Here is a 115,343-nt window from a genome sequence, read left to right as displayed (position 1 = left end):
AAATCGTAGATAAAATTCAAGAATGCCTTGGAACAGTTGATGGAATTATTATCAACGCAGCAGGCTATACTCACACTTCAGTAGCTATTCGCGATGCTATTGCAGCAGTAGCTTTGCCTACAATTGAAGTACATATTAGCAATGTTTATCGCAGAGAAGAATTTCGTCAAAAAAGTCTTATAGCGCCTGTATGTTCTGGAACTATTGTTGGTTTTGGTCCTTTTGGCTATCACTTGGCTTTAATGGGTATAATTCAAATTTGCGAACAAATAAAAAATTTGCGCGCAATGCAACAAGCACAACAAACGAATAAATAATAATGCTAAAAATTCAAGGAGTAAAACACTTTGAAAAAAGTCGTTTTTTTCCTTTTTTTAGTCAAAATATACGATCTTTTAAATATTTAGCTCTTATAGGCTTAGGAAGCAATATAGAGCCCGAAAAAAAAAGATTTGATATGCTTTTTCGAGTAATGATGGATGATAAAAGATTTAAAATTTTATCCACATCTCCTATGTTGATAAATGAAGCCTTTGGTTTTAAAGAGCAAAAAGATTTTACCAATGCTGTTATGTTGATACAAACTAATTTGCATGCACGAGCACTTTTGAAAGTTTTACTTTACTATGAAGTAAAATTTAAACGCAAGAGAACTTTCAAAAACGCTCCTAGAACGCTTGATTTAGATCTTTTATACTTTTCACAAAAAGTCAAGCGTGATAAGTGGTGTGAGGTGCCTCATAAAGGGGCTAAAGAAAGAGTGAGTGTAATTTTGCCTTTAGGCATGATATAAGGAATATAAATGGGACAACTTATACATACTTTTACCGTTGAAGATACAGAACAAATTATACCCAAAGTAAAAGAAGATTACGGAGATAAAGCTTTAATTATAACAAATAAACAAATTCGTCCTAAAACCTTAAATCGCAGTGCGCTTTATGAGGTTATGGTAGCCATAGAAGAAAGCGACTATGAAGAACACTTAAAAAAACAAGGAAAATCTTTACCTGCAAAAAAAAGCTCGCCAAAACCATCCTCTACCTCTCTTGCAGAAGAAAAAATTAGATCTCAAATCCCTCAAGAAGATGAAGATGTAGTCTTGGATTTCTCAAACACTCGCTTAAATACAAATTTAAACACTGTAAAAAACAATGACTTAGCTAAAAAAACCTATCAAGATTTTCCACAAAACAAAATCAACCCTCATCAAAATAAGACTCTAGGCTTTGATGATTTCAAAGAAAAACTAAGTGAAGTTAGCAATGAAATTTCTAAAGTCACAAACACACCTTTAGAAAATTACACCCCTAATCCAAATTATAATAAAAAAATAGAAAATTTTGAAAAGCAATTTGAAAAACAAATCAACAAGCTTAATGATAAAATAGATCTTCTTGCAGATATGATGTGGGACGATAAAGCTGAAGCTAGAAAAAATCTTATGATACCTCCTGAATTTGCAAGTATTTATAAACAAGCCAAAGAAAGTGGAATGCTTGAAAATCATCTAGAAGCGATTATGAAAGCAACTATAGAAAATATGCCAGCTGCTATGAAAACCAACAAAGATGCGGTTCAAAGATATTTTCACTCACTTTTAAGAAATATCTTGCCTTGTCGTGTTGAAAGCGATATAAAAAAACAAAAAATCATGATGCTAGTAGGCCCAACAGGAGTCGGAAAAACAACAACCTTAGCTAAGTTAGCTTTTCGCTATGCTTATGGAGATAAGCGTTATAAAACAGGTATTATTACGCTTGATACTTATAGAATCGGTGCAGTTGAGCAACTTTTTCAGTATGCAAAAATGATGAAACTTCCTATTATTGATAGCATAGAACCAAAGGATTTAGATGAAGCGATAAAAAGCTTAAATAATTGCGAAGTAATTTTAGTTGATACTATAGGAAATTCACAATACGATCAAAGCAAACTTGCTAAAACTAAAGAATTTTTAATGCACTCAAATGCAGAAATTGATGTAAATTTAGTGGTTTCTGCAAACACCAAACATGAAGATTTAATGGAAATTTATAAAAATTTTTCATTCTTAAATATTGATACTTTGATTATTACTAAATTTGATGAAACAAAGGTTTTTGGAAATATCTTCTCTCTTGTTTATGAAACAAATATTCCTCTAAGCTTTTTCTCTATAGGACAAGAAGTGCCAGATGATTTAGAAGTAGCCAATAGTGATTTTCTAGTTCATTGTATTTTAGAAGGGTTTAACAAAGGAAAAAATAATGAATAACCAAGCAAATAAACTTCGCAATCTCATGAGTCAAAATGGAACCAAAAAATCCCAAAACACTCATTTTATAGCTATTACAAGTGGAAAAGGTGGCGTTGGAAAAAGTACGATTAGCGCGAATCTAGCCAATGTTTTAGCAAATAATGGCTATAAAGTTGGGCTTTTTGATGCTGATATTGGCTTGGCAAATTTGGATGTCATTTTAAATGTACGCATACAAAAAAATCTCTTGCATGTTTTACGCGGAGAATGCTCCTTGGAAGACATTTTAATAGAAGTTAAGCCAAATTTATGGCTCATCCCAGGCGAAAGTGGAGATGAGATTTTAAAATATAATGATAAAAATATTTACGAGAGATTTTTAAATCAAGCAAGTATTTTAGATGAACTTGATTTTCTTATTATCGACACAGGCGCGGGTATTGGTGGAAATATTTTAAATTTTTTAGAAATGGCTGATGAAGTTATAGTAGTAACTGTTCCTGATCCTGCAGCAATCACTGATGCGTATGCAACCATAAAAACAACTTCTAAGACAAAAGAAAATTTACTAATGCTCTTTAATGTTGTAAAAAATGAAAATGAAGCTTTAAAAGTTTTTGAAAATATTAAAAAAGTTGCAGATGCAAACATTAAAAATCCTTTAAATTTAGAATTCTTAGGTCATTTAAGCGCTTCTAAAGATGTAAGTGGTAGTATTAAAAAAAGAACTTTATTTAGCGATGAAAACACAGCCTCAAGTGATGAGATTAAAGCCCTAGCTTCCAAGCTTTTATATAGATTGGAACGGAAAGTGCTTGATAATGTTTCAAATCGTAGTTTTTCAAGTTTTTTTAGAAAAATTATTGAAAGATTTTAGCAATAAAGAGAAGAGATTATGAGGCCAGAAAATTACGTAGCATTTTTCACTGTTTGTGGATTTTTTATAGGACTTGCATTTAGCATTATTAGTATAGATGAAGCCTTTGATATACTGATTTTTACTTGTTTTATTACTTTTATGTTTTATGTTTTTGTTCATATTGCTATTATGAATTTTATAGATGTAAAGAAAATTAGTGGCAGAATCTTTAATAAACACGATTATGAAAAAACTAGCAATAATATTATCAACGATTTAGTTATTCGTGAAAAGAAAATGGATATAATTTTAGAAAAGCTCAATGAAGAAAGAGAAGAGCTAAAGAAAAATGAATTCAAAGAAAGACGAAGAAATGCTAAAAGAGCCGCCTAAAGCTTATGCACAAATGCTAAAGAAAGAGCAAGATGAGCTTGTGCTTTCTTACATGCCAGCTCTGCGTGCTATGGCTTTTAGACTAAAAGAACGCTTGCCTTCAAGTATAGATGTTAATGATCTTATTAGCATAGGCGTTGAAGAAATGATAAAGCTTTCACGCCGTTACGATAAAGAACAAAATGATAACTTCTGGGGTTTTGCAAGAAAAAGAGTTAATGGCTCTATGCTTGATTATCTTAGAAGTCTTGATGTAATGAGTCGAAATAATCGTAAAATTATTAAAGATATTGATGCAATCATGGATGAATATTTTTTAGAACATGAATGCGAACCTGATGATGAGTATCTAGCCAAAAAACTTGATTTAGATGTAGAAAAAATCAAAGAAGTAAGAACAGCTCATGCTATTAGCTATACCCTGCCCATTGATGAGCAAATCGAACTTTATAATGAAGACAATACTTTAGAAAAAATTGAAAAAGAAGAACTTTTAGAAAAAATTCACGAAGTGCTAGATGATCTTAAAGAGCGCGATCAGTTAATTATTCAGCTTTATTATTATGAAGAATTAAGCCTAAAAGAAATCAGTGAAATTTTACAAATCAGTGAAAGCAGAATTTCACAAATTCACAAAAAACTTCTTAAAAAACTTAGAGAAAGGCTAGTGTAATGGCTGAGATACTCTCCCAAGAAGAAATTGATGCTCTACTTGAAGTTGTCGATGATAACACCGACACACCCATAGCCTCAAATTCAAAAGATGAAAAAGATGAAAGAAATATCGTTGTATATGATTTTAAGCGTCCCAACAGAGTTTCAAAAGAACAACTTAGGACGATTAAAGGCATACATGATAAATTAGCAAGAAATTTAGCCTCTCAAATTTCATCGATGATGAGAAGTATTGTTGAAACTAAACTTCATTCAGTCGATCAGATGACTTATGGAGAGTTTTTAATGTCTTTGCCAAGCCCAACAAGTTTTAATGTTTTTTCTATCAAACCTTTAGATGGAAACTGTGTTTTAGAAATCAATCCAAGCATAGCTTTTCCTATGATAGACAGGCTTTTAGGTGGTCAAGGCGATAGCTATGAAGCTTCGCGTGAGCTTACGGATATTGAGCTTAATTTACTTGATTCTATTTTGCGTATCATTATGCAAAGACTTAAAGAAAGCTGGGCTACCGTAACTGAAATTTATCCTAGTATAGAAGCTAAAGAATCAAGTCCAAATGTTGTGCAAATCGTATCTCAAAATGAGATTGTTATCATGGTAGTAATGGAAATCATCATAGGAAATTCAAGCGGAATGGTAAATATCTGCTATCCTGTAGTACATTTAGAAAGTATATTAAGCCGTTTAGCAAACCGTGATATTATGATGGGTGAAACCTCAGCCAAAAAATCACGTAACAAAGAGCTTAAAACTTTAATCGGTCGTGCTGAAGTGGTATATGAGGCAATTTTAGGAAAAACCTTAATTAATGTTCATGAATTTTTAGAACTTAAACAAGGCGATATTTTAAGGCTTGATAGAGAAGCAGACGATAAAGCTATAGTAAGTATCGATAAAAAAGATGTTTTCTTAGCACAAATTGGATTGCATCGTTTTAGAAAATCTATTAAAATTTTAGAACTTATACGCACAGATAAAGATGAAATCAAAGAAATTTTGGAAAAATACGAAGAAGAGCGTAAAGCTAAAGCCAGTGTTTATGATGAGCCTGAAGAGGAGGATGAAGAAATATGATCAATGATTTTTTAAAAATGTTTACAAATGAATGCATCAGCACCATTGAAGGTTTAACAGGAAAAAGTGCTGAATTTAGCGAATATAAAGAATTTGATGTCAATACAAGCGATACTTTAAAAGCACCTTTAGTGTATGCTATATTTAATATAGCAAATGGTGGAAAAATAGGAATTTTAGCTGGTGCTGTTTTAATGAGTGCTATTGGTGAATGGATGATGGGTGAAGAAGAGATCACCAAAAACGATAAACTAGGTCCTGATGAAATGGATGCAGCTAAAGAAGCCATCCAAAATATCATTTCAGCATTTTCTACAACCTTAGGAGCCCAAAAAGACATTCCAAAAATGGATTTTAGCATAGAATCTTGTGAATTTGTGCCTGAAAGCGTAGATTTTAAAGATTTTAAAAAATTATTTTTATATGATGTAAAAATAGGCGATTTAGAAGAACAAGTTTCTTTAGCCATGGATCAAACACTCCATAACATCCTAAGCGGGAAACCTGCTGAAACAGGAAATACAAGCACTGATTCTAATCACAATACTGAAGAAAAAGCGATAATGCTTAGCGAAGAGCTTAAAAATATCAATCTTATCATGGATGTGCGTTTGCCTGTTCGTGTGCGTATAGGCAATAAAAAAATGCTTTTAAAAGATGTTTTAACTATGGATATAGGTTCAGTTGTGGAGCTTAATCAACTTGCAAACGATCCGCTTGAAATTTTAATTGGGGATAAAAGAATTGCTTATGGCGAGGTAGTAATTGTCGATGGTAACTTCGGCGTTCAAATTACAGAAATTGGTTCTAAAAAAGAAAGATTAGAACAACTAAGATAAAAAGTTTTAGCCTACAAATTAAGAATAATAAATATAAACGAATTAAAACTAAAACAAACTAAAAGGGCTGAAATCAAAATGTAAAGATTTTAGAGTATTTAACTTAAAAGGTTTTAGCTCTTTTTTAGGAGCAACAATTAAAGCATAACCACCTTTATTATATCTATCCCAAATACTAAAAAATTGACTTTTAGAACTTATATATTCTCCATGACTTGGATCAAGCACTTGTAAATAATTACCTTTATGATTGATAATTATAACAAAATGTGGAAAGCGTGGATCATCTTCAATTTTTACAAGCATTGGAATATTTACAAGTTTATCCAAGTTTTCTCTATTGATTTGATATGAATTGCTTTCATAGCCTAGTTTTTTAACTGCATCGCTTAAATCTGCAAAGCTTACCATATCCGTATAAAGTTCCTGTCCACTCATAATCTTTAAAAGTTCAAGTTCATCAAACTTTTTATCATCAAGTATATTGAGTAAAGTTGCCAAAGATGAAGCCCCACAAGATTGCTCGTAAGTTTGCCTTATTACTCTTTCGTTTTTAATTTCTTGATAGGATTTAACTACCCATTCCGCTTTTGCACTCAAAGTAAGAATGGGTAAAAATAATAAAATTTTTAGAATTTTTTCCATAAGCTTATCCCAAATATGCTATCAGGAGAAGCAGAGCTTCCTCCAAAACTAGCATTAACAGAAACTGCGGTATCTGAATTAATGCTATAAGTAGAACCTAAACTTAAAGTTGGAATAGAACGCACTTCAGAATTTTGATAACCATTAATTTTTTGCTCGGTTTGAAATCTTTGCTCTGCTCCTAAATCTAAAGTAATTTTAGGACTTAGAATAATAGATAAATCCCCACCCACATAAATACTATTTCCATACTCTATTTTAAGGGTTTTAAATTTTCTTGATTGGTTATAACCAAAGCCGGTATAAATGCTATATACAACAGGATCGCTATATCCCCTTAGACTAGCTTGTAAGCTTTGTGATTTTAGGTAAAAGTTTTGGTTTGATTGACTGCTTTTTCTCTTTGAACGACTGCAGCTTGAAAGGTAATTTGTGGAATTAAATCTGCAATGCTATCGCCTGTATAAATAAAACCTAGTCATAAACTATCAAAACCTATTCTGTTTTTACTAGAATACTCATTTGTAAAAAAGTTTGTATATTCTTGTCTTGCATAACTTCCGCCCCCTGAAATAAGTATGTCAAACTTAGGTGTTATGGTATAAATGAAAGTTTGAGTTAAAAACACTTGCTTTGTATCATTCCAAATTGTAGGATCTCCGCCTATTGTTATATTAGGATAAAGAGAATACGAGTTTGCATTTCCTGTGCTAAGTAAAGAAAAGCTTGTAATACTTCTTAAACCTATTTGCTTTTTAAACAAACTGTCTATATTTAGTTCATCACTAGCAAAAACACAACTGACTAAAACCATAAATGTTAAATAAATCTTTTTCATTGTTACCTTTCTAAATATTTTAAAAAATTTTTTTAAAGCAATGAATGTTCCAAATAAAAAAATTTGATTTTAATATATAATTTATGATATTATTCAAATAAAGAGTAAAATAGTTAAGAAAAGGAGAATTATATGTTAAAAAAATTAGTAAATTGTTTAATTTTGGGTTCTTTATTTACAAGTTCTGCTTTTGCTGGGGATTTTTTAGCTAAGGTTAGTAATGGTGCTTTAAGTGATAATTCTCAAGGAGTTAAGGCTCTTAATTTAGATGAGATGAAACAAGTTAAGGGTGGATATCAAGTTCTTACAAGCAAACTTGGAAATTCTGAATATATAGCATTAGCTATTCCAGATAATACAACAACATATAAACAGTTGGTAGCCATTTATACCGTAACTGGCGATAACACTTTTTCAAATACATTTTTAGGTTATACAGTAAAAAGAAATATCGCAATATCAAGCTCGGGAAAACCTTATGTTCTTTTTAACTATGGTGTTGCACTACTTGATAGACAAACGGGGTTGCATAGAGTTAATTCGAGTGAGATTTTAAATAATAATCAGGTTATTAAAGAATTAACTATGAAATATAAAACTCAATTTGAAAGTAATCTTGGTGGCTGGACTGCTAGAGCTAGAAGATAAAAAACTTATGAAAAAATCATTTTTGCCGATTTATCTTATAAATAAAACTTTACTTACAGGAAGGTAAAAATGATTAATGGTATAAATTCTTATTCAAGCTACAATTACACAAATACTTTTAGTAATAATACTTCAAATATAAAATCATCTAATGTTGCAAATGATAACTCAAGCCTTGTAAGCGATAAATCTAGGGCAGTAAGTAAAATGCTAGGATATGGCGTAGATAAAGATGGCTTTTTTACAAGCGATTTTAACGAAGCTGCAGGCTTACCAAAAGATTATAAGATTTATGCTAAAGATATAGAAAATTTTGTTAATATTCAAACAAAAAGTCTATTATCAAGTTATATTAATATTGATATAGCAAAAAGTATAGGAAATGCTTATAAAGTATTTTCACAACTTTTAAATGATGAGTTAAACAATAAAATCAATTTTACAAAAGAAGACTTAGTAAAAATACCACAAGGTTTCGAATTTAATCAAAATACTTTGGAGATAAATAAAAAATATAATTTAAATGATAAAGAGTATAAAGATTTTATGTCTAATTATCAAAATTACTCTCCGACTTCCCATAATATAAAAATAATGACTTTTTTCTCACTTGATGATAAAAGTGATATTTTTAAATATTCTTTAATAGATCCTACTCCTTATAGTAATAATGATAAAACTATAACAAAAAGTGGTATTTTTATGACTTTCTTTACTGGATTTCAAGCAAAAAACTATTTTATCGAAGGACAAACAAGTATTTTAGGCAAAATGCAAGGATTTGATAAAACTATGAGTCAAAGTGAAATTGATAATTTAAACAAATTCATAAGTGAAAATAGTATGAATTTTAAAGGAGATATTTTTAAGCTTTTTGATTTATTAAATTCAGATATGAGCATTGATGATTTTAAACAAAAAATACTAGAACAAAAAGAAAATTTAAACAATCCTACAAAAAATACAAATAACAAAGAAACTTCAGAAGAAGACAAAAAAAAGCCATTTAAACCTATACAAGCGCAAAGTTCAAGCGAAACCTATAAAGATGATAATAAAATGAATGAGCTTTTAAAAAAGCTACTGGAAAATAAATTTGGCACAAGCGATGAGTTAGAACTTCTTTTTGGTATGAAATTTAGTGATGATAACACAGGAGAATTTAACAAAATTATTTCTCAAAATACTGCACAAAAAAGTATAGATATTAAAGCTTAAGGATTTAAAAGTCTTTAAATTCTATTAAAACTTATATAATAAAGAACTTATTATAAATTTTTAGCTAGAATGGAATTTATTTTAACTAAAGGTTGAAAAATGAATGAAAAAATAAGCCAAGATTTAGAAAAATTTGCTAACATACCAAACCTAAAAAATGCCGTAACTTTTTTTGGTTCAGCAAGGCTTAAAGAAGATAATTTTTATTATCAGCAGGCTAAAATTTTGGCACAAAAATGTGTTCAAAATGGTTTTTGTGTGATAAGTGGTGGAGGTGGTGGTATTATGCGTGCAGCCAACGAAGGTGCTTTTTCACAAAAAAATAATACAAATTCAATGAGTTCTGTAGGGTTTAATATATTTTTACCTCACGAGCAAAAACTTAATGATTTTGTAGAATATAATATTACTTTTGAGAGCTTAGCCATACGCAAAATGGCTCTTATTGAAAAGAGTCTAGCTTTTGTGATCTTCCCAGGCGGCTTTGGAACACTTGATGAATTGTGTGAAATTCTTACATTAAAACAATTAGAATTTAAAAAAGATGTTCCTATTATTTTGTTTGGGAGTGAATTTTGGCGAGGTTTTGATGAGTTCGTCAGAAATTCTTTACTCAAACTTGAAGTGATTTCTAAAGGAGATGAGTTAAAGTATAAAATCACTGACGACTTGGATTTTATAATTAATACTTTAAAGGAAATTTAATGAAAATTCTAGTCGCTATGAGCGGTGGAGTTGATAGTACAGTCACTGCTTACAAACTTAAAAATTTAGGTCATGAAGTTATAGGTTGTTATATGAAACTTCATGGCAAACCAAATTATCACGAAGAAAATATCAAAAAAGTAGAAAAAGTTGCAAACTTTTTGCAAATTCCTTATCATATTTTAGACTTACAAGAAGATTTTAAAAACAAAGTTTACATGCCTTTTGTGGATACTTATAAAGAGGGTAAAACACCAAATCCTTGCGCTTTATGTAACCGTTTTATCAAACTTGGAAAACTTTTAGAATTTGCTAAAAGTTTAGGTTGTGAAAAACTTGCCACAGGGCATTATGCAAGACTTGAAAACAACTTAATAAAAACCGCAGTAGATGAAAGCAAGGATCAAAGCTATTTTTTAGCTAGCGCAGATAAAGAAGCTTTAAAATATCTTATTTTTCCGCTAGGCGAAATGAAAAAAGAAGATGTGAAAAAATTTGCTTCCACTATAGAGGTTTTAAAATCTTTTGCCACCCAAAAGGAAAGTTCTGAAATTTGCTTTGTTGAAGATACTTATGTGCAAGTTTTAGATCAGTTTATGGATACAAAAATTCCTGGAGAAGTATTAGATAGTAGCGGAAAAGTGGTAGGCAAACATGAGGGCTATATGCACTATACCATAGGCAAAAGAAGGGGCTTTGAAGTGCGTGGGGCACATGAACCACATTTTGTTTTAAAAATCAATCCTAAGCAAAACCAAATCATCGTAGGAACCAAAGAAGAACTTAAAATCAGTGAATTTAACCTAAAAAATATCAATCTTTTTATAGACGCTAAAGAGCTTGATTGCGAAGTGAAAATCCGCTATCGTTCAAAATCCACACCTTGCAAGGTAGAAATTTATGAAGATAAAAGTGCAAAAATCATCCTAAAAGATCCTGTTTATGGACTTGCTAGCGGACAAATGGCAGTCTTTTATGATCATGATAAAGTCATAGCAAGCGGTTTTATAGAATAATTTCTAGGAATTAATTCCTAGAAATTATTAATAAAATCCTAAAATTTTCCACCAAATAAGCCCAACAGCTATCATCACTACTATATCAACTATGGAAATCACAAAACCTATACTCCACCATTTTTTAAGAGTTACACAGCCTGTTCCAAAAATAACAGGAGCTGTTCCTATTGTATAGTGAGTTAATGCCATCATAACATTACCTGAAGCTATCATAATAAAAGCATAAAGAAGTGGTGGTGCTCCTAAGGCAAGCTGCACTAAAAAAACAAAAAACATTGCTGATATATGAGCTGCAATGGAAGCAAAGAAATAGTGTGTATATAAAAAAAGCAAGGCTTAAAAATATCATAATAGAAATTTCCCCAAGTCCCATAGCAGAAGCAAATTCACCTTAAGCTTCAGCTAAAAACTGTGTAACGCCAAGTTTGCCAAGTAAAGTTGCCATCATTACAAGAGCTGAAAACCATACTAAAGTATTCCAAGCAGCTTTTTCGGCCAAAACTTCCCCAAAAGTTAAAACTCCACTAATCAACACCAAAGACAACCCAAGCAAAGCCACACTAGTCGCATCAAGAGAAATTCCAAAAAAACAAGCCCAAAGCTCCAGCCCATAAAAGTAAAAGCGAGACAAAAACACTGAGCATGATTTTTTCACTATTTTTCATTTTTACAAGTTCTTTTAATTTATCTTTAGTAAAAGTAGAAGCATTAGGCGTGGATTTAATTTCTAGCGGAGAGAGAAAATAAAGCACCAAAGGATTTGGAGCTGTAGCTGTAATAAACATAGCTGATGAAATAGGATTGGCTCTTGATAATTTACCAAAGAAAGATAAGTGCCTATTTTATTTTGTGTTCCATCTTCAGGAGTGGATTTAAAACTTCTTGCAATAACTTGAACTATAGGATTTATGATAGCCCCTGCTCTTGCAGTATTTGAAGGAGTAACTGGAGCTAAAATAGTTTCACAAAAAGCTATAGAATAAGCAATACCTAAGGTTTTTTTACCAAGAATACTGATAAAATGATAAGCCAAATGCTCTCCAAGTCCTGTTTTAATAACTCCACGAGCCACAATAATAGAATAACTATAAGCTAAATAAGAGAATTTGAAAAACCACTTAAAGCGTCTTTTATACCCGTTTTAGATTTTAAATTTGATATAGCAGTATTTACCTTTTCATCTTATACTCTTTTGATATAAAAAATCAAGTACTGAAGTATTTAAAGGAAATTTTAGTCTCATCAATAAGTTGTTGCGTAGAAGTTTTCGAAGTAGCTTTGGTGTAAATTTTACTTAGATTTTCAATTGGGTAGTGGTAATGCCACTAAGAGCTACTATGGCAATAGCTATCATACAAACAGGCTCCAAAGGCATTACTTGTAAAATCACTGCCATAATCACAGCAATAAAAAGCCCAAGAAAATGCCAAGAATTATCTTCCAAACCTACAAGGAGTAGGTATAGGCCAAAACACAGCTGCAATTAAAATACGCAGCACCAACAAGGGAATTTTCTTTCTATCCATTGTTTATCTTTTGATATTGGTAATGAAATTCTAGTTAACTAATATTTTAATAAATCTTAAAATTATAATTTTTAAATAAATTTTTAATTTATAAAAAAGCTAGCCTGATTGAAAAATAAATAGGGAATTTTAAAATGAATAAAACCCTTCCCCAGATAACTGCGGCACACACTAAAATCAAGTGCTCTGCTGTGTTCCCACCCTGAAGCGGTGCTTAAAAATAGCATTGCACAGGTCTAAGAAAAGGCTCTAAAATTATATCACAATATACTTAAAAAGCCTTGAGAATTATAAAACTAAAAAAATAATATATAAATAATAAATTGGTTAAAATTTTATACATTTTTTAAAATTTATTTATAAAAACTATTATTTTATTCTCTAAAAATACGATATAAAAATAATTTATATCGCAAGGAAAAAATATGAAAGTTAAATGGAGTAGAGATTTTAGCATTAAAAATATGCAATTAGACAAACAACACGAACTAATTTTTGAAATTACCAATCTTGCAAATGATTTAGCTCTAAACATTCAAGATAATAATACACAACACAAAAATGATTTAAAACAAATTCTTGTAAAGCTATTTCAATACATCAAAATTCATTTTAAAGATGAAGAAAAATTTATGGAAAGCATTGATTTTCCTTTGATTGAAGAACATAAAAAATCTCATCAAATATTAGTAGAAAAAACTAAAGAGCTTTTAGAACACTCAAATGATATTGTAAAAATGTCTCAAGAACTTTCCATATTAACCAAAGATTGGATTTTAGATCATTTTGCTAATGAAGATTTATGGATAGCTAATTTTACAAAAAAAACCCTACACCTTCAAGAAATCCATTATACCTTAGAACAATACATAAAACTAAAATCAATCAAACAAGACCTAAGGGCTGAAAAAACTCATGATTATATTTGCAATTGTTCTTTGCGTATCCATGCAGTTCCACAGACTATACATCAAGAGCTTGTTAGCAAAGAAAATACCTTAAAGTGCGAAAAATGTGGGCAAATTTTAGTTCATTTGGATTATTTTGATTTGAATCAAAATTTCGAAAAATTCAATGCTACTTTTGAAGATGCACTACAAAATCACCATTTCACGACTCAAAAAAATGATATGGGGGGGGGGATAGATGAATTTTCAAGTAAAAACCTTAGAAACTTTCAATCCTTTTGAAAGTTTAAATCATGAACAAGCAAACACAGAACAAATTCTTGATTTTAGAGTTATAGATTTTAAACTTCTGTGTTCTAGTGTAAAACCAGCAAAAACAAAAACTTATGAAAGAAAGGATTTTGACTTATTTTATGCAGATGATTTTTTTGTAAAAAACTACAATACCATAGTGCAAAAATTTCTTATAGAAATTTACCCAAAAACCCAAAGTTTTCCTTTTACAGTCAAACTTAGATCCAACTCCAACCTAACCCATCTAAAAGCCAGTATCAACCTTACAGAAAATTTTAAATATTACCCTAATTTAAAATTTGATATTTTGCAAAATATCTACAAAATAATGATCAAACAAAAATTTTTAATCTTAAGACTTGATAAAAATTTATTTGACAAGATTGATGATTTTATCTTATCAATACAAAAAAGTCCATCTATTAAAGAAATAGAGCTTGAAATTGCCAAAGGTGTAGATAAGATTGAACATAAAAGTGATGAAATTATTTATCATAGAGATGTTAACGAAGAATGTTTTGACGAAAATATTAACTATGATGAAGGAAACTACTGTAAACCTATTGAAAAAAATGAGCTACTTTTTGAATACATTTATAGAATTCTTGGAAAAGAAGGACGAAATTTAAGAGGAGAGATACTTCATTTAAATCCAATAGCCTTTCTTGATAATCCTTTTATCATAAAAGATGAAAGCATTTACACAGAAGAATTAGAAGATAGAATTAAATATTTTAGCGCCAATTATGGATTTTTAAACAAAGATCATACAGGATATTGTATCGCAAATAATTTAAAATTATCACAAATAGGGCTTAAAACAACCGGTTCAATCAAAACAAATACCGATGAAAATATAAACTTAGAAATCACTAATTTTGATATAAGTGATGATGCTATTAAATCAGGTATTGTAAATGTTCAAGCTTCAAATATAAAAGTAAATGGGAATGTTGGAGCAACAAAACTTTATGGAAAAAATATCAGTATCAAAGGCTTAACTCATGCAAAAAGCGAAATTTTTGCACAAGATATTTTTATTACAACACACAAAGGAACTTTGCAAGCTGACACTGTATATATAAAAAATTTAGAAAATGGGACAATTATAGCTAAAAATGTATTTGTTGAAAACTGCATGGGTGGAAAAATAGAAGCAGAAAATATTTATATTTGCAATTTACTAACGGATAATACTTTATATCCAAGAAAAAATCTAATCATAACAAACAATATAAAATTCAAAAACAATATCGTAGTTTCACCACTAGTTTCTATTGAAAACAACTCAGATACAGAATGCGAAAATCTTAAAAATCTAAGCCTTAAAATAAAAAGTAAGCTTGATGACACCATAAGCAAAATGCAAAATTACTATGATTATCTAATCAAAAATCAAATCAAAATCATCAAACTTCAAAAGACTAAAAATCCTAGCGCCATAGAAATGAAATTTTCAAATCTTTATCACGATATCATAAAAAAATACAATCATCTTAGCATTTCGTATAAAAAACTTGTAAAATTAAAATATCAAATTGATGCGAAATTAAATTTCTTAAATGAAATGGTTTACAATGTAAAAATATACATAAAAGCCGAAAATATCGGAGAGGATAATTTTTTAAAATTTTATCCTAACACAAACACCAACCTTGAACTAAAACATCATATAAATTTAAAAGACTATGAAAAGGTTTTATATCTTGAAAAAGGACAGCAAGTAAGTTATATTAAATCAAGCCATAATTATAGCGAAAGCGACATAGAAGAAATTAAAATTATTTTTGAAAAATTAGAAAAAGATAATTCCTAAGAATTATCTTTTCATATTAATGGCTTTTTGTATCATCTGATCACTTGTAGTGATACTTTTTGAGCTTGCATCAAAGGCTTTTTGAGTTACGATAAGGTTTGAAAGCTCTGCGCTTAAATCAACATTTGATTGTTCTAAGAATCCGCCTTTAAATTTAGCTGTATTAACAACTTGACCATCTTTCATAATAAAACTTGCATCACCGCTATTTGCCGTTGCTGCAAAAATATTATCTCCCATAGCAACTAATCCTTGCTCATTGATAAAATTATATAAAGCAAGCTTTCCAACTATGGCATTTTTACCATTGCTAAATTGCGCAACAATACTTCCATCATCGGATATATTATATTGTTCAAAAAACCCTTCAGCTACACCATCTTGTTGTGTAAATACATTTTTTTCGACGCCTTGTTTAATATAAATCCCACTATAACCCGAACCAGGTTTGTTAGCATCATAAGGAGAACCTAAATCAATATTAATTGTTCCACCATTTGGATTTGCAATGCTTGTAATATTGTTTTGAAGCAAAGCACCATTTTTATCAAAAACCATATTTCCTTCAGTCGGATTGCCTACGGCATTGCCATTAGAATCATAAATTTGTGCAATAGCTTTATATTGTATATTATCGCCTTCTTGCGGTAAAACTCTTTCAAGTGTAACCCTTAAAGTGCTTTTACTTCCATCTGCATTATAAATAGGGGATTCTAAAATATCTTTATTGGCTTTTTGTTGCTCTGTTGAAATTTGAGCTGTATCAAGCTTGATGCTATTTTCATCCAATCCTTTTAAATCAAGCTCGTTACTTTTAAAATTTAGATTTTCATCTAAAGTCGCTTCAAAGCTTGTTTTTACGCCATTATCATCAGTGAAATTTAAAATAATCCTATCACCCGCTTTAGCACTAAACACATCTTCTTTGCTAACACTACCACTAACTACATATTTTCCATCTTCAGTTTTTGTAATGTTAAATTTACTAGGATCAAGATCTACTTTAACTACTTCTGTTGTTGTGTTAGTATTTAAACTTCCACTCCATTTTACATTTTGAGTTACTTGAGGAGGTAAATACATATTCACAGGTACTTTAATAGCCCCTTGAGAAGCGGTTGTGCCTATACTGAAAGAATTATTTGAATTTACAGTAAAACCATTATTTACCGGAGTTCCTGTGTTAAGATAATCCCCCATAAGCCCAGCAACTCTATCGCTATAGTTAATACCAGTAAAAGCAGGATTCATTGTTCCTAAAACAAAATTTCCATAAGAATCTACCAAATATCCATTGGCATCTCTTCTAAATGATCCATTTCTAGTATAGTAAGCATTGCCATCAGCCCCTAAAACCCCAAAAAATCCTTTTCCTTGCAAAGCCACATCAAATTCACCATCACTTGCAACAGGAGAACCCTGTTCGAAAACAACTTGAGAAGATGCTGCACCGCTACCATAACCACCTTGAGCAGGGTTGGTTGATTGGGTTGTTATGGTAGTATAAAAAATATCTTTAAATTGAGCATCAGAGTATTTAAAGCCCGTGGTATTGACATTTGCTATGTTATTAGCAGTGATATCAATACCAAAGCTATTGCTTTTTACTCCAGAAATCCCATTATAAAATGAATTCATCATGGCTTATGCCTTTTCCTCTTTGTCGCCATCTTCTGTAGATCCAGACCCAGAAGAATCTCCATCGCTTGAACCACCACTTGAGTCTCCACTTGAACCGCTTCCTCCAGTAGATGAAGATGAACCAAGCTTATAATCTGTTATTTCTTGTATTGCATCAAAAGGAACTTCTTGTCCAGCCATTTTTGCATAGGCAACACCATCTTTAAAAACAACACCTTCGATAGGATAAGTTCCGTAATTTGCAGTGATTTTTTCACCATTTTTATTATTATAAACCATTTTAACAGTGTACTCACCATCACCTGCATAAACCCCATCGTTATTTCTTCCTGGCCACTCCATAGTAAATAAACCTTGAGAAATAGATTTAGCATCGCTTTTTTCACTGAAAACAAGTTTATTATTGCTATCATAAATTTCTAGCGTAACACCGTTTTCATCAGAATCTTCAGGCAAATACATTTTAAGAGCGATAAGCTCATCTGCACCTGTAAGTTTGATTTTATTATCTGAAACAGTTGCCATTTTACCAATAGCCCCTAAAGCTGAAGTACTCATACTTGTACTAAAAGAATCAGAAAGCTTTTGCATAGTTTCAACCATTTTTTGCATAGTTGTATTGGTATTTTGCTGCATTTCAAGTGCACTAAGCTGTGAAGTTTGAGTAAGCATTTTATCGCTATCCATAGGATCTGTTGGATCTTGATGTTGAAGCTCTATCAAAAGAAGTTTTAAAAACGCATCCTTATCTAAGGTAGCATTTGGATTGCTCACTATTCCTGAGCTACTGCTTGAATCTGTTCTAGTTGTTCCACTAGTACTTCCTGAAGAAGTAGTACCTGAAGTTGTAGCAGTGGTATTTAAATTCCAATCCGATGATGATATCATTATAAACTCCTTTTTATTTAGTTTTTTATTATTTAAGCAATAAGTGTTCCAATTTAAAAATACTTCGCTAAAACAAGCTCTAGATTGACTTTTTCACTTTCATTTTTTCCATCTAAAGCATCTTTAAAACCATATCCACTACGATTTTTTCCTTGATTTTGATTTTGCTCTCTTTTACCTTGATCACTAAAATTCATTTCAAGTCCAGTAAATCCCATATTTACAAGAGAATTTTTAAACTCGGCTTGATTTTGGATAAACAAATTCATTGCATTGGCATTGGAGTTGAAATTGATATGAAGGTTATTACCTCTTTGTATCAAAGTTACCTCCACTTCTCCAAGATTATTAGGATTTAGAGTGATACTAAGTTTAGTAATAGGCGCTTTGTATTGATCCACAGCCTCTTTTAAATCTTGTGAAAAATACTGCAAAGTTTCTTTAGGAGTGATATTGCGAGCATTGTTTTGTGTTACTTTATTTAAATCTTTGACTAAAGAATTTAACTCATCTAAGCTATTTTTATCTACATTTTCACTGTGCGTTTTTGTTTGCTCTTGAGTAAAAGTTTCTTTATTAGTAGTATTATTATTAAAATTTGCATTATTCTCTTTGTTTTGAACTACTTGAGTTTTATTTAAATTTTCAAAATTTAATTTTTGATCAAAGAAATTTTGTTTTATATCTTTATTTTCTTTGTTGTTGTTTTTAGGCTCTTTATTTAGATTAAAATCTTTTTGTGTTAAATTTGAAACTAATTTCTGAGTATCTTTAACAATTTCTTTATTTAAATTTTTATCAAGATTTAAATTTTGATCATTGTTCTTTAAATTTTTATTTTGATCTTGTATATTTTCTTGATTTAAATTGTTTTTTTCTTGATTTTTATTTAACTCTTTATTAAAATCTTTGTTTAAGTCTTTGCTTTCTTTATTTAAATTATCTTGGTTTTTTTTATCTTTTATATTTAACTCTTCTGTTAAATTTTTTGCAAACTCATCATTTTTGATATTTTTTAAAGTATTTTTAGCATCTGTGGTATCTTCTTCTATTTTTGATTTAACTTTATCGTTTTTTTCGTGTTTGCTTTCTTTGGATGAAAGTATGGAATCTAAATTTTTTAAAGTTTGAGAAAGCAAAGAACCGCTATCTTTAGAATTTGTTTTTTGCATAGAATGAGTGCTTGTAGTATGAGTTGTATTTTCTAAATTGTGATTTAAATTTTTACTCACATTGGAAATTTTATTATTGATGATTTCTTTAAAAACATTATCCACAGCACCCTTAAAAAAATCAGCCTTATCTAAATTTGGAAAAGTTGCTTTAAGATCAAGAAGACGATCTACTTTAATATTTTTTACATTTAAGCCCAGATCTTTAGCTATGTCCAAAAGCTCACTAAGATTTGATGCACCTTTTAAAGCATTAAAATTAGCCTCTGTTTTAATAAGACTTGAAAGTTGAGTAGAAAGATTTGCTAGTTTAACATCTGCTGTATCTGTTTTTAGCTTATCTAACAAAGAAAGAATTTGCATAAAAGAAGCAGATTCGAAAATGCTTATCTTATCGCTCTCATCAAAAGCTCCTTTTTGAAGTCTGCTCATCGCTTCATTAACAACTTCTTTTTGACTGATCTTCATATGATCAGGTAAAAATTCATTGGTTTCATTGATAGAATTAAGCAAAGAATTTAAAAAACTTTCCGTATCATCTTGAGTTGAATTTTTACTATCACTACTTTCATGTTCTTTATTTTTACTAGTTTTACTAAAAGAACTGCTAGTAGTAGAAGTTTTACTCGGCGTAAGATTTAAAACATCATTTTGCGGAGCTAAATTTGACATCACTTTTCCTTCAAAAAATTATTTTAAAAATTTATCTACCATTACATTAGGAAATTTTTCTTTCAAATAAGAATCTTCATATACTTTAATCATCTTATCTTCATTTAAAGCAGTTAAGATATTTAAAAGCTCTTCTAAATTTTTAGCATTTAAAATTTTCTCTAAATTTTCTTCATTTTCTAAAATTTCTGTAAGCTCACTTGAAATTCTTGCCATTTTTTCGTTTTCATCTGATCTAAAAGTTTCTAAAAGCTCTAAAACTTGAAGCAAAACTTCATTTTTTCTTTCAGCTAAATCACTTTTAAATTCAACAAAAATCTCTTCATTTAATGGTTTTGACATTTTAACTTCCTTTTTAAAATTTTAATTTCATAAGTTTTTAAAGCAAGAAGTGTTCCAAGTTTTGATACTTTGTAGTTTAAGTTAAATTTTTGTATAATTTAAGCTTTTAAAAATTTAGCTTTGGAGAAGAAAATTTGGAAAACATTAGAAATATAGCAGTTATAGCTCACGTTGACCATGGTAAAACCACTATGGTAGATGAATTGTTAAAACAATCAGGCACCTTTAGCGAAAGAGAACAAATTTCAGAACGCGTTATGGATAGCAACGATATAGAAAAAGAACGCGGTATTACCATACTTTCAAAAAACACAGCGATCAATTACAAAGGTACAAAAATCAACATCATAGATACTCCAGGGCATGCTGATTTTGGCGGAGAAGTAGAACGTGTTTTAAAAATGATTGATGGAGTTTTGCTTTTAGTAGATGCTCAAGAAGGCGTTATGCCACAAACTAAATTCGTGGTTAAAAAAGCTTTATCTTTAGGGCTTAAACCTATAGTTGTAATCAACAAAATAGACAAACCAGCTGCCGATCCTGAAAGAGTGATCAATGAAATTTTTGATCTTTTTGTAGCCCTAGATGCAAACGATGAGCAACTTGACTTTGCTATAGTTTATGCTGCAGCAAAAAATGGTTATGCTAAGCTTGATCTAAACGATGAAAGTGATAATATGGAGCCACTTTTTAAAACCATACTTGAACGCGTTCCAGCTCCAAGTGGTAGTGATGAAAATCCTTTGCAACTTCAAGTTTTCACTTTGGGGTATGATAATTTCGTAGGTAAAATAGGCATTGCTAGAATTTTCAATGGGGTTGTGAAGAAAAACCAAAGCGTAATGCTTGCAAAAGCTGATGGTACCAAGGTAAATGGTAGAATTTCAAAACTCATTGGCTTTATGGGCTTAGAAAAAATGGACATCGAAGAAGCAGGAAGTGGAGATATTGTAGCTATAGCAGGTTTTGAAGCTTTAGATGTTGGCGATAGCGTTGTAGATCCAAACAATCCCATGCCACTTGATCCTTTACACATTGAAGAGCCGACTTTAAGCATAGTATTTTCTGTAAATGATGGACCATTAGCAGGAACTGAAGGAAAACATGTAACTTCAAATAAAATCGCTGAACGTTTAGAAGCTGAAATGAAAACTAATATTGCTATGAAATACGAAAGCACAGGCGAAGGTAAATTTAAAGTAAGCGGTAGGGGCGAACTTCAAATCACTATTTTAGCTGAAAATATGCGTCGTGAAGGTTTTGAGTTTTGCATGGGAAGACCTGAAGTTATCGTAAAAGTTGAAGATGGAGTTAAAACAGAACCTTTTGAACATTTAGTTATCGATGTGCCTGAAGAATTTAGCGGTGCAGTAATAGAAAAACTTGGCAAAAGAAAAGCTGAAATGAAAACCATGGCACCAACGGGCGATGGACAAACAAGACTTGAGTTTGAAATTCCAGCACGCGGACTTATAGGTTTTAGAAGTCAGTTTTTAACCGATACTAAAGGCGAAGGTGTGATGAATCATAGCTTTTTAGAATTCCGTCCTTTTAGCGGTGCGGTTGAAAAGCGTAATAATGGAGCGTTAATTTCTATGGAAAATGGCGTGGCTTTAGGGTATTCTTTGTTTAACCTTCAAGAGCGTGGAGTACTTTTCATAGAGCCTCAAACTAAAGTTTATACCGGTATGATTATAGGTGAGCACTCTCGTCCAAATGATTTAGATGTTAATCCTATCAAAGGAAAGAATCTTACCAATGTAAGAGCAAGTGGAAGCGATGATGCAATCAAACTTGTGCCACCTAGAAAATTAAGTCTTGAAAGAGCTTTAGAGTGGATAGAAGAAGATGAACTTGTAGAAGTTACACCTGTAAATGTGCGTGTTCGCAAACGCTATCTTGACCCAACTCAAAGAAAAAGAATGGAAAAAGCAAAATCTTAATGGATTTAAAAAGCTTAGAAAATAATAGACTTTATATACTTAAACGCTTAGGAATCTTAAAATTCCTAAGCATTATCGAAGCCTTACTTGTAGGTTTTTTAGCCTTTGTTTTTATAAGAGATGCCTTAATCGCAGTAATTTTAGCTGTTTTTGTGGGTGTTTTTTTCTTTCGTTTTACAGCCAAAAAACTAAAACTCGCACAAAAAGAATTACAAATTAATGCTTTAAATTTGTTTTTGCGTCGTTTTGGGGCGAAATTTAAAAAGCAAAGTTTAAGTCAAAAAGACTTTTTAAAACTAGGACTTACAAAGGATTTGAAAGAATTTAAAAGTCAAAACTGCTTTGAATTTAAGGATTTTAAAATTTATGATATTCAGTTTTTAGACGAAAACAAACGCTTTTTTTGCGGAATTTTGCTCGAAATTTCAAAAGCAAACAAAAATCCTAGCTTTGAAAACGAAGAACAAATTTATATCAAACTTACAGATAAAAATTTCACTTTAAATCATATCTTTTCTAAAGAAAATCATTATCTTATCACTACTTTAAGCAATCCTTTTTTTATAGATATAAAAAAAGATTTTGAAAACAATTTCAAAAATTTAGAAGAAAATCTAAACTCTATAAAAAACAAACTATTTAAATAATTAACATAAAGTTAATATCATAAAATTTTAATAAATGTTAATTATATACTTTAAAAATATATTACTTTTAGTAACACTTTAAAATTTAATTTTATTTAAATTATTCTTATTATGCTTAATATTTAAGAAAAAATACACTAAAATCAATTTGAACTGCAAATAAAAATGTCGGCGGAAAAATAAAATGTAACCATAGAAAAATAAAATGATACTTTTTGGTTGCATTTTATTTTTCTACAAACCTTAAACTTAAAATGTAATTATTGTATTTCTTTTACTTTATTTTTCCAAAAATTAACAAATTTCTCATCGATTTTAGGATTTATTTCAGCTTCTTTTATTAAATCATTTATATAATCAATTCTTTTTTGCTTGGATTTAATGGTTTTTAACTTTTGAGCTTCTTCATAATACTTAATGCATTGATTTTCAAAAAGATTTACATCATAATTATCTTCCAAAAGCTGAATTATATCTATAATTAAGCCATAGGCTTTAGGATATCCTTTCTGTATTTTTTGTTCTATTTCTAATGCAAGTTTTCTTCTGCTTTCTGCAATATCTTTATTTTTTGATTTTAAAGCTATATTAACGCTTTCTTCTGCAATTTGAATAAATCTTATTGCTTCTGCATATTCATCTTGATTATTTAAAAGCAAATTGTGCAAAAATTTTCCTTGCTCATTTATAGAAAGTTTTTTATATTGTTCATATAATTCTCGATAGGGTCTTTCCAATCTTTCGATCATTTCTTCTGTAATAATAGCTTTACCATAATGAATTTTTGCTGCTTCTATTAAAGAAATTTCATAATATTTAGATATTACTTCTATCTCTTTTAAATCTTGTTTAGTAAGAGCACCATCTGCTATTTTTTTTAATTTCAATTCCGTTTTAAAACCAGAATAAATAAATAAAGCAATTATTATAATTAATATTGCAATAATAAAATATAGCATCATTCATATTTTATAATAGCATTTTCAAAAGTTTTAATTGAAATTGCTTTACAAACAACGCCTATAATTTCAGCACAGCTAATTTGATCTATATTAACAACAATGTCCTTATAAAAAGAATTCATAGAGCTCAATACAATTTCATTTACAAAAGGTTGCTTGAGGAGCTTTTTGCAGTAAATTTCACCATCAAGATTAATAACCACGATATCTCCATTTTTTACAAGCTCGAGTTTATTTTTACTAACATCAACAGCTATAACATCTCCATTATGAATAAAAGGCTCCATACTATCCCCTATAACTTTAATAATATCAAGCCTTGTTAAAGGCGGCAATCCCAATGCCTCGCAAGCAAATTTTTTGCTTATTACTATTTCCGTATATTCCAATTTGCTATTTATTGCACCATATCCAGCAGCGGCAGCAACATCCGTATAGTATCTTAATTGCAAATTGTCATCATTAATTCGCATTTTGCCAAAAAAGATGCTGTCAAGCGATATATTTTGTTCTTTTGATATTTTCAATAATAACTCATAAGGGATGGTATTTCTAGTTCTCCAAGTACTTAATGTATTGGGTTTTATCTCATAAATTCCACAAAATTCCTTGTCGTCGGTAATATTTAAAATAGCATAAACTCTATTCAAAATGTCTGTTGTTTTATACATTATGAACCTTTTTTATTAAAAAATTCACAAAATGCGATAAAATAACTTGACTTAATTCGCATTTTGTCTTATAATTTGAAAAATTATTTACAAATTGTATCTTAAAAAATATCAATTTGAAATAAAAATTACAAATTAAAGGAGATATTTTGTTAAAACAATACTTTGAAGATAATGGTATCAATCTTAAAAAATTTGCTCAAAAACATAATCTTCACTATATGAGTTTATTTCGTGTAGTTAATGGACTTTATTCTGAAAAATACAAAGCAAAAACTAACACAAAAGCTGTTTATGAGAAGCTTTTTGAGCTTAAAATCATTGATGAAATGCCTAGGGCTTGTTCATGAGTTACTTCTTAGAAACCAAAGAAGCCGCACAAACTTTTAATGTAAGCACAGGAGCTTTGAGGCTTGCAGTAAGTAGAAACTCAAATAAATATGAGTGGTTAAAAGTGGATAACGAAAAAGGTGGACGCGGTGGTAAAAAACTACTATTTAAAATCAGTAAAGATGAGCTTTTAACCGCCTTTAATAAGCAATTAATCAGTAAAAATACTTTAATTTATGATGAAAAAATGCAAAAAGTTAAATTGAGTGAAATTATTACTACCGATAATTTAAAAACTGCAAATAATAGTTTAAAAACCAGTAATTTAAATTTAACAGAGTCAAAAATGAATGATGATTTGGCTGTTTTAAATTTAAAATTTGAAAATTTAAGCGATGAGATTAAAAACAATGCTAGAGAAAAGCTTAAGGCTTTAAAGCAAGTAGAAAAATATATTGAAGGTGGTTTAAAACAAAAAAGAGCTTTAGAGATATGTGGTATTTCTAAAATAGAAATTTTTAGAATTCGCAAAGCATATAAAGAAAATGGCATTCTAGGTCTTATCGACACTCGCGGACTTCACCGCAAAGATAAAACTAAACTTAGCACTTGGATGCAAGAATACGCTTTAAGAGAATATCGCACCTTTGCAGCAGGTGGATTTAATTTCACTGAACTTTGGTGGCAAATCCATAAAGAAGCAGCCACTAAAGAAAATTATGATTTTATAGGTTTTGATTTAGGAGAGGTAAAACCGCTTTTTAGTGTAAAAACCTTACAAAATTTCATTAAAAACTACTATAAAGATAAACCATTAGAACATTGTATTATCACTCAAGGCTTAGATCGTGCAAAATCTAAGTTTCTCCCTGCACAAGGAAATCAAAGAGAGCTATATGACATGAAAAACATGTGTTGGCAAATCGATAGTTCCCCAGCTGATGTTATAGTAAGAGATGATGAAACCTTGGAGCCTTTCCGCCCTCATATCTTAAGTGTCGTTGATGTCTTTAGCGGTATGGGAGTAGCTACTTTGGTAGGAAAATCAAACTCTTTAAGCCTAACTAGACTTTTATGGAAAGCCATAGATAAGTTTGGTAAGCCTGATATGATTAAAGGGGATAATGGAAAAGATTATCTTTCTAAAGATTTTCAAAGCTTGCTTGATGGGCTTAATATTACCTATGATGCAGCTATTGCTTATGCAGGAGAACAAAAAGCTTTAGTTGAAAGACGCTTTGGGACACTTCAACATGCAGGAATTTCTAAAATGCATGGACATATTGGAAATAGCTTAGCTAAAAGAGAAATGATAGAGCAAAAAACTCCTAAGAAAGAAAGAAAAGCTAAAGATGAATACGGCTTTGCTAAAAAAACTAATCAAAAACTCCTTCACACCTTCAGCGAAGCTTGTGAGCTTTTAGAAGCTGAAGTGATCAAGTGGAACATGAGCAAAGTTCGCCGCAAAAAAGGCGTTAAAACTCCACTTGAACTTTGGAACTCGTGCGATAGAGCTATTGTAAAAATATCTTATGAAGAATTTTTGTTTAATGCTGGGAATAAAGAACTTAGGGTCGTGGGCAAAAAAGGCATTAACTTTGAAAGTAGAGTTTATAAAAGTGCTTTAATGCCAAGTGTTGGCACAAGGGTTAAATGTGTGCAAAATATCGATAATATTAAAGAACTTTTCATTTATGATTTAAGCGGAAACTTTCTTTGTCTAGCACTTGATGAAAGTATCGCTAAACTTAGTAAAGAAAGCTATAAAATGCTTAAAAAAGGTTATGAAAGTGAAGTTAAAGCGATTAAAGAAGTGCTTAAAAAAGATGAGATTGCCGCCTTTACTAAACTTAATATTAAACAAGACTTACAAGATTTACAAAGTGCTTTTGAAAACTCACTCGTAGAAGCTAAAGAGGTGCATCAAAAATCCCTTGCAAAAGAAGCCTTAAAAACTCAAAGAGAATTAGAAGAGATTAAAAATAATGCTAATGCAGATGAGCTTATTTTAAATGCTAAAAAAGAAATAAATAACGATGAAAGCGAGTTTGACATGGAAGCTTTTGTCGAAAAGAAATATTTTGCTGGTTAAAAATTGTTTAAAGCTTGATTAATTCAAGTTTTAAAGAGTTTTTATAAAGCTCTAAAACAAAGATGCCCCCACTTCAGTGGGACGGGGGCTTTAGGTGGATGCAAGGAGCAAAGCTCCTGCTCACAAAGCGGAATTTACTTCCGCTGTGAAGTTAAGAGAAAGGATAAAAAATGCAATTAGTAGAACTTACTAAAAAGTTTTTAAGCACCCAAAACATCTCTCAAAACAATCTCTCCGATCGTTTAGGGATTAATAAAAGCTATATGGTGGGCTATATGAAAGAAGGAAGTAGCTATAAATACGCTTCAAAAGTAGAGCCTTTACTTGAAAAATACATTAAAAGCTTTGTGGAAGAAAAAAGCGTGAAAGAGCTTCAAACACCTTTTATTGCCACTAAAGATGCAAAGGCGATTAATGTAACCATTGAAAGTGCCATGAGCAATAGAGAAATGGGAGTAATCATTGGCGAAGCGGGGACTGGAAAAAGCAGAGCCATTAAAGAATATGCCGCTAAAAATGGAACAAGAGTGGTGCTTTTTGAAGCAACAACTGAGACAAGCAAAAGAATGCTTTTGGTGGGGCTTGAAAATAAACTCAATGTGTGTTTTAAAGGTTCTTTGGATGATAAGATTAGAGGCATTGCTAGCGAGTTAGCAAGAACTTCAAAGGTTTTAATTATAGATGAGAGTGAGCATTTGCCGTTTCGTGCTTTGGAGTGCTTAAGACGCATATATGATTTTTCAAATACTGCTTTAATCTTAGTAGGTACTAGAAAACTTAAAAACAATCTTACAGGCATTGGAAGAAATGATTACAACGAGTACGGACAACTAAGCTCTAGAATTGGTGCAAAATGGGAATTAAAAGGACTTTGCTACCAAAACAAAGAAGGTTTAAAAGATGAAGACTTAAAAACACTTTGTAATCATTTTGATGTGGAGGAGAAAAAGGCTATTGATTTAGTTTTTAACCTCGCTCGTGGCAACTTTAGAAAAAGTGAGAAGCTTTTAAAAAGAGCTTGTGAATTTGCAGATGGAAAAGCGGTTGAGCTTAAACACATAGAAGCTGCCGCATCATTTTTAATGCTGGGCTAAAAATGAGTTTTGAAGAGATAGCTAAAGAACTTAATCTTAGCGTGACACGCGTTCATCAAATCTATACTGAAGCTCTTAGAAAGTTAAAGAGTCCTAAAAATAAAGACAAGTGGATGGCTATCTTTGAAACGATTGACTTAATCAAAAAAGAAAAAGCAAAGAAAGAAAACTTAATACAAGGAGAGAAAAAATGATACCAATGATTAAAGGTGAGAAAGCTGATTATAGTGCTTCGCTTTTTGAGATAAAGGGTGTAAGCATTATTTATAAAGAAAGTGGAGTGTTTGTAGATGTTTTAAAAGGAATTTATCCTGATTATATTGCAAAAAAAATCATTCGTTTTCATTTGGGTAAAAAGCTTAACAAAAGTGCTTAAATTAAAGCACTTTGATTAAGTTTTTTAAAACTTAAATTTATTAGAAAGGATTAACAATGGCATTAGTTTATGTAGCCTCTCCTTACAAAGCTTTAGTAGTAAGAGAAAGTCAAAGAAAAGCACAAGCTATTAGCATAGCTCAGCAAGAATGCTTAAAAATTATGCGTGAATGTGAAGGTTTTGTGCCTGTTTCACCCATACTACAATTTAGTTATTTGGATGAAAACAAGCACAGAGACAAAGCTTTACAAATGGGATTAGAGCTTTTAAAAGCGTGTGATTATATTTATCTTAGCAAACACAAAGATGCAAAATATTCACAAGGTATGCAAGAAGAATTAGCACTTGCTAAAAAGCTTGGCATTAAAGAGCTAGTTTTGGAGTTGCCCTTACAATAAGGGCTTAAGGATAATCAAGAAAAAAACTAAACACGCAGTGCTTTTAAGATATGGCGTAATTCTTTGGGATTATCAAATTAATAAATTTAATTTAAAAGGAGAATAGATGCAAATAAATAATTTAGAAGATGTTAACTTAGCACTTAAAAAAGTGGCAGAACTTAGCGTAAAAATAGAAAAGATTAATGGCGAGGTGACTTTAGCTTGTAATGAGATTAAAGAAGCTCGTGCAGGAGAGATTAAGGTTTTAAGTGATGAACTTAAATATATAGAGCAGTGCATTACAACCTTTTGTGAAAATAATAAACACGAGTTTGCAGAAAAAAGAAGCAAAGAATTTACCTTTGGCAAGATTGGCTATCGCTTAAGTAAAAGTGTATCTTTACCACGTGTGAAAGAAAAACTAGAAAACTTAATCAAAGCTTTAAAAAGCTATGGACTTAATGATTGCATTACTTATAAAGAAGAACTTAATAAAGATGCTATTGCAGAGCTTGAAGATAGCACCTTAGTAAAGCTAGGACTTAAAAGAGTTGTAAAAGATAATTTTAGAATAGAGCCAAAGATTGAAAGCTTGGAGATTGAAAAATGAGAGAGCTTTCCTTAGCGACTTTTAAACTTTTAAATAGTGTTTTTAAAACAAAAACAGCTCATTTTAATGGCTTTTTAGAACTTGATTTTAAAAATAAAAGCAAAGCTTTAAAAGAAAAAAGAAAATGACTTCAAAGCAAAAAATTAGACTTAAAAGAATTTAACAAGTCCGCTAAGGCGGATTTGATTAAGTTTTTAAAACTTAATTTAAAACAAAAGGATAAAAAATGTATGTCAATGTAAGCATAGATGCGAGTGATTTAGAAGATATAGATGCTCATGATTTGGCTGAACTTTTTGAAGATTTAAGCACAAAAGAGCAAGAGGAATTCTTTGGAATTATCCATAAGGATATCAAGCCATTAGAAAGAATAAGAGCTATTCTTTCTAATTTGTCTAATGATGAAGCACTTAAACTTTTAAAAGAACTTAATAATGAGTTTAAAAGCGATGAGGAATGGCAAAAAACTATAAAAAGTATAAATGGAGGTAACAAATGAAACTACAAGATTTTGATTTTAGAGTTTGGGATAAGCATCACAAGGGTTGTGGTAATAAGGATTGCAAATGCCAAACAAAATATGTTTATGGTGAAGAAGCCAAAACAAGGTTATCTGAGTTTAAAGAGGATTGTGAAATAGAGCTTTTTACAGGGCTTTATGACAAGAAAGGTAAAAAAGTATACGAGAATGATATTGTTAAAGTTAAAAGTCTATACGATTACTTTTTAGCAAAAATCAGCATTCACAAAGAAGGGACTTTTTATTTTGAAGGAAAAAATGGAGATTACATAGGCTCTTTAATTTATTTAGTTGAAGATGAAGGATATACTATTGAAACTATCGGCAATATCCACGAGAATCCTGAACTTTTGAAATGTTAAAAAATATTAAAAATTTTAACATAAAAATGAAATATGTTAAAAAAGCCAAAAAATTTAACAAAGTCCATTGATTTAATGGGCTTGATTAAGTTTTAGCAAGGAAAAAAGATGAATTTGGATTTTTTAAATGAGTTTAAGTTAAAAAATAAAGATTTAAACGAGAAATTAGAGTTTTTAATCCCTGATTTTTTAGTTAAAAAAGCAATAACTATTATTTATGCAAATGGTGGAAGTGGAAAAAGTTATTTAAGTGCCGCCATTTCTAAAACACTTTGCAAAGATACAAGGGTTAAAAGCATCGTTTATGTTGACATGGATAATCCTTTAAATGTTTTAAATGAAAGAGGTTTTGGTGAACTTATTTTAAATGAAAGCAAATTCACTTATATTCACAGATCAAGCTTAAAAACTTCAGCTTATGAGCTTTTAGAAATGATTGAAGGCAAAGGCGTAGCAGGAAGCTATGAAGGGGTTTTATTTGTACTTGATTCTTTACGCAATTTTGCAGATATTGATAATGATACTAAAATGATGTCTTTAATGTCTTTACTCATGAATTTAAGAGAATGTGGGGCAACCATTATGGCTTTACACCATTCTACAAAAGATGGCAGAGCTTTTAAAGGCTCAAATCATATTAGAAACTCAAGTGATTGCATGTATTTTTTACAAAAAGTGGCTAACTTAGAACAAGGCTTTGAAGTATTGCTTAGTGTGCAAAAAGAAAGAGCAGGAATTAAAGATCAAGCCTTTTTTATCAATACAAAAACTCTAAATATTAAAAACACCGACTTGCAAAACGCTAAAATCAGCGATAAAGAAGAAGCTTTTATAGATAAAGTTTTAAAGCTTTTAAACGAAAAAAGCCTAAGCACAAGTGAGATTTTATCGGCTCTTGATGTAAGTAGGAGTGATAATTTTTCAAGGAATACTTTAGAGAAATTTAAAGGTGTTTTTTGGGAAAGTGAGCTTGGCGGAGAGAATGGTCGCACTTTTGTTTGGAAAAGTTTAAAAGCTGACAATAAAAACAGCAACGACAAAGAATTAAGCTTATTTGGGGATGAGTTATGAAATTTAACCCTCCAAGCAAAGAAGATTTAATTAAAGCCATTGATGAGTTTAATGCTAAAAACTCTTGCTCTATCCCTTATTTTATAGCAGATAGCTTTATAAATTACTATAAGCAAGACGATGGAAGATGGCTCATGGCTAATAAAAAGCCTTTAAAATGCTGGAAAAGAGCGCTTAATTCAACTTGGCTTCCAAAGTTAGCGAACAAATACAAAAATAAAGATAAGCAAAAAGCTTTAGCTTCTTGGCTAGAAGAGGAGTTTTAATGGATAATGCAAAAGAGGCACTAAAAGAGCTTTTTGGTATTAGTGAAGTTCAAGCAGTGGTTATAGAAAAACTTTATTTTAAAGCCAAAACACCAAAAGATATATTAGGCTTTAAAAAATACTATGATTTAACCATGTTAAAAAAGCAATTTGTTGGTACAAGCTATGAAAAACTTTCTCTTGTGTGCGCCTTTGCAGAGCTTGATTTAAACTTAAGGTACAAAAATATAGAGTCTTTTTTAGAATGGCTTTTCATTTCATTTTCAAATCGTTTTATTTTTCAAACAAAAAAAGGAGATTTCTCATATTCTTTTGTACTTAGATATTATGATGGTAACATTGTTTATGATGAGTTAGGAAAGCCTGTTTTAAAGCATGTTGATTGTGGAGATAATCTTTATTTTATTAATGCTAATAAAGAGCTTTGTGATGAGCAAAGAAAACCACTGAATGTAGGAGAGTTTTATAATAAGCTAGTTGAATATATGTTTAAAAACCAAGATAAAATTATTTTTGATAATAAAATTGAAATAAGCCCTGTTATTAAAACTCAAATTCCTAGCCAAACTAAAATAAATAAAGATTACGAGCAAAACTATTTAGAATACAAAAAGAATCAAAATAAGCTTTATAATGCAAATATTGATAAATTCACTTCAAAACTAGAGCAAATTTTAAAGGCTAAAAAATGAATACTCAAAACACTTTAAAAAAGCACTTAATTAAAATCATTCATACCTTAAGAAAAGATGCTAATTTAAGCGATGATGAAAGCTATCGCTGGGTTTTAAATCAAAGATATGGCAAAGCTTCAAGTAAGGATTTAAGCATAGATGAACTTAGGGACTTTGCTATAACTTTGGGCTATGATGAAAAGTTTTTAAAAAAGCAAAATACCAAAAAAGCAAGGTATTTTAAAAAAGAAAACACTAAAAGCGGAAGGGCTACAAAAAAGCAACTTAATATGATACAAGCCATTTGGAGTAAAAATGCTAAAAATCCTACTCAGTGGGCTTTAAGAGAGTTTATTAATAATATTGTAAAAAAGCGACCTTTGCATCTTTGGTATTTAAGTATAGAAGATGCTAATAAAGTTATCCTAGGGCTTAAAAATTTAGAAAACAACAGCACACATTAAGCCAAACGAAGCTAATGTTGTCTCATCAAAACAAAAGGAGATTAAAATGATTTTAGAAATACATTCTTACGATGCAGAGTTTTTTTTAACCTTAGGCATAGAAAAACACTCACAAATTGCCTTTGCTGCAAAAAGAACAAGCCTTGAAATAATGCATAATGGAATCACTCATCAGATTAAAACTGATAAAGATTTTGGGATTTTGCTTAATGTGGTTTGTAATATCAGAGAAAAACTTGATGAGAGTTTTGAGGAAGAAGATAAAAGCTTGGTTATTGATATAGATGAAATTGTGGCTAAAGTTTGCAAAGAATTAGAGTAATGCTCTAATTCTTTTTTCTTTCTCATCCATAGGGTATTGTTTATCCCAAGCCTCCATAAGTTTTCTTTCTTGGTCGGATAATCTGATATTATAAGTTTTGCTCATATATAAATAGCTTCTTGCAATCCAGCCTTTAGAATAATTTGCAGGATAAAATCTTTTTGCTTTAAAATCAGTATAAACCTTACAATTTCCATATTGAGTATATTTTAAATTAGTAGGAGCCTCAGCATATCTAAAATTGCTTCTATCCCCATTTATCTCTCCTATGGCTGGAACTAGGTTTTGTTTATCGGCTTCCATTTTTGCAAAAGTTGGATCATTTTTACAAGCTTTTCTGCCACCTTCTTTCCAGCAAGGTAAATGCTTTCCAAAGTTTTGGGCGGGCATAATATGCTCCCATTCTATGCGTTTGATTCTTTGGTTAATTTTTCCTTTTTTGGTGTATTCGTTTCTAGGAGCATATAAATCACTTTTAATCACTTCAAAACTAATATATTTTCCTTTTTTATTAACCTTAAAAGGTGCTTGACAATAAAAATCATACCAGTAAGAGCTCCCTAGATCATTATAAAATTTTACTAATTCTTTTTTGCTTTCTTCAAAACTTTTAGCATTTAATAAGCTTAAAGCAAGTATTAAAACGCTTATTATTTTTTTCATTTATTCTCCTTTTTATTTTTTAAAATTATACCCTACTAAATAAAATTTAACTTTTTTGCTATAATTTGCAAAAACACTCAAATAGGACTAGCATTGCTTAGCAATAACGAATACTTTGAATATTTTATTGATTTTGTGAAAAATAACGACAAACGAGAAATCTTAAAAGAATTTGGCGGTGCAAATATTTACATACCAAGCTATAAAACCTTACTTAGAGATGAAGAATTAAAACAGGATTTTAAAACACTCATAAAACAGGGAATAAGCACTAAAAATGCAAGTGTGGAATGTGCTAAAAAATACGATTTAAGTTTAAATGCGGTGTATTTAATCACTAAAGAATTGAGAGAAAATTTAGAACCAAGTTTGTTTTAGCTCTCAAACTCCACGCTAATTATATAAGCTTGGTCATTAAAACTATGACTCACGCTTTTAATACTAAATTCATAATGATCCATATTAATATCTTTAATCTTAAGTTTTCCACCTGCTCTTATTTCACGCCCAATAAGCTCACATCTTCCATTTAATCCACCTTTTTGAAGCTCATTGAGTTTTGCTTGTGCTTTTTTAAAAGCTTCATTATCATTTTTTGGTTGTGAGATTTGCATTTTATATATATTCTCCCCACTTCCTACTTTTATGCTTTTTATCTTTGCCTCATTTATATCTTGCCATTCTGCTATTACGGCACTATATTCATTTCTAGCACTTTCTGAAATTTCTAATGAAATACATTCTTTTAAAGTTATTTCAAATAAAGGTAAATTTTCATTCTTGCTTGTGATATTAGCAGCATTATCGCCAATCTTACCATCTTTTGGAGTAATGATTAAAGTATTTTCTTTTACACAGCAAATAAAACCATAATCAAAGCATATACTATATAAGAATTCTAAATTACTTTGATTATTTTGTAAAATACTTACTATATTTTGATCCTCTCCACTTGTTTTGATTTTTAGATTGTTTTCATTTGCGATTTTTCTTGCTATGGTAAAAAGAGTAGTGTTTTCAAAGCTTCTTGTCTTTTTCTCTTTTATATTAACGCTGCCTTTTCCACTAAAATTAATAGCACTTGCTCTAACTTCAGTAGTATTTGAAGTATAGTTTTTACTCACTACATTCACACTAAAGCTTCCACATTTATAAAGCTTTTCAAAGCCAAGCCAAAGCTCTAAACTATCCCCAAAAAGTGGCTTGGAATAAAGCCCAAAAACACTTAAACTTATCTCATCACTTTCAGCTTTTTCTTTATCTTCATAACTAATACTAATAAGATTTTTAGAAAGTTTTTCTGTGATATCCTCACCTTTGGCAATAAGTTTAAACTTAGGTTTTCTTACCATAAAGCCTTTTCCTTGCTTTCTTTGATTTTAATACTAGGTAAAATCACTTTATCCCCTGTTTTTAAAAGAGGCTCTAATCTTGGATTGGCTAATAAAACTTGATTAAAATACAAAAGTGTCCCATAATGCTTATAGACTATACTATCAAGCCTCTCGTTGTTTTTAGCTATGTAAATCTTACTCATCAAAATCCCTTTCTAAATCCATGCTAAAGCTTTGTGCTACAAAGCCACTTCCATCTACAAATGCACTTCTGTTTTCATTTAAGGATAAAATCACAAATTTACCATAATACTTTCCATTAGCTCCTGTTAAGATAAAAGATCTTTGTTCTTTTGCCATATTCTCAAGCTTATCTAAATAAGTATTTCTATCCCCTTTTAAAGGTAAAGTTTTGCCTTGTATTTTAATCTTTTCGCTTTCTTTAGAACTTGCAAATAAAGCATTATGATTATTAAGCCTATTTTGACTTTGTATGTTATATTCTAAGCTTCTTTCTAAATTATCAAAATTTAAAGCTTTAAACTCAAATTCTCCTAAAGCTAAAACCATTTAAACTCCTTTTTAGTTTCATCAAGCTAAAATTATCTTAATTAGATAAGGTTGATACCTAAAATGTAGTAGTAGGATAGTCCAAATTAATTGGGGTATGTATTGTGAGTGCAAGTCTCACCGCCTTATCTGATCTTAATATATGTCTTATTATCTTTATTAATCGCTTCTACTTTTCCTAATGTAACTATTGCATTGGTTTTACCAAACTTCTTTAGCTTATAATCAGGGGTAATTACAATTTTATTGATACGACTAGCATCTTTTTTATCTTCAAAGAAATACAATAAAGAATTATTTGCATTATCCCAATAAACTTCTTTTGCTTCATCTAAAACTTTAACAATTTGCTTGATTTCATCCGCGCTTAAAGCCTGATTATAACTTGCCTTTCTTTTAGGACTTGCGTGTAAAAGATTGTTTTTGCTCAGTGTAAAGTATAAGTCTTCTAAGTCTTTTTTATTAAGTTTTTCTAAAAACTCTTTGGTGCTTTTATCCATTTTACCTACTTGTATGAAATTGATAGGATATTTTTGATTATCTTTAATGATGACTTCATCCACCATATCATCTAAGCTTTTTTGCCAAGTGTACAGTTCTTTTTGATGAGTGAAGCTTTTAACTTCTTTTGTTTTTTTAGCCGCTGCACTTAACATATCAAGCTTTATAAAGTTTTGAATGACTTCAGTGTTTTTTTGTTTATAAAGCTCATCTAAAAGCTCTTCATCATTAAAGCCATTAAATTCGCTTTCTTTGGCATTTGATGGTGGTATTTTTAGGCCTTTAACTTCACTTTCACCTACTTCTAAAACATAACACCTGCAACCATAATCATGCATAGTTACATGCGGATAATGACTATCCCAAAAAGGATCATCTTTATGTAAAACTATGCCATCAAAGGCTCTGTGTTTGTCCCTAACCAAAGAATCTTTTTGGGTGCAGTATTTAAAATAAGGTTTAGTGCTTTTCATTTGATTTTCATAGATAGCTTTAGCTTTAGCTTTTCTTGAGTTTTCCTCAAAGATTTTTTTTAATCTTGCACTATTAAAATGAGTTTTTTTAACTTCACCTGTTTTAGGGTTTATAACTTCCTTTGAACCCCACCAACCTTTAGCTTTTAATTTCTCCTCTGCAATCTTACTCCAAGTGCTAAATTTATCCCCATTTTTAATAGCATTTACTAAAGTATCTTGCATATCTTTTAACAAGCTTTCATCCATAAGCTTAGCAATAGTAAAGACTTTTTTATGGGTTGAATATGAAAGTTCATCATAATCAAAACTAAGCTCTAGCTTTTTATTTTTTAAAAAATCAACAGCTTTAGTAGGTTCTGAAAAAAATCCTATTTTTGCACCTGTCATTTTAATCCTCCAAGTATCTTAAAATACCGGAATTATTTAAAGCTATAAAAAGATGTTTTTCAAACTCGCTTTGCTCTAAACTAGAAAAATTTTCTTTAAGTTTATTGAGTGCCTCGTTAAAATCTTTACAATCTTTTACAATGCTTTCAAATTGCTCTTGAAAAAACTTTGACATGCTCTCATCGACTTTTAAGTATTCTTTTTGTTCTAATCCTTTGTCAATAAAATCTTCTTCAAAGCTCTCTAACTTTACTTTGTTTTCAAAGACTTTTTTATCATTTTCTAAATCTTTAAAGTCTTTTTTTTCTAAAGTCTCTCTTATAAGCTCACCCTCTACATTATAAGTGTTTTTAATGTATTCTTCATCAAAGCAAAAGCCCATGTTAAAAAGTTTTAAATCCCTTTCGCAAAGCTCACTTTTTGGTTCTGCTTCGCTAAAAAACTGCACATAGAGTTCATCTTTAAAATGATTGATTTCTTTGAAAAACTTAATGGCACGATTTAAAATAAAAAGAACTATTTGTCCATCTTGGGCGGCTAAATCTTTTCTTATTTGATTATGTGACTCAGCCGCTGCTAAAGAACCTCCGCTTACTTGAGAACTTAAATTAGCTCCTAAAACCACGCTTCTTATTTGATTATCTAAGTAATCTATTATTTCATTATAATTTGCCTTAGCCTTTGGCTGGATTAAATCAAGCTCTTCTTCTTTATCAATGACCGCACTATCGCCATTTAACATTTGATGAATTTCAGAAGCTAGTGCATCAGGATCGCTATCTGTTTTTGCAACTGCCCAAGGAGAACCAAATCTTTCTAAAAACTCCATCCAAAACTTTAAACTTGCATTTTTAAGCTTTACTGGAAAATAAAGCTTTGTTAATAAGGCATCGCCATTTTTAAATAAAAAATTAGAGCCAAAAAGTCCATAAATTGCTTTTTTATCTTCCACAATTTCTTCGCAACCATTGCCATTATAAACTAACTCATCATTTTCATTAAAGCCAAAATTTCTAAAATCTCTTTGTTTTAAGATTGGATAGTAAAAACCATCTTTTAACTTGTAATTAACTTCAAATACATTAAGCCCATAAAGATAGGTTTCTAAGATTTGACTTAATAAATCAGGATTGAAAAGATACTCAAAGCTTTCTTTTATTTTTTCGTTTTCACAAACGATTTGAAGCTCTTTTGCTAAAATCACACTCCTTCGTGATTGATGAGCTTGAGTAAAGCTTAGATCTTTAAAAATCATTTTTTGATCGTTCTCGCTGATTTTAAGCACATTTAAATAGCTTGAGTTTATAAGAGTGTTTATAAGACTATTGTTTTTTAATATCACTTCTCTTTTAGATTTGATTTCTTTTTTCATATTTTTCCTTTAAAAACGCCTTATTCTTGAAACAGAGTTAAAATGATGCTTTCTTCTTTTAATGCTACTTTTAGTTCTTGCTAATAAAAATGCTCCTGCTAAGCTATCAGGTGCATCATCATTTTTCCCTTCTGGAAATTCTAAAAGTTGATTTATAAGCATAGTTTGGCTTTTATGTAAAAAAAGCTCTTCATTTTCAAAAGCAAGGCTTAAACTCTCAATGCGTTCAAACTTGCTAACGCTATTATTTTTACCACGCAAAGGCAAAAAAACTCCACTTTCTAAGCTTTTTTCTTGTAACCATTTTTTCAAGAAAAATTGACCGCCATTAGTTTCAATTTCAATCAAGCGACATTTATAAATCTTTTGAAGATTAAAAATGGTTTTTATAATGCTTTGTGCTTTTAAGATTTTTACGATGCTTTCTGCTACATAAAAACCCTTTGCACCTTTGCCAATAATGGTAATCGCAGTAAAGTCACTTTTTGCTTTTTCTCCTGCTGGGTCAATATACATATAATACTGATTAATGGCAGGTAAATCATCATAAAAATTAATGCCATCAAGGCTAAAGATTTGATTTTCACTTCTTGGATTATTGAGTTGCTCTTTATTAAAAGCTTTTAGATTTTCAGCCCTTAACTTCATTAAATCTTCTAAGCTTTTGGCTTCTTTCCAAAGAACTTTTGCCCCTTTATCCATTAAAACTTTATTTTTTAAATAAAATTGATGAGCGGTATTAAAATCAGCATTTCTATAAAGCATGGCGTATTCATCCCATAAATCAAGCCTTTGTGGAAACTCTTCGATGGAACGGAAGACTTTAGGATTCCAAAAACCAAGCTTTAATTTTCTAGATAAAACACTATCATTATGTAAAATGGTTCCAATATAAAGCACATCTAAGCTTCCATCCGCACTCCCTAAGTTTAAAACCGCTTCATCCACCCAATCTTCTAATTTATCCCTTTGATCTTTACTTCTGACATTTGTATCATTTTCTAAATCATCTAAAATAACTAAATCAGGTCTTTTAACCCCATATCTAACCCCACGCAGTCTTTTACCACTGCCAAAGGCTTTAATCTTTACGCCATTATTACTTACAAACTCTCCTACGCGCCAAGTCTTACCAATTCCTACTACTTCGGGAAAATCAAGCTTTAAATGCGGATTATCTTCAAGCTCTGCTTTAATAGCTTCAAGCATTCCTTCCATAAGTTCGACCGCATCTGAAATCTCTACTATAAAGCTTTTATAATTAAAAACTAAGCACCACAAAGGAAAGAGTTGTGAAGTGTAGGTGGATTTACCATGAGCTCTTGGTGCAGCTATGGCGTGTTTTTCACCTTTACTTTCTTTTTTAAGTGCGATTTTTGTAAAAACTTCATTTAAGTGCAAATGTAAGCCACATTCTCCTTTAATGGTAAAATAATGCGGAAAATAAGTTCTTGCAAAATAATCAAAATCCACACTCGCTCTTTTAATTCTTTCTTCTTTTAAAGTAGGATCTAAATGGCTTTCATGCAAAAATTGAGTTTTTAATTCATTTTTTAGCTCATCCATCCATTCTAAAAAGTCTTTTCTTTGCATAGCACCTTTTAGTTCATTTGGAGTGTTTTCGTGCTTTTGTTCGTTTGAGATTAAAAACTCATCGAGTTCTTCTTTGGAAAAAAGCATTAAATATCCATTGCTAAAATTTCTTTTTCTATCACTCCACTTTCTAAAAGTGATACAAGTTTTGCTACGCAATCTTTATCATTTTTTAAATGACTTATGATAATTTCAACCACTTTTTTAGCAACATTTAAACGATAGCTACTTGGATCTTCTAATCTTGCAACCTTTCTCATTTTTGAAAAGCTATCGCCTATCCTTGCAATGGCTTCAGTTTTCTTTTCTGCATTCATTTTTTCATCAGTATTTATATTTTCAATCGCACAAAACATTTGCTCAGTAAAACTTTCATATAATGAGGCACTTTCTTTATCTTTTATTTTTGAAGTTAAAAGATTAGCTTTTTGCTTATCCCAATCGCCATCTTTGGCTTTGTAGTTTCTAATCGTTTTTTCATTGCGGTTTAAAATTTTTGCAATTTTAAATATATCAAAACCTGCAATATAAAGTTCTTTTGCTAAATCTTTTAAGTTGTTTTGAGACTTCGCGGATGAAGTAAATTTATCCTTACGAGCAGGAGTTTCACTCTCTGCACCCACCTGAAGGCCACACCCGACCTTTGCCATCTTAGGCTTTGTGGTGGAAGTTAAATTTTTAGCCATTTAATCTCCTTAAATCCATTCTTTTTCTTTTAATTTTAAACGCTCTAACTTTGTTTTGTGGAATAAAGTTATCTTCATCAATTTCAGTTGGAATTTTTTTATTTGCCATTTTTAAAAGTAAATCATTAGCCCACTCTCTAATCTCTTCTAAGCTTTCTTTTGGAAAATCATTTCGGCGTTTTAATTCCATAATTGTAAGCTTTACACAGATATCTTTTAAAAGAGGAGTTGGGTTTTTAGGTATCTTTATAAAACTTGCAATATAACTTTGTGCATCATTAATAGCATCATCAATCACTTCTTTATCACAAACCCCGTCAGCATTTAAATCGCTAAGCTCTGCTATGGCATGAACGCTTAATTCTTTGATTAAATCCTTTTCATCTATCATAAAAAAATGCGTTTTAGTTTCTGTGATAAGCTTTTCTTCTAAAATGTCTTGATAATTCATTTAAAAAAACCTTTTTTAATGTGGTTAAAATATGGTTAAAATCGTTTAAAATCTTTTTCTAATATCTTTTTAGCTTTAAAAGCATTTTTTGCCTTTAAAGCTAAAATTGTGCGTTTTACTCTAAAACAAGCTTAATAAGTCCATTTGGTCTGGTGCAAACTGGCATGGCTCTCATTTCGCCTACAATTTCAATTCCAGCCCCACGAGGTAAAATCTCAGGCTTAGAAACAAACATTAAACTTGGTGCTTTTCCTAAAGCATCAGTATGATTTGCTCTTGTATAATAAATGCGATTAGAATTATCCTTTGGCACAACCATACCCTCAGTGCCTTTTAAAAATTCAACGCTTTTTCCATTTGTATTTTTATATTTTGCACTATAACGGCGATATTTGGTGCCATATAAAATTAAGGACTTATCTTTCTCATCCCTACTTGCAAGATGATTTTTATAAAGATCTTCGCTTAATGCCAAGTTAGAAATAGCCGCAAAAAGTTCATTTCCACAAAGCACTTCATAATCAGCACTTGTTCCAAATTCATCAATAATTGCTGAATCAATCGCATCACAAACACTGTCTAAAGTCACACTCCCATCTTTTTTAACACTAATAGCTTTCTTACTTGCACTTCCAAAATCAAAAAGCACATTTCCTTTGCCATCTAAAATCTTGCCAAATAAAGCACCATTTGCCATATATTCAAGCGTAGTATTAAAGCTTTCTTTCATTTCTTTAACCAAAACCCCAAGAGCTCCACTTAAGCTTTTAGCCTGAGCTTCTTGCAATGCTAAAGACCTTAAAGAATTAATCTCACTCGCACTGATTCTTTTTGCTAATGCAAAGCGTGGTAAAGGTATATTTAAAATATAAGCGTCTTTAGTATTTTCTAAAGAATGTTCCCCATTATCTGAAATGCTATTTAAAACAATTCCAGCACCTTTTATAATTTCAACCCTTACGGTGCTCTCTAAACTTGGGATTTTATCCTTAAAAAAAGTATCACTTACAAAGCGAGGTGAAGCTTTGGTTTGATTAATAACTTCAGTTATTTTTGTACTTGAAAAAAGTTCCAAAAGTTGCTCTAAATCCATTTTTACTCCTTAGTATTAATAATTAAATTTTGCATAAAAGCCTTTTTAACCGCACTTACATGAACGCCTTTTAAATTGATTTCTCCTGCTAATAAAACCCCATAAACTCCAGAACTAAGAGCGTGATCTTTAAGCATTGCTAATTTAACATTTTCTTTTGCACTAATATCTTCATTTGGACATTTTTTAAAGCTTTCTCCAAAATCTTCGCTGATTAAAAGCGTTCCAAGAGCTAAGCTTCCATTAGTTTCAAGATCTATTTTCGCATTAATTGAAAACAAATCTTTATTGATAAAACTTTCAAGGCTTTTTGGCATAGCAATTAAAGGATCATTGCTTAAGCTTTTTGGTGTGACCTTTGATGGCATTTCTTCTCCTTTTTCATTTATAAATTCCTTAGTGGTTTCATTTTCACTCACAGCTTCTTCATTGACTAGGTTCTCATCTTCTAAAGACAAAGCTTTAGGTAAGTCTCCAGTTTCCAAGTCTTCATTTTCTAGGTTTTGGGTTTCTTTTTTAGCTTTAGCCATTTTTAATCCCCTAACATCATTTTCACAACATCAAACTCATTAGTTTTTGCTGTGTTTTTATTTGCAAAAACATTGTTTTTTGGAACTTGCACTTGATCATTCTTGGTATCTAAAAAGCTTTTAAAGCCTTCTAAATCCTTGCAAGCATAGGATATTGCCCATTCTTTTTGGGAATTAGCAATTTTGCCACTATTTAGAGCATTATCCACTAAAGAGTTAGCTAAGTTTTTAGCGCTTTCTTCGTTTTGTTTTTTTAAAGCTTCATTTTGTAAAGCGAGTGAGCTATTTTCATTTTTTAAAGCTATAATCTGAGATTCTAGCTCTTTGATTTTTTCATCCATTTTCTCTCCTTTGTTTTGATGAATATTATTTTTGTTAGCAATGAGTTCGCCTAGCTCATCAATAAATGGTGTATTAGTTAGTGCGACTGAGTGAAGCTTAGCTCTTACTAGTTCTCCACTTTTATTGTCTTTTGAATTAAATTCAAACACAGGGGATAAATAGCGGTATTGCTTATTTGCTATATATTTTTTAGCCTCTTCGTTAAACTCAGCCTTAGCCATTAAGGCATCATTTTCCAAATAAAGCTCTTTAATCCAACCTGCAGCAGGTGCTTTTTCATTTTTTAAGCTTTGATGCTCATAGTCAATAACCAAATCAATCTTTTTTTGATTAAAATTATCAATCATTGAGTTTAAATCTTTATCATCAACCTTAAACCTGCCATTATTATGCCCTTTCCACTCACCCTTAATTGCCACTTTTATGGGCTTATCATTGCTAACTTCGACTAAATTTTCTTTATTGATAAAAAGCATTTTAAATCCTTAAAAAATCATCTTTTGGTAAAAAGCTACTTTGCAAAGTTCTTGCATAAATGCTTAAATAGCCATGATCGCTTATTCCTTCGTAAACCTTTTTAAGATCTTTAAGCTCTATTCTAAAACCATTGCTAGGTTCTGCATTTAAAAGCACTTTATCAACAGCTTCTATTGCATCAAATAATTTATGCTTAGCATCAATTCTGTGTTTAGGAGCTTTTGATTTTGTATGGGTTAAAATATAAAGTTTCCAAGTTCCCACTTTATTTTCTAAATCTTTATAACTTTCTCCTTCAAAATCAAGCAAAAGTGAAGCATCTAAATTATTAATACAACTTGCTATGTTTTGGGTGTCTTCAAACTCGCCTAAATACATTCTTACTTTAAAATCTTTTAATAGTTCTAAAAGCTCATTTTCAAAACTTTTAAGCATTTTTCATCCTTTAAAAATTAGCGGCAATTTTAAAATGAGTTCTTTTTTTAATCAAGCAAATTATTTTTTCAAAGAGTTTTAGCACAAAATTTTTCTAGTTTTTGGGTCAGCTTTTTAACTAAACTTACGACATTTTAAAGGAGTGAAAATGAAAAATAACCCTTATTTTAAAGAAAGCGAATTTAAATGTAAATGCGGCAAATGTGAATTGCCTCAAAATGTGCCAAGTGATGAGCTTATAGACATTCTTTGTGAAATCAGAGAACATTACAATGCTCCTGTTATTATAAATAGTGGATATCGCTGCAAAGAGCATAATGCAGAGGTTGGTGGAGCCCCTAAAAGCCAACACGCTATAGGAAGTGCAGCAGACTTTGTGGTTAAAGGAGTTAAAACAGAAGAAGTTCATCAATATGTTTTAATCACCTATGGCGAAAGAGGTTTAGGGATTGCTATAAAGCATAATTTTAATGATCCTTATGCTGGGTTTGTACATTTAGACACTAGAGGCAAAAAAGCAAGATGGACTTATCCATAAGGAAAAGATTGTGTTTAGTTTTATTTTATCAAGGTTTTTAAGTCCTTCAAAAATAGCTTTTTTTGTTCTAATTGCTCTTTGTGGTTTTTTATATTTAAAAAACAATGCTTTAGCTTTAGAAAATGAAAATCTAAAACTTAAAGCTTTGCATTTTAACAATGAAATCAATGTTTTTAAAGATAAATTAGCCCAGCAAAATAAAGCTATTGATAAATTAAAACTTGATTTAAAGCCCAAAGAGACTTTAAAAGAAGTTTTAAAAGTGGATAAGGTTTTTATTAAAGATAAAAGCTGTGAGAGTGAACTTAAAGCTTATAAAGAATTATTTAATATTTTAGGAGCAAAAAAGTGAATGATAAAATGAGAATTTTCCTATTAATTATACCTTTTGTTTTTTTAAGCGCTTGTGCTTCTAAAGATATTTTGATTAAAACTGAAATCAAAGAAGTTAAAGTTCCTATTAAATGCCCTTTAAAACTTCCCTTAAAGCCTTTAGACAAAAAAGACTTAGAAAGTGCTAAAGAAATCTCTAAATATTACTTAGAAGTTGAAAATATAGCCAAGCTTTGCACAGGAGAGAAAGATGAAAGAAAATAATAAAATGATAAATCAAAAAAGCATTGCAAAAGATCTTCTTATAGCTCTTTTGTTTTCAACTTTTGCATTAGCTTTATTATATTTATTTGAAATTTTTACAAGGAACTAGCAATGAAATTAGAAGATATATTTGTATATATGGTTTTAATGATAGTAAGCTTTATAGCTGGACTTGTAGGAATTGTAACAAAAAATAAATTAAGCAAAGCTCTTAATTTAAAAGGTAAATTTACACTCTTTTTAAAAGGTATGCTAGGTTCTATGTTTGTAGCATATCTAGTTTTTGAAATTGTAAATTATCTTAATTTTGGCATAAAGCTTAGCGTTGCAGTGGGTGGTTTTGCAGCTTATATGGGGACAGATGCATTGCTTAAAATTGAGCAACTTGTAGAAAAGTTAATTAATAAAAAAATGGAAAAACTATAATGAACGAACTTGGCATCATTTGCGACATTAAAGACAATAAAGCTAAGGTTGCTATTGGAGATATGGTAACGGATTTTTTAAGTGTTTTTCAAAGTCTAGCTAATTCTTATGCAGTGAGCTTTTCTCCTTTAAGAATAGGAGAGCAAGTATTAGTCATACCTGTGCGTGGGGATTTAAATAGTGGAGTTATTTTGCGTGGGCTTTACCAAGAAAAACATAGAGCAAAAAACACAGATGAAAATACTTTTAATATAGATTTTGAAGATGGAACGCATTTAGAATACAACTCTAAGAGTAGCACTTTAAAACTTGATGTGGTTAAAAATATAAATATCACTTGTGTAGATAAAACCACCCATAACCAAAACAACACCTTAAATACTAAAAATCATACTACAAACGCTAATACCATAACGCTTAACGCTCCAAGTATTAATTTAAATGGTAATACTCAAATTGCAGGAGCAATTTCTACAAGTGGCGAAGGTGGGGCAAGTGGTACTTTTAGCATAAAAGGAAATTTAAACTTAATAGGCAATTTACAAGTTAGTGGAAATATAAGCGATAGCAAAGGTGATTTAACAAATCATACCCATTCTTGTACTTGTGGTGCCACAGCTTCGCCAAGATAGGAAAAACTATGAAAGAATTATTTTTGCTTTTATTTTCATTAGTCTTTTTTATGCTCTTTTGCATGGGGGCATTTTATGCTTTTTTAAACCTAAACTTTTTTATTAAAAGCATTTTTATAGGCTTTTTTATAGCTTTTATGTTTTTAGGATTTTCGCAAATGCTAGAAAACATTTTTGAATTTTACAAAGGTTTAAAATGAATTACATGGTAAGCATCGAAGAAAGCATTAAAGACATTTTAATCACTCCTTTAGGCTCAAGAGTAATGAGACCAGAATATGGTTCTTTACTTTATACACTCATAGATAGAAAAATCGATGATGATTTTAAGATAAAGCTTACTAGATATACAGCAGAGGCTATTTCAAAGTGGGAAAAAAGAGTAAAGCTAAAAGGTGTGAGACTTAATGAGTGTAAAGACAATAAATTAAGCATTACCTTGCTTTTTGAAAATTATGGGGATTTAACCATGGAGCTAGGCAAATGAGTGAGCTTTTAAGTGCAAATGATAGCTATTTTAAACAAAGCTTTTTAAAAGACATTCCTTATCCACAAATCATAGAAGAGCTTGATTATGAAAAACTTTTAAAAGCCTATGAAGAACTTTTTAAAAGCTTTTTAAAAGATAATGTAGAGCTTTTAGAATCTGACCCTTTTAAAGCCATTTTAGAAGCTTTAGCTTATAGAGAAATGATAATTAGAGCAAGAATTAATGAGAGTATAAAAGCAACTTATCTTCATTATGCAAAGGGAAGTGATTTAGATAATGTAGTAGCTAATGGCTATTTGATACAAAGGCTTAAAGGGGTTAAGCCCACAGCTAAAGTAGAGTTTGAATTAAATACTTTACTTACTTATGATGTCATCATCCCAAAAGGTGCAATTTTTTCAAATGAAAAAGCAGACCTTGCCACTTTAAAAGAAGAAGTGGTGATTAAAAAAGGGCAAAGTAAAGCACAAGGTATTTTAGAACTTAATGAATTTATTCAAAGCAAAGAAAGTAAAACCGAGTTTTTACAAACCCCACTGCCTTTTGTAGCTAAGATTAAACAACTAGAATTTTTCAAAGGTGGAGCCAGTGAAGAAAGCGATGAGGCTTTAAGAGAAAGAGCTATAATGAGTGTACATCGCTTTTCAACCGCAGGAAGTGAAAAAGGCTATATCTATCACGCTTTAAGCGCAAGTGCAAAAGTCGCTTCCATAAAAGCTTTAAACAATGGAGCAGGAAAAGTAAGAGTTATCATTAAAAGCGAAGATGAATTAAGCGTTGATGTGGTTAAAGAGTATTTAAGTGCGGATGAGCGAAGACCTTTAACTGATGAAGTCAGCGTTGAGTTAGCTAAAAAAAGAGAGTTTATCGTAGATGCCAAACTTTTGCTTTTAGAATTAAGCCGTGCTAATGAAATAAGTGAAAAGATTAATGCTTTGCAAAAGGACTTTGATTTAAGTGTGGATTTAGCACTGGGATTTATTTATAAATGTCTTCATCAAGACGGAGTTTATAAAAGCGAAATTTTAAGCATTAAAGAAAAAATCATAAATGAAGAAGAGCAAGAATTAAAAGACTTGCCCTTAGAAAATATAATAATAGCTGATGATGAGTTTGCAACCCTTAGCTTTTCACTTAGTTATGAAAAGGCGGTGCTATGAATACACTAATACTAAACCACCATCCAAAACAAAGCAAAGCCATTGATTTAAGTGCTAAAACAAGATTTGAAGATTTAAATTTAGCTAGTATCACAAATCTAGCTCTAAATTGCGATGAAAGATTATTGCCAATTTTAGCCAATGCTTATGATGTAAGTATTGATGGTTTAAATGAAAAAGAAGCAAGAAAGCTAATATCTAAAGCCTTGCTTTTAGATAGATACAACGGCACAACTTGGGCTATAAAAGAAGCTTTAAGAGCCGTATTTCCTACTGCAGTGGTTAAAGAGTGGTTTAATTATGGTGGAAAGCCTTATTTTTTTAAAGTTAAAGTAAGCACAACCAATGTTAGCTTTGATGAAAGAACGCTTAATACTTTAGAAAGACTAATTTATGATTTTAAAAATGTTAGAAGCGTTTTAGAAGCAATTGAAATAGAGATTAAAAGTAAAAATGATAGTTTTAATGCTAATGCACAAATAAGTGGAGAAACTATAGAAATCTTACCTTTTCAAACCACTTTTTTAGAAAATGAAATTAAAAGTACTAAAAATGTATTTGGAATTTTTATGTGTGAAATAACAAGAACTAATATTGATTTTAAAGGAGTGTATTAATGGCAAAAAGTGAATACTATACCATACTAACAAAAATTGGCATTGCTAAATTTATTGCCGCAAGAGCAAGTGGAAATGGTATCAATTTAAAAAGCTTTAAATTAAGTTCAAAAGTTATTTTGCCCAGTGAAGAAATGCAAAGCTTAGAAGAGATTGTATATGAAGCTAATATTAGTAGCAAAAGCGTGGATGAAAGCAATCCAAACTATGTGAATTTAATGTGTCATGTGCCAAGCGATGTGGGCGGGTTTGAAGTTAATGCAGTAGGCGTTTATGATGAAGCAGGAGATTTGCTTGCAGTTGGAAATGTCCCACGCACTTATAAACCTATCTTAAAAGAAGGCAGCGCTAAAGAGCTTATGATAAAAATTGTCATGGAGCTTTCTAATGCAAAGGAAGTTATTTTAAAACTAGATCCTAGCGTGATTATGGCAAGTCGTGATTATGTGGATGCTATTAAAGTGGAACTTAATCTTAAAATTGATGCTTTAACGCAAAAATATGATGCAGAGTTTAAAAAAGTATGGGATGAGTTTGCTAAATATCTTTTAGAAAATAAATTTAATACAGAAATTGCCAAATATGTTACTTTAGCTACTAATCAAACCATTACAGGAGCTAAAGACTTTACCAAACTACCTACAAGCTCTATAAAAGCTACAAATGACAATCAATTTGTAAATTTAGCTACCTTAAAAGAAAATCAACTCAATTTAAAAGATCCAGAACTTTTAGCATTGATAGGGTTTAATACCTATCTTGATGGAACTTCTTTACTTAAATCTCATTCTATGTCTAATAATGTGATATACACAAATACAACAGGAGGAAAAACACCTATTGCAATAAAAATTCAACAAATCGATAATGTAGTCAATCAAGCTAGTATTAGTATATACATAAATAATTCTTTAATAAAAAAAATAAATGCTATACAATACACTAATTCAACAGGTAAATATATTCCATTAACACATTATGAAGGTATTTTAAAACCAAATGACACATATAAAATAGAATTGTTTAATATTGTTATGGATAAGCCAAATATTGAGGCAACAATTTTAAATGTCCAATAAGGAGAAAAAATGAAATATTTTATAGACAAAAACGATAATAATCAAATTTATGCTTATGAGGATGAAGTGAGCGATGAGCAAATTAAAACAGGTTTAACACCTATTAGCGAAGAAGAGTTTAATGCTTTAACAAGTCCTCCTAAAAGTGAAGAAGAGCTTTTAAACGAGGCAAAAGAATTAAAAATAAATGAAATCAATGCTAAAAAAGAAAGCGTTTTAAATGGTGGATTTTCTTTTAAAGGTAAAATCTATCAAAGTTCTAATGAAGATCAGTTAAGAATTAATGGAGCAGTAACCAATGCTCTTGTTAATCCTAATTTAATTCCTTATATTGATTGGATTGCGCTTGATAATACAACTACAAGATTTAGCGTAGATGAGTTTAAACTCTTTGCAAGTAGCATGGCTTATTTTGTGCAAGAGACTATTTTTAAAGCAAGTGCTTTAAAAGAAAAAGCTAGAAATGCACAAAGCAAAGAAGAACTTGATTTAATTGTTTGGGAGAGTGAAAAATGACTAAAGCAGAATTAAAAAGAGTATGCGTAAAGCCATACGATAAGGACAGGTTTGAAGTGATACAAGATTATGAGTTTGCTTTGCTTAGTTTTAAAGGCATTGTGCCAAAAGGATTTAAAACTGATGGTGCAAGTATCCCACGCCTTTTTTGGTCTTTGTTTCCACCTTTTAAAAGTGAGTATTTTAGCGCTTGTGTGGTGCATGATTTTTTATGCGAAAAAGCAAATTCAAGAACTGATTATAGGACAGCTGATTTAGCATTAAAAGAAGCTATGACTTTGCTTGGATGTTCAAGACTTAAAATCTTTGTATTTTATCATTCTTGCAATCTTTATCATGCAATAAAATGCTTGATAAAAGGAAAATAAAAAAAAAGGTGAGCTACCCACGCAGTGGGACGGGGGCTTTAGCAAAAGCGACTTTGGGCGGATTTTATTCGCACAAAGTGAAAGCATAAAAAGGAGTTAAAATGAAAGATTATGGAATTTCTTTTATTCCAGATATTAATCAAGGCTCAAAAGAGCCAAGTGAACCTATAGTTAGTGATAAGCTTAATGCTCAAAAAGTTAATGAGCTTATAGATAAAAAACTAAAGCTTTTTAAAGAAGAGCTTGTTAATAAAGAGGAGCTTAAAAGTCTCATTCAAGAGATTTTAAAAGATGAGGGTTTTCAAAATACAAACATAAAAATATCAAAAACTCCACCTAACTACAATACACAAGCTAAAGTAGGAGAAATTTGGGCGGTTTTAGAAAGTAAAAAGCAATTATTTATTTGCACTGCTAATGATAATGATTTTACAAGCTGGGTTGATTTACTAGGAGATGGTAGCAATGATATTATCCCTAAAGAAAAAATCATTATCACATTTGATAACACTACCACAGGTGGACAATATGGGGGTTGTATGAGTGATTTAAGACTTGGTTTTGAAAATGGTTTTGCTACTCCAAATAAAGTTCAAGATGAGTATGAAAACGCAAAATTTACTATGACTAAAGATGGTAATGGTCTTAATAGAAGCGATTTTACTATAGATTCTAATCCTATTGCAGGAGAAAACCAAATTTTAGGAACGATTAAGACAAGTGGTATTTATCAAGAAACCTATCACAAAATCGCCCATGTATTTAAAAAATATAATGGTGGTTCTGATGAGTGTTGCTTATGGTCTAGTTCAGGAACGAGAGAGGTAAGCATAGAACTTGAAAATACACCAATGCCTAATAAGCTTTTTGCTAGAGGTAATGGATATTATGGTCAAACAGAAATTACTAATGTAAGAGTAAAAAAATCCATTTTTATAGGTGAGCAAGAAATTCAAAGTGAAGATTTTAATGTTGAAAAGTTAGAAGCTAGTTCTGATACTTATGGAGATTATGCTTTTTTATTTGAAATTTCTAAACAAGATCAAATTGTTATGAAAAAAGAGCTTAATTTAAATCCTAAAAAAACAAAAAATACAAAAAATGTAAAGAAATAAGGAGTGAATAATGGCAGCAAATTATGGAGTTAATTTTAATATCAGTAATGGTGCAGCAAGTCCTATTAAAGTGCAAAGTGATACGCCTATTGGTATTGCTGGGGCTATAAAAGGTGCAAGTAAAGAAATGATTTACACAAAGGCTGGTTATGAAAGCGTGGATAGCTTTCCAATCTTTGCCTTTTCAAATGTAAGTAAAGCAAAAGAATTTGTAAACGATTTAATCAAAGAAAATAACTTACAAGATTTTAGACTTTTAGATACTTTAGAATGTATCAATTTACAAAATGTTTCTAATGTCATAATTATCAGCTTTTTTGAAGAAAGCGAGGAAAGTGAAAACACTTTAATCAATATTGTTAATGCCATAGAAGCTTTTAAAAAAGCAAAGCATAAAACAGGTTTTAGCCCTGATTTAATCATTGCTCCTTATTACTCACATGAAGCAGGAGTAAAGGCTAAGCTTGAAAGTGTGGCAAGTTCTATGAATATCACAGCTATTGTGGATCTTTACGCTACAAATGTTGGCGAAGCTATTAATACAATGGAGGCTTTTAGCTCTAAAAGATTAATTGCCACTTGGCCACAGGTTCAAATCTTAAATACACAAGGAAAATACGCTTATGTTCCACAATCTCCTATCATCGCAGGTTTAATAGCTCATACAGATGGAGATAAAGAATATGGCTTTAGTGATTCTTACTCAAATAGAGTGATGAATGGGGTTACTGGCACAGAGTATTTTATAGAGTTTATCAATGGCTTTGATTGTGATGCAGAAAGACTAAGAAACGCTCATATTTCAACTTGTATTTTAAGTGAAGGTTATCGCTCTTGGGGTGGGGAAACTAGCCATGAAGATACGATTTGGCAAGATTTAGCTCGTGTAAGAACCTTTGATCGCATAGCTCTAGCAGGACAAAAAGCAGCTTTTAAGGCTATTGATAAAAAAGCAAGTGAATTATATTTTATAAAAATCAGCATTGAAGAATTGCTAAGAGATTTAAAAGGAGCTAAGGTTTTAATTGGCTATGAGGTAAGCTGGGATGAAGAAAGAAACACAGATGCCAATGTGAGTGCTGGTAAGTTTTATCTAAATATAAAAATGATGAATAATCCAATCGTTAAACAAATCACTTTAGAGTTCATCTACTCTGATGAATGGGCGAGTGATTTGATTAAAACTATTAGTGCGGATAGTTAATAAATTTTTACAAGGAGAAAATAAAAATGAAAAGAATAATTGGCGAAGTTATACAGGAAGGTAATATTTATATAGATGGACAAGGTTATCTTGGGGTAGTTAGAAATTTAAAATTGCCTGACATAGAACAAGAGATGATTGAAACCAAAGGAGTTTTAGGAGCAAATTATAGTAGCGGGGTTTTAAAGCCTTTAGAAATTAGCTTTAAATTAGCCGTTGTTGATCCAGTGCTTTATGCGGCTTTCTTTCATACTACTTTTAGCGAGATTAAAGCTCCTTTGCTTTTTAGAGAAAGTGTTCACAAAGGCGGTAAAAACTATGGTATTAATGCTGAGTTTTTAGGAGAGTTTATAAGTATAAGCGAAAGTGACCATGAAAGTGGCAAAGAAATAGAAGCTGAAATTAAAATGGCGGTTCATTTTTACATGCAAAGAAGAAATAACATTCCAATCATTACCTACGATCATAAAAACACTATTTTAATGATAAATGGGGTGGATATGATGAGTGATGTAAGGAGCAATTTAACCCTTTAAACACTGATTAATCGGAGTTTAATTAACAATACTGGGATTTTAGGATTAAAGTTTGGCTTTTTGGGCATTGCGTAGCAATGGGTGGGGAAGCCTTTAGTTGCTTCTCAGGCGGAATTACTTCCGCCATAAAGAAGGATAAAAAGGAAAGAAAAATGAAAGAAAAAATAATCAAACTTGAAAATGGCGAAGAATTAAAAATGAGAGAGCCAAATGTGCGTGTATTAAAAAACGCCACTAATAAAAGTGAAAAAGAAATGGAGCAAACTATTTGTATGATAGCTGCACTTACCAATAAGCAAGAAAGTGAAATTGAAGATTTGAATCTTAAAGATTTTAAAGCTTTACAGGACGCTCTTAAAGATTTTTTGGTAGAAGCAGGAGTTATAGCTTAGAGGCTATAGCTCTTATAAGTCATACTTTGCATTGGGGATTAAATGAAGTTTTAGATTTAAGCTTAGATGAGTTTGAAGAAGCTTTGGAAATTTCAAAAGAATTTTTAAAGGCTAAGAGTTTTTGATTGTTTTATTTTTCAAAAAATAAATTTTTAAAATAGCAAAAAGAATAAAATCTAAACTTATTACAATTAGCCAAGTGGGTAAAATAAGCAATAAAGCAATGGGTGGCATAATCATCACTAAAATAGCAGTTATGATAATGCTTGCAAAATAAGAAAAAATAAAAATAGTCATTATATTAAAAAAACCATCACTTGCACTTTGATAGCTTATGTAAAAAGCAGGTATGAGCGTTGTTAATAATAAGGCAATATGTGAAATTATATCATCGTTAATAAATTTTAAAACTTTCATAGTAAAGATTTTAAAATACAATCGCTTAAAAAGGGTTGAATATGGAAAATGCTGGAAGTATTGGAATTGGTGTTATTTTAGGACTAGCGATTAAAAACGCAAGTGCCGTTGGCAAGGTAGTTAAAGATTTTAGCAATTTAGAAAAAATAGCAGCAAAAACTAAACTCGGCATTAGTGGATTGCAAAAAGAATTAAACACTCTTAAACTCAATGCCAATTTAAGAGCGGAATTAAAAGCTCAAAGAAAAGGTTTGCAAGATGAGCTTTTTTCTCTAGGAAATATAATAAGTGGTGGTATTGTAGGGAAAAGTATAAAAGTTGGTATTGATTTTGAAAGTGCTATGGCTGATGTAAAAAAAGTAACAGATCTTAGTGAAGGTCATACACTAGAAGGCTTAAAACAAGATATTTTAGATTTATCCAAAAAACTTCCTATGACAGCAGAAGAAATTGCAAATATAGTGGCAGAGGGTGGAAAACTTGGTCTTGGCTCTAAAGAAGCTTTGGAATTTGGTAAAACTGCTACTGCTATGGGTGTTGCTTTTGAAATGAGTGCCAATGAAGCAGGAGAAGCCATAGGCGGTCTTATGGCAAACCTTCAAACCGATGTTAAAGGCATTAAAGATTTGGGTGATAGCATTAACTATTTAGCTGATAAAGGTTCAAGTGATGCCAAAAATATAGTAAATATTGTGAGCAGAATTGGAGGAATGGGAAATCTTATAGGACTTCAAAGAGAAAACATGGCAGCTCTTGCTGCTACGCTTGATGAAGTAAAGATCCCAGCTGAAGTTGCAGGGACTGCTATTTCTAGCATGTTTACTAAACTTTCAACTGCTGATACTTTAGGAGCTAAGGCAGAAGAAGCTTTTTCACAATTAGGTCTTAGCGGGGAGTTTATGAAAAAAGCTTTAAATCGAAATTCGCAAGAAGCAATCAATATTTTACTTTCACGAATAAAAACGCTTGATAAAGAGTCTCAAATAGGTGTTATTACTAATATTTTTGGCAATGATAGTGGCACGATTAGAGCTATGGCAACTTTAGTTAATGGTTATGATCGTTATCAAGAGCTTTTAAAGATGACAAATTCAGAAGAGAAGAAAGGTTCAATGGATAAAGAGCTTATTAATAAGTGTGAGACTACAGCTTCTATATTAAAAATTTTAGGAAATAATATAAGTGCTTTGGCGATTAAATTTTCAGATGCTTTACTCCCTGTGGTTAAATTAGTCGCTTCAGGATTTAGCTTTGTAATTGATATAGTAGATACCTTACTTTCAAAATTTCCAGTGCTTAGTACCATCGTAGCTACAGCTACAACAGTTTTTTTGCTCGCCAAACCTGCAGTCTTAGCTTATGCTATTGCTAAAAACTATCTTAAAGATTGCACCATTTTACTTAAAAGTGCTTTGATTAAAACAAGAATACATCTTTTAGCTTTTCGTAATTCTTGTATATTATCTAATATTACTTTAAAAGCAAAAACCGTCACAACTACTATTTACACAACCTCCCTTAAAGCCTTATCTTTTGTTTTAGGTGGGCTTAATAAAGTTTTTAAAGCCGTAGCTATTGGTATTAGAGTGTTAGGCATGGCTATGATGAGTAATCCCATTGGTCTTATTTTAGGGGGCATTGCAATAGTGGCTGGGCTTATTATTGCAAATTGGGATAAGGTTAAGTCTTGGTTTAAATCTTTTATAGAATGGCTTAAACCTGTTTGGGAGCCTATATACAATGTCATTAAAGCAGTATTTGATAAATGTGCCCTTGTATTTACAAGTTTTAAAGATATTATTATGAGTGTTGCTTCTCCATTAGCTGAGTTTTTAAATTCTATTTGGCAAGGTGTTGGCGATTTCTTTTATAGTATTTTTGGTTCTTTATTTGATTGGTTTGCTTCTAAGCTTTCTTGGGTAGGAGATATGATCTCATCTATAAGTGGCTTTATAAAAGATGCTCTTGATTTTGTAGGGCTTGGAGATGATGAAGAAGTTAAGATAAGCCAAAGTGAACAAAACAAAGAAAAAGTCTTTACTACAAACACTTATAAAGATGAATTAGCTGAGACAAAAAGTATAAATCATGCTCCAAGCTTTAATAATGGCAATATCAATATAAGTGTTAATGGTACTTTTAACATAGCGACTAAAGATGGCAATTTTAATATGCAAGAATTTGCAAATACTATACAAAAAAGTGTATTTGACGCTTTAAGAAAGCAAGAACAAAACAAAATTAACACTACAATTTATGGATAAAATATGAGTGAATATATAGAAATAAAAGGGCTTGAAAACTTTTTTAAAGCTTGTGATAAATTAATAGATATGGATAAACACGGGCAAAGCATTATGGCGGGTGCTGGAGAGAGTATAAGAAATAGCATTATAGACTCTTTTAAAAACGAACGCAGTATTTTTAATGGAAAATGGCAAAGCTTAAAACCAGCTACCATAAAACAAAAGATAAAAGATGGTAAGAATAAAGGAATTTTAAAAAGAGATGGGGATTTAAGTAATGCTTTAAATTGGCAAAGTGAACCTACCAAAAGCGGAGTAGAAGTCTTTAATAATATACAGACTAAAAATGGCTTTAAATATGGTTATGTTCATCAATGGGGAAACAGAAAAAGAAAAATTCCTCAAAGAGCTTTTTTACCCATAGATAATAACAAAGTCTTGCACCCAAGTATAAGAAGTGTGATTTATAAAGATACTAAGGATTTTATTGTAAAAATTGTTAAGAAGTGATGGCAAGGAAGACTAAAGCCTTCCTTTTTCTAAAAACTAGCAAAAGCATTATAGCTTTATTTTTAAAGACTAGCTTTTTAAATTTTATTTTGAAAGGAGTTTGTATGAAAAATAATACAGACAAATTTCTAAAAACTAGCACACTTACTAAACCTACAAGAACTACACTAAAAGCTCCATTTGCTTGGGTGGGTGGTAAAAACTATTTAGCTAAAGAAATCATTGCTTTAATGCCTGAGCATAAAAGCTATATTGAAGTCTTTGGAGGAGCTTTAAGTGTTTTTTATCAAAAAAGTGCTTCAAAAATAGAAGTCATTAACGACATTAACGACGAGCTTATTAATTTACATCTTTGTATAAGAAATAAACCCCAAAGTCTAGCAAATGTGCTTAATTCTATGATAATAAGTAGAAAAATCTTTCATATGCTTAAAAATAAAGAAATTAAGCCAAGAAATGACTTAGAAAGGGCTGCTTTTTATTTTTATCTTATCAGTACTTCTTTTGGATCAAGTATGGGACAATTTGCTATGAGTAAACAAAGAGCACCAAAGAGATTATGTAGGGATTTTAGCTTACATACAAAAAGACTTAAAAATGCCAGTATTGAAAATAAAAGCTTTGAATATATTTTAAAAGAATATGATTACAATGAAGCTTTATTTTATTTAGATCCACCTTATGTAGGAACTGAGAATTATTATAAAAACACAGGAGGTTTTGGGCTAAAAGAACATGAACTTTTATGTAATTTGCTTAAAAATATCAAAGGTAAATTTATGCTTTCTTATAATGATTGTGAGCTTATAAGAGAGCTTTATAAAGATTTTAATTTTAAGGAGTTGAAAGTAAGGTATTCTTTAAATAATAATGTTTTAAAAAGAAAAGAAAGTAAAGAGCTTTTGATTATGAATTTTTAAAAGCTAAGAGAGTAAAAATACTCTCTTTTATTTTAGTAAAGAGCTTAAAAACTTTAGAGCTTCTTTGCTAAAATCTTTATTGCTTTCTTCTAGATACTCTTTATCTAAAATAGCACCGTATTTTAATAAAAGCAAAATCGCTCCAAAATTATTATGAGTTATTGCATAAAACATAGGTTCTTCGCCCATGCATTCTTTAGTTGCACTCATACCATTTTTAAGATATTCTAAAACAAGTTCATTGTTATGGTTGCAAATTGCGTTTATAAAAGTCTTGCTAAAACCTTTTTTGATATCTACTATTACTTTACTCATCTTATATCCTTTTGTATTGATGAGACAAGATTAGCTTGGCTTAGCTTATTGTGTGCTGTCATAGTCTTGAAAGTTCTCCAATTACCACACCAATTAGCAAAAAATCTCCATTTTTATAAAATATATCTTCATATAAAGGATTTAAAGAGTGTAAAATCACTCCATCATCTTGTTTTAAAACTTGTTTTATAAAAAGTCCATCTCTAGTATTAATCACACAAATGCTTTTATTCTTAAAAGTTTTATTTCTATCTATTACACAAATTGAACCATCTTTTATTATTGGTTCCATACTCTCTCCGTAACAAGTAATAAACTCACATTCTTTACTTCCAAAAAAGTTTAAAACCTTTTCGTCGATGATTAAATCAGAGCTATCAATCAAATCATTTATACCACCTCCGCCTAAACTTGCATTTGTTTTATAAAGCTTTAAAATTTTATACTTGTTTTCACATTCTAATTGATCTTTTGGGGAACTTCCATAGAAGAAATAATTAATGCTTATATTTCTTTGATTTAAAAAGTTTAGGATTTGTGGATATGGAATAGAGTTTCTAAATTTCATGGAATTAAAAGTATCAGGATGAATTCCTAGTTCTTTGGCTATATCTTTTGTTTTTAAATTACACTTACCTTCACTGGCTAATATATCTTTTAACTTTTCAATCACTTCTTGCATTTGCATGTTAAATCCTTTGATTTTAATTTCAAAGAAATTTAACAAAAAATTACAAAAGGCAATTAAAAGCTTTTGTTTTAAAAGGTTAATTTTTTAAGTTAAAATTATAAATTTATAAATAAAAATATACTTAATTTTGTATTAGAAATTAAAGTCAAAGAATAAAGCTTTAACTTTGCAAGGTAATTTTAAATTTGACTAAATTAAAAATTTAATATATGATTCTAATGAAATTTAATTATATATTAAAGGGGCTTTAATGAAAATATTAAAAAATAAATATTTTATTCTGTGGATGATCGGGCTTTTTGCAATCGTATGTTTATGTTTATATTTTAATTTAGAAGTTAAAATTATTGCATCTGCCATTTCTGCCTATGCGGTGTCAATCTCATTGGTGCTAAATGCTTATTCTATTTTTGAAAAAACAAGAGCGGATAAATTTAATTTAACAATGCAGTTATTATCTAAATGGGATGAAAAACATTTTATAGAGGCAAGAGATTATACAAGAGAGCAACAAAATATAAAAGAAAAAAAAGGAGATGAAGAAATATTAAAAGAAATTAAAGAAAAACCAGAATTAAAAAGATCAATTATAATGATGATGAATTATTTTGAAACACTTCAAACTTTTATTGAAAATAATAGGATAGATGAAGGTATTATAATGGAGCATTTTGCACATATGTTAAAAGATATCTTGGAAAGGTATGATTGTTACTTAAATAGCGATGATTTCAAAAAAAATAATCCCTTGGGGCTTAAAAAACTTATAAAATTAAAAAATAGATGCAATACCTATATATCATAATTTAATTTAAAAAATAATGTAGCTATATTTACAAACCTAAAACTAAATATAGCTATATATTTCTATAAAAGTTAATCACTCTTTATATTTATCTTTTAAAAAACATTATAATTGGCAAAAGTTATCATCAAAGTTAAAAAATAAAATCAAAAATAAAAATAATTTTTAAATAAATTGAAGTAATCTTAGTCTATTATAAGATTATAAAAACCAACTAAATGTTTAAGTTTTCTATGTAACTATCCTCCAAACCTTAAAGCTATAGATAGTTACATACTATTTTTATATAAAAAGTGGTTAAAGTATGATTATATAGTGTTTTATAGAGATAGTTACAAGGTTAAAAAATATAAGAATATTTTAAGCAAAAATGTAACTATCCTAGAGAGTAAAAAACACTTTTGGGATATAAAATTTAAAATCAAAGCTCGTATTTATCCGCCTTTTAAACAGCATTTAATCAGTTTTTTTGGGATAAAACAGACATTTTGGGATATTTGGGATATTTTACGCTTTAGATTAGGAAAGATAAAAAGTTGTTTTTATATGCTTTAAAAGCCTATTATTTGGGATTTTTGCTAAAATTATTTAGGATAGTTACATGTTCTTTTTTAAAATACCCCTTACAAAAAAGGAGGAAAATCATGAAAAAAAACATTTTATTGCTTGGCTTATGTCTTAGTTTGAGTCTTAGTGCTAAAAGCGTGAGTGATTACAAAGTAGGAGAAGAATTAAGCGACAAGGAAGGAGTAGAGTATTTTAAGGAACTTTCCAAAAGACCTGTGCAAGAATGGCCAAATAAAAATTTAAGCATCAATGATGTTCCAAAAGGCAAGCAAGGGGATTTAATCCGTTATGGCATAGAGCTTTTAAGCAAGACAGAAAGTACTCTAGGACCCTATAGCAAGCTAAAAAAGACAAGCAACGAAGTAAATTGTATTTCCTGTCACATGGACAATGACGGCAATGGTTTGCCAGGGACAAAAAAATATGTTATTCCATTTTTAAATATCCTAAACAATTATCCAAGACTTGACATAGAAACGATGAAAATCATCTCTGTTGAAGATAGAATTCGCGGAATGGGCGGAACTGACTCTCATAGATTTCCTAATGATTCTAAAGAAATGAAAGCAATTTTAGCTTATTTTAAATGGCTAAAAGAAGCTTATGGTATCAAAGACGGCGTAAAGCTTGAAGGAGATTTTTTTGCTAAGATGAATTTTCCAAATCGCCCAGCTGACCCTGTGCGTGGGAAAAAGCTCTTTGAAGAAAATTGCGTTTCTTGTCATGGCGAAAGAGGACTTGGGGTAAAAAATGATAATTACGAACAAGGTAGCGGACATTTATATCCATCTTTACTTATCTATCCTGATGGTGGACACATGGCTATGATACCATTTTTAGCAAGATTTTTAAAATCAGCCATGCCTTTTGGTGCGAGTGCAGATAATCCTATATTAAGCGATGAAGATGCACTGGATATAGCAGCTTATGTCAATACAGGTTTTGTAAGAATGCCTATAACCACTACAGAAAATCGTGCAGGACTTGATACAGCTTATAGCAAATCCCCATCATTAAAACCTGAGTATTTTGCTTCACCACAACAAAATTTAGACCCTAAAGAATACATAAAAGTAAAATACGGACCTTGGAAAAATCCAAATCACTTCCCAGGAGAATGATTAATTTTGGGCTAAGCCCAAAATTAATCCTCATCTTTGGCTAAATTTTCAAGACTTTTAATCCCTTCTTCACCTATCAAATTTCCACCTTGTAAGTCGCTAAATATCGCATTTAAAGAACTCACTATGGCAGTGGAATTAAAACTTAGATTTTCTATAGCTCTTTCTCTTTTTTTCCATATATTTTGCAAAGCCCTTTTTTCAGCTTCTAACTCTTCTTTCATATTTTGGTAAGTTTTGAGTATAAAAGTGATTTGCGTGTTAAATTCCTTAGAATTTAAGTATTCGTATAAAATGTGATTTTTTTCATCTTTGTTTTGCAGGGCATTTTTGAGTTTATAAGCGTTTATAATGCTTTCTCTAAGCACTGCTAAAACACCTTTGAATTCATTAAAAGTACAAATCAAAATTCCTTCTTTAAAATGCGTTTTTTCTTTATCTTTTGGCATAGTTTTTGTGATCAAAACTGCTATATCACTTTTTGCGGCTATACTATCTAGTTTAAGTTTATCAAGCCATTCTTTATTAAATTCTTTAGTGCGTTTGCTCTCATACAAAATACTTCCACAAATATTTCCAAAATTATCCTTTACTATATGCAGACAATCAGCTCCATTTACGCCTTTTGGCACTTCTTTTACTTCATCGCTTAAATACTCACTTTGTATGTATTCTTCTATGAGTAGTTCGGCTGCTTCGCCTTGGAGTTGCTGTGAGCCTTGCTCTATCCTGCGTTGTGCGTCTTCTAACTTTTGGGCTACACTTTTAAAATTCGTTTCTAGTTCTTTGTATTTAAGATCTTGCTCTTGAGTGCTTTTTTGAAATTCAAGACGCATTTTTTCTCTTTCAAATTCCAAATTTTTGCTTTCTTGTTCTTTAAATTCTTTAAAAGCCTCTTCTTTGGCTTGAAATTTCAATCTTTCTTCATTTTCTTTTTGCTCTCTTTTTAGCCTTTCATTTTCAGCCTTTATGCTTAAAAACTCGCTAAGCTCTTTGCTTTTTTTCTCGAGTTCTTCTTGCATGATTTTCATTTCATTTTCATGCTCTTTGTTAAATTTCTCGCTGAATTCTTTTTGGAAATTTTGCTTTTGCGTGAGAAGTTCTTGTTCAAATTTTTGCTTTTCTAAAAGAAGCTTTTGGCTTACTTGCTCGTTTATGAGTTTTTCTTGTTCTATCTTTTGAGTTTTTAAATCATTTAAAGCTTTGGTATATTCAGCTCTTTTGGCATTTACCTCATCATCAAATTCTTTTTTTTGTTTTAGCATTTCTTGTTTAGCTTTATCTAAAATTTGAGCATATAAAGCAGTACTGATATCGATAAAACTTCCACAACTTGGGCATTTGATTTGTTCATTTTGGTTTAAAGTTTGCATAAAAAATTTCCTTAGAATTTTTCTCTAAATTTAACATAGAAAAACAAAGATTATTCTAAGATTGACTCGTTAAAATCATTCTTTTAGAATAATTAGGATTACAAATGCAAAAACACACCAAAATTCACGGCTTTGCTAAATTTAAACTCATCGTTATCCTTGCTTTGATGTCAAGCATAGCACCACTTTCTACAGATATGTATTTGCCTGCACTTTCTCATGTGGAGCAAAGTTTTCAAACTAATTCTTTTTTAACCCAACTTAGTATCGCAAGTTTTTTTATCGCTTTTGCTTTAGGACAGCTTATATATGGGCCTTTAAGTGATATTTTTGGGCGTAAAATTCCAGCTTTGGTGGGGATATTTTTCTTCATCGTTTCGAGTTTGTTTTGTGTGATTATCGATGATATTTATGCTTTTATCGCTTTGAGATTTTTTGAAGCACTTGGGGGTTGTGCAGGTGTGGTTATCGCAAGGGCTATTGTCAATGACTTGTTTGAGATCAAAGAAGCTGCAGGGATTTTTGCTTTGATGATGGTTTTTAGTTCTCTTGCTCCTATGCTTTCGCCAACTTTTGGGGGAATTTTGCTAGAGTATTTTTCATGGCATAGTATTTTTGCGACTTTGTTTGCTTTAGGAATTTTACTTTTTTTGATGATACTTTTTGGTTTAAAAGAGTCCGCATCTCATCTTAAAAACAAAAAATTTTCCCATCATGAAGCGATGAAAAGCTACAAATTTGTTTTAAGCGATAAACGCTTTTTAGTTTATATACTATGTGCTTCTTTTGCTTTGGCGGCGATGTTTGCTTATATCACAGGATCAAGCTTTGTTTTTACGCAGTTTTTTAGCTTAAGTGAGCAAAAATTTGCCTTGCTTTTTGGGGCAAATGCTTTAGGTTTTGTCATCTGTGCAAATATCAATGTGAGATTGGTTTTAAAATACGAAAGCGAAAAAATTTTGGCAAAAGCTTTGATGATAATGTTTATATCGACTGTGATTTTACTTGCAAATGCCTTTTTTCACCCAAATTTCTTGCTTTTTGAACTTAGTATTTTTACAAGTATCGCTATGCTTGGTTTCATCGCACCCAATACCACGACTTTGGCTATGGCAAGGTTTAAAGAACATAGCGGAACTGCTTCTGCGGTGCTTGGAACGGTGCAATTTGGTTTTGCAGGGCTTATTTCTTTTGTGGTTGGGGCTATTAACGCAAATACGCCGATAATCCTTGCTTTTGTAATGTGTGCTTGCGTATTGGTTGCAAATATGATATATTTTCTAATCAAAATAAAGGAGAAAAAATGAAAACAAATAATATCTTTATGGCTTTAGCCATAGTTTTGGCAAGTTTGATTCTAGCTTTTGGATTTAACAAGGCTTTAAGTGATTTTAAAACACTTGAAAGAAGTGTAAGTGTAAAGGGTTTAAGTCAAAAAGAAGTCGAAGCGGATACTTTGATACTTCCTATAAAATTCACAAGATCAAATAACAATCTTACAAATTTATACGAAGAACTAGAGCAAGATAAAGAAAATATCATCAAATTTTTAAAAGAACAAGGCGTAAAAGAAGATGAGATCAGCTACAACTCGCCAAACATCATAGATCGTTTAAGCGATCCTTATGGCAACGACACTCAAGCTACATACCGATACATAGGCACTGCGAATTTACTCATCTATACTCAAAATGTAAAGCTTGGAAAAAGCATACTAGAAAACATTTCAAGTCTTGCAAAATTTGGCATAGTAACGAAAATCGATAATTATGACATAGAATACCTTTACACCAAGCTAAATGAGATAAAACCTCAAATGATAGAAGAAGCAACACTCAATGCTAGAAATGCAGCGATAAAATTCGCACAAGATTCAAACAGCCATCTAGGCAAGATAAAAAAGGCTTCTCAAGGACAATTTAGCATCAGCAACAGAGATAAAAACACCCCTTATATCAAAACCATAAGAGTGGTTTCTACTATAGAATACTACTTAAAGGACTGATGATAAAATTTCAAGCTAAGCTTTAAGGCTTAGCTTGGCACTATGGAATTTTTTCGTGCGGTTTTTTGGAGTGAGAATATACAAAGCAAAAGTATAATGCTATATAAAACACTAGTGGATTTTATGGTATTTTCTGTAATCTTGTCTTGATTTATAATCTTTAAAAGTTCTGTATATTTTTCTCCTAAAACTTCCTTGGTTATATTTAAATTCGCATCGTTTAATTTTAAAAGATTTTCTTTATTTGCTATTATCAAAGCTTTAGCTGAATTTAACTCTGTAAAAGAAATATTTTGATCTTTTAAATGGAGATTAAAATCATTTTGCAATATGCTTGCTAGATTTACAATAGCACTCGCATTTAAATCATTTAAACTTTTTTCAAATTGACTTTCATAAAGCTTATCTGATGAAAATACACCTGTAAAAGGATTTATAAATTGTGGTTTTGTTATAATCGTTGCAATAAAAATCATATAAGCAAAAAATCTCACAAGAAAAATAAATAATTTAATTTTACAAATAAAAAAAAGATAAAAAATCAATACGCCTAAAAAATAAATCAAAAAGCAAAAAATTGAAATATACTCTGATGATAAAAACAATATCATAGATATTGTAAAAGCACCACAAAGCATAAAAATCAAAATAACGCCATATTGATACAATTGTTTTTTAACATTAACAAGCATTAAAGCAAATACAAGCAAAATAATATAGCTTGCTATAATTATCGATACTGAATTAAAGGATAATATAAAATTTATGGTTTTTGAAAATACAAAACCCATAAAAGCATACAATGAAATCATTAAAATTGTAAAATTTAAAATTTTTAAGAAATTTGTATGGTGATTGCTAGTATTCCTATAAACTTGTAACAAAACACAATCGGACCACAAAGTAAAATCTAGCATCTTTCTTCCGGAAACTATCAATTTTCTTTTAATTTTATTAAATTTTATCCTCCAAAAGATTATAAATTTATTTATATCTAAAGGATAAAATGATTTTAGAATAAATGTCAAAATTTTATATATAAAAAATACAACATAAACACAATAAAACATTATTGTAAAAAATGGAGCGACCAAAACTAACTCAACAAATATTAATATATTTACAGATAAATGTCCAATTATTTTTAATAAAAATATTATAAGAGGTATAATTTTTGAATAATTAAATTTTTCATAATCCTTAGGATTATATACTTGATTTTTAGATTCTTTTTTTAAATTGTCATTTTTATTTTTACTTAATTGAATTTCCAATTCTTTCTCTTTCGCATAAAGTTCTAATTTATGCCATTCTTGAGCTTCTAAAGTATTATTTTGATTTATCAAAACATCTTTTATAACCCTAAAAGAATCTTTTAAATTTTTAGCATATCTTAATTTATGCTCATTTTCAATCCTATAAAGCTCTTTTTCATCTTTTTGTATTTTTTCATTATTTTTAATTGCGTTTTTATAATTTCCATCTTGATAATTATCTTGTATATAGTCTTCAGCTGATCTAAAATCTAGCTTATCTATATCGACATTGATTAAATTTACAGCTTTTGGTTCTTTAAAATAACAAGCACTGAAATTTGGAGCTTTTTCAAATCTCACTCCATAAAAACTAGCAGTTTTTTCAAATTCACACTCGTGAAAATCAACATAATCTTTAAAGTGAGCATTATTAAAATAGACATTATCATTAAATTTGGAATTTCTAAAAATCACTTGCTTAAAATCATTATTTTTAAAATAAACCTCATTTTTAAAATAACAATTTGAAAAATTAGCATATTCAAAACTACAACTTCCAAAACTATTCGATTTTTCTATATTTTTATCATTAATTTCTTTGCCAAAATATACTTCCTTTTCAAAAAAACTATTATTAAATTCTGCTTTTAAATTATTGATTCCAAAAAATTCAAATTTTTCTTTAAATTGACATTTGTCAAAATAAAGCTTATCTTCAAATTTAACATTTGAAAAGTTAATATTCTTATCAAATATACTGAATGAGAAATTTACCACTTTGCAAAATACTACTTCTTTAAAAATAATTTTTTCTTTGAAGGTTTTATTCCACCCAATTACAGTTTCTAAAAAATTACAATAAGAAAATTTTAAAGGATAATCTATCAGATTATCAAATTTTATGTTTTTTTTAATTTCAATAATTTTATTATTTAAATAATCTTCTATGATATAAATTTGTTCCGTATTATCAAATCTTATATATTCCTTATGTACTTCTAAATTTTTAGCTATATTTTCTATAGCTTGTTTTATTTTTTCTTCCATTATTTCCCTTCTATGATTTTTATTTCTTCTTCGGTTAAGTTATAGAATTTATAAACGATGGAATTGATTTTATTTTCTAACTCTTGGGTGTTTGCGTTTTTGTCTTGTTCTTTAGCTTTTAAAATTTCATCGACTAAATTTATAAGCTCATCAGCTATTTTTTGATTTTTGGAATTTATAGTTACTATAGGGATATTTAGTAAAGGCTCTTTGTCAATTTGATAATTATTGCCTTGCATTTTTCCTTTATGTTTCAACCAAAATGCTATAAGCTTTGAATTTAAAATAGCAGTTAAATATTTAACATTAATTCTTTGAGTTTTAATCACATAAAAAGTTGCTGACACATAACAATCAAAATCAACATAGCTAAATTTAGGCTCACCTACGCATTTTCTAAGTGCTACTATTCTAGGACTTCCTGTAAAAAATTTTTCATCTCTTGCTCGGTGCAAACCATAAGGTTTATTATCAGAAGTGATAACATTTTGAAATTTATCTAAATGTTTTTTTAAATTCGGATAATCATCCATAGAATTTGGATTTTTAAAAGATGAATTTGTATAAATAAGCCATTGATGATTATTTTTTTTAAAAAAGAACTTTAAAAAATTTTGAGTATCATAATAAGGTTTTACAAGATTATTTTCTAATTTTGTTAATTTTAGTTTCTCTTTTTCCTCTTCGCTCAAACCAAAAATACCCTGCTCTATTTTAAAAGCAAAATTATGATTACTATTAATTCTATTATTTATAAAATCATAATGTGGATGTATTCCATTTGCTACTTCTTTTTCTTCAAGATAAAATTTCCCATATTTTTGAATTTTATTGAAAAGTTCTTCATAATCACTTTTTGTAAAATTTAAAGTTTTATCTATGAATTTTTTTGGAGTTAAATTTATCTTTAGAATTTCATTGTTTTGGGTTTTTTCATTTTTTAAAAGATTTATAACATCTTCATAAATTGGAGTTTGGGTTGTGATTTTAGAAAAATGAAATTCATAATTTTTAGGCGGTTTTATTTTTTGAAATTGCATTATCATCGTTTGTATACTTGCAGAATCAAACACCATAAAAGAACTAAAATCAACAAGGCTTAAAATTTGGGATTCTTCTAAAACTATATTGCGTAGTTTTTTAGCTCCTGAATTTGTAACCCAATTATTTGTAGCGATAAATGCTAAATATCCATTATTCTTAAGTATATCAAATCCACGCCCTACGAAATGATACCAAATATCCATTTTCCCTTGATAAGTTCTTAGCTTTTTTGTATTAGCAAAAAGTTCTTTATTTTCGGCTTCTTTTATATAAGGTGGATTGCCGATGATGAGATCAAAGCCTTTGAAATTTCCATCATCGTCCAAAATTTCAGGGAATTCAAAACGCCATTCAAAAGGATGATTGCTTTCTAGGTTAAAGATATTGTCGTATTCTTTTTTAAGATTTGCAAATTCTTTTGTGGCTTCTTTTTCATCAAAGTCAAAAAGAGTCAAATTCGCACTAACAAAGAATTTCAAATTTTCATCATCTACGGCTAAGAAATTTCCGTATTTTTTAGAGTATTTTTCACATTTATCGTTAAAGCCTTTCATTTCTTTTTTAAATTTATCTGCAAAGCAGAAATTTTTAAAAGAAATTTTGAGATTTTTTATCTCTTGGTTGATGCGGCTTTTATCTGTGTAAAAGCCTTCTTTATAGTCTTTTACTATGCGTTTGTATTTGTTAATGCGTTCTTTGATGTTAGGGTAGTGGCTTAGACTTTTGCCTGTTTCAAAGTAAGATACCAAAGAATTTCCGCATTTTATGTTTATATCGATGTTTGGCAGGGTTCTAAGATCGTGATAATTCTCATCATCAAAGCTTTGATAAAAGCTATGTTTTAAAAGCTCTATCCAAAGCCTTAGCTTGGTGATCTCGCATGAGTTGGGGTTAATATCGACTCCAAAAAGGTTGTTTTCTATGATGTCTTTTTTAGTGTGAAAAAGTTCTTGTTGGATAAGATGGGCTTTATCTTTAGGTGTTTTTGGGCGTTTATACTCTATAAACTCGCCTTTTCTACCCGTGATGAGAATTTCATCGTTTTGCACTTCTAGGTAAAATTCTTCATCAAAAAGATTTAGCTCATCATAAATGCTTAACATAACATTTAAAGCAGAAACCAAAAAATGCCCACTTCCCACCGCAGGATCGCAAATTTTTATAGAGTTTAAAAGCTCTTTTTGTGCTTTTTTATCTTCTTTTCTTAAAGACTTTCTTAGTTCGCTTATATCTTTAGCATCAAGATCAAATTGAGCGTTGAATTTATCAAGCACAACTTTTGTGATGCTTTCTTTGCACATATAAGAAGTGATAAAGCTTGGCGTGTAAAAGCTTCCTTCTTTGTAGCCATTGAGTTTTTCAAACACATTTCCTAAAACACTTGAACTTATGAGTTCTTTTTGGCTTAAAATTTCGCTTTGCTCATCATCGCTACCAAAATCAAAACTATCCAAAAATTCAAACAAGTATTCTAAAAGCCCCACTTGTCCTTTTTTAGCCTTGCATTTATCATCTTTTAGCACGGTGTTTTTATAGTAAAAAAGCTTTAAGTCATTGCTTAAGCTTGAAATTTCAAGTGTGTTTTCTATGCTTTGTTTTTCAAACAAAGAAGAATTTAGATAAGGTAGATAAGCAAATTCGCTTTTCTTTCGCGTGCTTTTTTCTTTGGCTAAAACTTCAAAGAAAAGTTCGCTAAGCTTGTCAAAATCAGGGATTTTTTTGAAATTTAAAAATTTCAAATTTTTATCATCATTAAAACGCACCAAATTTGACTCTATAAGCTTTAAAAACAAAATGCGATTAAGCCATAAGATCAAAAGTTTTAAGATGGTTTCAAAATTTTCTTCTTTAAGCTTAGAGTTTATAGCGGTGTAGAAAGTGCCTTGCTCTTCTTTGCTTTCTTCACTTTTTGCGATGATGAGTTTTGAGTTTTGTTTGCTCTCACAAAGCCCTAAGATATATAAAAGCTCTTTGTAAAAAGCATTGTTGAGTGAATTTGCATCGTTGGGGTTAAACTCACTTAGCAAAAAGTCTCTATGAAAAGTTTTATAAATACTTGCTAGGTTTTTAAAATTTGATTTTTGTTTGTCTTTTAAAAACGTCAAGTCAATCAAAAAGCCTTTTAAGTTTTCTTTGGAATTTTCTATGAGTTTGGCTACTTCTTTATAGAATTCTTCAGTATTACCTTTGAAAAGTGAATTTGGATTACAAAATTCTTCAAAAAGTTTTTTAAAACTTGGATTTTTATAAAAAAGCTCTTCAAACTCACTAATTTTAAAAATGTAAAATTTATAAAAATCTGTGATGATAATAAATTTTAAGCTAAAACTATACTCTCTATTTCTAAAATAATATAAAATAGTCTCGTGTAAGGCTTTAGAATTTACCTTTGTATGAGTGATAAATTCTTTTGAATTTGGCTTTTTAGCCTCAATAAGAACTTCTAAGTCTTTACTAAACTCATCTTTAGAGATGGATAAGTCAATCTCACTTTTGCCTTTTTGCTTGGTTTTGATGTGAGTTTTGAAATTTAACATGGTTAAAAATGGACTAAGTGCATTAGCTACAAGATAATCTTCATTTTCACTTTGTGATCTTTCAAGTCTTTCTAGATATTGCATTAAAGCCTTGTTAAATATATCAAATTCATTTTGCATGATTTGCTTTTTGCGGTAGTATGGGTTGAAAAAATCTTTTTCATTTAGCAAAGTGAAATGCATTTTTAACCTTTATAAAAAATATTTTGTATTTTATCAAATTTTACTTTTATATAAAATTTTTTAAGAATTTAATATATCATTAATACCTTTATATGCTTCCTGTATAGGTTTTTTAATAAAAAAATCATTTAAAATTTGAATAAAATCTTTTTTAGAATTTTGATTTTCAATCAACCAATAAATAAAAGCGTATTCTCCTTCTAATTTTTCATTGTTTATTAATTTATCACAATAATAGTGATTTTGATATTTTCTAACATTTTCTTCTTTTACATCTTTAAATAATTTTAAACATTCTTTATATTTTTCATTTTCTATATCTTCTTCATCATCATTTGAAATTTCAAATGTCAAACCAATAATATCATAGTATTTTTTTTTAAAATAAATATATATACATGGATATATGCTTTCATTCTTATAATCAATAGGATAAAATATAAACACACCATGATTAACACGATTTTCTTCTATTTTATTGCCGATAAAAGTTATATCACCTATTTTAATTTCCTTGTGTTCAAAACTATCAAAAAATTCTTCTATTATATATTCGCAGATGTTGCTCCATTTATGCTGGATAATATCTTTAGCTTTCTTATAGTTTTCTTCATTTAAATTTTTAAGCTCTGATTTGTTTTTGTTATATCTATATAAAATCATCGCATTTTTTAAATTTTGCATTTTTATAATGTCTTGAAAAATAAATTCTAATACATCATCTCTTTGAGTATACTCATCTGTCATATACCATTGTAAAATACTTTTGTATTGATTTAGAGTAAAAATAATGTTTTGTATATCAAGAATAAATTTTTGATCTTTGGTTGATTTTTCTTCATATATTTTTATACACTCATCAATCCATTCCTTAATCCATATATAATCCATCTTCAAATAATAGCTAACATTATTTTCATTTTTATCTTTAATCAAATTTGTCTTTATTGTAAAATTTCCCAAACTATAATCACTAGGACTAGCACACTCATCTTGATGCAAATATATAGTCAATATGTTTTTATAACAATCTTTTATATTTTTGATATTTTTTCTTACAAAATTAATATAATCTTTCAATTGATTTTTTTGATCTTTTGCATAAATTTTATTTTCTATTATAATATATCTTTTATCACTTAATATTATTAAAATGTCTATCCTTCTATTATCTTTTATGCAGGCTTCTGTTTCTACGCTTTTTATATCTTCTATGTTTAAATTTTCAAATTTCGTATTTACTAAACTCTTACCAAGTTTTTCTATAAAAACCTTTGCAAAATTTTTTTGATAATGATCCTTATTTATATCAATTAAATAAGCTATAAATTTAGAATGATAATTTTCTTTTGTTTCAATATTCAAAGCATCAAATATATTTATATCACTCAAACCATTATTCACATCTTTTTCAAATTTAATATCTTCTTCAAGCAATCTTTCAATAAATTTTTCCATGTATTACTTTCCAAATTTTATACAATTTTACATGTAAATAAATTTTTAATTACAAACTAAAAAAACTGATTATTAATTTTATAGGCAAGTTAAGCAGAATTAACAAGTCCGCAATGAGCTACTTTCCCCCTGCCAGTAAGGCGTAGTATCATCACCCACGATGTGCTTAGCTTCTTGGTTCGGGATGGAGCAAGGCGTTTCCACATCTGTATAATCACGGACATTGTTATTTAAATATTCTTTGAAAGATTGAATTTAAAAATAAAACTTAATCTTTTATTTCTTTACTTTTTTCTTTATTCTCTTTCTTCTTTTCTTATCTTTTATCTTTGATAAGTTTTTATATAAAATACTTAAAAAACAATGTTAAGAGCAAGTTCTAATACAAACTTTACTTGAAAGATTTCTATTAAACTCTAAATATTATCTATATTCAAAGTCTTCTTAAAAACCTTAACAAGGAAGTGATGCTTTATTAAAGATAAGCCAAACGCTCTATTAGTACTGGTCAGCTAAAGGACTTTCATCCATTACACACCCAGCCTATCAAACTAGTAGTCTTCTAGAGAGCTTAGAGAAGATTCATCTTAGAGTTGGCTTCACGCTTAGATGCTTTCAGCGTTTATCCTTTCCAAACTTAGCTACGCTGCGATGCTCTTGGCAGAACAACAGCTACACCAGTGGTTTGTTCAACCCGGTCCTCTCGTACTAGGGTCAAATCTCTTCAATCTTCTTACGCCCACGGCAGATAGGGACCGAACTGTCTCACGACGTTCTGAACCCAGCTCGCGTACCGCTTTAAATGGCGAACAGCCATACCCTTTCCACCTACTCCAGCCCCAGGATGCGATGAGCCTACATCGAGGTGCCTAAGCTACCCGTCGATGTGCGCTCTTGGGGGAGATCAGCCTGTTATCCCCGGGGTACCTTTTATCCTTTGAGCGATGGCCCTTCCACACAGAACCACCGGATCACTAAGACCGACTTTCGTCTCTGCTTGACTTGTATGTCTTGCAGTTAAGCTGGCTTATACCTTTATACTCTACGAACGATTTCCAACCGTTCTGAGCCAACCTTTGTAAGCCTCCGTTATTATTTGGGAGGCGACCGCCCCAGTCAAACTACCCACCAGACATTGTCCCACTTGAGGATAACTCAAGCTGGTTAGCTACCCAAATAAGAAAGAGTGGTATCTCAACAATGGCTCATATACAACTGGCGTCATATACTCAAAGCCTCCCACCTATCCTGCACATTCTTATCCAAGTAGCAGTGTCAAGCTGTAGTAAAGGTCCACGGGGTCTTTCCGTCTTGCCGCGGGTAGGAGGAATTTTCACCTCCACTACAATTTCACTGGATCCCTCTTTGAGACAGCTCCCATCTCGTTACGCCATTCATGCAGGTCGGTATTTAACCGACAAGGAATTTCGCTACCTTAGGACCGTTATAGTTACGGCCGCCGTTTACTCGGGCTTCGATCAAGAGCTTCGCTAATGCTAACCCCATCAATTAACCTTCGAGCACCGGGCAGGCGTCACACCCTATACATCCTCTTACGAGTTAGCAGAGTGCTGTGTTTTTGGTAAACAGTCGGGAGGGACTCTTTGTTGTAAGTTTCCTTGCTTTCGGAGTAAATCCTAATACAAAGCTAACCACACCTTATACCGAAGATACGGTGCTATTTTGCAGAGTTCCTTAAAGAGAGTTCTTCCACGCGCCTTAGAATACTCATCCCACCCACCTGTGTCGGTTTACGGTACGGGCAACATTAGCTAAACTTAGAAACTTTTCTTGGCTCGACGGCATCAGGGGTTCTTCTATCCATCCGAAGACTTCAAAAAGCCTTTCAGTTCTCGGAGTATTGTTATACGGATTTGCCTGTACAACCTCCTACGACCTTAGACTAGCACTTCCATCCGCTAGCCCCCTTAGCCCTAAGCGTCCTTCCATCGCACACTAATGTTGGTATTGGAATATTAACCAATTTGCCATCGTCTACCCCTTTCGGACTCGACTTAGGACCCGACTAACCCTACGATGACGAGCATCGCGTAGGAAACCTTGGGTTTACGGCGTTAATGATTCTCACATTAATTATCGCTACTCATGCCTGCATGCTCACTTCTATTCGCTCCAGCACTCCTTACCGGTATACCTTCGACGCAAATAGAACGCTCTCCTACCACTTAGTAAACTAAGTCTACAGCTTCGGTACTTACTTTAGCCCCGTTATATTTTCCGCGCAAAATCACTAGACCAGTGAGCTATTACGCTTTCTTTAAAGGATGGCTGCTTCTAAGCCAACCTCCTGGTTGTTTAAGTAACTTCACATCGTTTTCCACTTAAGTAAGATTTAGGGACCTTAGCTGGTAGTCTGGGTTGTTTCCCTCTTGACGACGGATTTTATCACTCGCCGCCTGACTGCTGTGATTACATATAAGGTATTCGGAGTTTGATAGGGTTTGGTACATTGGTGTATGCCCTAGCCCATTCAGTGCTCTACCCCCTTATATTACGACACAACGCTATACCTAAATATATTTCGGAGAGAACCAGCTATCACGAAGTTTGATTGGCCTTTCACCCCTATCCACAAGTCATCCCGGGGCTTTTCAACGCCTATGGGTTCAGTCCTCCACTAGTTCTTACACTAGCTTCAACTTGCTCATGGATAGATCACTTCGTTTCGGGTCTGCAGCATCTGACTAAGCGCCCTATTCAGACTCGCTTTCGCTACGGCTTCGCGTTTGCTTAACCTTGCCAGACACCACAACTCGCAGGCTCATTATGCAAAAGGCAGTCCATCACCCTGTATTGCTACATAGGGCTCTGAATGATTGTAAGCAAATGGTTTCAGGTTCTATTTCACTCTGATCACCTCAGTTCTTTTCACCTTTCCCTCACGGTACTTGTGCACTATCGATCTGGTATTAGTATTTAGGGTTGGATCGTGGTCGACCCGGATTCAGACAGGATTCCTCGTGTCCCGCCCTACTCAGGATACTGCTAGCTAAGGTTTGTTTTTCGCATACGGGACTATCACCCTCTATGGTTATACTTTCCAGAATGTTCTGCTAAACTTACCTCTTGCACATTGCAGTCCTACAACCCCCAGTGCAAGCACTGGGTTTGCCCTCTTGCGCTTTCGCTCGCCGCTACTGACGCAATCTCTATTGATTTCTTTTCCTGAGGGTACTAAGATGTTTCAATTCCCCTCGTTCGCTCCTATATAGGTAATGTATATCTCTATACATTGGGTTGCCCCATTCGGAAATCTACGGATCAAAGCTTCTTGACAGCTCCCCGTAGCTTATCGCAGTCTAGTACGTCCTTCATCGCCTTTACCAGTCAAGGCATCCACCATTCGCTCTTAGTAGCTTACCTTTTTTACCTTTTATTATTGATTCTAAAACGCATCACTTCCTTGTTAAAGTTTTTATGATAAGACTTCTTTATCTTAAGACGGAAAGCATTCAAACACTTAATATAAAACTAAATGATTTAGTCTCAACTAAGCAGTGAGTTTGAAACTTGTCTTTAATTTATAATCCTTAAATCTAATATTCTCTTTATTCATAGAAGAGAAGACAGCTAAAAGTTAAGTTAAACTAAAGAAAAGATAAATAGGTTTTATCCTTTAACAAGTCCTGTAAAATTGTTTTTATTAAAACTTGCTTGTGACTCTTAACAATGATAATTAAAAAGAACATTTAGGTTTAAAACCTAAAGGAAGTATATATATTAACATAATCATTATAAATATAAATGCATAATGTATATGCTACTTATATCTATTAAAGTATATTCTTTTATAGTTAAAGATAAAAATAAATCTAAGTATAGAGTTTATATTTTATATTTAATCTATTTTATATACTTGCTTTAGATTTTAAAGCTTCTTTATTCAAATCTTTTTTATGGTGGGCCTAACAAGACTTGAACTTGTGACCTCACCCTTATCAGGGGTGCACTCTAACCAGCTGAGCTATAGGCCCTTAATAAATGGTGGAGAATAGCGGGATCGAACCGCTGACCTCCTGCGTGCAAAGCAGGCGCTCTCCCAGCTGAGCTAATTCCCCATAAACAATTAGCTTTATCATCAATCTTTGAAATCTAAACAAGAATCAATTGAGTTTATATATTGAAGTAATAGTTGTGAGACTTATTACTTTGTACTCTAGAAAGGAGGTGATCCAACCGCAGGTTCTCCTACGGTTACCTTGTTACGACTTCACCCCAGTCGCTGATTCCACTGTGGACGGTAACTAGTTTAGTATTCCGGCTTCGAGTGAAATCAACTCCCATGGTGTGACGGGCGGTGAGTACAAGACCCGGGAACGTATTCACCGTAGCATGGCTGATCTACGATTACTAGCGATTCCGGCTTCATGCTCTCGAGTTGCAGAGAACAATCCGAACTGGGACATATTTTATAGATTTGCTCCACCTCGCGGTATTGCGTCTCATTGTATATGCCATTGTAGCACGTGTGTCGCCCTGGGCATAAGGGCCATGATGACTTGACGTCGTCCACACCTTCCTCCTCCTTACGAAGGCAGTCTATTTAGAGTGCTCGGCCGAACCGTTAGCAACTAAATACGTGGGTTGCGCTCGTTGCGGGACTTAACCCAACATCTCACGACACGAGCTGACGACAGCCGTGCAGCACCTGTCTCTAAGTTCTAGCAAGCTAGCACCCTCTTATCTCTAAAAGGTTCTTAGGATATCAAGCCCAGGTAAGGTTCTTCGCGTATCTTCGAATTAAACCACATGCTCCACCGCTTGTGCGGGTCCCCGTCTATTCCTTTGAGTTTTAATCTTGCGACCGTACTCCCCAGGCGGTACACTTAATGCGTTAGCTGCATTACTGAGATGACTAGCACCCCAACAACTAGTGTACATCGTTTAGGGCGTGGACTACCAGGGTATCTAATCCTGTTTGCTCCCCACGCTTTCGCGCCTTAGCGTCAGTTGAGTTCCAGCAGATCGCCTTCGCAATGGGTATTCTTGGTGATATCTACGGATTTTACCCCTACACCACCAATTCCATCTGCCTCTCCCTCACTCTAGACTATCAGTTTCCCAAGCAGTTTAATGGTTAAGCCATTAGATTTCACAAGAGACTTGATAATCCGCCTACGCGCCCTTTACGCCCAGTGATTCCGAGTAACGCTTGCACCCTCCGTATTACCGCGGCTGCTGGCACGGAGTTAGCCGGTGCTTATTCCTTAGGTACCGTCAGAATTCTTCCCTAAGAAAAGGAGTTTACGCTCCGAAAAGTGTCATCCTCCACGCGGCGTTGCTGCGTCAGGGTTTCCCCCATTGCGCAATATTCCCTACTGCTGCCTCCCGTAGGAGTCTGGACCGTGTCTCAGTTCCAGTGTGACTGATCATCCTCTCAGACCAGTTAAGCGTCATAGCCTTGGTAAGCCATTACCTTACCAACTAGCTGATACTATATAGTCTCATCCTACACCGAAAAACTTTCCCTACTCAACTTGTGTTAAGCAGGAGTATAGAGTATTAGCAGTCGTTTCCAACTGTTGTCCTCTTGTGTAGGGCAGATTAACTATACCTTACTCACCCGTGCGCCACTAATCCACTTCTAGCAAGCTAGAAGCTTCATCGTTCGACTTGCATGTATTAGGCACGCCGCCAGCGTTCACTCTGAGCCAGGATCAAACTCTCCATAAAAATTATAGATAGTTTAATCTTTTTCTTCAAAGAAAAAGTTATGAAAGATTAAAAGAAAAACTTTTAATCTTTTTAATTATTAGATTGAATAGATTTTACATAATTACTTATGCCTAAATCTTTCTGGCTCAATCGATCACTTATTTAGATTTCAAAGATTGACTAATAAGATTTGAATAACAATACTAAGTTAAAAGAACAAAACAAAAAATCATTTTTAAAAGAAAAGTTTTTAAATTAAAAAACAAGATTTATAAAAAAGCTTTTAGTTTATAAGACAAAAACCAAAAGAGTTAATTTATAAAATCTACTAAGCTAGTGAAACTTTATAATTTAAAAGATTTTAAGTCCTTTTTTCAAAAAAAGGAAATGAAAGTATAACCAATTAAACTTAAAAGTGTATTAAACAAAGGATTAAATAGTATAAATATTTGTGTAAGTATTTATATAAGTATTTGGTGGGTTTAAAAATGGGGGGGGGGTTAAATGATAATAAAAAATACAAGATATAATATACTATTAATAGGATTGAAAGGCTTGACTTAGGGAAGATAAGTTCCCTAAGTTTAGAAATATTTAAAAAATTTTAATATTTTAAAAAATACTCTTGAATTTTTTTAGGATCACTTGTTTTTGTAAGTGCTAATATAAGCAAAACTCTTGCTTTTTGAGGATTTAAATCTTCAGCACTAATAAAACCTAATTTTTCATCTGAATCACTCACAGCAACACAACCTGCTACAACCCTTGAACTTACAACAACCTTAAGCCCTTTTTTTAAAAGCTCTTTTAAAACATCTTTTTGATTTTTGTGTATACTTCCTGCTCCACTTCCTGCAACAACTATGCCCTTAGTTCCATGTTCAAATAAAGCTTTTGCAGCGACACCACTACCATCATTTGAATAGCTATAAAGAATATCTACTTTTGGCAAACTTGTGAGTTTGCTTACATCAAAAGGAGCGTTTTTTGTGTGAGCTTTAGTAACATTATTATAGAAAAAGACTTTACCATCTACTATATAACCCAAATCCCCAAAATCAGGAGAAGAGAAAGCATCAACATTTAAACTATGAGTTTTTACTACGCCTCTAGCGCTTAAAATTTTATCATTTATAGCTACCATAACACCCTTATTCTTAGCTTCTTTATTGGCAACTAATGCCACTGCATTATAAAGATTTTTCGGACCATCCGCACTTATAGCAGTTGATGGACGCATAGCGCCAACTAGAACTACGGGCTTATCACTTTTAATGGTTAAATTTAAAAAATAAGCAGTTTCTTCCATAGTATCAGTACCATGAGTTATCACCACACCGTCTATCCCCTCAGCAAAAAGCTTAGCAATTTTTTTAGCAAGCCTTAACCAAATTTCATCACACATATTTGAACTATCAATATTTGCTATTTGCTCCCAACTAATATCTGCTAAATCTCTAATTTGCGGAACTGCTTTAATTAATACATCTATATCAATGGCTCCGGCCGTATATCCTGTTGTAGCAATAGTGCTATCAATGAAGCCTGCTATCGTTCCGCCTGTTCCTAAAATAGCAATCCTTGATTTAGCTTTTTTCATACATACTCCTATAAAAAGACAACATATAAATAATTTTTTAATCTCTTGTATATTAATTTTTTAATGTTATTAATGCAAATTATAAGTAAAAATTTTTATAAAATCTCTTTAACAACAAACTGTGGAGTTACCATTCCCCTAAATTCATTCTTAGAAATACTTCCAAGCAAAGAAATATTTTGATTCAATTCTGGCTCTTTATCAAAATTAAAAAATAAAGCTTCTATGGTTTTATTTTCCTTAGTTAAAACAAGCTTTAAGTGTTTTTCATCTTTACCTAGAAGTTTTTTATTTTTTACACAAAGATTTTCTAAAACAAAAAAAGGTCGTGGATTTTTATGTCCAAAAGGTTCAAAAGATTCTAAAATTTCAAGCATTTCAAAATCAATTTCGCTAGGTTCTAAGATTCCTAAAATTTCATCCGTATCCAAAAATTCACTTTCAGAAATTTGCGAACATTCTTTTTTGATTTTATTTTTAAATTGTTCAAAATTTTCAGAGTTTAAACTGATTCCAGCAGCACCTTTATGACCACCATAATTGCTTAATATAGAATTTGTCTTAGAAATTAAAGCCAAAATATCAATCTTGCCAACACTTCTTGCACTACCTTTTAAGTGTTCTTCATTTTGAGAAAATACAAAAGCAGGTTTATTAAAATGTTTAGCTAAACGACTTGCCACAATCCCTAAAACACCTTCATGCCAATTTAAACCCGATACCACAATACAAGAATCGTTTTCATCGATTTGATTTAAACTATCTTCAAAAAGCTGTTTTTCTTCATCTTTACGACTTTCATTAAAACTAACAATTTGCTCTAGATATTCTAAAGCTTTATTAAAATCTTTAGTGTGTAAAAATTCATAAGAAATACTTGCATCATCCATTCTTCCAGCACTATTTATAAGCGGAGCAATTAAAAATCCTATATTATCAAGAGCAAATTTATCCTTTTGATAATAATGCTTAATAGCCCTAAAAGCAGCCCTTTTAGATTTGTTAATATGATCTATGCCACGCCTTACTAAAGCACGATTTAAATCTCTAAGTTCCATCATATCTGCAACAATTGCAATCGCCAAAAGTTCTAAAAATTTACACATGTCATATTTAAGCTTGCACACCTCTTTTAAAGCCGCTATCAAATACCATGCGACTTGAGCTCCACAAATTTCAATTTCTGGAAAATCACAATCTTTTTGCTTTGGATTGATAATGGCAAAAGCATCAGGTAAAATATCTTGAGGCATATGATGATCAGTGATAATCAAATCTATATTTTTTTCTTTACAGAGTTTGGCTGCTTCAAGAGCAGCTATTCCATTATCTACTGTTATTATTAAATTTACATCAAGTTCGTTGATGATCTCAGCATTTAATCCATATCCATCTTTAAAACGATTCGGAATTCTTATAATATAATCAAAACCTATATCATCGAAAAATTCTGCCATAATAACACAAGAAATGATTCCATCAACATCATAATCTCCTACTATAGCGACTTTCTCATTTTTTTCTACAGCTTCTTTGATGCGATTAGCTGCTTTATATGCATCCTTTAAACAGCATGGCAAAGGCAGATCACAAAGTTTGGTATGCAAATCTTTTTCAAAGCGTGAAGCCAAAATTTTTTTAATTTCATTTTTATTAATTATCTTCATAGTTTATAGCTGCCTTGATAAAACTGCAAATCACAGGATTAACATGCTCAAGTCTTGATGTAAATTCTGGATGAAACTGCACAGCCAAGAAAAAAGGATGACAGTTAAGCTCAACTGCTTCAATCAATCCTTTGCTTTCACCACTTACAATCAAACCGTGTTTTTCAAAATCTGCTCTATATTTTGGATTTGCTTCATAGCGATGACGATGGCGTTCTTTTACACTCTTTACTTCATTATAAACCTTAGCCAAAAGGGATTTTTCCTTGATATCACATTTATAAGCCCCTAAACGCATAGTTCCACCTAAAGGAGTTTTTGCAGTACGAATTTGTTTTTCTCCATTTGTATCCATAAATTCATCAATCAAATAAACCACAGGATTTTGGCATTTTTCATTAAATTCACTTGAATTTGCATCTTTAAGTTTTAATACATTTCTAGCAAATTCCACCAAAGCAAGCTGCATACCTAAACAAATTCCTAAAAAAGGAATTTTATTTTCTCTTGCGTATTGAATGGCTTTTATCTTACCTTCTACACCACGATATCCAAATCCCCCAGCAACCAAAATTCCACTCACATCTTTAAATACTTCAGAACTTTCCATATTTTCAAGTTTTTCACTATCTACCCATTTTAACTCCACTTTAGTATCTAGGGCTGCACCTGCGTGTATAATAGCTTCAGTAAGGCTTTTATAACTTTCTTTTAAATCCACATATTTGCCTACAAAAGCGATTTTAACTTCATTGCTTGGAGCTATAACTCTTTTTACCAAAGAGTCCCAATTTTCCATATTAGGTTTTAAATTTTTCAAATCCAAAATTTCAGCAATAGGGCTTAAAATATCTTGCTTTAAAAAATTAAGTGGAATTTGATAAATACTAGCCGCATCAACACTTTCTATCACGCAATTTTTTTCCACCCCGCAAGAAATAGCAATTTTATCTTTTAAATCTCTATCAAGAGCTTTTTCACTACGACAAATAATCATATCAGGACTAATGCCTATGCGCCTTAACTCGCCTACACTATGTTGAGTTGGCTTTGTTTTTAATTCCCCTGCAGCCTTAATAAAAGGTACTAGAGTAAGATGAATATTCATAGCATTATTTTTACCCACTTCCAAACGCAAAGCACGAATAGCTTCTAAAAAAGGCAAGCCTTCTATATCCCCAACAGTTCCGCCTATTTCAACGATAAGTATATCTTTGCCTTCTCCTGCTTTTTTAATGCGATCTTTGATTTCTCCTACTATATGAGGGATAACTTGAATGGTTTTGCCAAGATATTCTCCACGCCTTTCTTTTTCAATCACACTTTGATAAACCCGTCCTGTAGTGAAGTTATTATCTTGAGATAAACTCTCATCCAAAAAACGCTCATAATGCCCCAAATCAAGATCCGTTTCTGCTCCATCATCAGTTACAAAAACCTCTCCATGCTCAAAAGGACTCATAGTGCCTGGATCAACATTGATATAAGGATCAGCTTTTAAAATACTCACTTTAAGCCCTGAATTTTTTAAAAGTGTTGCGATAGAAGCAGCGGCTATCCCTTTACCCAAAGAACTTAAAACTCCACCTGTTACAAAAATATATTTTGTTTGTTTCATTGATAATAAGCCTTATTTTTTTATCTAATTATAGCTTGATAAAACTTTTTATTTCATTAGAATTTTAAGTAAAAAATGCAAGAATTACAAAAAATATTTTTATCAAAAAAGGAATAAGCATGCAAATCACTTTACTTTTTCACACTCCATTATCTGTTTGTTCTCATGCAACAAGAACTTGTTGGCAAAGCTTTGAAAAAGGCGATTGCGGTGGCGAAAAAGATAAAGAACTTATCGATCGCGTGGGCAACAAATTCAAACACGCTTCAACCTTAGAACATCTAAACTATACTTTTTATATACAAGGAATTTCAAGAGCTTGCTTACAAGAAGTCGCAAGACACCGTCACACTAGTCCTAGTGTAAAAAGCACGCGTTATACCTTAAAAGAACTTCGCAATGAAGGTGAGTTTAAAATAGGAGATTTTGAAAATGCAAGCCGTTATCTTGTGCTTTGCGGTAATGAAGAGGTTGATAACGCAAGCATTAAAGCCTTAGAAAATTTACGCACTATTTTACAAAAAAGCATTAGTCTAGATATAGCCAAATACTGCTTACCAGAAAGCTATAAAACCGAACTTACACTAACGATTAATGCAAGAAGTTTACAAAATTTCATTTCTTTGCGTAGTTCAAAATCAGCTCTTTGGGAGATTAGAAATTTAGCAAATGCTTTATTTGAAACCTTACCACAAGAACACAAATTTATATTTGAACATTGCCTACATAAAGATATAGAATAAATCATACTAATTTTATCTTATTTAAAATATTTTTATGTTACCATTTATAAAATCAAGCTTTATGCAAGTATATTTTCATATACCTTGTGCTTGATTATAGTTTCTTATAAGGACTTTTTATGGATAAACAATTTTTTCAAGATTTTCTAATGCTTTCACAAGCTCATACTATAGCTACTCTTGCTATGCTTTGTGTTGTTTTTTACGCATTAAAAAAAATGCGGGATATAAAAATCAATTTTTCTCTTCGCATGCTATTTGCGCTTTTAATGGGTTTGGGGTTTGGTTTTGTTTTGCAATATTTGGCAAATTTTCCAGATGCTGAAGAAGCAAGTAATATTCTTTGGTATAGTGAAACAAAACATTGGTTTGCATTTGTAAGTTCTGTTTTTGTAGCTTTTATAAAAATGCTAGTTGTTCCTCTTGTAAGCATTTGCATTATAAAAGTAATTATAGAAATTGATAAAAATATCAAAATATCCTCCTTGCTTGGAATAAGTCTTTTTTGGATACTCTTTAGCACAGCCATAGCTGCAACCTTGGGTATATTTTTAGGTTATAGTTTTGATTTAGGAAGTAATTTTGCCATACATGAAGGAGATAAACAAATTCGCGAAATTCAAACTTTTTCAAATATTATACTAGGGCTAATACCTAGCAACATCATTACAGCTATTAATAAAGAAAATATTATAGCTATTGTCATTTTTTCCTTTTTTATAGGAATTAGTGCTAAAAAAATTTCTAAAAAAGAAGAGTGTGAACAAGCCTTTAAAAGTTTTCATAATTTTATCCTAACCTTTTATAATATTATGATGAACATGACTGCTACAGTGATTAGATTTATGCCTTATGCTGTAGTTTGTATGATGGCTAATGTGCTTTTAAGCAATGGTTTTGAAGCTATCAAAACAGCTGGACTTTTTATAATGCTTATTTATATAGCTATGTTAATAATGTTCGGGGTGCATTTTTTACTTCTTGCTTCACAAGGGCTAAACCCTATAAAATATGCAAAAAAAGCATTTCCTGTATGGTTATTTGCATTTAGCTCAAGATCTTCTTTGGGCACTTTGCCTATGACTACTTCAACTTTGCAAAATAAATTTGGAGTTAATTCAGCTATAGCTAATTTTGTAGCATCTATAGGTACAACAACAGGACTTAATGGTTGTGCGGGATATTTTCCAGCTTTAGCGGCAGTTTTTGTAGCTTTTGCTACACATACACATATTGATTTTACATTTGCTTTAATGATAGTTTTGGTAGCTGTTATTGGATCCTTGGGTATAGCTGGAGTACCTGGAAGTGCAACTATGGCAGCTTCTATTATGCTAGCAGGGATTGGATTTGGTAATAATTTTGTCATGTTAAGTTTGATTTTAGCTATAGATCCTATTATAGATATGGCAAGAACAGCAAGTAATGTCTCAGGAGCTATGACTTCGGCACTTTGTACTGCAAAAAATCTAAAAGCCCTAGATAAAGAAATTTACAATTCTTAATCTCTTAAAACCCAATATTTTTCATTGGGTTTTAGTATTTATTGGCAACCTTCACATTCTATGCTACGATCTGCAACATTGACTTTTTCACTATCAGGGCTTTCGCTTCTTAGATAATAAGTAGATTTTACTCCAAGCTCCCAAGCGAGTTGATAAATTTCATTTAAATATCCCCCACTTGCTTTATCAAGCGATAAAAAGATATTTAAACTCTGCCCTTGATCGATCCATTTACCACGCACAGCAGCAGCCTTTACAAGAATTTTTTGATCAAGTTCGTAGGCTGGAGTATAGTATTGCCAAGTATCAAGGCTTAAATTTGGCACAACAACAGGTATCATACCACTTAAATTTTGTTCAAACCACTTTCTTTTGTAAACAGGTTCTATAGTCTGCGTAGTACCCACCAAAATAGAAATAGAAGAAGTAGGTGCAATGGCCATCAAATAACCATTTCTCATACCATCTTTTTTAACTTTTTCTCTAAGTTTAACCCAGTCGCATTCACTTTGATCAAATAAGCCCTCTCTTAAAGTTAAAGCTTTAGCCTTAGGACTTGCTACATCAATAGGAAAAATCCCCTTGCTCCAATTTGATCCTTCAAAATCCTCATAAGAACCTTTTTCAAGAGCTAAATTTGAACTCGCATTAATAGCCTCAAAGCTAATTTGTTCCATAATCTCATCGATTTTATTTAAATGCTCATCGCTTCCCCAATAAATCTTAGCTTCAGCAAGCATTTGTGCCTCACCCATGACTCCAAGACCTATGGCGCGAGATTTTAAATTTGTATCTTTTACTTTTCTATGAGGATAAAAATTTAAATCTATCACATTATCAAGCATACGAATAGCAGTTGGCACAACACGCTCTATATCTTCTTTAGTATACACTTTGCTAAGGTTTATACTTGCTAGATTACAAACGGCTGTTTTTCCATCATTTTTATATTTTTCTACTATATAAACTTTATTACCATCAATACTATCTAAAGTTGAGATTTTTTTGGCTGGTTTTTCATATCCCCCATCGATCACAACTTTTTGTTCTTCATCAAAATGAAGTTCATCTCCATTTTCAAAAACTACTTTAATTTGATAATAATTTGGCTCGGTATTTTGAAAAATTTCAGTACATAAATTTGAACTTCTAATAATTCCTACATGAGCATTTGGATTTGCTCTGTTAGCGCTATCCTTAAAACATAAAAATGGCAAGCCTGTTTCAAAATAATTTAGCAAAATTTTCTTCCAAAGCTCTTTAGCTTCTACGATTTCTTTGGTAATGCTTTCATCTTTTTCATATTCTTCATAGCGTTTTTCAAAAGCTTCACCATATAAATCACATAAATCTGCTGTATCTGCAGGATCAAAAAGAGTCCATTTATCATTAGCTCTTACTCTCTTCATAAAAAGATCATTGATCCATAAAGCAGGGAAAAGTTCATGAGCACGGCGTCTTTCTTCACCTGAATTTTTACGCAAATCAATAAAATCACTTATATCCATGTGCCAAGGTTCTATATAAACAGCTATAGCTCCTTTTCTGGTTCCTAGCTGATCTACTGCCACGGCAATATCATTAGTAATTTTCAAGAAAGGTATAATCCCTCCTGCGGCATTTTTATGCCCATCTATGCTTCCACCCATAGCACGCACTTTAGACCAATCCCAACCTATACCGCCACCAAATTTAGAAAGCAAAGCCATTTCTTGGTAAGAATCAAAAATACCTTCAATATTATCAGGGGTTGATCCTATATAACAAGAACTAAGCTGATGGCGCGTTGTTCTTGCATTAGATAAAGTCGGAGTTGCAAGCATGAGTTCAAATTTAGAAATCAAATCATAAAATTTCTTCGCCCATTCTTGAGGATTAAATTCATTCTGCGCTAAAAACATCGCAATGGCCATAAACATTTGTTGAGGAAGTTCTATAGGCATACCTTTACTATCTTTAATCAAGTATCTATCATATAAAGTTTTAATACCAAGATAAGTAAATTGCATATCGCGTTCAGGTTTAATATAAGCATTTAAATCATCTAAATCGTATTTTTCTTTAAGACCAAGTAAGATTCTTCCTTCTTTTTCGCCCTTTTCAAAATACTCACGCAAATGATTATAGCGATTCATACCATTAACTTTTTTATATAAATCAAATAAAAAAAGTCTAGCTGCAACAAAGGTCCAATTTGGACAATCAATATCTATCTTATCTACTGCAGTTTTAATTAAAGTTTTTTGAATTTCTTCAGTTGAAATTCCATCACGAAATTGAATCTTTGCATCGAGTTCAAGTTCGCTTAAATTCACACCTTCTAAATCTTTTACAGCATCAGAGGTGCATTTTTTGATCTTAGAAACATCCAATTCTTCTGTACGACCATTTCTTTTAATAACTTTCATTGCCTTCCTTGCTTTTTATTTAAATGTTCTTTTAAAAATTACATCAACATTTTTTGTATAGTAGTTATAATCGAAACATTTTCTTACATCCTCTTCGCTCAAACTTTTTCTTAAATCTTCATCGCTTAAAAGCGCTAACAAAAACAAACTTTCATTTTTTTCATTGATAGCAGCCTTACCATTTTGCAAATCTGCCCAAACTTTCATAGCGTTTCTTTGAACTATTTTATAAGCTTCTTCACGACTAATGCCTTTAAATGGAAGCTCTAAAAGCACCCTCCCTGAAAATACAAGCCCACCTGTAAGATTTAAATTTTTCATCATATTTTCAGGATAAACTAAAAGCTTATCAATCAAATTTGTAAGACGCATAAGCATAAAATCAGCCGTGATAAAAGCATCAGGCAAAATAAATCTTTCAACACTAGAATGAGATATATCTCTTTCATGCCAAAGTGCAACATTTTCTAAAGCTGGAGTTACAAAAGATCTAAGCACACGACAAAGCCCTGTGATATTTTCACTTAAAACAGGATTTCTTTTATGTGGCATAGCTGAACTTCCTTTTTGTCCTACACTAAAATACTCTTCAGCCTCATAAACTTCAGTTCTTTGAAAATGTCTTATGGCTACAGCGATTTGCTCACAACTTGAAGCTAAAATTGCAATAGCAGAAATAACTTGAGCATAACGATCTCTTTGGATCACTTGATTTGAAACAGGGGCAGCTTTAAGACCTAAATTTTTACAAACTTCTTCTTCAAATTCTAAAGGAGCATGAGCAAAATTTCCCATTGCACCACTGATTTTTCCATAGCTTACCACTTCTTTTGCATGTTCTAAAAGCTCTTTTGCATGCAAAATTTCATCATACCAAATAGCTAACACTAAACCAAAAGTGATAGGCTCTCCATGAATTCCATGACTTCTTCCTACCATTAAGGTATTTTTATGCTCCAAAGCACGCTTTTTGATCACTTCTAAAAGCAAAGAAACATCTTCTAAAATAAGCTCCAAACTCTCTTTTATCTGTAAAGCAACAGCCGTATCTATACAATCAGAACTTGTCATTGCATAATGCACAAAACGACTCTCTTCTCCCAAACTTTCACTTACACTTGTAAGAAAAGCGATAACATCGTGTTTTGTGGTTTTTTCTATTTCGTCTATTCTTGCAATATCAAATTTTGCATTTTTAAGAATTTTTTCGCAGTCTGTGTCATTAATGAGACCGAGTTTATTCCAAGCTTTTACAGCGGCTAATTCTACTTTTAACCACGTATCGTATTTTGCTTGCATATCCCATTTTTTAGCCATGATTTCTCTGCTATATCTTTCAACCATCTTTGAAACCTTTTTAGCTATAATTTTATATTTTAAAAAACAGAAATTATATCAAATTATCCTAAGAAAGTTATTAAATGGCTTACATAAAAATAAAACTCTCAAATAATGGAAAAAAGGCATTTCAAGTCCTTATGGAAAATTTAAAAATTAGCATAAATGAAGCACAAAAACTCATAGACAAAAAAAGACTTTTTTGTGATGGAATTTTAGTAGAAGAAAAGAATGAAATTTTAAATGGTTTAGTAGAGCTTATAGTCTATGAAAACAATCCCAAAGGAGTAGAAATTGTCTTTGAAAATGAAGACTTTGCCATACTTGAAAAAGAAAGTGGGATCTTAAGTCATCCAAATGGTAGACATTGTAAATACAGTCTTAGTGATGAAATTTGGCATCTTTGGGGAAAAGAAGCTTGCGTAGCACACAGACTTGATAAAGAAACGAGCGGACTTATACTTGTAGCCAAAAATAAAAAAGCTCAAATTGATCTTAAAGCTTTGTTTGAAAAAAAACTGGTTCAAAAAGAATACCTTGCTCTAGCTAACGGAAAAATAGAAGAAAATTTTATAATTGATAAAGCCATAAATTTAGCCAAAAACTACGATGATGTAAAAACAAGGATGCAAATTTGTAAGGAAGGAAAACAAGCTATCACTGAGTTTGAAATTTTAGAATACTTTCCTAAAATCAACGCTACTCTTTTACTCTGCAAACCACTCACAGGCAGACAACACCAAATTAGAGTGCATTTATTTTATAAAAACCACAAAATTTTAGGCGATCCACTCTATGGCCTTGAAAAAAAAGATATAGAAAAAATTTTAGATGACAAAATGGACATAGAAGAACGCATAAAACTAAGCGGTGCTAAACGCTTGTGTTTGCATTCTTATCGTTTAAAATTTAACTATAACGGAGAAAATTTTGATATTTTTTCAAAAAAGGGTATGGAAAAAATTTTAGCAGCATTTTAAAATAAAGGCGATACTTCATATCTAACAAGCTATCATTTTTAATAAAAATTTTTAAAATAAAAATTTACTTTTTGTTAAAAATTTAGTATAATCAAAAAATAAAAATATAGGATTTTATAAATGAAATTTGTTAATTTTAAATTTAATCAAAAAGCTACTCTAGGGGTGTTTAACTCAAGTGGAAAGGTCGTAAATTTAGCCGATCTTGATATCAATGTTCGTGATATGAATGAATTGATTATAAATTTTGATGAATTTAAACATAAGTTTAAAGATTTAGACTCTAAAACAGCTTATGAAATTCCAAAAGAAAATTATCTAGCCCCTATTATAGAACCTCGTCAAGATATTATATGTCTTGGGATTAATTTTTTAGATCATGCCAAAGAATCTGCCAAATTTAAGGGTGAAAAATTTGAAGAAAGAGAATATCCTGTATATTTTGGAAAACGCTGCAATCAAGCTACGCCACCTTTTGGCGATATACCTTTACATGCAGATGTAACTTCTCAGCTTGATTATGAATGTGAGCTTGCATTTATTTTAAGTAAAGATGCTTATAAAATCAAAGCTAAAGATGCAAAAGATTATATCTTTGGCTATACTATTATCAATGAAATTTCAGCTCGCGAACTTCAAAAACGCCACAAACAATTCTACCGAGCAAAAAGTCTTGAAGGTGGCACTATAATGGGACCTTATATCACAAGCGTAGATGAAATTTCTTATCCTCCTAAACTCCAACTTCAAAGCTATGTCAATGATGAACTACGCCAAAACTCTAACACTCAATTGTTTATTTTTGATATTGCTTATGTCTTAGAAGAACTTAGTGCAGGCATGCTTTTAAAAGCTGGAAGTATTATATCTATGGGAACTCCTAGTGGAGTAGGTATGGGGTTAAATCCACCTACTTTTTTAAAATCAGGAGATAAAGTACGCTGTGTAATAGAAAATTTAGGAGAACTTTGTAATAAAATAAAAAATATCAATTATTAAATAATTTACTAAAATTATACTATAATGGCATTTTAAAAACTTAAATTAAGGCAGAAATTTATCATGAAAAAAATAATAATGATTTTATGTTTATCTTATGCAAATATAGTCTTTGCAGTAGATATGATAACCCCTATTCCAAATTCCATCTCTTATGATAAAGAAAAAGCTAAACTTGGAAAAAGTCTTTATATGGATAAAAGTTTATCTAAAGATGGAAAAGTTTCATGCAATACTTGCCATAGGCTTGATCAACACGGTGTTGATGGGCTTGAATTTTCAATAGGAGTTGATAATCAACTCGATAAACCCTTTAACACTCCTACAACCTTTAATTCTGTGTTTAATTTTGTGCAATTTTGGAATGGCAGAGCTAAAGATTTAACAGAACAAGCTATGGGACCTTTTTTCAATCCAAAAGAAATGGGGCTAAGTCCTGAACTTCTTTTACAAAAAGTTAATTCAAATGAAAATTATGTAAAAACTTTTAAAAAACTTTATGGAGAAGTTACGGTAGAAAACATAGCCCTTGCAGTTGCTGAATTTGAAAAAACCTTAATCACCCCAAATTCTCCTTTTGATCGCTATCTTAGCGGGGATCAAAATGCTATTTCAACTCAAGCTAAAAAAGGTTACGAAGATTTTAAAGCTAATGGCTGCATCTCTTGTCATCAAGGTCAAAATATAGGTGGGAATATGTTTCAAAAAATCGGTATTTTTGAAGAATACCCAAACCAAGAAGATTTAGGGCGTTATGAAATCACAAAAAGAGAAGCTGATAAAATGGTATTTAAGGTTCCTAGTCTTAGAAATATAGCCAAAACCGCGCCTTATTTTCATGATGGTTCTATACCTACTTTAGATGCTTGTGTTCAGTTTATGGCTTACTATCAACTAGGAAAATTTTTAGATCAAGAAACAGTTGACAATATAGTTGCATTCTTAGAAAGCTTAACAGGAGAATATCATGACAAATAAAAAAAGTTCATTTTTGATAAAATTTATTATCTTATCTATACTAGTTTTGACTTTCATTCTTGTTTTATTGGCTATTATTTTTAATAACTATTCTTCATCTAAAAATAACAAAGACTTGATAAACATAGTTCAGCAACTAGAAATTTCAGATGAAAAAATCAATTCTATTTTTCAAAATAGTTTTAATTTTATCAACTACGATCCAAGTGTGCAAGCAATAAAAAAAATGCAAGAAAACTTTACAAAACTTAAAACTTTTGGGATTGACATAAACAAAGCAGAAGAAATTTTTAATGCCAAACTAATCCAGCTTAATTATTTTAAATCCGCAAATTCCATAGCAGTAAATTCAAAACTTTATTTATTTGAACTAGCTAAAAATTATTTTGAAGAATTGGAACAAAACCATGAAACAAATAAAAACAACTATAAAACAATGAGTTCTATGTTAAGCGTTCTTTCAACTGAAAATATTTTACAAAAAACAACACTAAATCAACTCAACAATCTTATGAAAGAAATCAAAAATGATACAAAAAGTGAAAATTTACAACTTTTTTTAAAACACTATAAAATGATTGTAAAGCAAATTTCTATTATGCAAGATAATTCTTCTATTTATGAGAATAATTCTCTCATGAAAGAGTTAAAACAACTTAACACTTTTACCCAAAATACTATAGAACAATCTAATTTATTTAAATTTTATATCGCTTTAGCAGTATTTGGAATCACTCTTGTATTATTTGTATTTTTTATTTTATTAACACTAAAAAAAGTCATCATGCCAATTCATACTTTAGAAAAACTAAGCGCTAATTTAGCTAGCAAAGAAGCCAATCTACACTCTCGTTTAAATATAGATCCAAAAAGTGAGCTTGGACAAAGTGCTCAATATATTAATTCATTTATTTCCACCGTTCAAAACTCAATCATAGAAGCCATAGAAAATGCTAAATCAAGTCATCAAAATTCACAAAAACTCAAAAACAACTCTATGATGCTTGAAAACAGCTCTAATTCGCAACATGAACAAATTCAAGGAGTTAAAGAAATCACTCATGTTTTAGATGATCATATCAATCTTGCGGGAAATTTAGCACAAGAAAGTATAGAAAATATGCAAGATATGCACATACTAATGGATAAAGTAGAACTTACTCTATCTGAACTTGTAAATTTAATAAATGAAAACAATGAAAAAGAACAAAATATAGTAGCCAATATGGACAATCTAACCCAAAGTGCGGATAATATTATAGAAATCACAAACTCCATTAAAGACATAGCTGATCAAACTAATTTACTTGCCCTAAATGCAGCTATCGAAGCTGCAAGAGCAGGCGAACATGGGCGTGGATTTGCTGTTGTAGCCGATGAAGTTGGACAGCTTGCTGATAAAACAAGTAAATCTCTTTTAAACATCAATGCTACTGTTAATACTATAGTCCAACAAATCAATGACAACAAAGCCTTAATGGATCTTATCCATGATTCTATGAAAGAAACCTCTTCAAAAACCAATGATTTACAACAAGAACTTGTAAATTCTATGCATAAATTGGAAAGCTCTATAGAATCAACCCAAACCATGAAAGATAAAAGCATGGAAGTAAAAGATAAAATGCTTATCTTAGGAACAAATATAGATAAAGTTAACGAACTTGCAAATTCTGTTAAAGATTTATCATGTGAAATCAATAATATCTCTCAAAATGTTCTAAATGGTGCCTCTAAACTCTCCGAAAAATTAAGTAGCTTTCAGTAACTTTTTTCACGTTAATTTAACTTAACGTGAAATTTCAATAAAAATTTTATTTTTAATTTATGTTTTTCAAGTAAAATTAGCAGTTTTTATTTCAAAGGAGATACTATGGAGTTTCTTGAACTTTTATTAGTTTTAATCGCCTTGATACTGATTATCAAAAAACCAGAAAAAGAAAATTTGGCTTTTGGTTTGGTAATGGTAGCTTGGCTTTTAATGGTTTTTTTCTATGTTGGCCACAAAACAGGCGCACTATTAACAATAATGAATCTGTAAGGAAGGGCTAAATGAACGAAATCAATAAAACAAAAAATTTCTACACACTAATGTGTTTAGCAGGCTTTTTGATTATACTCTTGCCTGTAGGTATTGCAAATTTGATATTTGGTTATATGTTGGGCGATAGTCCTTGCACGCTTTGCTGGGGACAAAGAGAAGCAATGATCTTTATCGGTGTAATGGCGCTTTTCATTGTTCGTTATGGTATGAAAGGTAAATACCTTGCTGCTCTTTTAATCATGACAGCAGTAGGGCTTTATCAATCTTTTGCTCACTATGGTAATCACGCTCATAGAGATTTAGATCAAGGTTTTGGTTTAGCAGTTTTTGGTATCCATACTTATTTTTGGGCTGAAGTAGTATTTTGGGCTGTTGTATTGCTCTTAGGTGTGATTTTTGCTTTTGCTCCTAAATTTAATGCTTTTGAAGCTGAACTAAATGGAGAAAAGTTTAGAAAATATACTAAATTTAGCTTTGCAGCAGTTTTAATCAGTGCTATCATCGTAGCATCAAATGTTTTCCAAGCCTTTGTTAGCACAGGTATTCCTCCTTATGTAGGACAAGGCGATCCTGTAAGATTTAGTTTAAATCCAAAATACATCATTTGGAGTAAAGAAGGTTGGAATGGTTTATGGCAAAATATTTCTTTCTTAGGAAAACGCGATGTTAAAGCTCCTGATTATGCTTTTGCACCTGCAAGTGAAAAACTTGGCATAAAATTTGATAATGATATCAACAATGCTCCATTTGCAAAAATCAATGATGAGCTTAAAATCACAAATGAACAAACCATAAATTTTGACAAAGCCATCAATACTCTTGATTATATCAATAACGAATTTGTAGCAAGTTCTAAATGGGATGTAGCTTTCTTAGATAATAATTTTAGCGTTAAAGAAGGTTTTGAACTTGATCCTTATTTTTCAGCTACTATTGATCCAATCATCGGTATCATACCTTATATGAACGATAAATTCATTCTTATGGGCTCAAACAAATCTTTCTTAAGATTTGCAAAAAATCCTAATGCAAGTGAAGAAGATATCGCTAAACAATACGCTGACTTTGTAAAAGGCAATGATAAATTTAAAGGTCAAGGCGAAAGTTTAGGTCGCGGAAGACTTGATACCGTAAGAGCAAAATTTAACCATGTGGCAAGTATGACTACAGATGGAAATTATCTTTATCTTGCAACTGTTCCAAACAACAAAGACGCTAAAACTTTTGTAATCTCTAAAGTTTCTTTAAAAGATCGTGTTCTTTCAGGAGAATTTACTCCAAAAGCAAATCTTAAAGAAGGTAAAACTTTAGGCGATCTTTATGTAACTTCTATGACTTTTAAAGATGGGGAAATTTATGCACTTAGCAAAAATCACAATGTGATTGCCGTAATTGATCCAGTCAAAGAAGAAGTAGTGAAAACTATCGCTTTCCCAAGCTCTATCACTAATGCTAGAAGCATTTTCTTTAAAGATGGAAAAATCAATATTCTTTCTTATCAAGATGGAGCAAACAAGCTTTATACTTTAAACTAAGCTTTAAGTCCTAGTGAAAACTAGGACTTATATTTAATCTTATCTTTAAATCCTGCTTTTTCAAAACCTCTTAAACGAAGCAAACAACTATCGCACTCCCCACAAGCTTCATCTTCACTCTCATAACAAGACCAAGTAAGTTCTAAAGGTACATTTTCTTTTAAGGCTAGTTCTACAATTTTAGCTTTGTTTAGTCTAACAAGCGGAGTTTTTATACAAACTTTGAAATTCTTACTCGTACCTTCATTGATAAATTCTTGTGCCTTTTGCATAAACTCATCAGTACAGTCAGGATAACCACTGCCATCTTCTTCTACCACCCCTATAAAAATACTCTCACAATTTTCCTTTTCAGCCAAAGATCCTGCTATACTTAAGAAAATTCCATTGCGAAAAGGCACATAAGTGATAGGTGGAGTATCGCTTGTACAAAGCTCATTTTTAGGGATGTCTATACTTTTATCGGTTAAGGCATTGCCCCCTATATCTTTGATAAAACTCACATCTAAAATATAAGATTTTTCTACTTTTAAAGCCTTGCAAATTTGCTTAAAACATTCTTTTTCTTTTTCTTGAGTGCGTTGTTCATAGTCAAAATGCAAAGCGATGATTTCATAACCTTCTTTTTTGGCCAGATAAGCACACAAAGTACTATCCATACCGCCACTTATGATACAAAGTGCTTTTTTACTCATTTTTATCCTTAAATTTGCTATAATTTCACAATTTTAACGAAAATTTTTAAATTTAAATTGCAAAAAAGGCAAAAGCATGATAAACATAAAACTCATAGAACACATTTTTAAAGCCGCTTCTATCAGTCGTTGGAATGATTATCCAAGAATGGCAAATTTGGTTGAACTTGACAAACAAGCTCATAAATTCATCATCGCATATTTTATCGCTAAAATGGAAAAAGATGTGGATATGAGAGTGATTATAGAAGGGGGAATTTTTGAGTTTTTAAGTCGTGTTGTGGTAACTGATATACGCCCTGATGTGTATCATGAAATCGTGCGTCAAAAAAAAGCTGAAGTTAATGCTTGGGTTTTAAGCAAAATCGAACCTATGATAGAAGATATAGAAGATGGGGAATTTCTAAAGCGTTTTGAAGCGTATTTAAACGGTAATGCTTATGCTAAAGAAAGACTTATCTTAAAAGCAGCTTCATATTTTGCTACAAGATGGGAATTTAACATAGTTTATCAAACCTCAGCTTTTTTAAATGATATTGATGAGATTAAAAACAAAGTTGAAGAAGAATTAGAAGATTACTATGAGCTTATAGGAGCTAGAAAAATTGCTTTAAATCAAAAAATAGCCAAAATTATTGATCTTAGCGGAAGACTTCGCTTTCAAAAACGTTGGGCTCAAACTCCACGCATACCAGAAACCGCGGTTTTAGGACATATGCTTGTGGTGGCGATTTTAGGATATTTTTACTCACTAAAAATCAAGGCTTGCGATAAAAGACTTGAGAATAATTTTTATTGTGCTTTGTTTCATGATTTGCCAGAGTCTTTAACACGTGATATTATCAGCCCTGTAAAATACGGCATTGATGGACTTCATGATATCATAAATGATTATGAAATGAAACTTATTAATGAAAGAATTTTACCCTTTGTACCTGAGGGTTTAAGGGCTGAGTTTTCTTATATTTTAGGCATTAGAGAAGGTAGAAACGGTGAGTCAAATTTTGTAAAAAATGAGTTTGAAAATCGCACTTATAAAAATGCTAAAATCGAGCTTTGCAGCGGAAGTTTAAGCTCTTTTAATGAAAATGAATTTGGTGCTATAGATGGTAAGGCGCTTAAATACTGCGATAAAATTGCTGCTTATATAGAAGCAGGACTTAGTATAAGTTATGGTGTAAAGTCTAAAGAACTTGAAAGTGGTTTTTTAGGAATGTATGAGTTTTTTAAAGAAAATCCTACCATAGATGGGGTGAATTTTTTTGAAATTTGTGAAAGTTTAAGAGAGTATTTTAAAATTTAAATAAGATTTTTATACTACTATTTTCAATATGTTTTAAATAAAAATATTATAATTTCAAATTTTATTTTGTATAAAATATAAAGGAGTTATTATGAAAAAATACTTTCAAAAGCGCTATACTTTAGCCTTTTTTATAGGTATATTAGCGGGTATTTTCGGAGCTATTGTTAAATGGGGTTGGGAAGTACCTTTTCCTCCAAGAAATCCCAATGTTTTTTGACCAGCAGATGCTTTAGAACGTGTTACTCCACCTAAAATTTTTCTAGAACAACTAGGCTTACCTACTGAAAGGTGCAGTTTTTGGATTTTTTGTTTATCTTTTTGCCCATGTTATTGTAATGCCTTTAATTGCAGAAGTTCCACCACTTTCTGAAATTCCTTTTGATGAACACCTGTCTGAAATTTTTGGCCATATTGTTTGGTTGTGGGGCATGGAAATAGTTCGTAGAGATATAAGAAATCGTATAACCAAAGAAATAGAAGAATGAAAGGAAACCTTTCATTCCATATCTAAAACCGCACCTTTACTAGCATTGCTAACAAGTTTTTGATACATTCTAAGCCATCTTGAAGACACCTCTTTTTGAGGCAATGCAAATTCTTTTTTACGTTTAGCAATTTCTTCTTCACTTACATTTGCATGGATAGTATAAGCATCTACATCAATTTCTATTTCATCTCCATCTTTTAAAAGTCCTATAAGACCACCTTCAGCTGCTTCAGGGGAAATATGACCAACGCTTAAACCCCTTGTAGCTCCGCTAAAACGACCATCGGTGATTAAAGCTACATCAGCACCTAAACCCATACCCATTAAAAGTGAAGTAGGACTTAACATTTCTTGCATACCAGGACCCCCTTTTGGACCTTCATAGCGTATTACACAAACATTTCCTTTTTGCACCTTGCCTTTGATAATGCCTTTTATAGCTTCATCTTGAGAGTTAAAACAAACAGCTTTGCCTTTAAATTTTCTTTCTCCGATTATTCCTGCGGTTTTTATAACGCAACCTTGCTCGGCTAAATTTCCAAACAAAATGGCAAGCCCACCTACTTTTGAGTAAGCATTATCTACTTTACGAATGATATTTTCATCTTTGATTTTGGCATTTTTTAAGCGTTCTTTGAGACTTTCTCCTGTAATGGTCAGTGCATCAAGTTCTAAAATATGTCCTTGTCTGCTTGAAATTTCAGCCATAACTGCACTCACACCGCCTGCTTTGTGGATATCATCCATATAAACACTATTTAGCGACGGGGCTATTTTTGCTATGTGTGCAACTTTGCTTGAGATGAAATTTAAATCTTTAATATCTAGTGCCACCCCTGCTTCACGCGAAATGGCAAGCATGTGTAAAACAGTATTGCTACTTCCACCCATTGCCATATCTACTACCATAGCATTACGCACGGCTTTTTGAGTGATGATATTGCGAATTTTAAAACGCTCATCTAAGGCGATTTCACAAATACGACGCGCTGCTTTTCTTAAAAGCTCTTCTCTTTCTTTGCTTAAAGCTAAGATGGTTCCATTACCTTCTAGTGCTATACCCATAGCTTCGCATAAGGTATTCATAGAATTTGCTGTAAACATTCCCGAGCAAGATCCACCACTTGGACAGGCTGAACATTCTATATCTTTAAATTCTTCTTCGCTAATTTTTTTGGCTTCATAAGCCCCTACAGCTTCAAAAACAGAGCTAAGACTAATCTTTTCTCCTTTTTTAGTTACCCCTGAAGCCATAGGCCCACCACTTACAAAAATGGTTGGAACATTTACTCTTAAAGCTCCCATTAACATACCAGGAGTGATTTTATCGCAGTTTGGAACACAGATTAAAGCATCAAGTTGATGAGCATTCATCACTGTTTCAATGGAATTTGCGATGATTTCACGACTTGGTAAAGAATAAAGCATACCTTCATGTCCCATAGCTATACCATCATCTACACCTATGGTATTAAACTCAAAAGGCACACAACCATTTTTGCGTATCTCATCTTTAATGATTTTAGCATAATTATTTAAAAAATAATGTCCTGGGATTATATCTATATAGCTATTTGCTACACCTATAAAAGGTTTGTCAAAATCTTCATCTTTCAAACCACAAGCACGAAGTAAAGAACGATTAGGTGCTTTTAAATGTCCTTTTTTTATCGCATCGCTTCTCATTGTAACTCCTGATAATAATTTTTTAAAATTATATTTAGCAAAGCTTAATTTTTGTGAAATTTATTTTGATATACATTTTCATAAATGATAAAAATTATTAATTGACAAAAATATTTTTTTATAATACAATGCTTTTTGATAATCAAAAAAGGAGTCAAAATGAGACAATATGAAACCTATAAATGCCAAAAATGTGGTAATGAAGTAGAAGTTCAAAATGTAGGTGGAGGTAAGCTTAGTTGTTGCGGTGAAGAAATGAAATGTATCACTACAGATTTAACTGCAGTAAATTTGATGAAAGCTTTTGCGGGCGAATCTATGGCGAGAAACAAATACGATTTATTTGCTGATGTAGCTGAAGAAGAAGGTTGGCATGCGGTTGCTAGACATTTTAGAGAAGCAGCTGAAAATGAAAAATGGCATGCAAGAGCAGAATTTAAAGCTTATCATGAAATCGTTGATGGAAAACCTTTAGAAGTAACTACAAAAAACCTAGTAAGTGCTGCAGAAGGTGAAAACTATGAGCACACAACTATGTATCCAAATTTTGCAAAAATTGCTGAAGATGAAGGTAAAAAGGCTATAGCAAGATTATTTACAGCTATTGGTAAAGTAGAAATCGAACACGAAAGAGAATATCTAGCGCTTAAAAAAATGCTCGAAGAAGAAGAATTTTTTAATAGTGAAGTAGAAGAATTATGGGTTTGTGAAGTATGCGGACATATACATCGTGGCAAAAAAGCTCCAGCAGCCTGTCCTTTATGTAAAGCACCAAAAGAGTATTTTAAACGCGAATTTTTGGGTTAAGTTAAGAAATTCTTATCCTTTTTAAGATAATATTATAATTATTTTTTAATAAAAGGATAAGAAAATGAAAAAATTACTATTTTTATTTTTTGCTTTAACGGCTTTTCTCTTTGGTGCTGTAAATATCAACACTGCAACACTAAAAGAATTAAAAAGTTTAAATGGTATTGGCGAAGCTAAGGCTAAAGCGATTTTAGAATACCGCAAAGAAGCAAATTTTACAAGTATTGATGATCTTAAAAAAGTTAAAGGCATAGGTGATAAGCTTTTTGAAAAAATCAAAAATGATATCACAATAGAATAAAAGGGCATTTTTGCCCTTCTTTTTAGAAAAATTTGAAAACTTTATTTGACACAAAAGAACTTTTAAACGAATTTGATATAAATTTAATCGGTATTGATGAAGCAGGACGCGGTGCTTTAGCAGGTCCTATGATGATGGCAGCTTGCAAACTGAACAAACAACTTGATGGGTTGTGTGATTCTAAAAAACTAAGCGAAAAAAAACGCGAAGAACTTTATGAAATCATCATCAAAAATTCAAACTATCTCATACTTGCTTTTTCTTCAGAACAAATCGACGCACTAGGCTTAAGCACTTGTTTAAAAAAAGGCTTAAAACTTATAAAAAAGCATTTTAAAACAGAAAATAACTTCTTATATGATGGAAACACCAACCTAGGTATAAACGGGATAAAAACACAAATCAAAGCCGACACTAGCATTTTGCAAGTAAGTGCAGCTAGCATACTTGCAAAAGTTAGTAAAGATAGGGTGATGAATTTCTTAGCTAAAGACTTTCCTTGTTATGAATTTGAAAAAAACAAAGCCTATGGCACAAAAGCTCATAAAGAATTTATAGCTAAATTTGGAATTTGCAAACTCCACCGAAAAAGTTTTAAACTTTTATGATTATTTTGCTAAATTTTGATGCAAACTCAAAGCACATTCTATACCATCTTTTATAGCCCAAACAACTAAAGATTGTCCTTTTCTAGCATCTCCACAAGCAAAGATTTTTTTATGAGTGGTTTGGAAATTTTCTGTGCTTATGTTGTTTTTCTCATCTAATTTCACTCCAAAATTTTTAGAGATAGCTTCTTCGCACCCGCTAAAACCCATAGCTAAAAGCACTAAATCCGCTTTATAAGTTTTTTTAGAATTTGAAATTTCGACATTTATAGCTTTGCCTTCTTTAAACTCGCGTTTTAAATCATTTGCTTCAACACCTTCTACATGAGTTTTTCCTAAAAATTTCTTTGTCATTTTTTGATATTCCCTAGGATCTTTGCCATATACAGCAATGGCTTCTTCTAAACCATAATCAGTAGTAAAAATGTCAGCTTTTAAAGGCCAAGGATTGTTTTGGCTTCTTTGCAAAGGTCTTTTTGGACTTCTTTCAAAACGCACTATAGATTTAGCCCCTTGTCTTGTCGCTACAGCGATACAATCCACACTTGTATCCCCGCTTCCTATAACCAAGACATTTTTACCTTTGGCCATATCTGCACCCTTGCCTGTTTTTAACAAAGTTTTGGTATTTTGCGTTAAAAAATCAAGGGCAAATTCAACCCCTTTTAGCTTTCTACCTTCTATATCAAGATCTATAGGCTTACTTGCTCCTGTACAAAGCACCAAAGCATCAAATTCTTTTAGAAGTTTTGAAACCTTATCTTTGCTGTCTATATTTTCATTCACTTTAAATTCAATCCCACTTTTTTTAAGCAAATCCACCCGTCTTTGAACTATACTTTTATCAAGCTTCATATCAGGGATGCCATACATCAAAAGTCCGCCTATTTTATCGCTTCTTTCAAAAACACTTACTTTATAACCTAGTGAATTTAAAGTATTGGCACAAGCAAGCCCAGCAGGCCCACTTCCTATGACAGCGATTTTTTTGCCATTGTATTGCTTAGGTTTATTTACTCTTACTAAATTTTCCTTAAAAGCATTTTCTATAATGGATAATTCATTATTTTTTATGCTCACACTAACACCATTTATCGCACACACACAAGAATCCTCACAAGGAGCAGGGCAAACACGACCGGTAAATTCAGGAAAAGGATTGGTAAGATCAAGTCTTTCATAAGCTTCTTTCCATAAAGAACGATAAACAAGATCGTTCCATTCAGGAATGAGATTGTTTAAAGGACAGCCCACATCTTTTCCTTCGCTCATCACACCCGTATGACAAAAAGCTACCCCACAATCCATACATCGTCCACCTTGAATTTCTTGTTCTTTTTTATCCAAAGGTATAGTAAATTCTTTGAAATTTAAAACCCTTTCCTTAGGAGCAATTTTTTTAAAATCCATTCTTTTAAAGTCTAAAAAACCTCTTGCATTTCCCATTTTTACTCCTTATTTTTGTGTGATTTTCAAAAATGCTGCTAAATTTGGATCTTTTTCATTTTTACAAAGATCAAGCATTTTTAACATCTTTTCATAATCTCTTGGCATGACTTTAAAAAAGTCTTTTTTATCGAATTTTTCTAAGATATCTTTAGCCTTTTTAGAATCTGTATAAGCGATATGTTTTTCTATCACGGCTTTTAATTCTTTTTCATCCTTGGCATTAAGATCTTTAATATCCACAAGCTCGGTATTTACATGAGCTTCATTGTGTCTTCCAAAGATATAAACAACGCCCCCACTCATACCAGCAGCGAAATTCGCACCCACATCTCCAAGAACTACAACTTGTCCACCTGTCATATATTCACAACCATGCACACCTGTTCCTAAAACCACAGCCAAAGCCCCTGAATTTCTTACACAAAATCTTTCCCCTGCTATACCATCTAAATACACTTCACCTTTTGTAGCTCCGTATAAACAAGCATTTCCTGCGATGATATTTTCTTCAGGTGAAAAAGTGGATTCATTTGAAATTTTTGCTATGATTTTACCACCACTTAAACCCTTGCCTAAATAATCATTGCTATCGCCTATAATCTCAAGTTTAATACCCTTTAACAAAAACGCTCCAAAACTATTGCCTGCATTGCCTATAGCTTTGATATGGATACTATCTTCATCTAAAGCATCTTTTCCATAAGTTTTTAAAATTTCACTTGAAAGCATAGTTGCAAAAGTACGACTTTGATTTCCTACTTCTAAAGAAAGTTTGATAGGCTCTTTTTTCTCCACAGCATTTTTACAAAGTGGTAGTAAAATTCTATAATCAATCGTTTTTTCAAGTTTATTGTCTTTATAATCTTTAAAATGCACAGCGGTTCTATTATAAGTAGGCAAGGATTTTAAAATTTTATCTAAATTTAGCTTTCCTGCTTTACCTTGCACACTTTTTTGGCGGAGTTTATCCACGCGACCTATCATATCATCTAGGCGTTCAAAACCAAGCCTTGCCATGTATTCTCTAAGCTCCTGGGCTATAAAATACATGAAATTAATCACATCATCTACTTTGCCTTTGAAACGATCTCTAAGTTCTGTATCTTGAGTGGCTATACCAAAAGGACAAGTATTTAGATGACAAACTCTCATCATTGTACAACCTAAAACAATCAAAGGCGCGGTTGCAAAACCAAATTCTTCAGCTCCTAAAAGTGCTGCTATGGCTAAATCACGCCCATTCATAAGCTTTCCATCAGTTTCTAATCTTACCCTATCTCTAAGCTTATTTAAGATCAAAGTTTGATGCGTTTCAGCTAAGCCTAACTCCCAAGGAATTCCAGCATGCGGTATAGAAGTTCTAGGACTTGCACCCGTACCTCCATCATAACCTGAAACAAGGATTAAATTCGCGCCTGCCTTAGCCACACCTGCAGCAACCGTTCCTATGCCATTTTCGCTTACAAGTTTTACTGAAATTTTAGCGTCTTTGTTCGCATGTTTTAAATCATAAATGAGTTGAGCCAAATCCTCAATAGAATAAATATCATGATGAGGAGGTGGGGAAATAAGCGTCACACCTGCAGTAGAATGTCTAGCCTTAGCTATCCAAGGATAGACTTTAAAGCCCATTAATTGTCCGCCCTCACCTGGTTTTGCACCTTGAGCGACTTTGATTTGAATTTCTTTTGCATGACTTAAGTAGTTTAAATCCACGCCAAAACGCCCACTTGCTACTTGCTTAATGGCTGAGTTTTTATCCACACCCTCTTTGATTTCATAGCGTTCTTCATCCTCACCACCTTCACCTGAATTTGATTTAGCACCTATTTTATTCATAGCCTGTGCTAAACACTCGTGTGCTTCTTTAGAAATAGAACCATAACTCATCGCTCCTGTTCTAAAGCGTTTAACTATACTTTCTACACTTTCAACCTTATCTATACTGATAGCTTCACTAAAATCAAATTCCATCAAAGAACGCAAATTAACTTGTTTTTCATCTACTAAAGCCGAGTATTTTTTAAAGCTTTTATAGTCTTTGTTGCGACAGGCTTGCTGAAGATTAAAAATCACAAGCGGATCGATTAAATGTTCTTCTTTAGCACTTCTAAAACCATAAATTCCTTTAGAATCTAAAGCCTTATGTGTATCGTTAAAAGCATGTTTGTGTAAAGCAATGAGTTCTTTTTCAAAATCTTCTAAATCCATACCTTCAATGCGTGAAGTTGTAGAAGTGAAGTATTTATCAATCACCTTAGAGCTTAAGCCCAGACATTCAAAAAGTGCAGAGCCATTATAACTTTGCAAGGTAGAAACCCCCATTTTAGAAGCAATTTTGACTATACCACTTGAACTTGCCTTGATGAAATTTTCTACCGCCTTTTCATAACTTAAATTTAAATCTTTATTGGCAATGAGTTTTTGTATACTCTCATAAACCAAATAAGGATTAATAACAGTCGCACCATAACCTAAAAGACATGCAAAATGATGAATTTCTCTAGGTTCACCACTTTCGATGATAAGACTTGTATGTGTTCTTAAATTTTTTCTTACTAGATGATTATGCACTCCAGAAACAGCAAGCAAAGCAGGGATATAAGCGTTTTTTTCATCCACTCCTTTATCGCTTAAAATGATAATAGAAACACCTTTTTTAACCTCATCTTCTATCTTAACGCAAAGTTCATCTAAAGCCTTTTCTAAAGTTTTTTTAGAATAATCATAAAGTATAGAAAATTCTTTAACTTGAAATTTATTTAAAGCCTTAACTTCAAAAAGTTCTTCATTGCTTATCACAGGCAAGGCTATTTTTACGCGTTTTGCATTGTTTTCATCGGGTTTTAATAAATTTCCTTCGCTTCCTAGATAAATCCTTGTAGAAGTAACAATCTCTTCTCTTATGGCATCAAGGGGAGGATTAGTTACTTGTGCAAAAAGTTGTTTAAAATAATTATACAAAGGTTGATAAGTTTTAGAAAGTATAGCCAAAGGAGTATCTACACCCATAGCTGCTATAGCTTCTTTACCATTTTGAGCCATAGCAGCCACACTCATTTTAAGCTCATCATAACTCCAACCAAAAGCTTTTTGGAGTTTTAAAACCTCATCTTCTTTTAAAAACTGATGTTTATAAACTCCGCTTTTTTGTTTTTCAAGTTCAACTAAATTTTTAAGCCATTTTTTATAAGGCTTAGCATTAGCATAATGCTCTTTGATTTCATTATCAGCTATAACCCTACCTCTTGCTGTATCAACAAGTAAAAGTTTTCCAGGTTCTAAGCGTTTTTTGGCTTTGATATTTTTTTCATCAAGTTTTAAAGCCCCTGTTTCACTTGAAAGTATGAGCATATCATCTTTTGTAAGATAATACCTTGAAGGACGAAAACCATTTCTATCCAAACTCGCCCCCATAATCACTCCATCAGTAAAAACTATAGCAGCAGGCCCATCCCAAGGCTCCATCAATAAAGAATGATATTCATAAAAAGCACGCTTTTTGCTTTCCATATTTTCATTTTTATGCCAAGGTTCTGGCACCATCATCATAAAAGCTTCTTCTAAAGTACGACCATTTAGAGCTAAAAATTCTAAAGTATTATCAAACATTGCAGAATCACTGCTAGGCTTAGCTATGATAGGAAAAATTTCATCTAAATTTTCAAAATACTCACTTTGCATCAAGCCTTCTCTAGCTCTTATGCTATCAACATTTCCGCGTATGGTATTAATCTCTCCATTATGCACCATATAACGGTTTGGATGGGCTCTTTCCCAACTTGGGAAGGTATTAGTCGAAAAGCGAGAATGCACCAAAGCGATGGCTGATTTCATATTGACATCTTTAAAATCAAGATAAAAATCGCTCAATTGAGTTGAAAGAAGCATTCCTTTATAAACTATGGTGCGTGAAGAAAAACTTGAAAAATAAAATTTTGGCACATTAATAGCTCTTTTTTCTATAAGTCGACGCGTACTATAAAGCACTCTTTCAAACTCAAGTCCTGCACTTATTTTACTTGGTTTTTTCACAAAGGCTTGTAAAAAATAAGGCATAGCTTTTAAAGCACTTGCACCTATATCGCTAGGATTAAAAGGCACTTCTCTAAAACCTAAAAATTCAAGTTTTTTATCCTTTAAACCTTGTAAAAATATTTCTTTTGCTTCTTCTTTTGCATCAGTATTGGGTGATAAAAACATCTGTGCTACAGCATAATCACCCTTTTTAGGAAGTTCAAAACCCAATTCTTGAGTTTTAAAAAAATCATGTGGAATTTGGATTAAAATCCCCGCCCCATCACCTGAATTTTCTTCAGCTCCTGTACCACCTCGGTGTTCAAGATTCATCAAAATTTCTAAAGCATCACAAATAACCTTATAAGAAGCAATACCGCGTATATTAGCAACTGCAGCGATACCACAGGCATCGTGTTCGTTCTTTGGGTGATATAAACCTATGCTTTGATTATTTTCTAGGATATTTTCTAAATCCATTTTGCTCTCCTTATAAGACTGATTTAAATTTTGTTAGCTTTATAAGGATTATAGCATACATTTTTTTAAAATCGATATAATTTTTATCTTAAAAATAAATAAATTAAAAAATATTTTAATAGATTTGCAAAAATTATAAAAACATGGCGATAATACTACCTAAAATCAATAATGGACCATTATAAAAAATAAAAGTTGGTATGCAAGTATCTTTAATGTGATCGTGTTGTTTATCAGCATTTAATCCTACAGTAGTTCCCATGGTTGTTTCACTGGCTGGACTTCCTGCATCTCCTAAAGCTCCTGCTACTCCTAAGATAAATATAATAAGTGCTGTACTAAAACCAAGCTCCAAACAAATAGGACAAAAAAGCGTAGCTATGATAGGTATAGTTCCAAAAGAAGTACCTATACCCATAGTGATGATAAGTCCTATTAAAAGCATGAAAAATACTGCTAAAAATTTACTTTGTTCCATCCAAGGAACGACTGAATTTACAAGATCTACTACTGATCCACTTTCTTTTAAAACTTCTCCATATCCTGCAGCAACAAGGATAACAAAAGCTATAAAACCCATCATTTTAAGCCCATCATCAAAAACTTCATTGACTTTTGAAAATTCAACTCCACCCAAAATAACCATTAAAACAAAACCCAAAAGCCCTGATAAAGGTAAATTCATAGTCAAAATTTGCAAAACTAAAGTTAAAACAAGCCCAGCTAAAACACCCCATTCTTTACGCGTCATTTCAAGATTTTCTAAATCCACTTTAGCAATTTCTACTTCTTGATACTCTCTTGACTTACGATAAAACACAAAAAGCGCTAGAAAAAGTCCTGCTATCATACAAATAGCAGCGAAATACATAGTATTTGTAACATCATTTAAAGATACACTTACATTATTTGCATTTAAATTATCTTTTAAAAGATCTTGAAAAGTAAGTCCAAAGCCTACTGGCAAAACCATATAAGGCGTAGTAAGTCCAAAAGTTAAAGCACAAGCAACCGCTCTACGATCGATTTTAAGTTTATTAAAAAGACTTAAAAGAGGTGGAATCAACAAAGGTATAAAAGCCACATGAATAGGAATTAAATTTTGAGAAAAACAAGAAATCAAAGCTATAGACAAAAGCAATAAATATTTTTTATGAGATATAAAATGACTTACTATCTTAATCAAATATGCAGTTAAATTTGTCTTTGAAATCGCTGCGGCAATGGCCCCTAAAAGTATATAGCTAAGAGCTGTTTTTAAATTTTCTTTCATTCCGCTTATAAGTATATTCATAGTATCTACGAGTTCAAGATGAGAAAATACACCTGCAACAAGAGCTGAGATCAAAAGACTCAAAAGTACATTAAAACGAAACAAACAAAGTAAAGTCATCAAAACAACACTGATAATAATAGGATTAGTAAGTAAAGTCAAAATTATTCCTTAAATAATTTTAAAAATTTAATTGTAGAAAAAACTTAGTTAAAATGTAATAAAACTCGAACATATAATGATTTTATTTTAATATGCAAAATTATAAAAATAATTAATTTTTTTAATCAAAAAGATTAATATAATCAATTATTAAATTCCTAAAAATTTATAATAAAATAAAAAAATCATAAAAATATAAGGATATTTCAATGAAACAAAACAATCAAAAAGAAGATCGCAGAAATTTCTTAAAAAATATAGGATTTGGTTTGCTTGGCATCAGTGTATTGTCAAATTTTTCTTTTGAGAATTTTTTAGGAAGTAAGGCTTTGGCAAAAGAATTGCCTGATTTTAAAATAGAAGGTAAAAAAGATCTTATCTACCATGGCGAAAAACCATTAACAGCAGAAACTGAAATTTATGCTCTTGATTCTGATTTTACCAAACCTGAAAATTTCTTTGTTAGAAATAATGGCTTACTACCAAGCCTAGAAACGATAAAAGAAAGACTTCACAAAGGTTGGACTTTAGAAATCGATGGAGAAAGCATTATCAATAAAAAATCTTACACCATAGAAGATTTAAAAAAGAAATTTAAAACCTATACTTATGCCTTAACAGTTGAATGCGGTGGAAATGGTAGATCCGAAGTTATACCTAGCACAAAAGGAACTCAATGGGGTTATGGTGCAGTAGCTTGCGGTAGATGGACAGGAGTGCGTTTAAAAGATATTTTAAAAGATTGTGGCATCAAAAATGATGCGGTTTATATCGGATATTATGGCATAGATACAAAATTAAATGGTGAAGAAACTTCACCTATTAGTAGAGGAGTTCCTATTTCTAAAGCTTTACAAGATGAAACTCTAATAGCTTGGGCTTATGAAGGCAAAGATATTCCTTTAGTCAATGGCTATCCACTTAGACTTGTTTGTGGTGGTTACCCTGCAAGTACAAGCGGTAAATGGCTTTATAAAATTTCAGTAAGAAATAAAATTCATGATGGTGAAAAAATGGAAGGTTCTTATAAAGTTCCTGTAAATCCGGTAAAACCAGGAGATTTTAACTATAAAGGCGAGATGAAAATCATAGAATCAATGCCTATAAGATCTGTAATTACTAATATCAAAAATGGTTCTGAAATAAAAGCAAATAAAAAATTTGAAGTTAGAGGTAAAGCTTGGGCTGGAGAACTTGAAGTTAGTGAAGTTTATATAAGCAATGATTATGGCGTAACATGGACTAAAGCAAAGGTAGAAAAACCATTAAATAGATTAGCATGGCAAAAATGGAGTGCTCAAATATCAATACCAACAAAAGGATATTATGAAATTTGGGCAAGAGCTATCGATAGTCAAGGTAACAGTCAACCTATGGTTTTAGCACAGTGGAATCCAGGAGGATATATCAATAATGCATGCCATAGAGTTAATGTTTATGGAGTTTAAGTATGAAAAAAATTATATTGATCTTAGTATTGTTTTTAAGTGCAAGTTGGGCTCAAAATCTTGAAATTAACCCTGATACAGGATTGATTATCGATCCTGATTCACCTTTAGTGGAAGCAAATTGTTTAGCTTGTCATGGATCCAATCTCATTACTAATATGCATGCAAGTAGAAAAGCTTGGTTAGCAGCTATAAGATGGATGCAAGATAGTGAAGGACTTTGGGAAATAGAACCTGAAGATGAAGAAAAAATTTTAAATTATCTTGAAAAATATTATGGAGAAAAATACGATACAAGAAGAAGAATTCCTCTAGCTATACTCTTACAAAACAAAACTCATTGAAGAAATCATTTCTTCAATGATAAATTTACACATCCAAATGCTTTACATCTTTAGCGTGTGCTTGGATATAATCGCGTCTTGGTTCAACCTCATCACCCATAAAGAGATTAAAGGTATCATTTGCACTTTGTGCATCTTCAATAGTGATTTTTAAAAGTCTTCTTACACTTGGATCCATTGTGGTTTCCCAAAGTTGCTCAGGATTCATTTCCCCTAAACCTTTATAGCGTTGTATAGTAGCACCTTTTTTAGCATTGGTTTCAACATCTTCAAGAACTTCTAAAATATCTTTATCAAATTCCAAGCCTCTATCTTTAATCTTATCAAAAATATAATTTGCTTCTTCATATAGTGGATGAGTGAAAAGTTCTTCATTGATCACAAGTTCTTCTAAGCCATTTTGAGTTTGAACGAAAGCTCGAATTTCATTTTCGTTGATATAATGATTTAAGATATTGTGTCCTTGTGTTTCTAAAAATTGTTTGATTACACTAAATAATTCTTCATTATTTCCTTTAACTAAATTTGAATTTTCTATCATATAGCGTATCACAGAAATCACATTAAAACGTTTTTCAAGATCTTTTAAAATCGCACGATAAGCTGCAACGATTTTTAAATAATCTTTTAAATCATTCATTCCTATACCTTCATAGTTTAAACCTTCTATTCCTGTTTCTATCAGGTATTCGCTCAAAGCTTTTTCATCCTTTAAATAAATTTGCTTTTTAGCTTTTTTATAAAGATATAAAGGTGGTTGTGCTAGATAAATATGTCCATTTGCTACAAGTTCATTCATAAAACGGAAGAAGAAAGTTAAAAGCAAGGTTTGTATATGTGATCCATCAACATCCGCATCTGTCATGATGATGATTTTATGATATCTAAGTTTTGAAAGATCAAAATCTTCACCTATACCACAGCCAAAAGCGGTAATCATATTTTGAATTTGCTCAGATTTTAAAATTTTATCCAGTCTTGCTTTTTCAACATTTAAAATTTTACCACGCAAAGGCAGTATAGCTTGGAAAGATCTTTCTCTACCTTGTTTTGCAGAACCTCCTGCAGAATCCCCTTCCACAAGATAAATTTCACTTTCACTTGGATCTTTACTTTGACAATCAGCCAATTTCCCTGGTAAAGTTCCTACGCTTAAACTTTCTTTTTTACGCGTTAATTCTCTAGCTTTTTTTGCTGCTTCTCTTCCTCTAGCTGCCATTAAGGCTTTGTTCATTATAGCTTTAGCTTCGATAGGATTTTCTTCAAAATATTTAGTCAAATATTCAAAACTTGCTTTTGAAACTATAGGACGCACATAAGTTGAACCAAGTTTTCCTTTGGTTTGTCCTTCAAATTGTGGTTCAGGTACCTTTACACTCACAATAGCGATCAAACCTTCACGCACATCATCACCCGTGATTTTATTATCCTTTTCTCTAGCACTTGCATTTGCTTCTATATAATTACTTATCACACGAGTTAAACCCATTCTAAAACCAGCTTCGTGTGTTCCACCATCTGGGGTTTTGATATTATTTACAAAAGAGAGTAAATTTTCACTATAAGTATCATTGTAAAGCAAAGCTACTTCAACATTCACATCTTCTTCATCTACACTAAAGAAAATTGCTTTAGTTAAAGCTTCTTTTTTATTTAAGTCTGTAACAAACTGAGAAATTCCACCTTCAAAGTGAAAACTTTCATGTTTGCCTACGCGGTTATCTTTAAAATTTATAGTGATTTTTGGATTTAAGTATGCAAGTTCACGAAATCTTTTAGCCAAAATTTCATAATCAAATTCAGTCACTTCAAAAATTTGATCATCAGGCCAAAATTCTATAGTTGTTCCTGTTTTTTTACTTTTTCCTATCACACCAAATTCACTGATAACTTTACCTTCTGAAAATTCTTGACGATAAATTTCTCCATTTCTTTCAACTGTAGCTACAAGTTTTTTAGAGAGTGCATTTACAACTGAAACCCCAACACCGTGCAAACCGCCTGAAACTTTATAAGTATCTTTATCGAATTTTCCCCCTGCATGTAGGACAGTTAAAACAACAGTTAAAGTTGGCATATTTTCAGTTGGGTGCATATCAACAGGAATACCACGACCATTATCACTAACTATACAGCTTCCTTCAGTAGTGATTTCTACATCTATAGTATCACAATGTCCTGCCATAGCTTCATCGATAGAATTATCCACAACTTCATAAATCATATGATGAAGTCCGCCTATGTTTGTATCTCCTATATACATACCTGGGCGTTTTCTAACAGCTTCTAGGCCTTTTAGGACTTTAATATTACTCGCACCGTAATTTTCTTGCATATTTTTCCTTTATCTTTTACTTGTTTTATTACAAAATCATAGGCATGATAATCATTGATAGTCCTTGGGATTTGACTATAAATGCTGAATTAGGTTCATTTACACTTAAAGTGAATTTTTCTTCTTCTATAGAAGTTAAGAAATCAAGTAAATATTTGATTTTTATAGTAAGATTAAATTCTTCACTCACTCCTGTTTGAATTTCAAGTTCTGTTTTTGCTTCCATATTGTCTAAACTTATACCTTCAAAGATGATTTTATCTTTGTTAAAATGAAGTTTCATTTTTTCAGTTACAACGCTGATTTTTTTAAGACTATCTATAAAATCTTCAGTTGAAAAACTGAGTTCTTGTTTGAAAGTTTTTGGTATAACTTTTTCATAATCTGGAAATTTATCATTGATAAGTTTTGTAAAGAATTCAAAATTTTCATTTTTGGCAATAAGCATATTTTGATCATAAAAAATTTCTATTTTTTCATAGAAAAGTTTTTGCATTTCCATAATAGCTTTTTTAGGGATACTAAAACTAAATTCTTGATTATTTGCTTTTTCTAAAGTATAGATTGCAAGTCGTTTTGTATCAGTTCCTACGAAGTTAATTTTATCTGTTTTTATATCTAAAAATGCACCATTTAAGGAGTATTTTGGGTTGTTTGTATCAATACTTGGTAATATCTTTTTAAGAGAACGGCTTAAATCACTTGAATCAATGTCAAATTGGTTTTTTCCTTCTGTATTTGGAAAATTTGGAAAATCTTCATGATTAAACATAGGAAGTTTGTATTTTGTGCTTTTTTGTCTTATAAATAAGAAATTATCAATGGTTTCTAAAATAACTTCTTCATTATTTAAGCTTTTAATAACATCTGCAATACTTTTTGCGTTTGCAGTAGCAAAACCACTTGATTCTACGCGGATTTTTTTTATCTTATAGTTGATACCTATTTCATAATCACTAGCTCTAATAAGAAGTTTATCTTCATCAGCATGAAAAAAAAGATGAGAAGTAATAGTGCTTGAGTCTTTTTTTTCTACATAAGCATTACATAAAATCACTGCAGATTCTAAAGTATTTTTATTGATACTTAACTTCATTTTTTCTCCTTGGTTTATTTTAATTTTAAATTCGTTGTAATAATAAGCTTGTTGAAATTGTGAAATTCTTCAAAGCAAAATAATCAAATTTGTATTTTATCATACTTTGCTTAATTTCTTTTTTTCACACTCTAGAATTTATTTTTCACATCCTTTCACTTAACTTTGACTTTTAACAAGAATTTTATTTTTAAGTTCTTCGATTTTTGCTTTTAAAGAACCATCATTTTCTATCATTTCTGTGATTTTTTTAACATTATGTGAAATAGCTGTATGATCTTTCATTTCAAAATAATTCGCAAGTTGTGGCATAGTCAAAGCCGTAAGTGCCCTAGCTAGGTAAATCACAATGCGTCTTGCTGTGACTATATTTTGAGTTTTTTTATTGGATTTCACATCGCTTGGTTTGATGTTAAATTCTTTACATACCAAAGATAAAATGTCATCTATAGTGATATTTTCTTTCTTTTCTTTGATATGATCTTTCATCACACTTTTGGCAAGTTCGAGTGTGATTTCTTGTCCTAGTATGGTTGCATAAGCATTTAAACTTATGATGATACCTTCGATTTCTCTTATATTATCCCCTAAAGAAGTGGCGATATAGTTTATGATATCATTAGAAAGATTGATATCGTTAAATTCACATTTTTTTCTTATGATGGCTATTTTTGTATCTAGTTGAGGTGGAGTTATATCAGCTATGATCCCATGTGCAAAACGACTTTTTAAGCGTTCGGTTATACCTTTTAGCATGTTGGGTGGATTGTCTGAAGTCATGATGATTTGTCCATCGTTGTTTTTGATTTCATTAAATATAAAGAAAAATTCTTCTTGAATTTTATCGGTTTTTCCTAAAAACTGTACATCGTCTATAAGCAAAACATCGCAGTTTCTATACTTTTCATGAAATTTATCTAAAGAGCCATTTTTTAAATTTGAAGTAAAATCATTTATAAAATTTTCACTTGTAGCGTAAATGACTTTTTTCCCCATTTCTAAACTTGCATTTCCAACTGCTTGAAGTAAATGTGTTTTTCCAAGTCCTGTAGGTCCATAAACAAAGATAGGATTATAAAGTTTTCCAAGCTTGTCTTTATGTGCTATGGCTTTACATGCTCCATAAGCGTATTTGTTAGAATCCCCTACAACAAAACTTTCAAAAGTAAAAGAAGGATTTAAAATCGTGCTTTGTGCCTTTATATGAGCTATGTCGATTTTTGTGCTTTTGTTATTTTGTTTAGCACTTTGTGCTTGTATATTTATGATGGCTTTATTTCCGCTTTGCACTTCATAAAAATGCGCGATTTTTTTGCCGTATTTTGTTTGTATGAATTTAGCCATGAGTTCATTTGGAGCGTTAAAAACTAAAAGATCTGCTTTGCTTTGTTTTTCGTTGAATTTTAAATTTGATAAATAGTTTTCGTATTCGTTTTCGCTTAATTCTTTTTTTAAATTTTCAAGTATTTGGCTTGGATTCAT

The 115,343-nt window shown here is 31.2% G+C and carries 114 protein-coding genes, 2 tRNA genes, 3 rRNA genes, 1 other RNA gene and 2 pseudogenes (1 of these 122 running past the window's edge); 70 read left to right on the top strand and 52 right to left on the bottom strand.

Going from position 1 to position 115,343, the window contains the following annotated elements; genetic code table 11:
- The 8 genes in view from aroQ to fliY are tightly spaced (at most 18 nt apart) and all read left to right on the top strand, a layout consistent with a single transcriptional unit that may run on beyond the window.
- Positions 1 to 317, top strand: the 3' portion of a protein-coding gene (gene aroQ, locus FBF21_RS00610; RefSeq protein WP_002852001.1) for a type II 3-dehydroquinate dehydratase. 163 nt of this gene lie to the left of the window's left edge; the window shows 317 of its 480 coding nt (coding positions 164-480); the start codon falls outside the window, past its left edge; the stop codon is at positions 315 to 317.
- 2 nt (positions 318 to 319) lie between these two features.
- On the top strand, positions 320 to 793 hold the full coding sequence (gene folK / locus FBF21_RS00605) for a 2-amino-4-hydroxy-6-hydroxymethyldihydropteridine diphosphokinase (RefSeq protein ID WP_002851803.1): 474 nt from the start codon (positions 320 to 322) through the stop codon (positions 791 to 793).
- Positions 794 to 802: 9 nt separating this feature from the next.
- Positions 803 to 2,257: a flagellar biosynthesis protein FlhF gene (gene flhF / locus FBF21_RS00600; RefSeq protein WP_002851941.1), complete on the top strand. Its 1,455-nt coding sequence runs from the start codon at positions 803 to 805 to the stop codon at positions 2,255 to 2,257.
- Positions 2,250 to 3,116: a flagella biosynthesis ATPase FlhG gene (flhG, locus tag FBF21_RS00595; RefSeq protein ID WP_002851985.1), complete on the top strand. Its 867-nt coding sequence runs from the start codon at positions 2,250 to 2,252 to the stop codon at positions 3,114 to 3,116. The genes flhF and flhG overlap by 8 nt, the downstream gene beginning before the upstream one ends.
- An 18-nt stretch (positions 3,117 to 3,134) precedes the next feature.
- A complete protein-coding gene (locus tag FBF21_RS00590; protein ID WP_002851727.1) occupies positions 3,135 to 3,491 on the top strand; it encodes a membrane protein in 357 nt (118 codons plus the stop codon).
- Positions 3,472 to 4,164 (top strand): RNA polymerase sigma factor FliA, encoded by a 693-nt coding sequence (locus FBF21_RS00585; protein ID WP_002851943.1) that lies wholly within the window; start codon positions 3,472 to 3,474, stop codon positions 4,162 to 4,164. The genes FBF21_RS00590 and FBF21_RS00585 overlap by 20 nt, the downstream gene beginning before the upstream one ends.
- Positions 4,164 to 5,243 carry a flagellar motor switch protein FliM gene (gene fliM, locus FBF21_RS00580; RefSeq protein ID WP_002851710.1) on the top strand — a complete coding sequence of 360 codons (1,080 nt, stop codon included), beginning with the start codon at positions 4,164 to 4,166 and terminating at the stop codon, positions 5,241 to 5,243. The genes FBF21_RS00585 and fliM overlap by 1 nt, the downstream gene beginning before the upstream one ends.
- On the top strand, positions 5,240 to 6,082 hold the full coding sequence (gene fliY, locus FBF21_RS00575) for a flagellar motor switch protein FliY (protein WP_002858804.1): 843 nt from the start codon (positions 5,240 to 5,242) through the stop codon (positions 6,080 to 6,082). Before fliM ends, fliY begins: the two co-directional genes overlap by 4 nt.
- A gap of 48 nt (positions 6,083 to 6,130) precedes the next feature.
- Here the strand turns inward: fliY and FBF21_RS00570 are convergent, their stop codons facing one another.
- Positions 6,131 to 6,727: a C39 family peptidase gene (locus tag FBF21_RS00570; RefSeq protein WP_002886294.1), complete on the bottom strand. Its 597-nt coding sequence runs from the start codon at positions 6,725 to 6,727 to the stop codon at positions 6,131 to 6,133.
- Positions 6,712 to 7,565 (bottom strand): annotated as a pseudogene (locus FBF21_RS09050) (hypothetical protein). The gene FBF21_RS00570 and the pseudogene FBF21_RS09050 overlap by 16 nt, the downstream one beginning before the upstream one ends.
- Positions 7,566 to 7,697: 132 nt before the next feature.
- Here FBF21_RS09050 and FBF21_RS00555 point away from each other — a divergent pair.
- The 4 genes from FBF21_RS00555 (at position 7,698) to mnmA (ending at position 11,152) form a co-directional block, all read left to right on the top strand.
- The gene (locus FBF21_RS00555) at positions 7,698 to 8,213 is read left to right on the top strand and encodes a hypothetical protein (RefSeq protein ID WP_002870295.1); all 516 of its coding nucleotides are present in this window, start codon (positions 7,698 to 7,700) and stop codon (positions 8,211 to 8,213) included.
- Between the two features lie 69 nt (positions 8,214 to 8,282).
- Positions 8,283 to 9,431, top strand: coding sequence for a hypothetical protein (locus FBF21_RS00550; protein WP_002859749.1), 1,149 nt, complete (start codon positions 8,283 to 8,285; stop codon positions 9,429 to 9,431).
- A gap of 99 nt (positions 9,432 to 9,530) precedes the next feature.
- Positions 9,531 to 10,136, top strand: coding sequence for a TIGR00730 family Rossman fold protein (locus tag FBF21_RS00545; RefSeq protein ID WP_002851677.1), 606 nt, complete (start codon positions 9,531 to 9,533; stop codon positions 10,134 to 10,136).
- Positions 10,136 to 11,152 carry a tRNA 2-thiouridine(34) synthase MnmA gene (gene mnmA, locus FBF21_RS00540; RefSeq protein WP_002851977.1) on the top strand — a complete coding sequence of 339 codons (1,017 nt, stop codon included), beginning with the start codon at positions 10,136 to 10,138 and terminating at the stop codon, positions 11,150 to 11,152. The genes FBF21_RS00545 and mnmA overlap by 1 nt, the downstream gene beginning before the upstream one ends.
- A gap of 27 nt (positions 11,153 to 11,179) precedes the next feature.
- Here the strand turns inward: mnmA and FBF21_RS09340 are convergent, their stop codons facing one another.
- The 6 genes from FBF21_RS09340 to ffs form a co-directional block, all read right to left on the bottom strand.
- Complete coding sequence (locus FBF21_RS09340; RefSeq protein ID WP_002869944.1) at positions 11,180 to 11,431, bottom strand: anion permease; 252 nt, start codon at positions 11,429 to 11,431, stop codon at positions 11,180 to 11,182.
- Positions 11,432 to 11,546: 115 nt separating this feature from the next.
- A complete protein-coding gene (locus tag FBF21_RS09335) occupies positions 11,547 to 11,810 on the bottom strand; it encodes an anion permease (protein ID WP_002868357.1) in 264 nt (87 codons plus the stop codon).
- Positions 11,725 to 11,940: an anion permease gene (locus FBF21_RS09330; RefSeq protein ID WP_002869943.1), complete on the bottom strand. Its 216-nt coding sequence runs from the start codon at positions 11,938 to 11,940 to the stop codon at positions 11,725 to 11,727. The genes FBF21_RS09335 and FBF21_RS09330 overlap by 86 nt, the downstream gene beginning before the upstream one ends.
- On the bottom strand, positions 11,883 to 12,227 hold the full coding sequence (locus FBF21_RS00520; protein WP_002851927.1) for an anion permease: 345 nt from the start codon (positions 12,225 to 12,227) through the stop codon (positions 11,883 to 11,885). The genes FBF21_RS09330 and FBF21_RS00520 overlap by 58 nt, the downstream gene beginning before the upstream one ends.
- Positions 12,228 to 12,449: 222 nt before the next feature.
- A complete protein-coding gene (locus tag FBF21_RS00515) occupies positions 12,450 to 12,599 on the bottom strand; it encodes a hypothetical protein (RefSeq protein WP_002869942.1) in 150 nt (49 codons plus the stop codon).
- 227 nt (positions 12,600 to 12,826) lie between these two features.
- An RNA gene (gene ffs, locus FBF21_RS00510) (signal recognition particle sRNA small type) lies at positions 12,827 to 12,924 on the bottom strand.
- Between the two features lie 182 nt (positions 12,925 to 13,106).
- On the opposite strand from ffs, the gene FBF21_RS00505 reads away from it, so the two are divergent.
- Both FBF21_RS00505 and FBF21_RS00500 read left to right on the top strand, forming a co-directional pair.
- Positions 13,107 to 13,871 (top strand): bacteriohemerythrin, encoded by a 765-nt coding sequence (locus FBF21_RS00505; protein ID WP_002911176.1) that lies wholly within the window; start codon positions 13,107 to 13,109, stop codon positions 13,869 to 13,871.
- Positions 13,828 to 15,699 (top strand): FapA family protein, encoded by a 1,872-nt coding sequence (locus tag FBF21_RS00500; RefSeq protein WP_002851645.1) that lies wholly within the window; start codon positions 13,828 to 13,830, stop codon positions 15,697 to 15,699. The genes FBF21_RS00505 and FBF21_RS00500 overlap by 44 nt, the downstream gene beginning before the upstream one ends.
- 3 nt (positions 15,700 to 15,702) lie before the next feature.
- Here FBF21_RS00500 and FBF21_RS00495 read toward each other — a convergent pair whose 3' ends face one another.
- Genes FBF21_RS00495 through FBF21_RS00480 form a run of 4 tightly spaced genes read right to left on the bottom strand, consistent with a single transcriptional unit; the run spans position 15,703 to position 20,414 of the window.
- Entirely contained in the window at positions 15,703 to 17,340 is a 1,638-nt protein-coding gene (locus FBF21_RS00495; protein WP_002851688.1) for a flagellar hook protein FlgE, read from the bottom strand.
- Positions 17,341 to 17,343: 3 nt separating this feature from the next.
- Positions 17,344 to 18,228: a flagellar basal body rod modification protein gene (locus FBF21_RS00490; protein ID WP_002805290.1), complete on the bottom strand. Its 885-nt coding sequence runs from the start codon at positions 18,226 to 18,228 to the stop codon at positions 17,344 to 17,346.
- A 53-nt stretch (positions 18,229 to 18,281) separates the two neighbouring features.
- A complete protein-coding gene (locus FBF21_RS00485) occupies positions 18,282 to 20,075 on the bottom strand; it encodes a flagellar hook-length control protein FliK (RefSeq protein ID WP_075912916.1) in 1,794 nt (597 codons plus the stop codon).
- Between the two features lie 15 nt (positions 20,076 to 20,090).
- On the bottom strand, positions 20,091 to 20,414 hold the full coding sequence (locus tag FBF21_RS00480) for a hypothetical protein (RefSeq protein ID WP_002782892.1): 324 nt from the start codon (positions 20,412 to 20,414) through the stop codon (positions 20,091 to 20,093).
- A gap of 134 nt (positions 20,415 to 20,548) precedes the next feature.
- On the opposite strand from FBF21_RS00480, the gene typA reads away from it, so the two are divergent.
- Positions 20,549 to 22,357: a translational GTPase TypA gene (typA, locus tag FBF21_RS00475; RefSeq protein ID WP_002859745.1), complete on the top strand. Its 1,809-nt coding sequence runs from the start codon at positions 20,549 to 20,551 to the stop codon at positions 22,355 to 22,357.
- Complete coding sequence (locus FBF21_RS00470) at positions 22,357 to 23,004, top strand: hypothetical protein (RefSeq protein WP_002851804.1); 648 nt, start codon at positions 22,357 to 22,359, stop codon at positions 23,002 to 23,004. The genes typA and FBF21_RS00470 overlap by 1 nt, the downstream gene beginning before the upstream one ends.
- 260 nt (positions 23,005 to 23,264) lie before the next feature.
- Here FBF21_RS00470 and FBF21_RS00465 read toward each other — a convergent pair whose 3' ends face one another.
- Positions 23,265 to 23,963, bottom strand: coding sequence for a hypothetical protein (locus FBF21_RS00465; protein ID WP_002917944.1), 699 nt, complete (start codon positions 23,961 to 23,963; stop codon positions 23,265 to 23,267).
- Positions 23,963 to 24,637: a LexA family transcriptional regulator gene (locus tag FBF21_RS00460; protein WP_002804144.1), complete on the bottom strand. Its 675-nt coding sequence runs from the start codon at positions 24,635 to 24,637 to the stop codon at positions 23,963 to 23,965. Before FBF21_RS00460 ends, FBF21_RS00465 begins: the two co-directional genes overlap by 1 nt.
- Before the next feature lie 149 nt (positions 24,638 to 24,786).
- On the opposite strand from FBF21_RS00460, the gene FBF21_RS00455 reads away from it, so the two are divergent.
- The 15 genes from FBF21_RS00455 to FBF21_RS00390 all read left to right on the top strand — a co-directional run bounded on the left by FBF21_RS00455 (position 24,787) and on the right by FBF21_RS00390 (position 33,198).
- Positions 24,787 to 24,987 (top strand): hypothetical protein, encoded by a 201-nt coding sequence (locus FBF21_RS00455; protein WP_002793921.1) that lies wholly within the window; start codon positions 24,787 to 24,789, stop codon positions 24,985 to 24,987.
- Positions 24,984 to 27,059: a DDE-type integrase/transposase/recombinase gene (locus FBF21_RS00450; RefSeq protein WP_052795007.1), complete on the top strand. Its 2,076-nt coding sequence runs from the start codon at positions 24,984 to 24,986 to the stop codon at positions 27,057 to 27,059. Before FBF21_RS00455 ends, FBF21_RS00450 begins: the two co-directional genes overlap by 4 nt.
- 170 nt (positions 27,060 to 27,229) lie before the next feature.
- Positions 27,230 to 28,153: an AAA family ATPase gene (locus tag FBF21_RS00445; RefSeq protein WP_002806833.1), complete on the top strand. Its 924-nt coding sequence runs from the start codon at positions 27,230 to 27,232 to the stop codon at positions 28,151 to 28,153.
- A 2-nt stretch (positions 28,154 to 28,155) separates the two neighbouring features.
- Positions 28,156 to 28,347 (top strand): sigma factor-like helix-turn-helix DNA-binding protein, encoded by a 192-nt coding sequence (locus tag FBF21_RS00440; RefSeq protein WP_002795448.1) that lies wholly within the window; start codon positions 28,156 to 28,158, stop codon positions 28,345 to 28,347.
- Positions 28,344 to 28,529, top strand: a complete 186-nt coding sequence (locus tag FBF21_RS00435; protein ID WP_002824157.1) for a hypothetical protein — start codon at positions 28,344 to 28,346, stop codon at positions 28,527 to 28,529. Before FBF21_RS00440 ends, FBF21_RS00435 begins: the two co-directional genes overlap by 4 nt.
- Before the next feature lie 56 nt (positions 28,530 to 28,585).
- Positions 28,586 to 28,927: a DUF4406 domain-containing protein gene (locus FBF21_RS00430; RefSeq protein WP_002791419.1), complete on the top strand. Its 342-nt coding sequence runs from the start codon at positions 28,586 to 28,588 to the stop codon at positions 28,925 to 28,927.
- 106 nt (positions 28,928 to 29,033) lie between these two features.
- On the top strand, positions 29,034 to 29,519 hold the full coding sequence (locus FBF21_RS00425; protein WP_002806832.1) for a host-nuclease inhibitor Gam family protein: 486 nt from the start codon (positions 29,034 to 29,036) through the stop codon (positions 29,517 to 29,519).
- Positions 29,516 to 29,647 carry a hypothetical protein gene (locus tag FBF21_RS09325; protein WP_282434100.1) on the top strand — a complete coding sequence of 44 codons (132 nt, stop codon included), beginning with the start codon at positions 29,516 to 29,518 and terminating at the stop codon, positions 29,645 to 29,647. The genes FBF21_RS00425 and FBF21_RS09325 overlap by 4 nt, the downstream gene beginning before the upstream one ends.
- 98 nt (positions 29,648 to 29,745) lie before the next feature.
- On the top strand, positions 29,746 to 30,018 hold the full coding sequence (locus FBF21_RS00420) for a hypothetical protein (protein ID WP_002791414.1): 273 nt from the start codon (positions 29,746 to 29,748) through the stop codon (positions 30,016 to 30,018).
- Positions 30,015 to 30,401: a YopX family protein gene (locus tag FBF21_RS00415; RefSeq protein ID WP_002791413.1), complete on the top strand. Its 387-nt coding sequence runs from the start codon at positions 30,015 to 30,017 to the stop codon at positions 30,399 to 30,401. Before FBF21_RS00420 ends, FBF21_RS00415 begins: the two co-directional genes overlap by 4 nt.
- Before the next feature lie 108 nt (positions 30,402 to 30,509).
- Positions 30,510 to 31,472 carry a hypothetical protein gene (locus FBF21_RS00410; protein ID WP_002793909.1) on the top strand — a complete coding sequence of 321 codons (963 nt, stop codon included), beginning with the start codon at positions 30,510 to 30,512 and terminating at the stop codon, positions 31,470 to 31,472.
- Positions 31,469 to 31,738, top strand: coding sequence for a hypothetical protein (locus FBF21_RS00405; RefSeq protein WP_002784531.1), 270 nt, complete (start codon positions 31,469 to 31,471; stop codon positions 31,736 to 31,738). The genes FBF21_RS00410 and FBF21_RS00405 overlap by 4 nt, the downstream gene beginning before the upstream one ends.
- Positions 31,738 to 32,430, top strand: coding sequence for a hypothetical protein (locus FBF21_RS00400; RefSeq protein WP_002793908.1), 693 nt, complete (start codon positions 31,738 to 31,740; stop codon positions 32,428 to 32,430). The genes FBF21_RS00405 and FBF21_RS00400 overlap by 1 nt, the downstream gene beginning before the upstream one ends.
- Positions 32,427 to 32,876: a regulatory protein GemA gene (locus FBF21_RS00395; protein WP_002876315.1), complete on the top strand. Its 450-nt coding sequence runs from the start codon at positions 32,427 to 32,429 to the stop codon at positions 32,874 to 32,876. Before FBF21_RS00400 ends, FBF21_RS00395 begins: the two co-directional genes overlap by 4 nt.
- Positions 32,877 to 32,922: 46 nt before the next feature.
- On the top strand, positions 32,923 to 33,198 hold the full coding sequence (locus FBF21_RS00390) for a hypothetical protein (RefSeq protein ID WP_002784526.1): 276 nt from the start codon (positions 32,923 to 32,925) through the stop codon (positions 33,196 to 33,198).
- Here FBF21_RS00390 and FBF21_RS00385 read toward each other — a convergent pair.
- Positions 33,190 to 33,861 (bottom strand): endonuclease, encoded by a 672-nt coding sequence (locus tag FBF21_RS00385; protein WP_002876312.1) that lies wholly within the window; start codon positions 33,859 to 33,861, stop codon positions 33,190 to 33,192. The two genes, FBF21_RS00390 and FBF21_RS00385, sit on opposite strands and share 9 nt — an antisense overlap.
- 93 nt (positions 33,862 to 33,954) lie before the next feature.
- Between FBF21_RS00385 and FBF21_RS00380 the strand changes: the two genes are divergently transcribed.
- Positions 33,955 to 34,239: a Mor transcription activator family protein gene (locus FBF21_RS00380; protein WP_002784523.1), complete on the top strand. Its 285-nt coding sequence runs from the start codon at positions 33,955 to 33,957 to the stop codon at positions 34,237 to 34,239.
- Here FBF21_RS00380 and FBF21_RS00375 read toward each other — a convergent pair.
- From FBF21_RS00375 to FBF21_RS00320, 12 genes are all read right to left on the bottom strand, one after another.
- Positions 34,236 to 35,213, bottom strand: coding sequence for a phage tail protein (locus FBF21_RS00375; RefSeq protein WP_052797565.1), 978 nt, complete (start codon positions 35,211 to 35,213; stop codon positions 34,236 to 34,238). The genes FBF21_RS00380 and FBF21_RS00375 overlap by 4 nt on opposite strands.
- Positions 35,207 to 35,398 carry a tail protein X gene (locus tag FBF21_RS00370; protein ID WP_002784520.1) on the bottom strand — a complete coding sequence of 64 codons (192 nt, stop codon included), beginning with the start codon at positions 35,396 to 35,398 and terminating at the stop codon, positions 35,207 to 35,209. Before FBF21_RS00370 ends, FBF21_RS00375 begins: the two co-directional genes overlap by 7 nt.
- Positions 35,391 to 35,765, bottom strand: coding sequence for a phage tail protein (locus tag FBF21_RS00365; RefSeq protein ID WP_002784519.1), 375 nt, complete (start codon positions 35,763 to 35,765; stop codon positions 35,391 to 35,393). Before FBF21_RS00365 ends, FBF21_RS00370 begins: the two co-directional genes overlap by 8 nt.
- Positions 35,766 to 35,890: 125 nt before the next feature.
- Complete coding sequence (locus tag FBF21_RS00360; protein ID WP_168985420.1) at positions 35,891 to 37,129, bottom strand: phage minor head protein; 1,239 nt, start codon at positions 37,127 to 37,129, stop codon at positions 35,891 to 35,893.
- Between the two features lies 1 nt (position 37,130).
- Positions 37,131 to 38,501 (bottom strand): DUF935 family protein, encoded by a 1,371-nt coding sequence (locus FBF21_RS00355; protein ID WP_168985419.1) that lies wholly within the window; start codon positions 38,499 to 38,501, stop codon positions 37,131 to 37,133.
- Between the two features lie 9 nt (positions 38,502 to 38,510).
- Entirely contained in the window at positions 38,511 to 40,181 is a 1,671-nt protein-coding gene (gene terL, locus FBF21_RS00350) for a phage terminase large subunit (protein WP_038401728.1), read from the bottom strand.
- Complete coding sequence (locus FBF21_RS00345) at positions 40,181 to 40,780, bottom strand: DUF1804 family protein (RefSeq protein WP_002803360.1); 600 nt, start codon at positions 40,778 to 40,780, stop codon at positions 40,181 to 40,183. The genes terL and FBF21_RS00345 overlap by 1 nt, the downstream gene beginning before the upstream one ends.
- A complete protein-coding gene (locus FBF21_RS00340; protein WP_038401722.1) occupies positions 40,773 to 41,231 on the bottom strand; it encodes a phage protein Gp36 family protein in 459 nt (152 codons plus the stop codon). Before FBF21_RS00340 ends, FBF21_RS00345 begins: the two co-directional genes overlap by 8 nt.
- Positions 41,232 to 41,346: 115 nt before the next feature.
- Positions 41,347 to 42,324, bottom strand: coding sequence for a major capsid protein (locus FBF21_RS00335; protein ID WP_002803364.1), 978 nt, complete (start codon positions 42,322 to 42,324; stop codon positions 41,347 to 41,349).
- A gap of 2 nt (positions 42,325 to 42,326) precedes the next feature.
- Complete coding sequence (locus FBF21_RS00330) at positions 42,327 to 42,854, bottom strand: hypothetical protein (protein ID WP_038401719.1); 528 nt, start codon at positions 42,852 to 42,854, stop codon at positions 42,327 to 42,329.
- A 2-nt stretch (positions 42,855 to 42,856) separates the two neighbouring features.
- On the bottom strand, positions 42,857 to 43,672 hold the full coding sequence (locus FBF21_RS00325; RefSeq protein WP_002912880.1) for a phage protease: 816 nt from the start codon (positions 43,670 to 43,672) through the stop codon (positions 42,857 to 42,859).
- Position 43,673: 1 nt separating this feature from the next.
- The gene (locus tag FBF21_RS00320) at positions 43,674 to 44,108 is read right to left on the bottom strand and encodes a hypothetical protein (protein WP_002784501.1); all 435 of its coding nucleotides are present in this window, start codon (positions 44,106 to 44,108) and stop codon (positions 43,674 to 43,676) included.
- 148 nt (positions 44,109 to 44,256) lie between these two features.
- On the opposite strand from FBF21_RS00320, the gene FBF21_RS00315 reads away from it, so the two are divergent.
- From FBF21_RS00315 to FBF21_RS00240, 16 genes are all read left to right on the top strand, one after another.
- Positions 44,257 to 44,646, top strand: a complete 390-nt coding sequence (locus tag FBF21_RS00315) for a D-Ala-D-Ala carboxypeptidase family metallohydrolase (protein ID WP_002870185.1) — start codon at positions 44,257 to 44,259, stop codon at positions 44,644 to 44,646.
- 10 nt (positions 44,647 to 44,656) lie between these two features.
- Positions 44,657 to 44,998 carry a hypothetical protein gene (locus FBF21_RS00310; RefSeq protein ID WP_002827119.1) on the top strand — a complete coding sequence of 114 codons (342 nt, stop codon included), beginning with the start codon at positions 44,657 to 44,659 and terminating at the stop codon, positions 44,996 to 44,998.
- Positions 44,995 to 45,243, top strand: coding sequence for a hypothetical protein (locus FBF21_RS00305; RefSeq protein WP_002784496.1), 249 nt, complete (start codon positions 44,995 to 44,997; stop codon positions 45,241 to 45,243). The genes FBF21_RS00310 and FBF21_RS00305 overlap by 4 nt, the downstream gene beginning before the upstream one ends.
- 111 nt (positions 45,244 to 45,354) lie before the next feature.
- The gene (locus FBF21_RS00300; protein ID WP_002784492.1) at positions 45,355 to 45,669 is read left to right on the top strand and encodes a phage holin family protein; all 315 of its coding nucleotides are present in this window, start codon (positions 45,355 to 45,357) and stop codon (positions 45,667 to 45,669) included.
- Positions 45,669 to 46,301, top strand: a complete 633-nt coding sequence (locus FBF21_RS00295; RefSeq protein WP_002827116.1) for a phage baseplate assembly protein V — start codon at positions 45,669 to 45,671, stop codon at positions 46,299 to 46,301. Before FBF21_RS00300 ends, FBF21_RS00295 begins: the two co-directional genes overlap by 1 nt.
- An 8-nt stretch (positions 46,302 to 46,309) precedes the next feature.
- The gene (locus FBF21_RS00290; protein ID WP_002795238.1) at positions 46,310 to 46,501 is read left to right on the top strand and encodes a hypothetical protein; all 192 of its coding nucleotides are present in this window, start codon (positions 46,310 to 46,312) and stop codon (positions 46,499 to 46,501) included.
- Complete coding sequence (locus FBF21_RS00285) at positions 46,498 to 46,788, top strand: GPW/gp25 family protein (protein ID WP_002795239.1); 291 nt, start codon at positions 46,498 to 46,500, stop codon at positions 46,786 to 46,788. The genes FBF21_RS00290 and FBF21_RS00285 overlap by 4 nt, the downstream gene beginning before the upstream one ends.
- Positions 46,785 to 47,951, top strand: coding sequence for a baseplate J/gp47 family protein (locus FBF21_RS00280; RefSeq protein ID WP_002888058.1), 1,167 nt, complete (start codon positions 46,785 to 46,787; stop codon positions 47,949 to 47,951). Before FBF21_RS00285 ends, FBF21_RS00280 begins: the two co-directional genes overlap by 4 nt.
- Positions 47,948 to 48,568 carry a phage tail protein I gene (locus FBF21_RS00275; protein WP_002864870.1) on the top strand — a complete coding sequence of 207 codons (621 nt, stop codon included), beginning with the start codon at positions 47,948 to 47,950 and terminating at the stop codon, positions 48,566 to 48,568. Before FBF21_RS00280 ends, FBF21_RS00275 begins: the two co-directional genes overlap by 4 nt.
- On the top strand, positions 48,568 to 49,647 hold the full coding sequence (locus tag FBF21_RS00270) for a phage tail protein (RefSeq protein ID WP_168985418.1): 1,080 nt from the start codon (positions 48,568 to 48,570) through the stop codon (positions 49,645 to 49,647). Before FBF21_RS00275 ends, FBF21_RS00270 begins: the two co-directional genes overlap by 1 nt.
- Positions 49,648 to 49,656: 9 nt before the next feature.
- A complete protein-coding gene (locus FBF21_RS00265) occupies positions 49,657 to 50,163 on the top strand; it encodes a DUF4376 domain-containing protein (protein ID WP_002872718.1) in 507 nt (168 codons plus the stop codon).
- Positions 50,160 to 50,531 (top strand): DUF1353 domain-containing protein, encoded by a 372-nt coding sequence (locus FBF21_RS00260; protein WP_002888062.1) that lies wholly within the window; start codon positions 50,160 to 50,162, stop codon positions 50,529 to 50,531. Before FBF21_RS00265 ends, FBF21_RS00260 begins: the two co-directional genes overlap by 4 nt.
- Positions 50,532 to 50,632: 101 nt before the next feature.
- A complete protein-coding gene (locus FBF21_RS00255; protein WP_002834656.1) occupies positions 50,633 to 51,646 on the top strand; it encodes a hypothetical protein in 1,014 nt (337 codons plus the stop codon).
- Positions 51,647 to 51,656: 10 nt separating this feature from the next.
- Positions 51,657 to 52,850, top strand: a complete 1,194-nt coding sequence (locus tag FBF21_RS00250) for a phage tail sheath family protein (RefSeq protein WP_052945491.1) — start codon at positions 51,657 to 51,659, stop codon at positions 52,848 to 52,850.
- Positions 52,851 to 52,876: 26 nt separating this feature from the next.
- Positions 52,877 to 53,386, top strand: coding sequence for a phage major tail tube protein (locus FBF21_RS00245; RefSeq protein ID WP_032582436.1), 510 nt, complete (start codon positions 52,877 to 52,879; stop codon positions 53,384 to 53,386).
- Between the two features lie 152 nt (positions 53,387 to 53,538).
- A complete protein-coding gene (locus tag FBF21_RS00240) occupies positions 53,539 to 53,778 on the top strand; it encodes a phage tail assembly protein (RefSeq protein WP_002843342.1) in 240 nt (79 codons plus the stop codon).
- Between the two features lie 111 nt (positions 53,779 to 53,889).
- On the opposite strand, the gene FBF21_RS00235 is transcribed toward FBF21_RS00240, so the two are convergent.
- Positions 53,890 to 54,195 carry a hypothetical protein gene (locus FBF21_RS00235; protein WP_002912416.1) on the bottom strand — a complete coding sequence of 102 codons (306 nt, stop codon included), beginning with the start codon at positions 54,193 to 54,195 and terminating at the stop codon, positions 53,890 to 53,892.
- A gap of 41 nt (positions 54,196 to 54,236) precedes the next feature.
- On the opposite strand from FBF21_RS00235, the gene FBF21_RS00230 reads away from it, so the two are divergent.
- From FBF21_RS00230 to FBF21_RS00220, 3 genes are all read left to right on the top strand, one after another.
- Positions 54,237 to 56,459 (top strand): phage tail tape measure protein, encoded by a 2,223-nt coding sequence (locus tag FBF21_RS00230; RefSeq protein ID WP_052803291.1) that lies wholly within the window; start codon positions 54,237 to 54,239, stop codon positions 56,457 to 56,459.
- Between the two features lie 3 nt (positions 56,460 to 56,462).
- Positions 56,463 to 56,951: a phage virion morphogenesis protein gene (locus FBF21_RS00225; protein ID WP_002875578.1), complete on the top strand. Its 489-nt coding sequence runs from the start codon at positions 56,463 to 56,465 to the stop codon at positions 56,949 to 56,951.
- 104 nt (positions 56,952 to 57,055) lie between these two features.
- Entirely contained in the window at positions 57,056 to 57,871 is an 816-nt protein-coding gene (locus FBF21_RS00220; protein WP_002888079.1) for a DNA adenine methylase, read from the top strand.
- A gap of 27 nt (positions 57,872 to 57,898) precedes the next feature.
- On the opposite strand, the gene FBF21_RS00215 is transcribed toward FBF21_RS00220, so the two are convergent.
- Entirely contained in the window at positions 57,899 to 58,186 is a 288-nt protein-coding gene (locus tag FBF21_RS00215) for a hypothetical protein (RefSeq protein WP_002865289.1), read from the bottom strand.
- 58 nt (positions 58,187 to 58,244) lie between these two features.
- Complete coding sequence (locus FBF21_RS00210; protein WP_002877660.1) at positions 58,245 to 58,874, bottom strand: S24 family peptidase; 630 nt, start codon at positions 58,872 to 58,874, stop codon at positions 58,245 to 58,247.
- Positions 58,875 to 59,127: 253 nt separating this feature from the next.
- On the opposite strand from FBF21_RS00210, the gene FBF21_RS00205 reads away from it, so the two are divergent.
- Together FBF21_RS00205 and FBF21_RS00200 are read left to right on the top strand one after the other, a co-directional pair.
- A complete protein-coding gene (locus FBF21_RS00205; RefSeq protein WP_002913272.1) occupies positions 59,128 to 59,682 on the top strand; it encodes a hypothetical protein in 555 nt (184 codons plus the stop codon).
- 644 nt (positions 59,683 to 60,326) lie between these two features.
- A complete protein-coding gene (locus tag FBF21_RS00200; RefSeq protein WP_168985417.1) occupies positions 60,327 to 61,370 on the top strand; it encodes a c-type cytochrome in 1,044 nt (347 codons plus the stop codon).
- A 23-nt stretch (positions 61,371 to 61,393) separates the two neighbouring features.
- Here the strand turns inward: FBF21_RS00200 and FBF21_RS00195 are convergent, their stop codons facing one another.
- The gene (locus FBF21_RS00195) at positions 61,394 to 62,743 is read right to left on the bottom strand and encodes a DUF2130 domain-containing protein (protein WP_002918510.1); all 1,350 of its coding nucleotides are present in this window, start codon (positions 62,741 to 62,743) and stop codon (positions 61,394 to 61,396) included.
- 104 nt (positions 62,744 to 62,847) lie between these two features.
- On the opposite strand from FBF21_RS00195, the gene FBF21_RS00190 reads away from it, so the two are divergent.
- Both FBF21_RS00190 and FBF21_RS00185 read left to right on the top strand, forming a co-directional pair.
- Complete coding sequence (locus FBF21_RS00190; RefSeq protein ID WP_042962750.1) at positions 62,848 to 64,050, top strand: multidrug effflux MFS transporter; 1,203 nt, start codon at positions 62,848 to 62,850, stop codon at positions 64,048 to 64,050.
- Positions 64,047 to 64,748, top strand: coding sequence for an SIMPL domain-containing protein (locus FBF21_RS00185; protein ID WP_020836944.1), 702 nt, complete (start codon positions 64,047 to 64,049; stop codon positions 64,746 to 64,748). The genes FBF21_RS00190 and FBF21_RS00185 overlap by 4 nt, the downstream gene beginning before the upstream one ends.
- Before the next feature lie 29 nt (positions 64,749 to 64,777).
- Here the strand turns inward: FBF21_RS00185 and FBF21_RS00180 are convergent, their stop codons facing one another.
- The 11 genes from FBF21_RS00180 to FBF21_RS00130 form a co-directional block, all read right to left on the bottom strand.
- Positions 64,778 to 67,051 carry a pentapeptide repeat-containing protein gene (locus FBF21_RS00180; RefSeq protein ID WP_057039674.1) on the bottom strand — a complete coding sequence of 758 codons (2,274 nt, stop codon included), beginning with the start codon at positions 67,049 to 67,051 and terminating at the stop codon, positions 64,778 to 64,780.
- Complete coding sequence (locus FBF21_RS00175; protein ID WP_168985416.1) at positions 67,051 to 70,815, bottom strand: Eco57I restriction-modification methylase domain-containing protein; 3,765 nt, start codon at positions 70,813 to 70,815, stop codon at positions 67,051 to 67,053. Before FBF21_RS00175 ends, FBF21_RS00180 begins: the two co-directional genes overlap by 1 nt.
- A 60-nt stretch (positions 70,816 to 70,875) precedes the next feature.
- Positions 70,876 to 72,273: a PD-(D/E)XK nuclease family protein gene (locus FBF21_RS00170; RefSeq protein WP_168985415.1), complete on the bottom strand. Its 1,398-nt coding sequence runs from the start codon at positions 72,271 to 72,273 to the stop codon at positions 70,876 to 70,878.
- Between the two features lie 105 nt (positions 72,274 to 72,378).
- Positions 72,379 to 72,495: ribosomal RNA gene (rrf, locus tag FBF21_RS00165) — 5S ribosomal RNA — on the bottom strand.
- A 255-nt stretch (positions 72,496 to 72,750) separates the two neighbouring features.
- Positions 72,751 to 75,657, bottom strand: a 23S ribosomal RNA gene (locus FBF21_RS00160).
- 534 nt (positions 75,658 to 76,191) lie between these two features.
- Positions 76,192 to 76,268, bottom strand: a tRNA-Ile gene (locus tag FBF21_RS00155).
- Positions 76,269 to 76,276: 8 nt separating this feature from the next.
- Positions 76,277 to 76,352: transfer RNA gene (locus FBF21_RS00150), tRNA-Ala, on the bottom strand.
- 102 nt (positions 76,353 to 76,454) lie between these two features.
- Positions 76,455 to 77,967, bottom strand: a 16S ribosomal RNA gene (locus tag FBF21_RS00145).
- The 16S, 23S and 5S rRNA genes sit together here with 2 tRNA genes alongside, the layout of an rRNA operon.
- 586 nt (positions 77,968 to 78,553) lie before the next feature.
- Positions 78,554 to 79,561: a type II asparaginase gene (locus FBF21_RS00140; RefSeq protein ID WP_255005614.1), complete on the bottom strand. Its 1,008-nt coding sequence runs from the start codon at positions 79,559 to 79,561 to the stop codon at positions 78,554 to 78,556.
- Between the two features lie 83 nt (positions 79,562 to 79,644).
- Positions 79,645 to 81,216: a single-stranded-DNA-specific exonuclease RecJ gene (recJ, locus tag FBF21_RS00135; protein WP_002853146.1), complete on the bottom strand. Its 1,572-nt coding sequence runs from the start codon at positions 81,214 to 81,216 to the stop codon at positions 79,645 to 79,647.
- Entirely contained in the window at positions 81,203 to 82,834 is a 1,632-nt protein-coding gene (locus tag FBF21_RS00130) for a CTP synthase (RefSeq protein ID WP_002855601.1), read from the bottom strand. Before FBF21_RS00130 ends, recJ begins: the two co-directional genes overlap by 14 nt.
- Before the next feature lie 119 nt (positions 82,835 to 82,953).
- Here FBF21_RS00130 and thyX point away from each other — a divergent pair, with 119 nt between their 5' ends.
- Both thyX and FBF21_RS00120 read left to right on the top strand, forming a co-directional pair.
- Positions 82,954 to 83,577, top strand: coding sequence for an FAD-dependent thymidylate synthase (thyX, locus tag FBF21_RS00125; protein ID WP_002886510.1), 624 nt, complete (start codon positions 82,954 to 82,956; stop codon positions 83,575 to 83,577).
- 119 nt (positions 83,578 to 83,696) lie between these two features.
- Entirely contained in the window at positions 83,697 to 85,082 is a 1,386-nt protein-coding gene (locus FBF21_RS00120) for a cation:dicarboxylase symporter family transporter (RefSeq protein ID WP_002860159.1), read from the top strand.
- 38 nt (positions 85,083 to 85,120) lie between these two features.
- Here the strand turns inward: FBF21_RS00120 and FBF21_RS00115 are convergent, their stop codons facing one another.
- Together FBF21_RS00115 and purB are read right to left on the bottom strand one after the other, a co-directional pair.
- The gene (locus FBF21_RS00115) at positions 85,121 to 87,490 is read right to left on the bottom strand and encodes a ribonucleoside-diphosphate reductase subunit alpha (protein ID WP_002877929.1); all 2,370 of its coding nucleotides are present in this window, start codon (positions 87,488 to 87,490) and stop codon (positions 85,121 to 85,123) included.
- Between the two features lie 15 nt (positions 87,491 to 87,505).
- The gene (gene purB, locus FBF21_RS00110; RefSeq protein ID WP_002886508.1) at positions 87,506 to 88,834 is read right to left on the bottom strand and encodes an adenylosuccinate lyase; all 1,329 of its coding nucleotides are present in this window, start codon (positions 88,832 to 88,834) and stop codon (positions 87,506 to 87,508) included.
- Positions 88,835 to 88,911: 77 nt separating this feature from the next.
- On the opposite strand from purB, the gene FBF21_RS00105 reads away from it, so the two are divergent.
- The 6 genes from FBF21_RS00105 (at position 88,912) to dsbI (ending at position 95,364) form a co-directional block, all read left to right on the top strand.
- On the top strand, positions 88,912 to 89,808 hold the full coding sequence (locus tag FBF21_RS00105; protein WP_052778582.1) for an RluA family pseudouridine synthase: 897 nt from the start codon (positions 88,912 to 88,914) through the stop codon (positions 89,806 to 89,808).
- Between the two features lie 120 nt (positions 89,809 to 89,928).
- Positions 89,929 to 90,807: a fumarylacetoacetate hydrolase family protein gene (locus FBF21_RS00100; RefSeq protein WP_100624676.1), complete on the top strand. Its 879-nt coding sequence runs from the start codon at positions 89,929 to 89,931 to the stop codon at positions 90,805 to 90,807.
- Positions 90,808 to 90,870: 63 nt separating this feature from the next.
- Positions 90,871 to 91,785 (top strand): cytochrome-c peroxidase, encoded by a 915-nt coding sequence (locus FBF21_RS00095; protein ID WP_002853120.1) that lies wholly within the window; start codon positions 90,871 to 90,873, stop codon positions 91,783 to 91,785.
- Positions 91,775 to 93,553, top strand: coding sequence for a methyl-accepting chemotaxis protein (locus FBF21_RS00090; protein ID WP_002853148.1), 1,779 nt, complete (start codon positions 91,775 to 91,777; stop codon positions 93,551 to 93,553). Before FBF21_RS00095 ends, FBF21_RS00090 begins: the two co-directional genes overlap by 11 nt.
- A 105-nt stretch (positions 93,554 to 93,658) precedes the next feature.
- Positions 93,659 to 93,826 carry a disulfide bond formation protein Dba gene (gene dba / locus FBF21_RS00085; protein ID WP_002779270.1) on the top strand — a complete coding sequence of 56 codons (168 nt, stop codon included), beginning with the start codon at positions 93,659 to 93,661 and terminating at the stop codon, positions 93,824 to 93,826.
- 11 nt (positions 93,827 to 93,837) lie between these two features.
- Positions 93,838 to 95,364: a disulfide bond formation protein DsbI gene (gene dsbI, locus FBF21_RS00080; protein WP_002859731.1), complete on the top strand. Its 1,527-nt coding sequence runs from the start codon at positions 93,838 to 93,840 to the stop codon at positions 95,362 to 95,364.
- A 20-nt stretch (positions 95,365 to 95,384) separates the two neighbouring features.
- Here dsbI and queC read toward each other — a convergent pair whose 3' ends face one another.
- Positions 95,385 to 96,059, bottom strand: a complete 675-nt coding sequence (gene queC, locus FBF21_RS00075) for a 7-cyano-7-deazaguanine synthase QueC (RefSeq protein WP_002924360.1) — start codon at positions 96,057 to 96,059, stop codon at positions 95,385 to 95,387.
- 76 nt (positions 96,060 to 96,135) lie between these two features.
- On the opposite strand from queC, the gene FBF21_RS00070 reads away from it, so the two are divergent.
- Both FBF21_RS00070 and FBF21_RS00065 read left to right on the top strand, forming a co-directional pair.
- Complete coding sequence (locus tag FBF21_RS00070; protein WP_002855588.1) at positions 96,136 to 97,362, top strand: HD domain-containing protein; 1,227 nt, start codon at positions 96,136 to 96,138, stop codon at positions 97,360 to 97,362.
- A gap of 91 nt (positions 97,363 to 97,453) precedes the next feature.
- Positions 97,454 to 97,850, top strand: a pseudogene (locus FBF21_RS00065) (DUF1440 domain-containing protein).
- A gap of 11 nt (positions 97,851 to 97,861) precedes the next feature.
- Here the strand turns inward: FBF21_RS00065 and ilvD are convergent.
- Positions 97,862 to 99,538, bottom strand: a complete 1,677-nt coding sequence (gene ilvD / locus FBF21_RS00060; RefSeq protein ID WP_002912903.1) for a dihydroxy-acid dehydratase — start codon at positions 99,536 to 99,538, stop codon at positions 97,862 to 97,864.
- Between the two features lie 159 nt (positions 99,539 to 99,697).
- Between ilvD and FBF21_RS00055 the strand changes: the two genes are divergently transcribed.
- From FBF21_RS00055 to FBF21_RS00045, 3 genes are all read left to right on the top strand, one after another.
- Entirely contained in the window at positions 99,698 to 100,345 is a 648-nt protein-coding gene (locus FBF21_RS00055; RefSeq protein ID WP_002855562.1) for a ferritin family protein, read from the top strand.
- 64 nt (positions 100,346 to 100,409) lie between these two features.
- Positions 100,410 to 100,649, top strand: coding sequence for a ComEA family DNA-binding protein (locus FBF21_RS00050; protein WP_002853093.1), 240 nt, complete (start codon positions 100,410 to 100,412; stop codon positions 100,647 to 100,649).
- Positions 100,650 to 100,681: 32 nt separating this feature from the next.
- A complete protein-coding gene (locus FBF21_RS00045) occupies positions 100,682 to 101,257 on the top strand; it encodes a ribonuclease HII (RefSeq protein WP_002853153.1) in 576 nt (191 codons plus the stop codon).
- Here the strand turns inward: FBF21_RS00045 and FBF21_RS00040 are convergent, their stop codons facing one another.
- The 3 genes from FBF21_RS00040 to FBF21_RS00030 all read right to left on the bottom strand — a co-directional run bounded on the left by FBF21_RS00040 (position 101,258) and on the right by FBF21_RS00030 (position 108,644).
- Positions 101,258 to 102,703, bottom strand: a complete 1,446-nt coding sequence (locus FBF21_RS00040; protein WP_002859727.1) for a glutamate synthase subunit beta — start codon at positions 102,701 to 102,703, stop codon at positions 101,258 to 101,260. It abuts the gene before it with no gap.
- 9 nt (positions 102,704 to 102,712) lie between these two features.
- Positions 102,713 to 107,203, bottom strand: coding sequence for a glutamate synthase large subunit (gltB, locus tag FBF21_RS00035; RefSeq protein WP_168985414.1), 4,491 nt, complete (start codon positions 107,201 to 107,203; stop codon positions 102,713 to 102,715).
- Between the two features lie 133 nt (positions 107,204 to 107,336).
- Positions 107,337 to 108,644: a Na+/H+ antiporter family protein gene (locus FBF21_RS00030; protein WP_077409349.1), complete on the bottom strand. Its 1,308-nt coding sequence runs from the start codon at positions 108,642 to 108,644 to the stop codon at positions 107,337 to 107,339.
- Between the two features lie 203 nt (positions 108,645 to 108,847).
- Between FBF21_RS00030 and FBF21_RS00025 the strand changes: the two genes are divergently transcribed.
- Together FBF21_RS00025 and FBF21_RS00020 are read left to right on the top strand one after the other, a co-directional pair.
- Positions 108,848 to 110,086, top strand: coding sequence for a sulfite oxidase (locus FBF21_RS00025; RefSeq protein ID WP_002886500.1), 1,239 nt, complete (start codon positions 108,848 to 108,850; stop codon positions 110,084 to 110,086).
- Between the two features lie 2 nt (positions 110,087 to 110,088).
- On the top strand, positions 110,089 to 110,430 hold the full coding sequence (locus tag FBF21_RS00020) for a monoheme cytochrome C (protein WP_002867504.1): 342 nt from the start codon (positions 110,089 to 110,091) through the stop codon (positions 110,428 to 110,430).
- A gap of 25 nt (positions 110,431 to 110,455) precedes the next feature.
- On the opposite strand, the gene gyrB is transcribed toward FBF21_RS00020, so the two are convergent.
- From gyrB to dnaA, 3 genes are all read right to left on the bottom strand, one after another.
- Positions 110,456 to 112,765, bottom strand: a complete 2,310-nt coding sequence (gyrB, locus tag FBF21_RS00015) for a DNA topoisomerase (ATP-hydrolyzing) subunit B (RefSeq protein ID WP_002859723.1) — start codon at positions 112,763 to 112,765, stop codon at positions 110,456 to 110,458.
- A 28-nt stretch (positions 112,766 to 112,793) separates the two neighbouring features.
- On the bottom strand, positions 112,794 to 113,861 hold the full coding sequence (dnaN, locus tag FBF21_RS00010) for a DNA polymerase III subunit beta (protein WP_002867505.1): 1,068 nt from the start codon (positions 113,859 to 113,861) through the stop codon (positions 112,794 to 112,796).
- 159 nt (positions 113,862 to 114,020) lie between these two features.
- Positions 114,021 to 115,343 (bottom strand): chromosomal replication initiator protein DnaA, encoded by a 1,323-nt coding sequence (gene dnaA / locus FBF21_RS00005; protein WP_002901760.1) that lies wholly within the window; start codon positions 115,341 to 115,343, stop codon positions 114,021 to 114,023.

Source organism: Campylobacter sp. CFSAN093238, assembly GCF_012898015.1.
Taxonomy (GTDB): Bacteria; Campylobacterota; Campylobacteria; order Campylobacterales; family Campylobacteraceae; genus Campylobacter_D; species Campylobacter_D jejuni.
Note: the sequence above shows the minus strand (reverse complement) of the source record. Positions and strands in the feature narration are given on the sequence as shown.

What these genes read in the sequence shown, in the direction of transcription:
- FBF21_RS00220 (WP_002888079.1), top strand. Translation starts at nt 57,056, where the DNA reads ATGAAAAATAATACAGACAAATTTCTAAAAACTAGCACACTTACTAAA.
- FBF21_RS00320 (WP_002784501.1), bottom strand. Translation starts at nt 44,108, where the DNA reads ATGCTTAAAAGTTTTGAAAATGAGCTTTTAGAACTATTAAAAGATTTT.
- FBF21_RS00265 (WP_002872718.1), top strand. Translation starts at nt 49,657, where the DNA reads ATGAAATATTTTATAGACAAAAACGATAATAATCAAATTTATGCTTAT.
- FBF21_RS00505 (WP_002911176.1), top strand. Translation starts at nt 13,107, where the DNA reads ATGAAAGTTAAATGGAGTAGAGATTTTAGCATTAAAAATATGCAATTA.
- fliY (WP_002858804.1), top strand. Translation starts at nt 5,240, where the DNA reads ATGATCAATGATTTTTTAAAAATGTTTACAAATGAATGCATCAGCACC.
- FBF21_RS09340 (WP_002869944.1), bottom strand. Translation starts at nt 11,431, where the DNA reads ATGTTTTTTGTTTTTTTAGTGCAGCTTGCCTTAGGAGCACCACCACTT.
- FBF21_RS00355 (WP_168985419.1), bottom strand. Translation starts at nt 38,501, where the DNA reads ATGAAAAAAGAAATCAAATCTAAAAGAGAAGTGATATTAAAAAACAAT.
- FBF21_RS00315 (WP_002870185.1), top strand. Translation starts at nt 44,257, where the DNA reads ATGAAAAATAACCCTTATTTTAAAGAAAGCGAATTTAAATGTAAATGC.
- flhG (WP_002851985.1), top strand. Translation starts at nt 2,250, where the DNA reads ATGAATAACCAAGCAAATAAACTTCGCAATCTCATGAGTCAAAATGGA.
- FBF21_RS00105 (WP_052778582.1), top strand. Translation starts at nt 88,912, where the DNA reads ATGGCTTACATAAAAATAAAACTCTCAAATAATGGAAAAAAGGCATTT.
- FBF21_RS00295 (WP_002827116.1), top strand. Translation starts at nt 45,669, where the DNA reads ATGAACGAACTTGGCATCATTTGCGACATTAAAGACAATAAAGCTAAG.
- FBF21_RS00275 (WP_002864870.1), top strand. Translation starts at nt 47,948, where the DNA reads ATGAATACACTAATACTAAACCACCATCCAAAACAAAGCAAAGCCATT.
- FBF21_RS00490 (WP_002805290.1), bottom strand. Translation starts at nt 18,228, where the DNA reads ATGATATCATCATCGGATTGGAATTTAAATACCACTGCTACAACTTCA.
- FBF21_RS00170 (WP_168985415.1), bottom strand. Translation starts at nt 72,273, where the DNA reads ATGGAAAAATTTATTGAAAGATTGCTTGAAGAAGATATTAAATTTGAA.
- thyX (WP_002886510.1), top strand. Translation starts at nt 82,954, where the DNA reads ATGCAAATCACTTTACTTTTTCACACTCCATTATCTGTTTGTTCTCAT.
- FBF21_RS00325 (WP_002912880.1), bottom strand. Translation starts at nt 43,672, where the DNA reads ATGCTTTTTATCAATAAAGAAAATTTAGTCGAAGTTAGCAATGATAAG.
- folK (WP_002851803.1), top strand. Translation starts at nt 320, where the DNA reads ATGCTAAAAATTCAAGGAGTAAAACACTTTGAAAAAAGTCGTTTTTTT.
- FBF21_RS00430 (WP_002791419.1), top strand. Translation starts at nt 28,586, where the DNA reads ATGGCATTAGTTTATGTAGCCTCTCCTTACAAAGCTTTAGTAGTAAGA.
- FBF21_RS00285 (WP_002795239.1), top strand. Translation starts at nt 46,498, where the DNA reads ATGAATTACATGGTAAGCATCGAAGAAAGCATTAAAGACATTTTAATC.
- terL (WP_038401728.1), bottom strand. Translation starts at nt 40,181, where the DNA reads ATGCTTTTTTCCAAAGAAGAACTCGATGAGTTTTTAATCTCAAACGAA.
- FBF21_RS00495 (WP_002851688.1), bottom strand. Translation starts at nt 17,340, where the DNA reads ATGATGAATTCATTTTATAATGGGATTTCTGGAGTAAAAAGCAATAGC.
- FBF21_RS00250 (WP_052945491.1), top strand. Translation starts at nt 51,657, where the DNA reads ATGGCAGCAAATTATGGAGTTAATTTTAATATCAGTAATGGTGCAGCA.
- FBF21_RS00460 (WP_002804144.1), bottom strand. Translation starts at nt 24,637, where the DNA reads ATGTATAAAACAACAGACATTTTGAATAGAGTTTATGCTATTTTAAAT.
- FBF21_RS00020 (WP_002867504.1), top strand. Translation starts at nt 110,089, where the DNA reads ATGAAAAAAATTATATTGATCTTAGTATTGTTTTTAAGTGCAAGTTGG.
- fliM (WP_002851710.1), top strand. Translation starts at nt 4,164, where the DNA reads ATGGCTGAGATACTCTCCCAAGAAGAAATTGATGCTCTACTTGAAGTT.
- FBF21_RS00185 (WP_020836944.1), top strand. Translation starts at nt 64,047, where the DNA reads ATGAAAACAAATAATATCTTTATGGCTTTAGCCATAGTTTTGGCAAGT.
- FBF21_RS00375 (WP_052797565.1), bottom strand. Translation starts at nt 35,213, where the DNA reads ATGGTAAGAAAACCTAAGTTTAAACTTATTGCCAAAGGTGAGGATATC.
- FBF21_RS00180 (WP_057039674.1), bottom strand. Translation starts at nt 67,051, where the DNA reads ATGGAAGAAAAAATAAAACAAGCTATAGAAAATATAGCTAAAAATTTA.
- FBF21_RS00465 (WP_002917944.1), bottom strand. Translation starts at nt 23,963, where the DNA reads ATGCTATATTTTATTATTGCAATATTAATTATAATAATTGCTTTATTT.
- FBF21_RS00365 (WP_002784519.1), bottom strand. Translation starts at nt 35,765, where the DNA reads ATGGTTTTAGCTTTAGGAGAATTTGAGTTTAAAGCTTTAAATTTTGAT.
- mnmA (WP_002851977.1), top strand. Translation starts at nt 10,136, where the DNA reads ATGAAAATTCTAGTCGCTATGAGCGGTGGAGTTGATAGTACAGTCACT.
- FBF21_RS00545 (WP_002851677.1), top strand. Translation starts at nt 9,531, where the DNA reads ATGAATGAAAAAATAAGCCAAGATTTAGAAAAATTTGCTAACATACCA.
- gltB (WP_168985414.1), bottom strand. Translation starts at nt 107,203, where the DNA reads ATGGATTTAGAAAATATCCTAGAAAATAATCAAAGCATAGGTTTATAT.
- FBF21_RS00555 (WP_002870295.1), top strand. Translation starts at nt 7,698, where the DNA reads ATGTTAAAAAAATTAGTAAATTGTTTAATTTTGGGTTCTTTATTTACA.
- FBF21_RS00230 (WP_052803291.1), top strand. Translation starts at nt 54,237, where the DNA reads ATGGAAAATGCTGGAAGTATTGGAATTGGTGTTATTTTAGGACTAGCG.
- recJ (WP_002853146.1), bottom strand. Translation starts at nt 81,216, where the DNA reads ATGAAGATAATTAATAAAAATGAAATTAAAAAAATTTTGGCTTCACGC.
- FBF21_RS00420 (WP_002791414.1), top strand. Translation starts at nt 29,746, where the DNA reads ATGTATGTCAATGTAAGCATAGATGCGAGTGATTTAGAAGATATAGAT.
- FBF21_RS00195 (WP_002918510.1), bottom strand. Translation starts at nt 62,743, where the DNA reads ATGCAAACTTTAAACCAAAATGAACAAATCAAATGCCCAAGTTGTGGA.
- FBF21_RS00390 (WP_002784526.1), top strand. Translation starts at nt 32,923, where the DNA reads ATGATTTTAGAAATACATTCTTACGATGCAGAGTTTTTTTTAACCTTA.
- FBF21_RS00115 (WP_002877929.1), bottom strand. Translation starts at nt 87,490, where the DNA reads ATGAAAGTTATTAAAAGAAATGGTCGTACAGAAGAATTGGATGTTTCT.
- FBF21_RS00415 (WP_002791413.1), top strand. Translation starts at nt 30,015, where the DNA reads ATGAAACTACAAGATTTTGATTTTAGAGTTTGGGATAAGCATCACAAG.
- FBF21_RS00120 (WP_002860159.1), top strand. Translation starts at nt 83,697, where the DNA reads ATGGATAAACAATTTTTTCAAGATTTTCTAATGCTTTCACAAGCTCAT.
- FBF21_RS00330 (WP_038401719.1), bottom strand. Translation starts at nt 42,854, where the DNA reads ATGGCTAAAGCTAAAAAAGAAACCCAAAACCTAGAAAATGAAGACTTG.
- FBF21_RS00440 (WP_002795448.1), top strand. Translation starts at nt 28,156, where the DNA reads ATGAGTTTTGAAGAGATAGCTAAAGAACTTAATCTTAGCGTGACACGC.
- FBF21_RS00290 (WP_002795238.1), top strand. Translation starts at nt 46,310, where the DNA reads ATGAAAGAATTATTTTTGCTTTTATTTTCATTAGTCTTTTTTATGCTC.
- FBF21_RS00215 (WP_002865289.1), bottom strand. Translation starts at nt 58,186, where the DNA reads ATGAGTAAAGTAATAGTAGATATCAAAAAAGGTTTTAGCAAGACTTTT.
- FBF21_RS00210 (WP_002877660.1), bottom strand. Translation starts at nt 58,874, where the DNA reads ATGCAAATGCAAGAAGTGATTGAAAAGTTAAAAGATATATTAGCCAGT.
- FBF21_RS00225 (WP_002875578.1), top strand. Translation starts at nt 56,463, where the DNA reads ATGAGTGAATATATAGAAATAAAAGGGCTTGAAAACTTTTTTAAAGCT.
- purB (WP_002886508.1), bottom strand. Translation starts at nt 88,834, where the DNA reads ATGGTTGAAAGATATAGCAGAGAAATCATGGCTAAAAAATGGGATATG.
- FBF21_RS00130 (WP_002855601.1), bottom strand. Translation starts at nt 82,834, where the DNA reads ATGAAACAAACAAAATATATTTTTGTAACAGGTGGAGTTTTAAGTTCT.
- FBF21_RS00245 (WP_032582436.1), top strand. Translation starts at nt 52,877, where the DNA reads ATGAAAAGAATAATTGGCGAAGTTATACAGGAAGGTAATATTTATATA.
- FBF21_RS00055 (WP_002855562.1), top strand. Translation starts at nt 99,698, where the DNA reads ATGAGACAATATGAAACCTATAAATGCCAAAAATGTGGTAATGAAGTA.
- FBF21_RS00100 (WP_100624676.1), top strand. Translation starts at nt 89,929, where the DNA reads ATGAAATTTGTTAATTTTAAATTTAATCAAAAAGCTACTCTAGGGGTG.
- FBF21_RS00370 (WP_002784520.1), bottom strand. Translation starts at nt 35,398, where the DNA reads ATGAGTAAGATTTACATAGCTAAAAACAACGAGAGGCTTGATAGTATA.
- FBF21_RS00095 (WP_002853120.1), top strand. Translation starts at nt 90,871, where the DNA reads ATGAAAAAAATAATAATGATTTTATGTTTATCTTATGCAAATATAGTC.
- FBF21_RS00280 (WP_002888058.1), top strand. Translation starts at nt 46,785, where the DNA reads ATGAGTGAGCTTTTAAGTGCAAATGATAGCTATTTTAAACAAAGCTTT.
- FBF21_RS00400 (WP_002793908.1), top strand. Translation starts at nt 31,738, where the DNA reads ATGGATAATGCAAAAGAGGCACTAAAAGAGCTTTTTGGTATTAGTGAA.
- FBF21_RS00550 (WP_002859749.1), top strand. Translation starts at nt 8,283, where the DNA reads ATGATTAATGGTATAAATTCTTATTCAAGCTACAATTACACAAATACT.
- FBF21_RS00570 (WP_002886294.1), bottom strand. Translation starts at nt 6,727, where the DNA reads ATGGAAAAAATTCTAAAAATTTTATTATTTTTACCCATTCTTACTTTG.
- gyrB (WP_002859723.1), bottom strand. Translation starts at nt 112,765, where the DNA reads ATGCAAGAAAATTACGGTGCGAGTAATATTAAAGTCCTAAAAGGCCTA.
- FBF21_RS00425 (WP_002806832.1), top strand. Translation starts at nt 29,034, where the DNA reads ATGCAAATAAATAATTTAGAAGATGTTAACTTAGCACTTAAAAAAGTG.
- FBF21_RS00445 (WP_002806833.1), top strand. Translation starts at nt 27,230, where the DNA reads ATGCAATTAGTAGAACTTACTAAAAAGTTTTTAAGCACCCAAAACATC.
- FBF21_RS00410 (WP_002793909.1), top strand. Translation starts at nt 30,510, where the DNA reads ATGAATTTGGATTTTTTAAATGAGTTTAAGTTAAAAAATAAAGATTTA.
- FBF21_RS00175 (WP_168985416.1), bottom strand. Translation starts at nt 70,815, where the DNA reads ATGCATTTCACTTTGCTAAATGAAAAAGATTTTTTCAACCCATACTAC.
- FBF21_RS00050 (WP_002853093.1), top strand. Translation starts at nt 100,410, where the DNA reads ATGAAAAAATTACTATTTTTATTTTTTGCTTTAACGGCTTTTCTCTTT.
- dba (WP_002779270.1), top strand. Translation starts at nt 93,659, where the DNA reads ATGGAGTTTCTTGAACTTTTATTAGTTTTAATCGCCTTGATACTGATT.
- FBF21_RS00025 (WP_002886500.1), top strand. Translation starts at nt 108,848, where the DNA reads ATGAAACAAAACAATCAAAAAGAAGATCGCAGAAATTTCTTAAAAAAT.
- FBF21_RS00345 (WP_002803360.1), bottom strand. Translation starts at nt 40,780, where the DNA reads ATGGCTAAAAATTTAACTTCCACCACAAAGCCTAAGATGGCAAAGGTC.
- FBF21_RS00300 (WP_002784492.1), top strand. Translation starts at nt 45,355, where the DNA reads ATGAAATTAGAAGATATATTTGTATATATGGTTTTAATGATAGTAAGC.
- FBF21_RS00395 (WP_002876315.1), top strand. Translation starts at nt 32,427, where the DNA reads ATGAATACTCAAAACACTTTAAAAAAGCACTTAATTAAAATCATTCAT.
- FBF21_RS00090 (WP_002853148.1), top strand. Translation starts at nt 91,775, where the DNA reads ATGACAAATAAAAAAAGTTCATTTTTGATAAAATTTATTATCTTATCT.
- FBF21_RS00500 (WP_002851645.1), top strand. Translation starts at nt 13,828, where the DNA reads ATGAATTTTCAAGTAAAAACCTTAGAAACTTTCAATCCTTTTGAAAGT.
- FBF21_RS00435 (WP_002824157.1), top strand. Translation starts at nt 28,344, where the DNA reads ATGATACCAATGATTAAAGGTGAGAAAGCTGATTATAGTGCTTCGCTT.
- FBF21_RS00255 (WP_002834656.1), top strand. Translation starts at nt 50,633, where the DNA reads ATGAAAGATTATGGAATTTCTTTTATTCCAGATATTAATCAAGGCTCA.
- FBF21_RS00590 (WP_002851727.1), top strand. Translation starts at nt 3,135, where the DNA reads ATGAGGCCAGAAAATTACGTAGCATTTTTCACTGTTTGTGGATTTTTT.
- FBF21_RS00385 (WP_002876312.1), bottom strand. Translation starts at nt 33,861, where the DNA reads ATGAAAAAAATAATAAGCGTTTTAATACTTGCTTTAAGCTTATTAAAT.
- FBF21_RS00205 (WP_002913272.1), top strand. Translation starts at nt 59,128, where the DNA reads ATGAAAATATTAAAAAATAAATATTTTATTCTGTGGATGATCGGGCTT.
- FBF21_RS00270 (WP_168985418.1), top strand. Translation starts at nt 48,568, where the DNA reads ATGGCAAAAAGTGAATACTATACCATACTAACAAAAATTGGCATTGCT.
- FBF21_RS00260 (WP_002888062.1), top strand. Translation starts at nt 50,160, where the DNA reads ATGACTAAAGCAGAATTAAAAAGAGTATGCGTAAAGCCATACGATAAG.
- FBF21_RS00480 (WP_002782892.1), bottom strand. Translation starts at nt 20,414, where the DNA reads ATGTCAAAACCATTAAATGAAGAGATTTTTGTTGAATTTAAAAGTGAT.
- FBF21_RS00585 (WP_002851943.1), top strand. Translation starts at nt 3,472, where the DNA reads ATGCTAAAAGAGCCGCCTAAAGCTTATGCACAAATGCTAAAGAAAGAG.
- FBF21_RS00335 (WP_002803364.1), bottom strand. Translation starts at nt 42,324, where the DNA reads ATGGATTTAGAGCAACTTTTGGAACTTTTTTCAAGTACAAAAATAACT.
- dnaA (WP_002901760.1), bottom strand. Translation starts at nt 115,343, where the DNA reads ATGAATCCAAGCCAAATACTTGAAAATTTAAAAAAAGAATTAAGCGAA.
- FBF21_RS09325 (WP_282434100.1), top strand. Translation starts at nt 29,516, where the DNA reads ATGAGAGAGCTTTCCTTAGCGACTTTTAAACTTTTAAATAGTGTTTTT.
- FBF21_RS00470 (WP_002851804.1), top strand. Translation starts at nt 22,357, where the DNA reads ATGGATTTAAAAAGCTTAGAAAATAATAGACTTTATATACTTAAACGC.
- FBF21_RS00235 (WP_002912416.1), bottom strand. Translation starts at nt 54,195, where the DNA reads ATGAAAGTTTTAAAATTTATTAACGATGATATAATTTCACATATTGCC.
- dnaN (WP_002867505.1), bottom strand. Translation starts at nt 113,861, where the DNA reads ATGAAGTTAAGTATCAATAAAAATACTTTAGAATCTGCAGTGATTTTA.
- FBF21_RS00360 (WP_168985420.1), bottom strand. Translation starts at nt 37,129, where the DNA reads ATGACAGGTGCAAAAATAGGATTTTTTTCAGAACCTACTAAAGCTGTT.
- FBF21_RS00405 (WP_002784531.1), top strand. Translation starts at nt 31,469, where the DNA reads ATGAAATTTAACCCTCCAAGCAAAGAAGATTTAATTAAAGCCATTGAT.
- FBF21_RS09330 (WP_002869943.1), bottom strand. Translation starts at nt 11,940, where the DNA reads ATGTTTATTACAGCTACAGCTCCAAATCCTTTGGTGCTTTATTTTCTC.
- ilvD (WP_002912903.1), bottom strand. Translation starts at nt 99,538, where the DNA reads ATGAGAAGCGATGCGATAAAAAAAGGACATTTAAAAGCACCTAATCGT.
- FBF21_RS00340 (WP_038401722.1), bottom strand. Translation starts at nt 41,231, where the DNA reads ATGAATTATCAAGACATTTTAGAAGAAAAGCTTATCACAGAAACTAAA.
- FBF21_RS00040 (WP_002859727.1), bottom strand. Translation starts at nt 102,703, where the DNA reads ATGGGAAATGCAAGAGGTTTTTTAGACTTTAAAAGAATGGATTTTAAA.
- FBF21_RS00240 (WP_002843342.1), top strand. Translation starts at nt 53,539, where the DNA reads ATGAAAGAAAAAATAATCAAACTTGAAAATGGCGAAGAATTAAAAATG.
- FBF21_RS00450 (WP_052795007.1), top strand. Translation starts at nt 24,984, where the DNA reads ATGAGTTACTTCTTAGAAACCAAAGAAGCCGCACAAACTTTTAATGTA.
- flhF (WP_002851941.1), top strand. Translation starts at nt 803, where the DNA reads ATGGGACAACTTATACATACTTTTACCGTTGAAGATACAGAACAAATT.
- queC (WP_002924360.1), bottom strand. Translation starts at nt 96,059, where the DNA reads ATGAGTAAAAAAGCACTTTGTATCATAAGTGGCGGTATGGATAGTACT.
- dsbI (WP_002859731.1), top strand. Translation starts at nt 93,838, where the DNA reads ATGAACGAAATCAATAAAACAAAAAATTTCTACACACTAATGTGTTTA.
- FBF21_RS00200 (WP_168985417.1), top strand. Translation starts at nt 60,327, where the DNA reads ATGAAAAAAAACATTTTATTGCTTGGCTTATGTCTTAGTTTGAGTCTT.
- FBF21_RS00070 (WP_002855588.1), top strand. Translation starts at nt 96,136, where the DNA reads ATGATAAACATAAAACTCATAGAACACATTTTTAAAGCCGCTTCTATC.
- FBF21_RS00190 (WP_042962750.1), top strand. Translation starts at nt 62,848, where the DNA reads ATGCAAAAACACACCAAAATTCACGGCTTTGCTAAATTTAAACTCATC.